The 112,935-nt window shown below is 65.0% G+C and carries 107 protein-coding genes (2 of these 107 only partly in view); 55 read left to right on the top strand and 52 right to left on the bottom strand.

The window, feature by feature from the left end:
- The 7 genes from OSH05_RS10605 to OSH05_RS10575 form a co-directional block, all read right to left on the bottom strand.
- Positions 1 to 706 carry the 5' portion of an ABC transporter substrate-binding protein gene (locus OSH05_RS10605; RefSeq protein ID WP_165801688.1) on the bottom strand. Its footprint begins 359 nt before the window's first position, so the window shows 706 of its 1,065 coding nt (coding positions 1-706); it begins with the start codon at positions 704 to 706; the stop codon falls past the left edge of the window.
- Positions 707 to 801: 95 nt separating this feature from the next.
- Positions 802 to 1,782 carry an ABC transporter permease gene (locus OSH05_RS10600; protein ID WP_104220779.1) on the bottom strand — a complete coding sequence of 327 codons (981 nt, stop codon included), beginning with the start codon at positions 1,780 to 1,782 and terminating at the stop codon, positions 802 to 804.
- Between the two features lie 346 nt (positions 1,783 to 2,128).
- Positions 2,129 to 2,935 (bottom strand): ABC transporter permease, encoded by an 807-nt coding sequence (locus tag OSH05_RS10595; RefSeq protein ID WP_104220780.1) that lies wholly within the window; start codon positions 2,933 to 2,935, stop codon positions 2,129 to 2,131.
- Positions 2,932 to 3,795, bottom strand: a complete 864-nt coding sequence (locus OSH05_RS10590; RefSeq protein ID WP_165801689.1) for an ABC transporter permease — start codon at positions 3,793 to 3,795, stop codon at positions 2,932 to 2,934. Before OSH05_RS10590 ends, OSH05_RS10595 begins: the two co-directional genes overlap by 4 nt.
- A complete protein-coding gene (locus OSH05_RS10585) occupies positions 3,792 to 4,898 on the bottom strand; it encodes an ABC transporter ATP-binding protein (RefSeq protein WP_266352176.1) in 1,107 nt (368 codons plus the stop codon). The genes OSH05_RS10590 and OSH05_RS10585 overlap by 4 nt, the downstream gene beginning before the upstream one ends.
- Before the next feature lie 78 nt (positions 4,899 to 4,976).
- Positions 4,977 to 6,008: an ABC transporter substrate-binding protein gene (locus tag OSH05_RS10580; protein ID WP_266352175.1), complete on the bottom strand. Its 1,032-nt coding sequence runs from the start codon at positions 6,006 to 6,008 to the stop codon at positions 4,977 to 4,979.
- Between the two features lie 121 nt (positions 6,009 to 6,129).
- Complete coding sequence (locus OSH05_RS10575) at positions 6,130 to 6,906, bottom strand: SDR family NAD(P)-dependent oxidoreductase (RefSeq protein WP_104220782.1); 777 nt, start codon at positions 6,904 to 6,906, stop codon at positions 6,130 to 6,132.
- 208 nt (positions 6,907 to 7,114) lie between these two features.
- Between OSH05_RS10575 and OSH05_RS10570 the strand changes: the two genes are divergently transcribed.
- On the top strand, positions 7,115 to 7,912 hold the full coding sequence (locus tag OSH05_RS10570; RefSeq protein ID WP_104220783.1) for an IclR family transcriptional regulator: 798 nt from the start codon (positions 7,115 to 7,117) through the stop codon (positions 7,910 to 7,912).
- Positions 7,913 to 7,916: 4 nt separating this feature from the next.
- On the opposite strand, the gene OSH05_RS10565 is transcribed toward OSH05_RS10570, so the two are convergent.
- From OSH05_RS10565 to OSH05_RS10545, 5 genes are all read right to left on the bottom strand, one after another.
- Entirely contained in the window at positions 7,917 to 8,345 is a 429-nt protein-coding gene (locus OSH05_RS10565) for a VOC family protein (protein ID WP_104220784.1), read from the bottom strand.
- Positions 8,345 to 8,938: an NAD(P)H-dependent oxidoreductase gene (locus OSH05_RS10560; protein WP_104220785.1), complete on the bottom strand. Its 594-nt coding sequence runs from the start codon at positions 8,936 to 8,938 to the stop codon at positions 8,345 to 8,347. The genes OSH05_RS10565 and OSH05_RS10560 overlap by 1 nt, the downstream gene beginning before the upstream one ends.
- Positions 8,939 to 8,996: 58 nt before the next feature.
- Entirely contained in the window at positions 8,997 to 10,364 is a 1,368-nt protein-coding gene (gene glnT / locus OSH05_RS10555) for a type III glutamate--ammonia ligase (protein ID WP_104220818.1), read from the bottom strand.
- A gap of 5 nt (positions 10,365 to 10,369) precedes the next feature.
- Complete coding sequence (locus OSH05_RS10550) at positions 10,370 to 11,209, bottom strand: creatininase family protein (RefSeq protein ID WP_104220786.1); 840 nt, start codon at positions 11,207 to 11,209, stop codon at positions 10,370 to 10,372.
- 154 nt (positions 11,210 to 11,363) lie between these two features.
- Positions 11,364 to 12,116: an amino acid ABC transporter ATP-binding protein gene (locus tag OSH05_RS10545; RefSeq protein WP_104220819.1), complete on the bottom strand. Its 753-nt coding sequence runs from the start codon at positions 12,114 to 12,116 to the stop codon at positions 11,364 to 11,366.
- Positions 12,117 to 12,605: 489 nt separating this feature from the next.
- Between OSH05_RS10545 and OSH05_RS10540 the strand changes: the two genes are divergently transcribed.
- The 8 genes from OSH05_RS10540 (at position 12,606) to OSH05_RS10505 (ending at position 21,299) form a co-directional block, all read left to right on the top strand.
- Entirely contained in the window at positions 12,606 to 13,535 is a 930-nt protein-coding gene (locus OSH05_RS10540; RefSeq protein ID WP_165801690.1) for an ABC transporter substrate-binding protein, read from the top strand.
- A gap of 84 nt (positions 13,536 to 13,619) precedes the next feature.
- Positions 13,620 to 14,588, top strand: coding sequence for an amino acid ABC transporter permease (locus tag OSH05_RS10535; RefSeq protein ID WP_104220788.1), 969 nt, complete (start codon positions 13,620 to 13,622; stop codon positions 14,586 to 14,588).
- Positions 14,589 to 14,605: 17 nt separating this feature from the next.
- On the top strand, positions 14,606 to 15,715 hold the full coding sequence (locus OSH05_RS10530; protein WP_104220789.1) for an LLM class flavin-dependent oxidoreductase: 1,110 nt from the start codon (positions 14,606 to 14,608) through the stop codon (positions 15,713 to 15,715).
- A 45-nt stretch (positions 15,716 to 15,760) separates the two neighbouring features.
- A complete protein-coding gene (locus tag OSH05_RS10525) occupies positions 15,761 to 16,936 on the top strand; it encodes an aromatic ring-hydroxylating oxygenase subunit alpha (RefSeq protein WP_104220790.1) in 1,176 nt (391 codons plus the stop codon).
- Between the two features lie 67 nt (positions 16,937 to 17,003).
- Entirely contained in the window at positions 17,004 to 17,978 is a 975-nt protein-coding gene (locus OSH05_RS10520; RefSeq protein ID WP_104220791.1) for an aldo/keto reductase, read from the top strand.
- Positions 17,979 to 17,991: 13 nt separating this feature from the next.
- On the top strand, positions 17,992 to 19,647 hold the full coding sequence (locus OSH05_RS10515) for an FAD-dependent oxidoreductase (protein ID WP_104220792.1): 1,656 nt from the start codon (positions 17,992 to 17,994) through the stop codon (positions 19,645 to 19,647).
- A complete protein-coding gene (locus OSH05_RS10510) occupies positions 19,644 to 20,435 on the top strand; it encodes an SDR family NAD(P)-dependent oxidoreductase (RefSeq protein WP_104220793.1) in 792 nt (263 codons plus the stop codon). Before OSH05_RS10515 ends, OSH05_RS10510 begins: the two co-directional genes overlap by 4 nt.
- A gap of 144 nt (positions 20,436 to 20,579) precedes the next feature.
- Positions 20,580 to 21,299: a TetR/AcrR family transcriptional regulator gene (locus tag OSH05_RS10505; RefSeq protein WP_207778811.1), complete on the top strand. Its 720-nt coding sequence runs from the start codon at positions 20,580 to 20,582 to the stop codon at positions 21,297 to 21,299.
- Here the strand turns inward: OSH05_RS10505 and OSH05_RS10500 are convergent.
- Positions 21,296 to 22,192: an amidohydrolase family protein gene (locus OSH05_RS10500; RefSeq protein WP_104220794.1), complete on the bottom strand. Its 897-nt coding sequence runs from the start codon at positions 22,190 to 22,192 to the stop codon at positions 21,296 to 21,298. The two genes, OSH05_RS10505 and OSH05_RS10500, sit on opposite strands and share 4 nt — an antisense overlap.
- A 2-nt stretch (positions 22,193 to 22,194) precedes the next feature.
- Positions 22,195 to 23,862: a hypothetical protein gene (locus OSH05_RS10495; RefSeq protein ID WP_133163155.1), complete on the bottom strand. Its 1,668-nt coding sequence runs from the start codon at positions 23,860 to 23,862 to the stop codon at positions 22,195 to 22,197.
- Positions 23,863 to 24,007: 145 nt separating this feature from the next.
- On the opposite strand from OSH05_RS10495, the gene OSH05_RS10490 reads away from it, so the two are divergent.
- The 5 genes from OSH05_RS10490 (at position 24,008) to OSH05_RS10470 (ending at position 28,959) form a co-directional block, all read left to right on the top strand.
- Positions 24,008 to 25,096 (top strand): Gfo/Idh/MocA family protein, encoded by a 1,089-nt coding sequence (locus OSH05_RS10490; protein WP_104220796.1) that lies wholly within the window; start codon positions 24,008 to 24,010, stop codon positions 25,094 to 25,096.
- 312 nt (positions 25,097 to 25,408) lie between these two features.
- On the top strand, positions 25,409 to 26,725 hold the full coding sequence (locus OSH05_RS10485; RefSeq protein WP_266352171.1) for an ABC transporter substrate-binding protein: 1,317 nt from the start codon (positions 25,409 to 25,411) through the stop codon (positions 26,723 to 26,725).
- Between the two features lie 58 nt (positions 26,726 to 26,783).
- Positions 26,784 to 27,722: a carbohydrate ABC transporter permease gene (locus OSH05_RS10480; protein WP_104220797.1), complete on the top strand. Its 939-nt coding sequence runs from the start codon at positions 26,784 to 26,786 to the stop codon at positions 27,720 to 27,722.
- 2 nt (positions 27,723 to 27,724) lie between these two features.
- Positions 27,725 to 28,609 carry a carbohydrate ABC transporter permease gene (locus OSH05_RS10475; RefSeq protein WP_104220822.1) on the top strand — a complete coding sequence of 295 codons (885 nt, stop codon included), beginning with the start codon at positions 27,725 to 27,727 and terminating at the stop codon, positions 28,607 to 28,609.
- Positions 28,606 to 28,959, top strand: a complete 354-nt coding sequence (locus tag OSH05_RS10470) for an L-rhamnose mutarotase (protein WP_104220798.1) — start codon at positions 28,606 to 28,608, stop codon at positions 28,957 to 28,959. The genes OSH05_RS10475 and OSH05_RS10470 overlap by 4 nt, the downstream gene beginning before the upstream one ends.
- A 14-nt stretch (positions 28,960 to 28,973) precedes the next feature.
- Here OSH05_RS10470 and OSH05_RS10465 read toward each other — a convergent pair whose 3' ends face one another.
- The gene (locus OSH05_RS10465) at positions 28,974 to 29,903 is read right to left on the bottom strand and encodes an IclR family transcriptional regulator (protein ID WP_104220799.1); all 930 of its coding nucleotides are present in this window, start codon (positions 29,901 to 29,903) and stop codon (positions 28,974 to 28,976) included.
- A gap of 157 nt (positions 29,904 to 30,060) precedes the next feature.
- Here OSH05_RS10465 and OSH05_RS10460 point away from each other — a divergent pair, with 157 nt between their 5' ends.
- On the top strand, positions 30,061 to 31,080 hold the full coding sequence (locus OSH05_RS10460) for a succinylglutamate desuccinylase/aspartoacylase family protein (RefSeq protein ID WP_104220800.1): 1,020 nt from the start codon (positions 30,061 to 30,063) through the stop codon (positions 31,078 to 31,080).
- The gene (locus tag OSH05_RS10455) at positions 31,077 to 32,015 is read left to right on the top strand and encodes a threonine ammonia-lyase (RefSeq protein WP_104220801.1); all 939 of its coding nucleotides are present in this window, start codon (positions 31,077 to 31,079) and stop codon (positions 32,013 to 32,015) included. The genes OSH05_RS10460 and OSH05_RS10455 overlap by 4 nt, the downstream gene beginning before the upstream one ends.
- A 7-nt stretch (positions 32,016 to 32,022) precedes the next feature.
- Here the strand turns inward: OSH05_RS10455 and OSH05_RS10450 are convergent, their stop codons facing one another.
- On the bottom strand, positions 32,023 to 33,354 hold the full coding sequence (locus OSH05_RS10450; RefSeq protein WP_104220802.1) for a sigma-54-dependent transcriptional regulator: 1,332 nt from the start codon (positions 33,352 to 33,354) through the stop codon (positions 32,023 to 32,025).
- Positions 33,354 to 35,114: a sensor histidine kinase gene (locus OSH05_RS10445; protein WP_266352166.1), complete on the bottom strand. Its 1,761-nt coding sequence runs from the start codon at positions 35,112 to 35,114 to the stop codon at positions 33,354 to 33,356. Before OSH05_RS10445 ends, OSH05_RS10450 begins: the two co-directional genes overlap by 1 nt.
- 316 nt (positions 35,115 to 35,430) lie before the next feature.
- Between OSH05_RS10445 and OSH05_RS10440 the strand changes: the two genes are divergently transcribed.
- Positions 35,431 to 36,783 (top strand): dicarboxylate/amino acid:cation symporter, encoded by a 1,353-nt coding sequence (locus tag OSH05_RS10440; RefSeq protein ID WP_104220804.1) that lies wholly within the window; start codon positions 35,431 to 35,433, stop codon positions 36,781 to 36,783.
- 108 nt (positions 36,784 to 36,891) lie between these two features.
- On the opposite strand, the gene OSH05_RS10435 is transcribed toward OSH05_RS10440, so the two are convergent.
- The 5 genes from OSH05_RS10435 to OSH05_RS10415 all read right to left on the bottom strand — a co-directional run bounded on the left by OSH05_RS10435 (position 36,892) and on the right by OSH05_RS10415 (position 42,656).
- Positions 36,892 to 37,923, bottom strand: a complete 1,032-nt coding sequence (locus OSH05_RS10435) for an ABC transporter permease (RefSeq protein ID WP_104220805.1) — start codon at positions 37,921 to 37,923, stop codon at positions 36,892 to 36,894.
- Complete coding sequence (locus OSH05_RS10430) at positions 37,923 to 39,422, bottom strand: sugar ABC transporter ATP-binding protein (protein WP_165801691.1); 1,500 nt, start codon at positions 39,420 to 39,422, stop codon at positions 37,923 to 37,925. The genes OSH05_RS10435 and OSH05_RS10430 overlap by 1 nt, the downstream gene beginning before the upstream one ends.
- Positions 39,423 to 39,506: 84 nt before the next feature.
- Positions 39,507 to 40,502: a sugar ABC transporter substrate-binding protein gene (locus tag OSH05_RS10425; RefSeq protein ID WP_165801692.1), complete on the bottom strand. Its 996-nt coding sequence runs from the start codon at positions 40,500 to 40,502 to the stop codon at positions 39,507 to 39,509.
- A gap of 68 nt (positions 40,503 to 40,570) precedes the next feature.
- Entirely contained in the window at positions 40,571 to 41,638 is a 1,068-nt protein-coding gene (locus tag OSH05_RS10420) for a CapA family protein (RefSeq protein WP_104220808.1), read from the bottom strand.
- Positions 41,639 to 41,663: 25 nt separating this feature from the next.
- Positions 41,664 to 42,656, bottom strand: a complete 993-nt coding sequence (locus OSH05_RS10415) for an isopenicillin N synthase family dioxygenase (protein ID WP_104220809.1) — start codon at positions 42,654 to 42,656, stop codon at positions 41,664 to 41,666.
- Between the two features lie 209 nt (positions 42,657 to 42,865).
- Between OSH05_RS10415 and OSH05_RS10410 the strand changes: the two genes are divergently transcribed.
- Entirely contained in the window at positions 42,866 to 43,546 is a 681-nt protein-coding gene (locus tag OSH05_RS10410) for a GntR family transcriptional regulator (RefSeq protein WP_165801693.1), read from the top strand.
- A 132-nt stretch (positions 43,547 to 43,678) separates the two neighbouring features.
- Here OSH05_RS10410 and OSH05_RS10405 read toward each other — a convergent pair whose 3' ends face one another.
- Positions 43,679 to 44,455, bottom strand: coding sequence for a GntR family transcriptional regulator (locus tag OSH05_RS10405; protein ID WP_165801694.1), 777 nt, complete (start codon positions 44,453 to 44,455; stop codon positions 43,679 to 43,681).
- 10 nt (positions 44,456 to 44,465) lie between these two features.
- Positions 44,466 to 45,338, bottom strand: coding sequence for an alpha/beta hydrolase (locus tag OSH05_RS10400; RefSeq protein WP_165801695.1), 873 nt, complete (start codon positions 45,336 to 45,338; stop codon positions 44,466 to 44,468).
- A gap of 102 nt (positions 45,339 to 45,440) precedes the next feature.
- Here OSH05_RS10400 and OSH05_RS10395 point away from each other — a divergent pair, with 102 nt between their 5' ends.
- The 13 genes from OSH05_RS10395 to OSH05_RS10335 all read left to right on the top strand — a co-directional run bounded on the left by OSH05_RS10395 (position 45,441) and on the right by OSH05_RS10335 (position 58,510).
- A complete protein-coding gene (locus OSH05_RS10395; protein WP_104220812.1) occupies positions 45,441 to 46,451 on the top strand; it encodes an isopenicillin N synthase family dioxygenase in 1,011 nt (336 codons plus the stop codon).
- Positions 46,452 to 46,672: 221 nt separating this feature from the next.
- Complete coding sequence (locus OSH05_RS10390) at positions 46,673 to 48,247, top strand: ABC transporter substrate-binding protein (protein WP_266352165.1); 1,575 nt, start codon at positions 46,673 to 46,675, stop codon at positions 48,245 to 48,247.
- Positions 48,248 to 48,281: 34 nt separating this feature from the next.
- Positions 48,282 to 49,355: a methyltransferase gene (locus OSH05_RS10385; protein WP_104221317.1), complete on the top strand. Its 1,074-nt coding sequence runs from the start codon at positions 48,282 to 48,284 to the stop codon at positions 49,353 to 49,355.
- A 3-nt stretch (positions 49,356 to 49,358) separates the two neighbouring features.
- The gene (locus tag OSH05_RS10380; protein ID WP_104221316.1) at positions 49,359 to 50,285 is read left to right on the top strand and encodes an ABC transporter permease; all 927 of its coding nucleotides are present in this window, start codon (positions 49,359 to 49,361) and stop codon (positions 50,283 to 50,285) included.
- Complete coding sequence (locus OSH05_RS10375) at positions 50,282 to 50,995, top strand: PIG-L deacetylase family protein (RefSeq protein WP_104221315.1); 714 nt, start codon at positions 50,282 to 50,284, stop codon at positions 50,993 to 50,995. The genes OSH05_RS10380 and OSH05_RS10375 overlap by 4 nt, the downstream gene beginning before the upstream one ends.
- A 20-nt stretch (positions 50,996 to 51,015) precedes the next feature.
- Positions 51,016 to 51,864, top strand: a complete 849-nt coding sequence (locus OSH05_RS10370) for an ABC transporter permease (protein WP_104221314.1) — start codon at positions 51,016 to 51,018, stop codon at positions 51,862 to 51,864.
- Positions 51,864 to 52,862, top strand: coding sequence for an ABC transporter ATP-binding protein (locus OSH05_RS10365; RefSeq protein ID WP_104221313.1), 999 nt, complete (start codon positions 51,864 to 51,866; stop codon positions 52,860 to 52,862). Before OSH05_RS10370 ends, OSH05_RS10365 begins: the two co-directional genes overlap by 1 nt.
- Positions 52,859 to 53,698, top strand: coding sequence for an ATP-binding cassette domain-containing protein (locus OSH05_RS10360; RefSeq protein WP_104221312.1), 840 nt, complete (start codon positions 52,859 to 52,861; stop codon positions 53,696 to 53,698). Before OSH05_RS10365 ends, OSH05_RS10360 begins: the two co-directional genes overlap by 4 nt.
- Before the next feature lie 62 nt (positions 53,699 to 53,760).
- The gene (locus tag OSH05_RS10355) at positions 53,761 to 54,471 is read left to right on the top strand and encodes a GntR family transcriptional regulator (RefSeq protein WP_104221311.1); all 711 of its coding nucleotides are present in this window, start codon (positions 53,761 to 53,763) and stop codon (positions 54,469 to 54,471) included.
- The gene (locus OSH05_RS10350; protein ID WP_104221310.1) at positions 54,468 to 55,241 is read left to right on the top strand and encodes an SDR family NAD(P)-dependent oxidoreductase; all 774 of its coding nucleotides are present in this window, start codon (positions 54,468 to 54,470) and stop codon (positions 55,239 to 55,241) included. Before OSH05_RS10355 ends, OSH05_RS10350 begins: the two co-directional genes overlap by 4 nt.
- Positions 55,242 to 55,254: 13 nt before the next feature.
- Entirely contained in the window at positions 55,255 to 56,397 is a 1,143-nt protein-coding gene (locus OSH05_RS10345; protein WP_104221309.1) for a mandelate racemase/muconate lactonizing enzyme family protein, read from the top strand.
- A gap of 28 nt (positions 56,398 to 56,425) precedes the next feature.
- The gene (locus OSH05_RS10340; protein ID WP_104221308.1) at positions 56,426 to 57,601 is read left to right on the top strand and encodes a mandelate racemase/muconate lactonizing enzyme family protein; all 1,176 of its coding nucleotides are present in this window, start codon (positions 56,426 to 56,428) and stop codon (positions 57,599 to 57,601) included.
- A gap of 6 nt (positions 57,602 to 57,607) precedes the next feature.
- A complete protein-coding gene (locus OSH05_RS10335) occupies positions 57,608 to 58,510 on the top strand; it encodes an aldose 1-epimerase (protein WP_104221307.1) in 903 nt (300 codons plus the stop codon).
- Positions 58,511 to 58,518: 8 nt separating this feature from the next.
- On the opposite strand, the gene OSH05_RS10330 is transcribed toward OSH05_RS10335, so the two are convergent.
- From OSH05_RS10330 to OSH05_RS10315, 4 genes are all read right to left on the bottom strand, one after another.
- The gene (locus OSH05_RS10330) at positions 58,519 to 59,787 is read right to left on the bottom strand and encodes a DUF763 domain-containing protein (RefSeq protein WP_104221306.1); all 1,269 of its coding nucleotides are present in this window, start codon (positions 59,785 to 59,787) and stop codon (positions 58,519 to 58,521) included.
- Positions 59,788 to 59,862: 75 nt separating this feature from the next.
- Entirely contained in the window at positions 59,863 to 60,870 is a 1,008-nt protein-coding gene (locus OSH05_RS10325; protein ID WP_104221305.1) for a zinc-binding alcohol dehydrogenase family protein, read from the bottom strand.
- Positions 60,871 to 60,941: 71 nt separating this feature from the next.
- A complete protein-coding gene (locus tag OSH05_RS10320; protein WP_104221304.1) occupies positions 60,942 to 61,703 on the bottom strand; it encodes an ABC transporter permease in 762 nt (253 codons plus the stop codon).
- A complete protein-coding gene (locus OSH05_RS10315) occupies positions 61,700 to 62,620 on the bottom strand; it encodes an ABC transporter ATP-binding protein (protein ID WP_104221322.1) in 921 nt (306 codons plus the stop codon). Before OSH05_RS10315 ends, OSH05_RS10320 begins: the two co-directional genes overlap by 4 nt.
- 201 nt (positions 62,621 to 62,821) lie before the next feature.
- Here OSH05_RS10315 and OSH05_RS10310 point away from each other — a divergent pair, with 201 nt between their 5' ends.
- Positions 62,822 to 64,036 carry an efflux RND transporter periplasmic adaptor subunit gene (locus tag OSH05_RS10310; RefSeq protein ID WP_104221303.1) on the top strand — a complete coding sequence of 405 codons (1,215 nt, stop codon included), beginning with the start codon at positions 62,822 to 62,824 and terminating at the stop codon, positions 64,034 to 64,036.
- Between the two features lie 10 nt (positions 64,037 to 64,046).
- The gene (locus OSH05_RS10305; RefSeq protein WP_104221302.1) at positions 64,047 to 67,193 is read left to right on the top strand and encodes an efflux RND transporter permease subunit; all 3,147 of its coding nucleotides are present in this window, start codon (positions 64,047 to 64,049) and stop codon (positions 67,191 to 67,193) included.
- On the opposite strand, the gene OSH05_RS10300 is transcribed toward OSH05_RS10305, so the two are convergent.
- The 7 genes from OSH05_RS10300 to OSH05_RS10270 form a co-directional block, all read right to left on the bottom strand.
- Positions 67,178 to 67,894, bottom strand: a complete 717-nt coding sequence (locus tag OSH05_RS10300; RefSeq protein WP_104221301.1) for a class I SAM-dependent methyltransferase — start codon at positions 67,892 to 67,894, stop codon at positions 67,178 to 67,180. The genes OSH05_RS10305 and OSH05_RS10300 overlap by 16 nt on opposite strands.
- A 64-nt stretch (positions 67,895 to 67,958) precedes the next feature.
- A complete protein-coding gene (locus OSH05_RS10295) occupies positions 67,959 to 68,171 on the bottom strand; it encodes a BrnA antitoxin family protein (RefSeq protein WP_104221300.1) in 213 nt (70 codons plus the stop codon).
- A 219-nt stretch (positions 68,172 to 68,390) separates the two neighbouring features.
- Entirely contained in the window at positions 68,391 to 68,687 is a 297-nt protein-coding gene (locus OSH05_RS10290) for a porin (protein WP_104221299.1), read from the bottom strand.
- 61 nt (positions 68,688 to 68,748) lie between these two features.
- Positions 68,749 to 71,973, bottom strand: coding sequence for an efflux RND transporter permease subunit (locus OSH05_RS10285; RefSeq protein WP_104221298.1), 3,225 nt, complete (start codon positions 71,971 to 71,973; stop codon positions 68,749 to 68,751).
- Entirely contained in the window at positions 71,970 to 72,986 is a 1,017-nt protein-coding gene (locus tag OSH05_RS10280) for an efflux RND transporter periplasmic adaptor subunit (protein WP_104221297.1), read from the bottom strand. Before OSH05_RS10280 ends, OSH05_RS10285 begins: the two co-directional genes overlap by 4 nt.
- A gap of 92 nt (positions 72,987 to 73,078) precedes the next feature.
- Complete coding sequence (locus OSH05_RS10275) at positions 73,079 to 73,282, bottom strand: YgaP family membrane protein (protein ID WP_104221321.1); 204 nt, start codon at positions 73,280 to 73,282, stop codon at positions 73,079 to 73,081.
- Between the two features lie 31 nt (positions 73,283 to 73,313).
- Positions 73,314 to 74,612, bottom strand: a complete 1,299-nt coding sequence (locus OSH05_RS10270; RefSeq protein ID WP_104221296.1) for an NAD(P)/FAD-dependent oxidoreductase — start codon at positions 74,610 to 74,612, stop codon at positions 73,314 to 73,316.
- A gap of 238 nt (positions 74,613 to 74,850) precedes the next feature.
- On the opposite strand from OSH05_RS10270, the gene OSH05_RS10265 reads away from it, so the two are divergent.
- Entirely contained in the window at positions 74,851 to 75,195 is a 345-nt protein-coding gene (locus OSH05_RS10265; protein WP_266352152.1) for an ArsR/SmtB family transcription factor, read from the top strand.
- Here the strand turns inward: OSH05_RS10265 and OSH05_RS10260 are convergent.
- The 6 genes from OSH05_RS10260 to OSH05_RS10235 all read right to left on the bottom strand — a co-directional run bounded on the left by OSH05_RS10260 (position 75,165) and on the right by OSH05_RS10235 (position 79,711).
- On the bottom strand, positions 75,165 to 76,619 hold the full coding sequence (locus OSH05_RS10260; RefSeq protein WP_266352151.1) for an ArnT family glycosyltransferase: 1,455 nt from the start codon (positions 76,617 to 76,619) through the stop codon (positions 75,165 to 75,167). The genes OSH05_RS10265 and OSH05_RS10260 overlap by 31 nt on opposite strands.
- Positions 76,616 to 77,734, bottom strand: coding sequence for a glycosyltransferase (locus OSH05_RS10255; protein WP_104221295.1), 1,119 nt, complete (start codon positions 77,732 to 77,734; stop codon positions 76,616 to 76,618). Before OSH05_RS10255 ends, OSH05_RS10260 begins: the two co-directional genes overlap by 4 nt.
- A gap of 169 nt (positions 77,735 to 77,903) precedes the next feature.
- Positions 77,904 to 78,476, bottom strand: a complete 573-nt coding sequence (locus OSH05_RS10250) for a dihydrofolate reductase family protein (RefSeq protein WP_104221294.1) — start codon at positions 78,474 to 78,476, stop codon at positions 77,904 to 77,906.
- Positions 78,477 to 78,498: 22 nt separating this feature from the next.
- Complete coding sequence (locus tag OSH05_RS10245) at positions 78,499 to 78,861, bottom strand: nuclear transport factor 2 family protein (protein WP_104221293.1); 363 nt, start codon at positions 78,859 to 78,861, stop codon at positions 78,499 to 78,501.
- Between the two features lie 23 nt (positions 78,862 to 78,884).
- A complete protein-coding gene (locus tag OSH05_RS10240) occupies positions 78,885 to 79,355 on the bottom strand; it encodes an SRPBCC family protein (RefSeq protein WP_104221292.1) in 471 nt (156 codons plus the stop codon).
- A complete protein-coding gene (locus OSH05_RS10235) occupies positions 79,352 to 79,711 on the bottom strand; it encodes an ArsR/SmtB family transcription factor (RefSeq protein ID WP_104221291.1) in 360 nt (119 codons plus the stop codon). The genes OSH05_RS10240 and OSH05_RS10235 overlap by 4 nt, the downstream gene beginning before the upstream one ends.
- Before the next feature lie 150 nt (positions 79,712 to 79,861).
- Here OSH05_RS10235 and OSH05_RS10230 point away from each other — a divergent pair, with 150 nt between their 5' ends.
- Positions 79,862 to 80,947 (top strand): Gfo/Idh/MocA family protein, encoded by a 1,086-nt coding sequence (locus OSH05_RS10230; protein ID WP_104221290.1) that lies wholly within the window; start codon positions 79,862 to 79,864, stop codon positions 80,945 to 80,947.
- A 101-nt stretch (positions 80,948 to 81,048) separates the two neighbouring features.
- Positions 81,049 to 81,375, top strand: coding sequence for a rhodanese-like domain-containing protein (locus OSH05_RS10225; RefSeq protein ID WP_104221289.1), 327 nt, complete (start codon positions 81,049 to 81,051; stop codon positions 81,373 to 81,375).
- Here the strand turns inward: OSH05_RS10225 and OSH05_RS10220 are convergent, their stop codons facing one another.
- The gene (locus OSH05_RS10220) at positions 81,376 to 82,107 is read right to left on the bottom strand and encodes a FadR/GntR family transcriptional regulator (protein WP_266352150.1); all 732 of its coding nucleotides are present in this window, start codon (positions 82,105 to 82,107) and stop codon (positions 81,376 to 81,378) included.
- A gap of 401 nt (positions 82,108 to 82,508) precedes the next feature.
- Between OSH05_RS10220 and OSH05_RS10215 the strand changes: the two genes are divergently transcribed.
- The 4 genes from OSH05_RS10215 (at position 82,509) to arfA (ending at position 87,168) form a co-directional block, all read left to right on the top strand.
- Entirely contained in the window at positions 82,509 to 83,783 is a 1,275-nt protein-coding gene (locus OSH05_RS10215) for an extracellular solute-binding protein (RefSeq protein ID WP_407660388.1), read from the top strand.
- 58 nt (positions 83,784 to 83,841) lie between these two features.
- Positions 83,842 to 84,720, top strand: a complete 879-nt coding sequence (locus OSH05_RS10210; RefSeq protein ID WP_165801729.1) for a carbohydrate ABC transporter permease — start codon at positions 83,842 to 83,844, stop codon at positions 84,718 to 84,720.
- Positions 84,717 to 85,586: a carbohydrate ABC transporter permease gene (locus tag OSH05_RS10205; RefSeq protein ID WP_104221286.1), complete on the top strand. Its 870-nt coding sequence runs from the start codon at positions 84,717 to 84,719 to the stop codon at positions 85,584 to 85,586. Before OSH05_RS10210 ends, OSH05_RS10205 begins: the two co-directional genes overlap by 4 nt.
- 70 nt (positions 85,587 to 85,656) lie before the next feature.
- Positions 85,657 to 87,168: an arabinosylfuranosidase ArfA gene (gene arfA, locus OSH05_RS10200; RefSeq protein ID WP_207778832.1), complete on the top strand. Its 1,512-nt coding sequence runs from the start codon at positions 85,657 to 85,659 to the stop codon at positions 87,166 to 87,168.
- Positions 87,169 to 87,238: 70 nt separating this feature from the next.
- Here arfA and OSH05_RS10195 read toward each other — a convergent pair whose 3' ends face one another.
- Complete coding sequence (locus OSH05_RS10195) at positions 87,239 to 88,669, bottom strand: DUF1254 domain-containing protein (protein WP_104221284.1); 1,431 nt, start codon at positions 88,667 to 88,669, stop codon at positions 87,239 to 87,241.
- A 262-nt stretch (positions 88,670 to 88,931) separates the two neighbouring features.
- Between OSH05_RS10195 and OSH05_RS10190 the strand changes: the two genes are divergently transcribed.
- From OSH05_RS10190 to OSH05_RS10180, 3 genes are read left to right on the top strand one after another with little or no spacing between them, the layout of a single operon-like run.
- Entirely contained in the window at positions 88,932 to 89,675 is a 744-nt protein-coding gene (locus OSH05_RS10190) for a heme ABC transporter permease (RefSeq protein WP_104221283.1), read from the top strand.
- A complete protein-coding gene (ccmD, locus tag OSH05_RS10185) occupies positions 89,672 to 89,854 on the top strand; it encodes a heme exporter protein CcmD (RefSeq protein ID WP_266352149.1) in 183 nt (60 codons plus the stop codon). Before OSH05_RS10190 ends, ccmD begins: the two co-directional genes overlap by 4 nt.
- Positions 89,851 to 90,447, top strand: coding sequence for a DsbE family thiol:disulfide interchange protein (locus OSH05_RS10180; RefSeq protein WP_104221282.1), 597 nt, complete (start codon positions 89,851 to 89,853; stop codon positions 90,445 to 90,447). The genes ccmD and OSH05_RS10180 overlap by 4 nt, the downstream gene beginning before the upstream one ends.
- Before the next feature lie 33 nt (positions 90,448 to 90,480).
- Here OSH05_RS10180 and OSH05_RS10175 read toward each other — a convergent pair whose 3' ends face one another.
- The 4 genes from OSH05_RS10175 to dapF all read right to left on the bottom strand — a co-directional run bounded on the left by OSH05_RS10175 (position 90,481) and on the right by dapF (position 94,414).
- The gene (locus OSH05_RS10175) at positions 90,481 to 91,080 is read right to left on the bottom strand and encodes a septation protein A (RefSeq protein WP_104221281.1); all 600 of its coding nucleotides are present in this window, start codon (positions 91,078 to 91,080) and stop codon (positions 90,481 to 90,483) included.
- A gap of 65 nt (positions 91,081 to 91,145) precedes the next feature.
- A complete protein-coding gene (ftsY, locus tag OSH05_RS10170; protein ID WP_266352148.1) occupies positions 91,146 to 92,222 on the bottom strand; it encodes a signal recognition particle-docking protein FtsY in 1,077 nt (358 codons plus the stop codon).
- Between the two features lie 4 nt (positions 92,223 to 92,226).
- Positions 92,227 to 93,492: a tRNA (N(6)-L-threonylcarbamoyladenosine(37)-C(2))-methylthiotransferase MtaB gene (gene mtaB, locus OSH05_RS10165; protein WP_104221629.1), complete on the bottom strand. Its 1,266-nt coding sequence runs from the start codon at positions 93,490 to 93,492 to the stop codon at positions 92,227 to 92,229.
- 40 nt (positions 93,493 to 93,532) lie between these two features.
- Complete coding sequence (gene dapF / locus OSH05_RS10160) at positions 93,533 to 94,414, bottom strand: diaminopimelate epimerase (protein WP_104221636.1); 882 nt, start codon at positions 94,412 to 94,414, stop codon at positions 93,533 to 93,535.
- Positions 94,415 to 94,624: 210 nt separating this feature from the next.
- On the opposite strand from dapF, the gene pncB reads away from it, so the two are divergent.
- On the top strand, positions 94,625 to 95,941 hold the full coding sequence (gene pncB / locus OSH05_RS10155; RefSeq protein WP_104221630.1) for a nicotinate phosphoribosyltransferase: 1,317 nt from the start codon (positions 94,625 to 94,627) through the stop codon (positions 95,939 to 95,941).
- A gap of 13 nt (positions 95,942 to 95,954) precedes the next feature.
- Here the strand turns inward: pncB and OSH05_RS10150 are convergent, their stop codons facing one another.
- Positions 95,955 to 97,223 carry a glucoamylase family protein gene (locus tag OSH05_RS10150; RefSeq protein WP_266352147.1) on the bottom strand — a complete coding sequence of 423 codons (1,269 nt, stop codon included), beginning with the start codon at positions 97,221 to 97,223 and terminating at the stop codon, positions 95,955 to 95,957.
- On the bottom strand, positions 97,220 to 99,010 hold the full coding sequence (locus tag OSH05_RS10145; RefSeq protein WP_104221631.1) for an ABC transporter ATP-binding protein/permease: 1,791 nt from the start codon (positions 99,008 to 99,010) through the stop codon (positions 97,220 to 97,222). The genes OSH05_RS10150 and OSH05_RS10145 overlap by 4 nt, the downstream gene beginning before the upstream one ends.
- A gap of 186 nt (positions 99,011 to 99,196) precedes the next feature.
- On the opposite strand from OSH05_RS10145, the gene OSH05_RS10140 reads away from it, so the two are divergent.
- The 6 genes from OSH05_RS10140 to OSH05_RS10115 all read left to right on the top strand — a co-directional run bounded on the left by OSH05_RS10140 (position 99,197) and on the right by OSH05_RS10115 (position 105,915).
- Positions 99,197 to 99,778 carry a sigma-70 family RNA polymerase sigma factor gene (locus tag OSH05_RS10140; RefSeq protein WP_323181426.1) on the top strand — a complete coding sequence of 194 codons (582 nt, stop codon included), beginning with the start codon at positions 99,197 to 99,199 and terminating at the stop codon, positions 99,776 to 99,778.
- The gene (locus tag OSH05_RS10135) at positions 99,775 to 100,413 is read left to right on the top strand and encodes an NrsF family protein (protein ID WP_104221633.1); all 639 of its coding nucleotides are present in this window, start codon (positions 99,775 to 99,777) and stop codon (positions 100,411 to 100,413) included. Before OSH05_RS10140 ends, OSH05_RS10135 begins: the two co-directional genes overlap by 4 nt.
- 93 nt (positions 100,414 to 100,506) lie before the next feature.
- The gene (gene glpK / locus OSH05_RS10130; RefSeq protein WP_104221634.1) at positions 100,507 to 101,994 is read left to right on the top strand and encodes a glycerol kinase GlpK; all 1,488 of its coding nucleotides are present in this window, start codon (positions 100,507 to 100,509) and stop codon (positions 101,992 to 101,994) included.
- A 127-nt stretch (positions 101,995 to 102,121) separates the two neighbouring features.
- Entirely contained in the window at positions 102,122 to 102,868 is a 747-nt protein-coding gene (locus OSH05_RS10125; protein WP_104221635.1) for an acetoacetate decarboxylase, read from the top strand.
- A gap of 187 nt (positions 102,869 to 103,055) precedes the next feature.
- On the top strand, positions 103,056 to 103,409 hold the full coding sequence (locus OSH05_RS10120; protein WP_266352146.1) for a hypothetical protein: 354 nt from the start codon (positions 103,056 to 103,058) through the stop codon (positions 103,407 to 103,409).
- Between the two features lie 109 nt (positions 103,410 to 103,518).
- Complete coding sequence (locus OSH05_RS10115; protein WP_104219321.1) at positions 103,519 to 105,915, top strand: carbohydrate-binding family V/XII; 2,397 nt, start codon at positions 103,519 to 103,521, stop codon at positions 105,913 to 105,915.
- Here the strand turns inward: OSH05_RS10115 and OSH05_RS10110 are convergent.
- The gene (locus tag OSH05_RS10110) at positions 105,912 to 106,394 is read right to left on the bottom strand and encodes a Crp/Fnr family transcriptional regulator (protein ID WP_104219322.1); all 483 of its coding nucleotides are present in this window, start codon (positions 106,392 to 106,394) and stop codon (positions 105,912 to 105,914) included. The two genes, OSH05_RS10115 and OSH05_RS10110, sit on opposite strands and share 4 nt — an antisense overlap.
- A gap of 117 nt (positions 106,395 to 106,511) precedes the next feature.
- Complete coding sequence (locus tag OSH05_RS10105; RefSeq protein WP_104219323.1) at positions 106,512 to 107,195, bottom strand: response regulator transcription factor; 684 nt, start codon at positions 107,193 to 107,195, stop codon at positions 106,512 to 106,514.
- 120 nt (positions 107,196 to 107,315) lie between these two features.
- Here OSH05_RS10105 and OSH05_RS10100 point away from each other — a divergent pair, with 120 nt between their 5' ends.
- The gene (locus tag OSH05_RS10100) at positions 107,316 to 107,843 is read left to right on the top strand and encodes a L,D-transpeptidase family protein (RefSeq protein WP_104219324.1); all 528 of its coding nucleotides are present in this window, start codon (positions 107,316 to 107,318) and stop codon (positions 107,841 to 107,843) included.
- 87 nt (positions 107,844 to 107,930) lie between these two features.
- Positions 107,931 to 108,509 (top strand): nucleoside 2-deoxyribosyltransferase, encoded by a 579-nt coding sequence (locus OSH05_RS10095; protein ID WP_104219325.1) that lies wholly within the window; start codon positions 107,931 to 107,933, stop codon positions 108,507 to 108,509.
- A 4-nt stretch (positions 108,510 to 108,513) separates the two neighbouring features.
- Here the strand turns inward: OSH05_RS10095 and OSH05_RS10090 are convergent, their stop codons facing one another.
- A complete protein-coding gene (locus OSH05_RS10090; protein WP_104219326.1) occupies positions 108,514 to 109,188 on the bottom strand; it encodes a YggS family pyridoxal phosphate-dependent enzyme in 675 nt (224 codons plus the stop codon).
- Positions 109,189 to 109,364: 176 nt separating this feature from the next.
- Here OSH05_RS10090 and leuS point away from each other — a divergent pair, with 176 nt between their 5' ends.
- The 3 genes from leuS to holA all read left to right on the top strand — a co-directional run.
- A complete protein-coding gene (gene leuS / locus OSH05_RS10085; RefSeq protein WP_104219327.1) occupies positions 109,365 to 111,989 on the top strand; it encodes a leucine--tRNA ligase in 2,625 nt (874 codons plus the stop codon).
- Entirely contained in the window at positions 111,976 to 112,605 is a 630-nt protein-coding gene (gene lptE, locus OSH05_RS10080; RefSeq protein WP_266352145.1) for an LPS assembly lipoprotein LptE, read from the top strand. Before leuS ends, lptE begins: the two co-directional genes overlap by 14 nt.
- Positions 112,606 to 112,713: 108 nt before the next feature.
- A protein-coding gene (gene holA, locus OSH05_RS10075; protein ID WP_104219328.1) for a DNA polymerase III subunit delta crosses the window boundary here: on the top strand, positions 112,714 to 112,935 show its start. The gene runs 816 nt beyond the window's last position; 222 of the gene's 1,038 nt are visible here — the first part of the coding sequence; it begins with the start codon at positions 112,714 to 112,716; its stop codon lies beyond the right edge, outside the window.

Below are 112,935 nucleotides of genomic sequence, written 5' to 3'. Positions count from 1 at the left end.
TTTCGGGATGCGCGACGATCAGCGATTCGCAGACCTGTTTGCCCTTGTCATAGGCCCAGTCGCCGAAGGCCGTATCGATGACCTTGATGCCGGCCGCGTTGAACACTTCCTCGGCGGCGGCCCAGCGATCATTGTCGATCGAATTGCCGGAGATGCCGCGAATGCCGATGATGTTGCCCTTGCCGCCGAGCGCCTTCGCCAGATATTCCGCGCCCGCCTTGCCGAAGAAGCGGTCGTCGCCCAGGATCTTGCTGGTGTATTTCTGCGGATTGGCCTTCGAGGCGAACAGGATGACGGGGATGCCGCTGGCATAGGCCTTGTCGAGCACGCCGTTCAGCGCCGTCTCGGAGCCGGGATCGACCAGCAGCGCATCGACGCCGCGCGCCAGCAGATCCTCGATATCGGACACCTGCTTGCTGACATTACCGCCGGCATCGGTAACGACGAGTTCGGCGATCTCGGGATGCTGCGTCGCCTCATATTTCGCCTCTTCGATCATCTGGACGCGCCAGGTGTTGACGAGCGAGATATTGCTGAGGCCGATGACGAACTTGTCCTTTTTTGAAGGCGGCAGCTTGACCTCGGCCGACCCCTGAACCGGCTTGAGACCGGGGTTGAAATCGAGACCGGCGGCCGAGGCCGGACCGGCGATGCCGACGGCGACGAGCGCACTCGCTCCGAAGAGCGCGGCTATCCATGTCTTCATCCACTCACTCCCTTGCTGGATGACATTGTCTTCAGCGCCGCATGCGCGACGTTGCTTCCGGTGCCGGCCCAGCCGGCATCGAATTTCGGAGAGGCTCATCGGCGTCGATGCGCGGCCAGACCCGCGGCACCGGCGACGATCAGGCCCTGGATCACGAGCTGCATTGGCTGGGCGACGCCCATGCCGCGCAGCAGATTGCCGAGATAGGTGATGACGAGCGCGCCGGCGATGACGCCCAGAACGCCGCCGCGGCCACTGCCGAACGAGGTGCCGCCAAGGACGACGGCGGCCAGCGAGGCGAGAACGAGGTCGCTACCCAGATTGAGCGTGCCCGTGCCGATGTAGCCGGTGAGAACGATACCGGCGATACCGGCGATTGCCCCCGAGGCGACATGAGCGAAGACCAGCGTCTTGCCGACGGGCAGGCCACCGAGCCGAGCCGCGAAATAATTGGCGCCGAGCGCCTGCAATTCCCGGCCAATCACCAGCTTTGCCAGCGTGAAGGCGACAAGCGCCGCGACGGCCAGCCAGACAAAGGCGGCGATCGGAAAGAGGCCGAGCCGCCCCGTTGCGAGCCAGCGCACCACCGGCTGCACCTGCCCGCCGGGCGCGCCGCCGCTGACGACATAGGAAAGCCCGATCAGCACGATCGAGACGCCGAGCGTGATGATCACCGCCGAGGCGCGGAGGCGCGCGATAAAGAAAGCGTTGGCCGCGCCGACCGCGGTGCCGAGCAGAACAGGCATCGCCAGCGACATCCACGGTGCGCCTGCGGCGAAGAGCCGGTGCGCGAGCAGGACATTGACGAGCGCGATGACGCCACCGACTGACAGGTCGATCGAGCGGCCGATCACGGTGAGGCTCTGACCGATGGCGACGAGGCCGAGCGGCACCGCCTGGCGAAGCACGATCAGCAGGAAGGGCAGACTCAGGGCCTTAGGCTGGAAGACCGCCGAGGCGATCAGCAGGCCTGCCAACGCCGGATAGGCCGGCACCGAGACAGCGGCGAAGAACAGGCCGCGGACGCTCCGGGCTATTCCCGACGGGAACCGCCTCTGAACGACTTCAGCCGCCATCCTGCCAGCCTCCCCTACCCGTCCGTCAAGGCGGACGCCATTTCGCGGATCTTGTCCGGCATCGCCGGCCCCCGCTCTTCTCCCGCTATCCGACTATACGGGGGCTCCACCGCCGTCAAGCATGATGCATCATGTATGATATGAGCGATGATACGGCGTCGTGCCGCGCGATACGGCCGGCGGAACGAGCTAACGGCCTCTCCCGCGCCGTGTAATCGCCGACGAGTGGCCGCTGCTGGATGATGAGGGTGACGCGCCACAAGCCGTTGGCGCCAGGAAGCGATCGGATCGCTCGGGTGAGACCGGCTTGTCCAGCCTGTGGCGCCGATGCGCCCGCCGGGCACGCTCAGACTTCGGCGCCGACCTTGAGCAGATCCTTAGGGATCAGGAAGCGGACGGCGGCGAGGCAGAGCAGCGTCGTAAAGGCGAGGATGACCGCGACGAGGGCGTTGATGTCCGGCGCGAAGCCGAGGCGCATCATCGCCCAGAGCCGTACTGGCAGCGTGCTCTGCGTGCCGGTGAGGAGAAGCGTGATCATCGTCTCGTCAAAGGAGAGGGCGAAGGCAAGGATCGCTCCGCCGATGATCGAGCTGGAGAGGTTCGGCAGCAGGATGCGGATGAAGGTCTGCCACCCACTGGCGCCCAGATCATAGGAAGCCTCGATCAGCGAGGGGCTCAGCGATTGCAGCCGCGTCAGGATCGTGCGGTAGACGAGCGCCAGGACGAACACCGTATGGCCGATCACGACCGTGATGAGGCTGCGCTCGAACTCGATCTCGCGGAAGAAGATCAGCAGCGACAGGCCGGTGATGATCGGCGGCATCAGGAAGGGCAGGAAGATCACGAATTGGAGGACGGCACGGGCGCGGCCGGTGCCCGAATGATAATAGAGCGCCAGCACAGTCCCCATCGCGACGGAGAGGACCACTGCCGATAGGCCGACGACCAGCGTCGTCGTGAGCGCGCTCAAAATGTCCTCGTTCGTGGCGAGCGCGACATAGGCCGAGAAGGTCGGCTGCGACCAGTCGACGAGGCCATGCTGGACAAGAAACAGCGACGAGACGATCGGCACGAGGATCGGTCCATAGAGCAGGACAAAGACGAGGGCGGTGATCAGGCCGAGCGGCCAGAGGGCGCGGCGGTTCTCCATCATCCGCGCCTCTTTCTGCCGTCAAAGCGGGAGCCCAGGCTCATCGCCACGATGACGACGACGGCGAGGATCACCGACAGCGCCGCGCCGAACGGCCAGTTATAGGCCGTGCCGAACTGGCTGTAGATGATGCGCCCGAAGGTGAAACCGCTCTGGCCGCCGACCATCTGCGGAGTCAGGAAATCGCCGATCGCCAGCACGAACACGAAGCTCAACGCCGAAGCGACGCCTGGCAGGCTGAGCGGGAACGTGACCCGCCAGAAGGTCTGCGCCGCGCTGGCGCCGAGATCAGCGGAGGCCTGCTTCAGCGCCGCCGGCACGCGCTCGAGCGCCAGGAACAAGGGCAGCACTGCATAGGGGATGAGGAGCAGCGTCAGGGTCAGCAGGACGGCGTTCAGATTGAAGACGAAGAAGGTCAGGGGCTTGTCGATGATGCCGAGGCCGATGAGCGCGCGGTTGAGGAAGCCGTTGCCGCCGAGGATGGCACGGATCGAATAGATCTTGATCACGTAGCTCATCAGCAGCGGCACAAGCAGCAGCATCAGGACGAGATAACGCTGCCGTCCCCGCAGCTGGGTCAGGAAATAGGCAACCGGATAACCGATGAGGACCGTGATGAGGGCCACGGCGAAGCAGAGCGCCACGGTGCGCCAGAAAACCGGCAGGAAGACCGGATCGGCGAAGAAGCGGATATAGTTCACCAGCGTCAGCGTGAATTTCATCTCGCCGTGATCGACGCTGAAGAACGAATAGACGAGAAAGGTCGCAAGCGGCAGGACGATGAAGAACACCGGCAGCGCGTAGGCCGCCGAGGCGACCGCGAGCGGCCGCAACCTGTCCGGACCGGCGCGTTCCGTGCTCACGCCAGCACCAGGCGCGTATCGCGAACGCGGAAGGCGAAGGTCGCCGGCTCACCCTCCTGTAACGGCGCGCCCTCGACCCGGCTCGCCAGACGCATCTTGATAGGAACGGCCGATCCGTCGCCGCCCGGAAGAAGCGTCGCCATCGTCGAGGCGCCGCCAAAGGCAAGGCGGCCGATATGACCCGTAACACCATTCCCGGATTCACTCGGCCCGCCCACCCTGAGCGTCTCCGGCCGGAACACGGCAAAGGCACGCGCACCCGCCGGAGCCGATGCGATCTCCGGCTGACCGTCGATCGCGCAGAGGAGACGACCGAGCGCGGTGTCGATCGCACGGACATCGCCTTCGACGGCGCCCAGCGTGCCGGCGATCAGATTGTTCTCGCCAAAGAAACGGGCGACGAATTCCGATGTCGGCTTATAATAGACCTCATGCGGCGATCCGAGCTGCTCGATCTGGCCGGCACTCATGACGCAGATGCGATCGGCCATGGCGATCGCCTCTTCTTGGTCGTGGGTGACGAACAGGAAGGTGGTGCGGATCTCGCTCTGCACCGACTTCAGGAAGCTCTGCATCTGGCGCCTGAGCTCTACATCGAGCGCGGCCAGAGGCTCGTCGAGCAGCACGAGGCGCGGCCGGCAGATGATGGCGCGGGCGAGCGCCACGCGCTGGCGCTGGCCGCCGGAAAGCTGCGCCGGATAGCGCTTGCCGAACGCGCCGAGCTGGACGAGTTCGAGCGCCTCGGGAACGCGCCGCGCGATCTCTGCCTTCGGCGTGCCGCGCACGGAGAGGCCATAGGCGACATTCGCCTCGACCGTCAGGTGCGGAAACAGCGCGTAGTCCTGGAATACCGTGTTGAACGGCCGCTTATTAGTCGGCACACGGCTGATGTCGGCGCCGTCGAGCAGGATCTGTCCGCCGCTCGGCGCGGTAAAGCCGCCGATCATCCGGAGGATCGTGGTCTTTCCCGATCCGGACGGCCCGAGAATGGTGATGAACTCGCCATCCCGGACAGCCAGATCGACGCTGTGAAGAATAGCCGTCGAGCCGTAGGACTTCGTCACGGAACGCAATTCGAGAAGGATGCGCGGATCGGTCATCATTGTCCGTTTGTATAGACAAATGGGTCCGGCTATGGCCGGACCCAGATCCTATGAAGCTTCAGCCGAAGCGAACCGGGATCAGGGGGCTGCCTTGATCTCGTTCCACAAGTCAGAGCGCTTCAGCGGATCCTCGACCTGCTCGAGCCAGACGAGCTTGTCGTTCGGATTGGCGCTGCCGGTGTCGACCACCGTATTGCCGAAGCCGGTACGCTCCGAAAGCTGGCCGCTGATCTTCTTCTGCAGGACGAAATTGACCCACTTCTCGGCGGCATCCTTGTTCTGGACCCCACTGGTCATCGTCCAATTGTCGAGCCAGGCGAGCGCGCCCTCCTTCGGATTGATATAGGCGACATGGGCACCGATCTTCTGCAGCGCCTTGACCTGCTGCTGGCCGTAGTTGGCCCAGATCAGCGCGACATCGTTGTTCTGGTAGATCTGCTGCGCCTCGTCGGCGGTCGTATAGAAGGAGAGGACGTTCGGCTTCAGCGCGATCAGCTTGTCCTTGACCTGCTGCATCTGCGCGTCGCTGAGATGGAACGGGTTCTCGATGCCGAGCGTCAGCGCGGTGAAGGAGAAATTATGCTCGCCATTGTCATAGGCGAGCACCTTGCCCTGATATTTCGGATCCCACAGGACATCCATGCCGGTCGGGGCCGGGTTCACCTTGTCGGTGTCGTAGATCAGGCCGATCGAATCGAAGCAGAACGGAATGCCGTAGATTTTGCCGTCGCGGCTGTCACCGGTGATCTTGGTGATATCGGCGAAGCGCGGCAGCACGTCCTTCTGGTTCGGGATTTTGTCGAGGTCGAACGGCGTGACCAGCTTCGCGTCGATATAGCGCTGCAGCTGGGCCGTATTGACCGCGAAGAGGTCGAAGTCCTTGCCCTCGCTGCCCTTGATCTTGGCCCAGATCTCATCATCGCTGCCGATGAAGACGACGTTGACGTCGATGCCGGTTTCCTTCTCGAAATCGGCCACCCAATCCTTGTCGGCATAGCCTTCCCAGGCCAGGATCCGCAGCGACTCGGCCGATGCGGCCGATGCCCAGAGCCCAGCCGCCAACGCGGCTGCGGTCACAAGGCCGCGACTGGCCTTTGCAAAATCGATCACGACGGTTCTCCTCTGGTTGGTTCTTGTCGTTCGTTCCAGCTTCCGGCGGTCGGACCGCCGGATGAAGGCAAAGCTTGGACGGATCCCTATCCCGTCCTCCGCTTCACCAATCGCTTCGCTCTCAGACCCAGCCGCCATCGACGATGAACGGCTGCGACGTGCACATGCGGCTGTCATCGGCGGCGAGGAACAGGGCCATGCGGGCAATGTCAGAAGGCTGCAGCCGGTCGGCCAGGCACTGGCGCTCGGCAATCTGCCGCTCGCCATCGGCGTTCAGCCACAACGTCATCTGCCGCTCGGTCATGACCCACCCCGGAATCATGCAGTTGACCCGGATGCGCTCGGGGCCAAACTCGCGCGCCAGCGCCCGCGTCATGCCGGTGATCGCGGCCTTGCTCGTCACATAAGCCGGACAATCGGCATCGCCGACCATCCAGGTGATCGAGCCGAAATTCACGATCGAGCCGCCGCCGGCCTCACGCATCTGCGGGCGCACAGCCTGCGCGGCGAAGAACTGGTGGCGCACATTGACCGCCATCCGGTCGTCCCAATAGGCGACCGTGACGTCCTCAGTGCGGTGGCGATCGTCATTGCCGGCATTGTTGAGCAGAACGCGGATCGGTCCGTGCCGGTCGCGGGTCGTGGCGATCGCCGCCTGCAGCGCCTCGATATCGCGCAGATCGCAGGGGATGAAATCGGGGGCCGCATGGCCGGCCGCGGCGATCCGGTCCACGAGCGCGCGCGACGGCGCCTCGGCAATGTCGACGAAACTCACCCGCGCGCCCTGCGCGGCGAAATGTTCGACGAGGCTGGCGCCGATGCCGCTTCCCCCGCCGGTGACGAAGACGACCCGACCCTTCAAGCTCGGATAGCGCGCGTTCTCGAAGTCCGTATCCATGCCGTCCATCCCGCCCGAAGCAACCGAAACAGGGAACCCGGCGAGGCCGTCCGCCAACTTTTGGCCACCGCGATCGTCACACCGATATGCCCGCTTGTTTCGTATTGCAAAACAGTGTTTTGTATAGCAATACGCTACGCCGCTTCAATTGGGGTGTCAATCGAGCCGGCTGGCGGCGATCCATCCCGAAATTCGGCCGGAGAATCGGATGACGGACGAGAGCTATCGGGTTCAGAGCCTTGGGCGGGCGCTCGACGTGCTCGAACTCGTGGCATCGGCCGGACGGGAGGGCGCCCGCCTGACCGATCTCGCATTGGGCGCGTCGCTGTCGAAAGCCGCGACCTACGCCATCCTGCAAACTCTCCTGGCGCGAGGACTGGTGGCCGATACCGGCGACGGCATGGCCCGCCGCTACCGGCTGGGCATGACCATGGTCCGGCTGGGCGATCTCGCGATCGCCAACATCGCGCTGGCCGATCTCGCCATGCCGGAGCTGCGCGATTTGACGCAGCTTCTGGCGATGACGTCACGCGTGGCGATCCTGGATGACGGCTTTGCCGTTGTGGTGGGACGCGTCGACGCGCCCGGTGCGGTTCGCTTCGACGCTGCGCTCGGAAGGCGCGAGCTGCCGCATTGCTCGGGCGTCGGCAAGGCCATGCTGGCGGCGCTGTCGCGCGAGACGGCGCTCAATATCCTGCAGCGAACCGGCATGCCAAGGCGCACGCCGAGCACGATCACGGACCTCGCCGCGATGGACGCGGAATTGGGCCGGATCGCGGAGCGACGCTATGCAACGGATGACGAGGAGGACAATGAGGGCGTCCTCTGCGTCGCCACCTCGATTTTCGACCGCGCCGGCCAAGTCGTCGGCGCGATCAGCGTGACCGGCTTGAAGCAGGTCGTGGGCAGCAGTGCCATTCCGGCGCTGGCCGAGGCGGTCATCGCCGCCGCCGATCGCATCGCGCAGAGCCTTGGCGGGCTGCCTTCCGCCGAGGCATGGCGCTAGCGCCTTACTTCGCGAAGATCTGGCTCATATCGGCGAAGGCCTTGAATTCCAGCGCATTGCCGGCCGGATCGAAGAAGAACATCGTCGCCTGCTCGCCGACCTGGCCCTTGAAGCGGATATAGGGCTCGATCACGAACTTGACGTTCGCTGCCTTCAGCTTCTCGGCGAGGGCCTCCCATTCCGGCATTTCCAGCACGACACCGAAATGCGGCACGGGCACGTCGTGACCGTCAACCGGATTGTGGTGCGGGCCGGTCTCGCCTTCGGCCTTCGGCTTGTAATGGGCAACGATCTGGTGCCCGAACAGGCTGAAATCGATCCAATGGTCAGAGCTGCGGCCCTCCTCGCAGCCGAGCAGTTCGCCATAGAAGGCGCGGGCTGCCGGCAGATCGTCGACGGGGAAGGCGATATGGAAGGGCGTGAGAGTAGCCATCAGGCGGTTTCCCGGTTGGAGGGGTGCGTTTCAAAAGAAGAGGCAGCATAGGGCGGGGCGAGCAGGCGATCGACCTCGTCCATCGCCAGTTGAATCCTATTGCGGAAGGCGAGGCTCCCCGGCCTTCCGTCGATGAAGTCGGACGCAGTCGCATAGACGCCGGTCGGGACCGTATGCGTCATGAAGAAGCTCATCAAAGGCCGCAACTGATATTCGATCGCCAGTGTATGGCGATCGCTGCCGCCGGTCGCGGCGAGCAGAACCGTCTTGCCCATCAGCGAGGCGGGTTCAAGCAGATCGAAGAAATGCTTGAGCAGCCCGGAATAGCTGCCCTTGTAGATCGGCGTGCCGATCACGAGCACGTCCGCCGCCAGAATCCCACGAACGAGATCGCGGGCGGCGGGATCGAGCGAGCCCAGGCTCGTCGACGATCCTAGCGAAGGGCCGAGATCGACGAGGTCGATGGCCCGCCATGGCATGCGGTGGCGCTCGCCGATCGAGCGCGCGATCTCCTCAACCAGCGCAAAGGTCTTGGACGGGCGCGTGATGTTACCGCTGATGCCGACGACGCGGTGTGTCGATGGTCCGGCCATGCGATCTCCTGCTCGTTCGAGAGACGCCCACGCCACCAAGGCGCGGGCTTCGCAATCCTCAGAAGAAACGGAGATAGCGGTCCTGCTCCCATTGCGAGACATGCGCCATATAGGAGAGCCATTCGCCGCGCTTGTAGTCGGTCCAGCTATTGGCCATGCCCTCGCCCAGCACCTGCCGCGACAGCGGATCGGCGGCAAAGGCTTCCACCGCCTCGCCAAGCGTGCGCGGCAATTGGCGAATACCGCGGGCGGTGAGTTCCGCCTCGGAGCTTTCATACATGTTGCCGCGGTTCGGCTCGCCGGGATCCAGTTCCTCTCGGATGCCTTCGAGGCCAGCGGCCAGCACCATGGCAGCGCCCAGATAGGGATTGCAGGCACTGTCGGCCGCGCGCAATTCGACGCGTCCGCCCGAAAGCGGGATGCGCAGCGCGTTGGTACGGTTGTTGTTGCCATAGCAGGCAAAGATCGGCGCCCAGGTGAAGCCCGACATGCTGCCCTGTTTGACCAGACGCTTATAGCTGTTCACCGTCGGCGCAACCACGGCGCAGATCGCCGGCAGATGCCGGAGCACGCCCGCGATAAACTGGTAGCCAAGCTTGGAGAGGCCGCAGCCGCGCGGATCGGCGGGGTCGGCAAAAGCGTTGCGACCCGAGGCGATGTCGGCAAACGACATGTTGAAATGGGCACCGGAACCGGTGCGGTCCGCATAGGGCTTGGGCATGAAGCTGGCGAAAGCGCCATTCTGCCGAGCAATGTTGCTGGCCATCAGACGCAGGAAGGTGAAGCGGTCGGACATGGTGACCGCGTCGGCATAATTGAAATCGATCTCGAACTGGCCGAGGCCGTCCTCCTGGTCGAAGGAGTAGACATCCCAGCCGAGCTTGTTCATCGCCGACACCATCTGATCGATCCAGGTCAGATTGTCGAGCAGCATCGAGCCGTCATAACAGGGCTTGGAGAGCCGGCGTTCCGACAAGGGCTTCGGACCGTCGGGCGTATCGGCGAGAACGTAGAACTCCGCCTCCATGCCGAGGTTGAAAATGTAGCCGAGCGACGCGGCATCGGCCATCTGGCGCTTCAGGATGCCGCGGCTGCAGGCCTCGAACGGCGCGCCGCCGAGCCAGAGATCGCTGGCGAACCACGCCACCTCCGGCCGCCAGGGCAGGACGGCCATCGACCGACCGTCCGGATGGGCGGAGACTTCCTCGTCATTGACGGCCTGCGGTACGCCATCAAGCGCCGCACCGGTAAAGAGCTCCGATCCATCCATCATCTGCTCGAGATGATCGACGGGTACCATCTTGGCCTTCGACACGCCGTGCATGTCGACATAGCTCGCCATCAGATAGCGGACGGACGCCTCCGTAAGCTTCGTCTTCAGGTCGACACTGTCGGGCGAGGCCGCGTTTCCGAGCTTTGCATCCATCTCCATCAGGCTCCATCAGCGATCATGCGGGAAAGGGGGCGAGGCGGCAGCGGCATCGAATCCGCCGTCCAATCCTCGAGGGGGGTGCTTTCGGCGAGCGCGGCCTGCAGCTGCGCGGAGAGGCTGTCGACACAGAGATCGAGCAGCCGGGCGCCGAATTCCGGCGTGGCACGGCTCGGCAGGCCGACCGTCCCGGTGCGGCTCTCCTTGTCGACCGTGTAGGAGAAGAAGCAGCAGGCGGCGCGGTTCGGTTCGTCCACCGCCTTGTCGAGCGCCACCAGTTCCGGCCGCAAATGCAGCATCAGCGACGTTTCGGCGTCATTGGCATGCCAGTTGGTGCCGCCGTCATATTCATAGAGCGCGCGCACATCCGATGAGATTTCCCATATCGAGCGGAGTGCGATCCGCATGTCCGGCAGATCGGCGCGGATGTTTTCCAGCGCACAGCGCAGTGGCGCCCAATTGGTCACATGACCGTTGAGAAGCACGAGGCGCGTGAAGCCCGAGCGGCGCAGCCAGCCGGCGATCTCCAGCACCATCGCCGCCAGCGTCTCCGGACGAAGCGACAGCGTGCCCGGCCATTTGTCGGAATGACCCATCGAACAGCCATAGGGAAGCACCGGCAGCACGGGGATCGACGTCCGCGCCGACACGCCTTCCGCCACCGCCAGCACCGAGAGCGTATCGACGCCGGTTGGCAGATGCGGCCCGTGCTGCTCCGTCGCACCGACCGGCAGGATCGCCATGTCGATGCCGCGCGCCCGCAGATCGGCGATCGCCTCGAACGAAAGCTCGTCCCATTGTACCGCGCCGCTGGCGCTCAGGCTGCCGCCGGTCCCGCTCATGGTTCAAAACTCCCTCGGAGAGGCTGGCGACGGTCGTCCGCGTTTCCCACTGGATCCGCACCCCGGTCCCGACCGGGCGGCCACGCCATAGTTTGCGCTAATCGAACGTTCAATTAACAATTCAGTCGGATCGGTTTCCATGGAGCGGCTCCGCCTAGAGAATCTTGGAGAGGAAGGCGCGGGTGCGCGGATGACGCGGCGAGCCGAAGAACTCCGCCGGCGCATGCGTTTCGACCACCGCGCCCTGGTCCATGAAGGCGATCCGGTTCGCGACCTCGCGGGCGAAGGCCATCTCATGGGTGACGACGATCATCGTCATGCCCTCGGTCGCCAGATCGCGCATCACGTCGAGAACCTCGCCGACCAGTTCCGGGTCGAGCGCGCTCGTCGGTTCGTCGAAAAGCAGGAGTTTCGGGCGCATGGCCAGCGCGCGGGCGATGGCAACGCGCTGCTGCTGGCCGCCGGAGAGCTGGCCGGGATAGGCATCGAGCCGGTGGCCGAGACCGACGCACGCCATCAATTCGCGCGCATGCTCGGCGGCAGCCTTCGGATCCTCGCCGCGCACCTGGATCGGCGCCTCGACGATATTTTCCAGCGCGGTCTTGTGCGCGAAGAGATTGAAGCGCTGGAACACCATGCCGATCTCGGCCCGCTTGGCGGCCACCACCCGGTCGGGCAGCTCATGCAGCCGATTGCCGACCCGGCGATAGCCGACGAACTCGCCATCAACATGGAGCGCGCCAGCATCGATCTTCTCGAGATGGTTGATGCAGCGCAGGAAGGTCGACTTGCCCGAGCCCGACGGGCCGATCAGGCACAGAACCTCACCCCGCTCGACGGTCAGGTCGACACCGCGCAGAACCAGCGTTCCGTCATAGCTCTTCATGACCTGGCGCGCGACCACCATCGGCCGGTCCGGCACGACGCCTTCCGGGCGTGGTCGCTGCAATTGGGTACGGGGCTGCCAGAGCATGGCGTCTCCTCATGGGTGTCGCCCGGAGGCGGCGTTTGACCGGATGTCGGCCCATGCCATCCTTGAAAGCGAATCTCGTGCCAGATGCGAAGCGGGCCATTTCCCTCCGACCGAACCGCCATCCGGCCGCATCCCGTGCCTGTCAATTAATTGAATGATTAATTAATGCGCATCATTCGCAGGCATATCCGCCATCCGGACCTCGCGGACTTCAGGCCCAGATTCACTCAAGGCCGCGCGCCCGTCCGGGAATTGCTAACTTAATTGATCGTTCGATTAATTGGCATGGCACTTGCTAACCCTTTCAAGGGGCCGAAAGACGGCACCTTTTCGACGTTGCCGGATCCAAGAACAGAACAAGGGATCCGGGGCGAGCACCATCCAGAGGCGCCTCAGGCGCGCAGAACGAAAGGCAAGAACGCGATGCTCTTCAAGACTGTCTCCCGTTTGCTGCCGGTCCTCGGCCTCGTCGGCGCGCTCCTTGCGCCGATCACAGCCGACGCCCAGGAAGCCAGCGCCGGCATTCCCGTCCTCACCAAGGACCAGGCCGCCTTCGACCTGCTTCCCGACGACATCAAGGCCTCGGGCGTCATCAAGCTCGGCACCGACGCGCATTATCCGCCTTGCGAATATTTCGCCGAGGACAACGTCACCATGCTGGGCTTCGGGCCGGATCTGTGGCGCGCCATGGGTCAGAAGCTCGGTGTCGAGGTCAAGGCCGAGTCGATCGACTTCGCCGGCCTCATCCCCGGCATCCTGTCCAAGCGCTTCGACATGGCGATCGAATGCATCACCGATACGGCCGAGCGTGAGCAGCAGCTCACTTTCGTCGACTATTCCTATGATTATGGCGACGCCATCTACTTCATGGCCTCGAACCCGGTCATCAAGGAAGGCGACTTCACCTCGCTGTGCGGTCTGAAGACGGCGGGGCAGTCGGGAACGAACTTCATCGACAATCTGCAGGTCTTTTCGGACTATTGCGCGAAGAAGGGCAAGCCGCCGATCCAGATCAGCGAAGTGCCGCAGGCGGCAGCCGTGATGACCGGCCTCTTCGCCGGCCGGATCGACTTCATGCTCGGCGCCGTGGTTGCCTTCGACGAGATGCAGAAGGCAGCGCCGAGCCCGGTCAAGAGTTTCCCCAACGCCTTGAACAAGCGCACCTACATGGGCGCGATCGTCAACAAGGACAACACGAAGCTCTCCGAGGCGCTGCTCGCGGCGCTGAAGGGCGTCATCGCCGACGGCGCCTACGACACGATCTGGGACAAGTATCGCGTCGGCCACGCCAAGCTCCTCGATCCTGGCATCAATCTCGCTACGCAGCGCCCGATCGTTCAGCCGGAACTCTGATCCCATCGGGAGGGAGCCGGCCTCATGAAGGGGCCGGCTCCCTCCAGCCCCGTGATTTCACCGCCTCACGAGGAGACCCGGACCATGATCCAGGATGCCGTCATCAGCGGAACCGCGCCGAGCAGCTCGATCGACGAACGCGAGGGGGACAACCTTGTCGTCGCGCCAAGCCGTCATATCGGCCAGTGGATCGCCGCCGGCATCGTCCTGGTCCTCGTCGGCCTCGCCGCCTGGTCTGTCGCGACCAATCCGAATTTCCATTGGCCGACGGTCGGCCACTATTTGTTCGACCCGCTGATCCTGAAAGGTGCCTGGATGACGCTCTGGCTGACGCTCGTCGTCATGGCCGTCGGCATCCTGTTCGGCATCGTCCTGGCGGTGATGCACATCTCCGACAATGTGATCGTCTCCAAGGTTAGCGCCGCCTATATCTGGTTCTTCCGCGGCACGCCGGTCATGGTCCAGCTGATCTTCTGGTACAATCTGGCCGCACTCTATCCGCGCTACTTTCTGGGCATTCCCTTTCTTGGCATCACCTTCGTCGAGGGCTCGGTCAACGATCTGATCACACCCTATACGGCGGCCGTGCTGTGCCTCGGCCTGAACGAGGCGGCCTATATGGCCGAGATCATCCGCGGCGGCATCCTGTCGATCGACAGCGGCCAGGAGGACGCGGCCCGCGCGCTCGGCATGCGGCGGACGAAAATCATGCGGCGGATCATCATCCCGCAGGCGATGCGCAGCATCATCCCGCCGACCGGCAACCAGGTCATCGGCATGCTGAAGGGGACGTCGATCGTGTCGATCATCTCGCTTGGCGAACTGCTCTATTCGGCGCAGATGGTCTATTCGCGCAACTACCAGACCATCCCGCTGCTGCTCGTCGCCTGCTTCTGGTACCTCGTCATCACCACCGTGCTGACAGCCGTCCAAAGCCGCATCGAACGGCGCATGGGCCGCAGCACGCGGCGCGCCACGCCGAAACACTTCCTCCACTCCCTGCTGCCGTTCACGGGCCGAAACAGCCCGCCCGGCGGCATGCCCGCAGCCTGATCCCGCGAGGTCTTCCAATGGAATTCGGCCTGTTCAACCTGATGACCTATCGCGGCAATCCCGGCGGATTGTCGGGCGTGGTCGCCGACACCCGCAGCCTGGTCAAGCTCGCCGAGGATATCGGCTTCGGCACCGCCTGGTTCGCCGAGCACCATTTCACCAATTATTCGATCAGCGTCTCGCCACTTATGCTCGCCGCCTACATGGCCGGCGAGACCAGCCGCATCAAAGTGGGCGCCGCGGTGGTCGTGCTGCCACTCTATCATCCGATGCGGGTGGCGCAGGAGATCGCCCTGCTCGACCAGTTGAGCGAGGGTCGCGCCATGCTCGGCGTCGGCACCGGCTATCAGCCCTATGAGTTCGCCCGCTACCATGTCAGCGTCGAGGAGAAGACGGAGATCTTCCTCGAATATTGGGCGATCGTCGAACAGATCCTCACCGATGGGCGCGCCTGCTTCGCCGGCAAATATATCCAGGTCCCCGAATCGGTCTTCCTGTTGAAGCCCCGGCGATCGATCCTCTCCGAACTGTTCCTGACCACCAATGATCCGCGCATCCTGAGCGCGCTGGGCCATCTCGATCCCGTGCCGTTTATCACCACGGGATGGCGCGGCACACCGGCGCTGATGACCGGCGCCGACAAGATGCTGAAGCATTGGGAAGCCGTGCTCGGCCGCAAGCCCCGCCCGATCGCGGTCCAGCAATATATCCACGTCACCGACGACCCGAAGGACGCGCTGATTGCCGCCGAGCACGCGCTCTCGGTGGGCCGCCTTGCCACGCATCTGAACTCGCCGGCCCCGAAACTCGACGGTTCCATGCTCGACCCGCCGCCGCTGCCGGACGAGCCGCCGCTGGAGACCGTGCGCGACTTCATCATCGCCGGCGACCCGCACCATGTGGCCGAGCGCATCGTCGCCGAGATCCGCGCCTTCGATCCGCACCATTACAGCACGTTCTTCCAGTTCGGCGACCTGCCGATCGCCATGGCGCGGCGTTCGCTGGAGCGCTTCGGCGCCGAGGTGATCCCGCTCATCGAGCGCGAGGTCGGCCCGCTGGACCGCATCGGACGCCGCGAGGCGCCCGCCCCCGATATCCGCTTTGCCCTGAACGCCGCTACCGCCTGACAAGATAGCCCGCCTGCCGGGCCACAGCCGAAGGAGACACGACCGATGAATCCCCGCGTCAATCCCGCGCTCGGCGAGACCGAAGCCGTCGAGATCGAAGAACTGAGGAGCGCCGTGCTGGCCGGATCGAACCAGGATCTTGCCCATGCCGAGACGCTGCCGCCGGAATCCTACGGCTCGCAGGCTTTCTTCGACCTGGAGGTCGAGAAGATCTTCCGTACCGACTGGATCGCTGTCGCCCATGTCGCGCAGATCCCCAATGTCGGCGACTATGTCACTATCGACGTCCTGAACGAGTTGCTCGTCGTCGTGCGCGGTGCCGATCGCATCCGCGTCATGTCGCGCGTCTGCCTGCATCGCTGGGCGCCGGTCGTCTCGGGCGAGGGCAATACCAAGCTGTTCTCCTGCCCTTTCCACCGCTGGGCCTATGGCCTCGACGGCCAGTTGAAGGCCGCCCCGCATATGGATGAGGCCGAGGGCTTCGATCCGAAGAGCTGCAAGCTGCCGGAAATCCGCAGCGAGATCTGGCATGGCACGATCTACATCAACCTCTCGGGCGACGCGGATTCACTGGCCGACCGGCTTTCGGACCTCGACGCCACCTTCGCCCGCTACGACATGGACGAGCTCGTCCTCGCCTTCAGCTACAAATATGAGTGCAATTTCAACTGGAAGATCGCCGTCGAGACCTTCATGGAGTGCTACCACCACATCGGTGCACATTCGAAGACGGCCGAGCCCCATGCGCCGGGCCGCTTCTCCTTCGGCGGTGATGGCGGCAAGGGCTGGACGGTTTGCTACGCGCCCTGGCGCCCCGACCTGCCGATCGCCGAGCGGACCAAGACTGGCCTCCCGGAATTCGAAGGCCTGAGCGACGAAGTGCTGCGCAATGGCGGCCTCTATTCGATCTATCCGACCACCTTGTTCAACACCAATGCCGACCGCATCCACTGGACGACGATCATCCCGGTCTCGGTGAACAAATGCATCTGGTTCCGCCAGGTGCTGGTGAAGAAAGAAGCGCTGGCGCTGCCGAACTACCAGGAGATCATCGACAATATCCGTGAGACCGGCATGGCGATCTTCCAGGAGGACATCGAGGTCAACGACATGCAGCAGATCGGCGCGCAATCCTCGCTCGCCACCGTCGGGCGCCTCAGCCATCTGGAGAAGACGGTCTGGCAGTTCGCCAACTATGTCCGCAGCCGCGTGCAGGGCTGAACCATAGCCGCATCCTGAAGGGACGCGCCAAACAAGCGCGCCCTCTACGCCAAAGGAACGCCCGAACATGGACTATGTGAATCTCGGCCGCAGCGGCCTCAAGGTTTCCCGCCTCTGCCTCGGCTGCATGACCTTCACCATCCCGAAACCCGGCGGCCATAACTGGCTTTTGAGCGAGGAGGACAGCCGGCCCTTCTACAAGCATGCGCTCGACCTCGGCATCAACTTCTTCGACACGGCCAATATCTACTCGGCCGGCGCCAGCGAGGAAGTGCTCGGCCGCGCCATACGCGACCTCGTTCCTCGCGACGAGGTCGTGATCGCGACCAAGCTCTATAATCCGATGCGCAAGGATCCGAACTCGCGCGGCCTGTCTCGCAAGGCCGTGATGACCGAGATCGATGCCAGCCTGAAGCGGCTCGGCACCGACTATGTCGACCTCTACATCATCCATCGCTGGGACGAGACGACGCCGATCGAGGAGACACTGGAGGCGCTGACAGACGTCGTGAAGATGGGGAAGGCCCGCTATATCGGCGCCTCGACCATGTTCGCCTGGCAGTTCTCTAAGGCGCTGCAGCTTTCGGACCGTCATGGCTGGGCTCGCTTCATCTCGATGCAGAACCATTGGAACCTGCTTTATCGCGAAGAGGAGAGGGAGATGATGGGGCTCTGCGCGGCAGAAGGCATCGGCGTCACGCCCTGGAGCCCACTCGCCCGCGGCCGCCTCGCGCGCACCACCGACGACACCTCGCGTGCCTCGGGCGACCAATATGCGAAATATCTCTATTCGGCGACGGAAGCCGCCGACAATGCCGTGGTCGAGCGGCTGCGCGAGATCTCCGGCAAAAAGGAACTGCCGCCCGCTCAGGTCGCGCTCGCCTGGCTGATGCAGAAGAGATCGGTCGTCTCGCCCGTCATCGGCGCGACGAAGCTGCATCACCTCGACGACGCCGTCGCGGCGCTGGGGGTCAAGCTGACCGCAGACGAGGTCACGGCGCTGGAAGAGCCCTATATCCCGCATCCGCTCGCCGGATTCTGACCGGACGGGAAAGATGACGGAAACGGTCCTGACCTGCGACGTTGCCGTCATCGGCTCCGGCTCAGCGGCACTCGCCGCCGCGCTCACGGCGTCGGCGGCCGGGCTCTCGACGCTCATCCTCGAAAAGACCGCCAAGCTGGGCGGGACGACGGCGCTTTCCGGTGCCGGCACGTGGGTTCCGGCCAATCACCACATGGCGGCCGCCGGCATCGCCGATACGCCCGAGGACGCCCTTGCCTATATTCGCGCCGTCGCCCCGCCCGGATGGCGCGAGACCGAGGACGCCCTCTGGCAAAGCCTCGTCGAGGCCGCGCCAAAAATGCTCGCTTTCCTCGAGGCCTCGACGCCGCTGCGCTTCGAACTGACCCAGGATCCCGACCCGCTGCCGGACCTGCCGGGCGCGCGGGACTTCGGCCGCATGCTGTCGCCGGCGCCGCTGAGCCGCCGCATCCTCGGGCGCCAGCGGAGGCGGCTGCGCCCGCCGATGCTGACACATCTCTTCACCTATCAGGAGATCCAGGCGCTCGACGTCTTCCACCATCCCTGGCGCGCCGCGCTCCGGATCTGGCCCCGGTTGCTTTGCCGACTCATGACTGGTCGGCGCGGCAACGGCACCGCGCTCGTCACAGGTCTCCTCAAGGGCTGCATCGACCGGGGCTGCGCGATCGAGACCGAGGCCCGCGTCTTCCAATTGATGATCGATCCGCAGGGCGTGGTGACCGGCTGTCTTGCCGAGTTGGATGGCAAGCGCGCCCGGATCGAGGCGCGGCACGGTGTGGTGATCGCGACCGGCGGCTTCGAATGGGATGCCAATCGGCGCGAAGTCCACTTCCCCGGCCCCACCGACTTCCTCACCAGTCCCTCGGGAAACAGCGGCGACGGCCATCGCATGGCCGAGGCAGCCGGTGCCGCCCTTGCCCATATGGGTGAGGCCAATCTGAGCGCCGGTGCGCCCTTCCGCTATGAGGGCGCGCTGCAGGGCATCAGCCTGTATCTCCACCGCGAACCGAACACGATCGTCGTCGACGCCGCCGGCCGGCGCTTTGCCAACGAGCACGACTTCAATTTCTCGGAGACGCTCGATGCCCGCGAGGCGGCGACCGGCGCGCCGCTCCATTTGCCGGCCTGGCTCATCAGCGATACGGCGCTCTTGAAGCGGCTGCCCATCCTTGGCAAGGCAGCCCGACTGAAATCCGGCTGGCTACGAGCGGCTCCCACGATCGAGCAGCTGGCCGAGGGGATAGGCCTTCCGATCGAAGCGCTGGCGGCGAGTGTCGAACGCTTCAACGGCTTTGCCGCACGCGGCGCCGACGCGGAGTTCGGCCGCGAATCCAGCGGGCGCGCCATCGGCCGGCGACGAGCCCGCAAGACGCTGGAGCCGATCCTGGCCGCGCCGTTCATCGCCATACCCTTCAACCGATCCTTCGTCTCGACCAAGGGCGGGCCGCGCACCGACGCGTCGGGCGCCGTGCTGCGACCGGACGGCTCCCGGATCGACGGGCTCTACTGCGCCGGCGTTGCCATGGCCAACCCGATCGGCACCCGCGCGGTAGGTGCCGGAACGACGATCGGGCCGAACCTGACCTGGGGCTATATCTGCGGCCGCTCGATCGTCGAGCGCAGCCGGCGCAATCCTTCCAGCAACCCGCAACCGGGAGACAGGACATGACGGCAGCGACAGGACGCCTCGCCGGGCGGGTGGCGATCGTCACCGGCGGAAGGCGGGGCATGGGGAGGACCATCGCCGAGGAGATGGCGCGCGAGGGCGCGATCCTCGCCATCGTCACCAAGGGTGACTTACCCGGAGCTGAGGCGCTGGCGGGCGAACTCGGCCCCGAGGCGATCGCCGTCGAGGCCGACGTGACGCAGCAAGCCTCTGTCGATGCCATGGTGGCGAAGGTGGCGGGACATTTCGGCCGGATCGACATCCTCGTCAACAATGCCGGCCTTGGCCGACCGGGCGCGTTGGAAACGCTCTCCGAAGCCGATTGGGACGCAGTCTACGCCGTCAACGTCAAGGGCACATTCCTCGTGAGCGCCGCCGTCGCACGCGTGATGATGAAGCAGAATGCGGGCTCGATCGTGAACATCATCGCCGCCTCGGCCCACCGCTCCTTCCCGCGCTCCGGCGCCTATGGTTCCTCGAAGGCGGCGGTGGTGAGCCTGACTCAGCAGATGGCGCTCGAATGGTCGCCCTTTAGCATCCGCGTCAACGGCGTCAGCCCCGGCGCCATCCGCGATCCCGATACCGATTGGGAAGTGAAGGAGCCTTGGCTGATCAAGGAAGTCTCGCGCCTGCCGCTGAAGCGCCCCGGCCGCACGATCGACATCGCGAAGGCCGTCACCTACCTCGCCTCCGATGAAGCCGCCTATGTGACGGCGCAGACCCTGGCCGTCGACGGCGGCGGCGTCGCGACCTGGCACCTCTCGGCCTATCTCCATGATGGCGACCGATGAGGGGGCGATATTGAGCACCGCTGTGGGTAATGCCAGTGCAGATTGTGCCGGCGGCAGGTTCCGCTTGACAGATTTTCGTGGGCGTGGCGCTCAAGAGGGGGTGGTCGGCACGATCCTTCCGGCCGCGCAGATGACGGGTTTCCAATGACCAAGAGGCAGATGGCGGCGCCGAAAGCTGGACGAAGCGTGCCGGCCGCGGCGTCGGACGAGACGGTATCTGCGAGGGCCGAAGCCAAGGCGCCGCGCGGCCGGCTGCGCTCCGTCTCCAAGACCGATGCAAGTCCGGCGACATCCGAAACGCTGCTCAACGTCGCGCTCGACCTGTTCGCCGACCAGAACTATTCCACCGTGACGATCAAGGACATCGCCAAGGCGACGGGCTTCAACCCGTCGCTGATGTATTATTATTTCGGCAGCAAGGAAGAACTGTTCCTGAAGGCCGTGGAGATGACCGTGGCGGCCGCCTTTGAGAAATTCGAGAAGATCCGCGACAACGCCAAGTCGCCCGACGAGGTCATCGCTTCCTGGATCGAGATCCACATCACGCAATTCCAGCTGATGCAGAAACTCGCCAAGGTCAGCCTCGACTATGCGAGCACGCATAACCGGACCGAGAAGATCGACGAGGCGATCCGCACCTTTTACGAGAAGGAAGCCGTGGTGCTCGGCCAGGCGATCCGCGAAGGCGTCGAAAGCGGCATCTTCAAGCCGACGCGGCCGAAGCAGATGGCGACCTTCATTTCTACCTTCCTCGACGGCGCCCTGTTCCGCAACATGATGTTCCCGGACTTCAATTACCGCGCCGCCATCCGCTCCATGCGCACGATCATCCTTGACCGCCTGCGCAATGGAACGGAAGGCTAGAACTCGTCTGGCAGACGATATGCGGCACGGGCATTCGCCTCGAACATCGCGCGCTGCTCGCTGTCGCTGAAGCCGGAAACGATCGTCTTGAAGGCATCGTAGATCGCGCCGAACGACGCATGCAGGGCAACGACCGGATAGTCGCTGGCGAACAGGCATTGCGCGGGTGTGAAGGCGTCGATGCAGTCGAGCACCACCGGACGCAGGCTTTCCAGCGTCCAGTCCGGGTCATAGGCGACCGGATCGGAGATCTTCAGCGCCAGATTGGGCGCCCGCGCCAATTCTCGGAGCCCGCGACGCCAATGCGCCATGCCCTCGCGATCGCGGTCGATCGGGCTGCCGCAATGATTGAGGACGAAGAACGTCTCGGGGAAATCGGCGACGAGCCGTGCCGCGCTGTCCATCTGCCAGGGCGTTATCATCAGATCGAAACTCAGACTGTGACCGGCGAGACAGGCGAGCCCACGCTGCCACGAGGGATCGTTCATCCGCTCGCGCTGATCGACGAAGCGCTTCGCCGGATCCGGGTGCCAGCTCAGTATGTCGCGGATGCCAACCACACGGGGATGCGCCGCATAGCGCGCCAGCAGCGCCTCGACCTTCGGATCGGCGAGATTCGCGCCGGCGACATAACGCGCGGCGATGCCGCCGGACCGATCGAGCCCGTCCAGCCATTCAACCTCGCCATAAGGGTTGGCCGGATCCCAATTGGCTTCGACATGCACGCTCGCAACGACATTGTGCCCGGAGACCGCGGCGTGATAGTCCGCCGGCAATTGGTCGGCCAGCGCCGGGTCGCTGGCGCCCTCCAGCCAGGCATGGCGATGCAGGCTGCGATCCCAGAGATGATGATGGGGATCGACGATCGGCCCGTCATAGAGGTTATCCGCCATGATCAGCCGCCCATATAGCGACGGCGGCCGATCCGGTCGGCGAGGCTCAGCCAGCGCCGCGCCACGGCATCGTCCCCATGGCGCGCGCCGTCCAGAGCAACGCCGGCAAACGACTTCAACCGCGCATCCGGCAATTCGGCATGGCAGTCGATCTCCTCAGCGATGGCAATGAACTGCTCCGCCTCCGCCAGCCCGCCGAACAGAGGCGCCGCATCCTCGGCGAGGAAAGTCTCCCAGGAAAGATCCGGGTCGTAGCCGAAGCGGCCGAAGGCCAAATAGCTGAGTTCCGTTGTCGCCAGATAGGGTGAAGCCTCACCCCAGACGGTCAGTCCCTGCATGCCGACATCGGCGGCCTTGCGGCACATTTCGGCGAAGCTGCGCCCGTTGAAGGCGTAGCGCTCGGTCCGCCGGTCGCCGTTCCATTGGCTGGCGAACTGGCAGCGCAGGATGTTGGTCCTGGTCGGCAGCCGCGCGACGTCCGCGCGCGTCAGTTCGGCGTTGAGGCGGTTCCAGTAGCTGCGGTTCAGCGTGTGCTGGTAGATGCCGCCCTGCGGCATGCCGGCGAGTGCACCATGGGCACCCGGATCCAGCAGATTGTCCCATTGCAGTTCGCAGAACAGCCAGAGATCGTCGCGCTTGCCTCGGGCCGCTTCCATCAGGCGCGGAAAATTGTCGGCCATATCGGCATAGGACCAGGATTCGAGATCGCCGCTGCGGCGGCTGCCATCCTCCCGCTCGCCGCGCCGCGCCCGGCAGCGCTCGCAGCCGCAGACGCCATAATCGCCGCTCTCGATATTGATGCCGCCGATCTCGAAGGTCTCGGCCAGCCAGGCGACCGCCTCGGTCATCCATTCCATGGTCTCGGGCCGCGACGGACAGGCGGCAACGGTATAGTCGCTGCGCGGGAAGGCGAGCGGGAAGTCGAGATCGGCGATCTGGAAGCCGACACCCTTTTCCAGCGTGGAGCCGATATCGGGATGGCCGCGCAGCCAGGTCGAGAGATTGTAGCGATGCTCGCCTTCCCAATAGACGCCGCCATAGGCACCGACCGCGATACCCGGAAGGATGCGCACGCCGCGCTCGTTGGCGTAGCGGCACAGCTCCTGCGCCGCGGCGATGCCACCATGCGAGTCGCGCAGGAAGCCATAGATGATGATCGCGGCGATGCGGTTTCGGCTGGCGAAATCGACGGCCCGCTTATAGTCGGCGAGGAACCCGGCCGGCGGCTTGCCATAAGGATTGAAGACGCCGATCTCCTGGTGGCCGATCTGGGAAAGCTCCCAGTTCGTCGAATGATCCCAGGTCCACCAGGCGCGATAGGCAAGGCCCGGCGCGCCGCGAAGCGGAAAGTCGGCAATCGCAAGGCCACCGTCGCGCCAGCCTGCCTTGTCGATCCATTCTTGCATTCCGTAGATGACCCCCGAGAAAGGGCCGCCCCGCAGCGTGATCCCAGCCCGCTCACCCGATTCGACCTCGATGTCAAAGGCCCCTTCGGCTAAATGGCGATCCTCGATGAGGCGAAGACGGGGAACGCCGGCCGGCGCCTCGGTTGCCGGAAGGACATGCAATTGCGGGAACGCTTCGCGCAGCCGCTGCACTGCATGGGGATGGCGATCGCCGCCCTCGACCGCAAGCCGGTCCCCGATTGCCATCAAACCGTGCGCAGCCATCAGATCCTCCAAGCCCTTGCCGTCCGAACTATGCTGAAGCCGGCAGGATTGCCGAATGATTATCAAATATCAACATTGACTTTCGTTAGTGATAGAATTTCAATTCGCCCGACCGGGGAAATGCCCGGCATGCATGGAGGTCCGGATGTCGGCTGCGCTCTCCCTCGGTACGGACACGCCCTTGCAGCAGACATGGCCGATGCCGAGCCGGCCGCGTCCCATAACGATCATCGGAGCGGGCGGCATCGTCTCGGACGCGCATCTGCCGGCCTACCGCAAGATCGGCCTACCGGTGGCGCGCATCTTCGATCTCGATGGCGCCAAGGCACGCGCCGTGGCGGAGCAGTTTGCGGTTCCGGTCGTGCATGAAAGCTTCGAGGCGGCGGTAGCGGCAACGGGCGCCGACGGCATCTTCGATCTGGCCTTGCCGCCGGACGCCATTCTGGGTGCGGTCCGGCGCCTGCCGGAGAACAGCGTTGCACTGATCCAGAAGCCACTCGGCACCGGCCTTGCCGAGGCCCGCCGGATCGTTGCCGCGCTCGACGAAAAACACATCACGGCGGCGACCAACTTCCAGCTTCGCTTCACGCCGTCCATGCTGGCGATCCGCGACGCGGTTCGGCGCGGGCTGCTGGGTGATATCGTCGAGCTGGAAGTCCATCTCGCCGTCTACATGCCTTGGGAGCTATGGGCCTTCATCCCGAGGCTCGACGCGGTCGAGATCCCGTTGCACTCGATCCATTATCTCGACTGGATCCGCTCGGTCCTCGGCGAGCCGCGGAGCGCCTATGCCAAGGCGGTGCCGCATCCGCGCTATCCCGATTTGAAAGATGCGCGATCCTCGATCATCCTCGACTATGGCGCCATGGCCCGCTGCTGCCTCTCGCTCAACCACACCTATAATTACGGCCCGAAGCATATCGAGGCGACCATCCGCGTCGAGGGCACCAAGGGCTGCGCCCGGCTCGAACTCGGCTATCTGATCGACTATGTGAAGCCGCATCCCGAAAAGCTGGAGATCATTACCGAGGGCGGTGATTGGACCGAGGTCCCGCTTGTCGGCGAGCGTGTGCCCGACGCCTTCGGCGCCGTCATGTCCAATCTGCAGCGCTATGCGGCCGGCGAGGATGCGAGCCTCGATACCGACGTGCATGATTCCATCCGCACCATGGCGCTGGTCGATGCCTGCCTCGCTTCCAGCCGCCTCGGCGGCGTCGTGCCCGAGGCGATCTGACTTCAAGGCGCCCCGCATCGCCCGTCCTGACCGGCCGCCGCGCCGGGCGGTGTCGCTCGCGCCGCGATGAGCGTTTTTCCGTTTCCGACCAAGAGCTTGCGCGCGTCGGCACGCCGGTCGGCGCGCAATGTCGCGCGCTCCGTCCCATCAGTGGCTCGGTAACTTTCTTATACGGAATTCCTATTTCACACACGAAAACACTGTGCTAGCGTCCTTGTCGATCGCCGGCAACGACCGGTGAGGGAAACGCGGCGGGCGCTGCCCGCGCGGACGATCTCAAGAACGACGGACACCTACCGAAAGGGACAATTCATGAAGCCAGTTTCATCGCGGACGGGCCGGATCGGCCGCCGCCTCGCGCAATCGGCGTTCTGCCTCGCCGCCGCCGCAACCATGGCCCTGCCGATGGCGACGCTCGCCCATGCGGCCGACGTCACCACGATCAAGGTGCTGAACTGGGAGCCGGGCGGCGCCGACTATTGGAAGGCGCTGGTCGCCGCCTTCGAGAAGGACAATCCCGACATCAAGGTCGAGCTGGAAACCGTTCCGTTCGACCGCTATCCGGAGGTCCAGGGCCCCTATATCGCGACCAAGAGCGGTCCAGACGTTATGGAGAACAATGCCGGGCTTGAGCTCTACGACCGCCGCAGCGCCTATGCCGAGCTGCCGGCCGACGTGCTCGAAGCCGGCAAGGGCCTGATCACCTATTCCGGCGGCTGCCTCAACTTCGATACGTCCAAAGCCTGCTACGGCCTGCCCTTCGGCTATCAGGGCAATGTCCTCTATTACAACAAGAAGGTCCTGACCGAGGCTGGCCTCGACCCGGCCAATCCGCCCAGGACCTGGGACGAGATGGACGCGGCCTGCGCCAAGGTGAAGGCGATCGGCAAGACCTGTCTCGCCCTCGGCCTTTCCGGCGTCTTCCCGGCCTATTGGGACTTTCCGGAAGTCGCCCGCAACTACCTGACCGAAGACGACATGCGCGCCATGCTCGTCGGCAAGATGCCCTGGACCGACCCGAAGATGGTCAACATCCTGAAGGGCCTCGCTTCGATCACGCAGAAGGGCTGGGCCAATTCCTCGGCACCCTCGATCACCATGCTTCCCGATGGCGCCGACATCTTCCAGAGCGGCAATGCCGCTTTCGCCGGCACCATCATCTCCGACGCGGTGAACTGGGCCGCCTTCGACAAGGCGCTCGGCTCTGAGAATGTCGGCGCGACGCGCTGGCCGACCCTCGTTGCCGATGCACCGCTCGCGAACAGCTTCTCCGGCATCGAAAGCTCGGTTTTCGGCGTCTCGTCCTGGAGCGACAAGAAGGATGCGGCCTTCAAATTCGTGAAGTGGATGGCCGGCAAGGAGAATGCCGCACTGCTGACCAAGGTGGCCGGCGGCATCTCGCTTTCCAAGGATGTCGATCCCTCGGCATTGCCGCAGTCGCCAGCCCTCGCCCAGATCCTCGAGATCATCAAGAAGCCGACACTGCATGCCGGCGTGATCCTCTCCGGCCAGGAAGCCGATGCGCTCGCCCGCGGCTGGCAGGAAGTGACCCTCGGCCAGATCTCGATCGAGGACTGGACCGCGCGCATGCAGAAGGCGCTCGAGCAGAGCCCGAGCAAGCGCCAGTAAGCCTGCAACGGGGAGGCGCACGCCGCCTCCCCGCTCGCCGCCGCTGAGAAGGACCGCCATGGCCGCCGCCGTCGACGATCTGTCACGCCCCGCCCCGCAGGCAGGATCCCGAAGCATCCAGCGCGGGGTGCGGCGCGAAACGCTTCTCGCCCTCACCTTCATCGTGCCGGGCGTGACGCTCGCCGTGCTGTTCAAGCTCGTGCCGCTGCTGCGCGGCTTCTATCTGAGCCTTCTGGAGACGCAAGGTTTCGAGGACCCGACCTTTGCCGGCCTTGCCAACTACCGGACCATGCTGGACGACCCGGTGTTCCTCGGCTCGTTCCGCAACGCGATGGTCGCCTTTGCGACGCTGCCGGTCTGGGTCCTGCTGCCGCTTGTGCTCGCCGTGCTGATCTTCCAGCGCTCGCCGGGGTGGAAGTTCTTCCGCGCGACCTTCTTCCTGCCCTACATGATCGCGCCGATCGTCGTCGGCATCATGTTTCGCCAGATCCTGGCACCCGACGGCCCCCTCAATGCGCTGCTGCGCGCGATCGGACTCGCGCCGCTCGCCATCGAGTGGCTGAACGGGCCGAACAGCGCCCTGCTCTCGCTCACCGCCGTGGCGCTCTGGAGCTTCTTCGGCCTCGGCGTGCTGACCTATCTCTCCGGTCTCGCCACCATTTCCGAAGACATCATCGAGGCGGCGCGACTCGACGGGGCCGGCTTCTGGAGCCTGCTGTTCCGGATCATCATGCCGCTGATCAAGCCGGTGATCGGCTATTGGACGGTGCTGTGCACCTCCGGCATCCTGATCTGGATGTTCCCACTCATCTACGCATTGACCAAGGGCGGGCCCGGCAACGCGACGACGCTGCCCGAATATCTCGTCTTCACCACCACGTTCCAATTCATGAATCGCGGCCTCGGCGCGGCGATCGGCATGGCGCTATTCGTCTTCGTCGCCATCGTCTCCGCCTTTGTCGTCCGCCGCATGTATGCCGAGGGCAGGACGTCATGACGATGACCGCGATCAGAGGCGTCCGCCGACGCAGAGGCGAAAGCGAGCGGACATCCTCGGCGGCGGCCGGCGGTGGGCTCGCCCGGATCCTCGTGACCGTCGTCCTCGGCATGATCGCCGTGGTCGCGCTCTATCCGCTGATCTTCACCATCGTCAATTCGTTCAAGACCCGCACCGGCTTCGCCCAGAATCCGCTGGGCATTCCCGATGCGATCACCTTCGACAACTATATCGAGACTTTCAACCGCATGGCGGTGCCGCGCCTCTTCCTGAACAGCGTCATCGTGACGGCCGGCGGGCTGGTGCTCTCCACCTGCGCGGCGCTGCTGCTCGCCTATGCCGTGACCAAGCTGCGCTTCCGCGGCAGCAATCTGGTCTTCCTGTTCATCATCGCCATGCTGGTCATACCGAGCCAGGTGATCATCTATCCCCTCTACGAAACCATTCTCGATTTAGGCTTCGGCAGCACCTATTCCGGCCTGATCCTCGCCTATGCAGCCTTCGGCCTGCCGATCAGCACCTATCTGCTCGCGGCCTATTTCCGCGCCATTCCCGACCAGTTGCTGGAAGCTGCCCGGCTCGACGGCGCCGGCGAGATCCGCATCCTGTTCTCGATCATGCTGCCGATCGCGACACCGGCCATCGCGGCGCTGTCGATCCTCAACTTCGTCTGGATGTGGAACGACCTGCTGCTGCCGCTGGTGATCATGGGCGGCTCCGACAAGAAGACACTGATGGTCGGCGTCGCACTGCTCTCCGGCCAGTACGACGTCTCGATCCCGCTGGTCTCGGCCGGCCTCGTCGTGGCGCTGCTGCCGGTGCTGATCGTCTATCTATTGTTCCAGCGCCAGATCCTGTCGGGCGCCGTCGCCGGAGCGGTGCGATGAGCGACGCTTCGCCCACGGCTGACCCGCCGATCCTCTATCTCTACCGGCTGAAGCCCGGCGCCGGCCCGGACTATGATCGCGCCCATGCGGCGGTATGGCCGGAGATGCTGGCGCTCATCGAGAAGGCGGGCATCGAGGACTATCAGATCTGGCGGCATGAGGAGATCGTCGTCTGCCGGCTGCGCACCCGTCTCGGCTTCGACGCATCGACCGCTATCCTGTCAGCCAACGATATCCAGCGGGACTGGACCGCCTCGCTCGCGCATCTCTTCCAGTCCATAGCCGACGAGGATGGCGAACCGCTTTGGCTTCGCGAGGTCTTCCGCTTCGCCGCGAGGGCGGATTCATGAACGCCCGTTTCGCCTCAAGGATCGTCGGATTTTCGAGCGCGGCTGCGCGAGGCCATCGCCTCCTCCGAGCTCTCGAGGGGAAAACGCGGCTCGCCCAGCCTGCCGCCGAAGCCCTCGGTAATGCGTGCCGCCGCCTCGAACAGCATCCGCGACGCGGTCTCGATCGGAACAGTCTCAGCCGCCGAGGAGAGGAACGGCATGGTCAGCACGGCCGGCGCATAGCCGTCGGCATCGAGGATCGGGAAGCTGACATCGGTGATGCCCTTAAGCTGCTCGCCCTCGATCATCTCATAACCATGGGCATGGACGGCCTCGATGCGCGCCTTGAGATGGCCGAGCGCGGCCTCGCCCGAGGCCTCGCCGATCGCTCCATAGAGCCAATCCTGCATGGCGGGTCGCTGGAATGCGATCAGCAGGCGGCCGGACGCCGTGCGCGCGGCCGGGTTCTGCGTGCCGACGCGCAGGCGGAAACCCAGCGGCGCGGGGCTATCGACCTGCGCTACGACGCGGATCATCAGCCCATCGAGCACGGCCAGATGGACGGCCTGATAGGCCTCGATCGCCAGATGCTTGAGGATCGGCTGCGCCGCCTCGACCAGACGCCGCAGCGGCGGATAGCCATAGGCGAGATCGTGCAGCTTGGTGGAGAGGACAAGGCTCTCCTCGCCGAAGGCACGGCGAATATAGCCGCGCCGCTCCAGGGCGACGACGACGCGGTAAACCTCCTGCAGCGAACGGCCAAGACGCTGGGCGATCTGGCTGGGCGTTACGCCCTCGGAAAGGCTCGCCAGCAGCTCAAGCACGTCGAGGCCCTTCTCGAGCGCCGGGGCGCTATAGGCCGGCTTGGCGGTCCCTGCGATCGGAGCTCCGTCGGCGGCTGCCGCGACCTTGGCCGCGCGGCTCTTCGCCGGCCGTCCCTCCGCTTTCGGCGTGCGGCTCACCATGCGTCATGCTCCTCGTCCGTCGCTCCCGACCGGCCGGCACTATGACGAAGGAGCTTCTACTAATCAATATGTAATTTCACCTGTAAAATCACTGCATCGTGGCAAGGGAGGAACGCCCGTGCCACCGCCAATCTCACGAACCGGAATAGAGCAAACCATGGGCGCGAAAGCAAAGCAGATAGGCCAGTGCACCGTCGACTTCGAGAAGAACGGCAAGCAGATCGGCTTCTTCAATCTTCCGCTCTCTGTCCATGACGACGCCTGGGGCGTGGTCCGCGTGCCGCTCGCCCAGATCAAGAATGGCGAGGGACCCACGGTCATCCTTGAGGGCGGCAATCATGGCGACGAATATGAAGGGCCGATCGCCCTCGGCGAGATGATCCGCGATCTCGATCCCGGTCTGGTCTCTGGCCGGCTGATCTTCATTCCCGCCATCAATCTCCCCGCCGTCGTCGCGGCACGGCGAACCTCGCCGATCGATGATCTGAACATGAACCGGACTTTCCCCGGCGATCCTCGCGGCACGACCACGCAGCAGATCTCGGCCTTCGTCAACGACGTGCTGTTCCCGATAGGCGACGCCTTCCTCGACCTTCACTCGGGCGGCTCCTCGCTCGACATCATCCCGAGTTCGGTGATCGAGCCGGTGGATGACCCGGTGCAGCACGCCAAGAACATCGCCGCCGTCACCGCCTTCGACGCGCCGATGATCGTCGTCATCGACAATCGCGGCGATCCGCGCACGGCGACCGCTTCGGCCGCGAGAGCCGGCCTCACCGTCGTCGGCACCGAAATGGCCGGTGGCGGTACCGTCTCGCTCGATGCGGTCCGGATCTGCCGGCGCGGCGTCAGCAATGTCCTCGCTCATCTCGGCGCGCTGCCGGCGAGCCTCGCGAGCCCCCAGGAAAACGAGCCGCTTCTCTACGAGATCCCGGGCGATGGCCATGTCATCGCAGGCGACGACGGCGTGTTCGAACCATTCCATCGCAATGGCGAGACCGTTCGTGCCGGCCAGCCGGCGGGGCGTATTCACTTTCTCGCCGATCCCGGACGCGCGCCGGTCGAACTGCATTACGCCGTCGACGGCATCGTCTATGCTCGTCGGCAACCGGGCCGGGTTCGGCCGGGAAATTGCTGCCTCGTCGTCGCCTCTCCCTACCGTTCGAGCCTCTCATGATCCGTCTCGCTGACATCGAATCCGCCGCCGGGCGGATCGCGCCCCATATCCGCCGAACGCCGACGATCGCCGTCGACGCGACGAGCGAGAAGGTGAGCGACGCCCGCCTGCTGCTCAAGCTCGAATGCCTGCAGCCGACCGGCTCCTTCAAGGTGCGCGGCGCGACCAACAAGCTGCTCACGACGCCAAAGGAGCAGCTGGCGGCCGGTGTCGTCACCGCCTCGGGCGGCAATCACGGCCTCGCCGTCGCCAGGGCCGCCCGGCTTGCGGGCGTCACGGCTACGATCTTCGTGCCGAAGAGCATCACACCGGCCAAGGTCGAGAAGCTCAAGACGCTTGGCGCCCGGGTGGAGATCGTTGGCGACATCTGGAACGAGAGCAACGAGATCGCGCTTGCCTTCGCGAAGGCCGAAGGCGCAGCCTATTTCCATCCCTTCGCCGATGCCGCGGTCATTGCTGGCCAGGGCACCGTCGCGCTGGAGCTCCTTGCCGATCATCCAGAGATCGACACCGTGCTGGTCGCGATCGGGGGCGGCGGCCTCATCTCCGGCATGGGGGTCGCCCTGAAGGCGTTGAAGCCCTCCATCCGACTGATCGGCATCGAGCCGGAGGGCTCGCCGACGCTGAAGGCCTCGCTGGATGCAGGACACGTCGTCCGCCTTCCCGCCATCACCAGCCGCGTCGCCACCATGTCCTGCGCCGAGACCGAACCCTCTGTGTTCGAACTCGTGCGCGCCCATGTCGACGACATGGTGCTTGTCTCCGACGAAGAGATGTTGGAGGCGAGCCGCTGGCTGTGGTTCGAGTTCGGCATCGCCGCCGACCTCTCCGGCGCCGCCGGCATGGCGGCGATCCGCGCTGGGCGGGTCACTTTCGGCGCGGAACAATGCGTCGCGACGCTGGTCTGCGGCGCCGGACCGGACGGGATCGCTTGACGCCGGCTCAGTCGCCTGAATTGCGGAAGCTGGCCTGGTCGATGCCGTGCCGACGCAATTTGTCATAGAGCGTCTTGCGCGGGATGCCGAGCAAGCGAAGGGTCGACTGAATATCGCCGCGACAGGCGGCGAGCGCACGGCGGATTTCGTCAGCCTCGAACGCATCGACGCGCTCCGGCAGGCTCGGCCCGTCGGCGGCGGCAGAGACATCGCTTTCGCCAGCGAGGCCCAAAGCCACCCGGTCGGCATAGTGGGCGAGTTCACGGACATTGCCGGGCCAACCATGCGTGTCCAGATACCGGCGCGCGGCAGCATCGATCAGCGGCGGATCGCGGCGGAAGCGCCGCGCCGCCCGAGTGAGGAAATGCCCGAACAGCAGCGCGACATCGCTCCGCCGCTCGCGCAGTGGCGGGATGCGCAGGAAGGCGACGTGGAGGCGGTAATAGAGATCCTCGCGAAAGCCGCCCTGCCGCACCAGTGCCTGCAGATCGACCTTCGACGCGGCGATGACGCGGATGTCGACGCGGCGGATTTCATTGGTGCCGAGCGGCGTGATCTCGCGCGCCTCCAGGACGCGCAGAACCTTGACCTGCAGCGCCGGTGACATCGCCTCGATCTCGTCGAGGAACAGCGTCCCGCCGCTCGAATGTTCGATGCGGCCGACACGTTTCTTGAGCGCGCCGGTGAAGGCGCCGGCCTCATGGCCGAACAATTCGCTCTCGATGACGTTTTCCGGCAGCGCGCCGCAATTGACGGCGACGAAGGGTCGGGCGGCGCGCCGGCTCCAGCGATGCAGCGATTGCGCCACGACTTCCTTGCCACTGCCCGTCTCGCCCTCGACGAGAACGTCGATGTCCGCATCGGCGATCTGCCGCATCTTCTGCCGCAGACGCTCCATCTCCGGATCGTCACCCAGGAGCGGCAGATCGGGATCGGCCGCCTCGGCCTTGCGCCGCAGCGCCCGGTTCTCCAACACCAGGCGCCGCCGGTCGAGCGCGTGGCGGATCGCGACGAGCAGGCGGTCCAGCGGATAGGGCTTGGCGATGAAATCATAGGCGCCCTCCCGCATCGCCTCGACCGCCATGGCGATGTCGCCATGGCCGGTGATCAGGATGACGGGGAGATCGGCATCGAGCTTCTTCAGCCGACGGAACAGCTCCAGCCCGTCGATCTTGGGCATGCGGACATCGCTGACGACGACGCCGGGAAAATCCGCGGCGATTTCCTTCAGTGCCTCCAAGCCGGAGGGAAAAGGCGCGACGGCGAAACCGGCGAGCGTCAGCGCCTGGACATTGGCAGCGCGCAAGGCCTCGTCGTCGTCGATGAAGGCAACATCCATCAGACTATCCTCCGCAAGGTCAGCGTGAAGACGGCGCCATCCTGGTTTCGGGCTTCGAAGCCGCCGCCGAACTCGGCGAGAATGTCGTGCGAGATCACAAGTCCGAGGCCGAGGCCCTCAGGTTTGGTCGTGGTGAACGGCATGAACAGATTCTCCAGCACAGAGGGCGCCATGCCAGGGCCGTTGTCGGCCACGATAACGGCGACCGCCTCCGGCTCCACCCGAACAGTCAGCTGGATACGGCCGTCATTGCGGCCTGCCAGGGCCTCGATGGCGTTCTGCAGCAGATTGACGAACACCTGTTCCAGGCGGCCGCGCTCGGCCGCGACCCTTATGTCTTCCTCAGGCATCCCCAAAGCCAAGTCGATGCTGCCTTGGCGCAGGCGATGGCGAACCAGCAACAAGGCGCCGTCGATGGCGTCGCGCAGCGAGACGGCACCGACCTCGCCGGCGCTCTTGCGCGAAAAGGCCCGCAATTCCCCGGTAATGGCGCCGATTCGATCCGTCAGCGCGGCGATCGTCGCGAAATTGTCCTCGGCCATCGCGATTTCGCCCCTTGCGATCAGAGCCGTCCCGCTTTCGGCAAAGGTGCGGATCGCCGCGACCGGCTGGTTGACCTCATGCGCGACGCTCGCGGCGATCTGGCCGAGCACGGCGAGCTTGCTCGCCTGGACGAGGTCGTCCTGCATCCGTTGCCGGCCCGCCTCGGCCCGCCGACGCTCCTCGATCTCCCTGAGGAGCTGCGCGTTGGCATCGCTGAGTTCGGCCGTGCGCGCCGCGACATTGGCCTCCAGTTCGGCCCGCATGCCCGCCTCCCGCCGCCGTTCCGCCTTGAGGGCCCGACGGCGCATCGAGAGGAAGGCAATGGTACCGAGCGCCAGCAGCCCGATGAGCAGGGCGATCGACCGGGCAGCGAGCGTGACGAGCCCCGCCGGCCGGGAGAAGGGCGCTAGCACATGCAGCGTCCATCCGGTCGTCGGCACGGAAGTCCGGGTCTCGATGAATTGTGTGCCGCCATTCGCCTCCGGCCAGGCCACCAGTCCCTCGGCACTGCCGGCCGGCCGCAAGGGCAGCAGATCCAGGCTGGCATCGCCGAATTGCAGGCTGGAACGGAGCGCGCCGCGTCGCTCGGGCGCGATCGGCACGGTGGTGCGGAAACGCCAGTCCGGCATGTTGGTGATGAGGACGATGTCGCGCGGGTCCGTCACATAGGTCGGCGTTCCAGCGCTCTGCCAGTCCGTCTCCAGCGCCTCGAACTCCGCCTTGACCACGACGACGCCGACCGGACCGGCCGCATCCTCGATCCGGCGCGTGATGTAGAGCCCCGGCCGACGACTGACGGTCCCGAGCGCGAAGTGCTCGGCCGATCCGTCCGCGATAGCCTTGAGGAAATAGGGCCGAAACGAATAGTCGCTGCCGACAAAGGTGGTCGGCAGGCGGTAATTGCTGGCAGCGATGGCAACACCCTTCGCGTCCAGCACATAGATGACCGCCGCGCGCGTGCCATCCGCAAGACTTTCGAGTTTCGCGTCAAGGTCGGCGAGGCTTGCCGGATCGCGGGTTCGGAGCACGGCGCGCACATCCGGATCCTGGGCGAGGACGAGAGGTAGTGTGCGCTGTTTTTCGATCTCGCTGCGCAGCATCGCCGCCCGAAAGCCGGCCGCCGCCTCAGCCTCGCCCCGCACCTGGGCGAGCGCCCAGCGGGTGGCGGCGAACCTTGCCGCCGCGTCCAGGGCGATGAGCGTAAGCAGGGCGCCCACGAGGATAACGCCCCATCGCCCCGGTCGCGAAAGGCGCCATCGAGCGGACATGCGGAACAACCTCCACGCCGTGCGGTTCCCCGCACGCGGCTGGGGATCATTGTGTGGAATTCCGCACAAGCTGTCCAGAGCCTGCGATGAGGCATCTTAAATATCTATGTTATTTCAGTTACTTAAAAACACCCCCTCGACCCCCGCATGGTTGGCATGCGCCTTGCGCAAGGCTTCTCATGCGGCGCAGCCCGCGTCGTTCCCGGCAGACGGACCGAACGGCGCTCTTTCAGCGAAGCGCCGACGACCTCGAGGAGGAGGAACCATGGCCCACACGATTCACGCCGACCCCGCGCATACGCATCTCGCGCCAAAGCCGCGCCGCTTCTATCACCACCTCTATTTCCAGGTGATCGTCGCGATCGCCGCCGGCATCACGCTCGGGCACTTCTATCCCGAGCTCGGCACCGACATGAAGCCGCTGGGCGATGCCTTCATCAAGCTGGTGAAGATGATCATCGCGCCCGTCATCTTTCTTACCGTCGTGACTGGCATTGCCGGGATGCGCGACCTCGGCAAGGTTGGCCGCGTCGCCGGCAAGGCCATGCTGTACTTCCTGACCTTTTCGACGCTGGCGCTGATCATCGGCCTCATCGTCGGCAATGTCATCCAGCCGGGCGCCGGTCTCAACATCGACCCAGCCTCGCTGGACGCGAAGGCGGTCGCCGACTATGCCGCCAAGGCGCATGACCAGACGCTGATCGGTTTCCTCTCCAACATCATCCCGGCGACGCCGATCAGCGCCTTTGCCTCGGGCGACATCCTGCAGGTGCTGTTCTTCTCCGTGCTCTTCGGTATCGCGCTGGGCGCGATCGGCGAGCGCGGCGATCCGCTGCTCACGGTGATGAACGCGCTGTCGCAGGCCATGTTCCGCCTCGTCGCCATCCTGATGAAGGCCGCCCCGATCGGCGCCTTTGGCGCCATGACCTTCACCATCGGCAAATATGGCATCGGCTCGGTCGCCAACCTCGCCATGCTGATCGTGACCTTCTACCTGACGGCCACGATCTTCGTCGTCATCGTGCTCGGCGCCGTCGCCCGCTACAACGGCTTCTCCATTTTCGCCCTCATCCGCTACGTCAAGGAAGAGTTGCTGCTGGTCCTCGGTACCTCCTCCTCGGAAGCGGCGCTGCCGAGCCTGATGGAGAAGATGGAGCGCGCGGGCTGCCGCAAATCGATCGTCGGCCTTGTCATCCCGACGGGCTATTCGTTCAATCTCGACGGCACCAACATCTACATGACGCTGGCCGCCCTGTTCATCGCGCAGGCGACCGGCATCCATCTGAGCCTGACCGACCAGATCCTGCTGCTGCTCGTCGCCATGCTGTCATCGAAGGGTGCGGCCGGGATCACCGGTGCCGGCTTCATCACCCTGGCCGCAACGCTCTCGGTCGTGCCCTCCGTGCCGGTCGCCGGCATGGCGCTCATCCTCGGCATCGACCGCTTCATGTCGGAATGCCGCGCGCTCACCAACTTCATCGGCAACGCCGTGGCGACGATCGTCGTGGCGCGCTGGGAAGGGGAACTCGATGAGGAGCAGCTTCGCCATGCCCTGCATGGCGACCTGATCCCCACCGCCGAGCTGCCGCTGGAAGGCGATCTCGTTCCTGCCGAATAGCGCTTCGGGCATCGCGAGCACTGCGATAGGGAAGCCGTTCATCGAACCGATGGGCGGCTTCTTTCTTGGGACGGCGTTTCTTGGGACGCCGCCTGCCGTTTCGCTGGCTCAGCCTGCGGTCGCCCGCGCCACCTGTTCGTTGACGCGGCGGCGCTGTTCGAGCCGCGGCCCGAGGAAAGTGCCCAGCGCATCAAGGCTGGCGGCGAAGACGAGGGCGAGGCCACTGGCGACGAGCTGGACAAAGGGCGGCACGTTCAGAAGGACGAGGCCGTTGTCGAGCACGCCGAGAAATACCCAGGCGGTAAAGACGCCAAAGATCCGCCCGCGGCCGCCGGCAAAGGCGACGCCGCCGAGCAGCACGATCGTCAGCGATTGCAGTTCCATCTGCAGCCCGAGCGAGCCGGGCGAGGCGCCGTCGAGCCGGGCGGCAAGCAGCACGCCGGCAAGGCCCGCCGCGGTACCGGTCGCGACATAGAGCCCGAGCACGACCGGACGGACGGGAAGTGCGGCGAGGAACGCGGCTTGCGGATTGACGCCAATCGCGAAGACGTAGCGCCCCCAGACGGTGAGCGACAGGAACGCCGCCGACAGCAGGAAGACCGCGAACACGACCCAGAGCAGCACCGGCATGCCGAGCAGGGAGCCATTGCCGATCCAGAAAAAGGTGTCGCCAAGGCCGGCGATCTCGATCGAATTGATCAGAAGCGTCGCGCCGCGCAGCACGGAGAGCATGCCGAGCGTGACGATGATCGGCGAGAAGCGCAGATAGGCGCAGAGCACGCCATTGACGAGCCCGACCAGCGCACCTGTGCCGACGCCGATCAGCACTCCGACGCCGGCCGGCATGCCCCAACTGGTCATCGCAATCGCCGTGACCATGCCGGAGAAGCCGATATTGGACCCGACGGACATATCGACCTGGCCGGCAATGACGAGCAGCGCCATCACCGAGGCGACGACGCCGATCGCGGCGTAGTTGGTGAGGATCACCTTGAAGTTGGAGACGGTCAGGAACGACCCGCTCTGCATAGTGAAATAGCCGATGAGCAGCACCAGGGCGATCAGCAGGATGTTGTTGACGACGAGTTCGACCGGCGGGCCACGGCGGACGCGGGGCGAGGGTGCGGCTTCGATGCTCATTAGGCGGCTTGTCCCTGATGTTCGACCTGATGCGCCAGCTTGAGGAGGCGCGCTTCGTCGATGTCGTTGTAATCGACCGTCGCCGCGATCCGCCCAGCGGACAGCACGATGACCCGGTCGGCGATCTGGACCAGTTCCTCGGGCTCAGACGACGTTACGAGAACGCTCTTCCCCGCATCGGCGCTGGCGCGAATGGCGGCATAGATGTCGCGGCGCGCCCCCACATCGACGCCCTGCGTGGGCTCGTCCAGCATCAGCAGCCGGCAGGCAATGGTGGTGTTGAGCCAGCGGGCGATGACGAGCTTCTGCTGGTTGCCGCCGGAGAAGCGGCGCGCCTGCAGATCGATGCGCGGCGGCTGCAGATTGAGCTGGCCAACAGCGGCATCGAAAGCGGATCGCTCGGCGAGCCGGTTGCGAAGACCTGCCATGGCCAGCCGCAGATAGGAGGGCAGCAGCATGTTTTCGCCCGCCGAAAGCGGCGCGATGATGCTCTTGCGCAGCCGGTCGGAAGGGACCAGCGCGATGCCGGCCGCGACCGCATCGCCAGGGCTGGAACCGCGGATGCGCTCGCCATCCAGCATCACCGTACCGCCAAAGGCGCGCTGGCTGCCGAACAGCGTCTCGAGCAGCTCCGTGCGGCCCGAGCCGACCAGGCCGAAGACGCCGAGTACCTCGCCGGCCCGGATGTCAAGATCGACCGGTCCGATGCCGGCCGCAACGAGCCCGCGCACCGTCACAGCCACCTTGCGCTCGACTTCCGCTTCCGGCGGCCGTTCGCGCTGGATCCGTTCGCCGGCAATGGCGCCGACCAGATCGTCCCGCGAGAGATCGGCCACCTTGCCGGTCAGCACGACCTCGCCGCCCCGAAGCACCGTCACGCGATCGGCCAGCGCGAACACTTCGGCGAGGCGATGCGTCACATAGAGCAGTGGCAGGTTCTGCTTCTTCAATTCCAGCATCTGCTCGCCGAGCGCTTCCGCTTCCTTCTCGGAAAGCGCGGCGGTCGGCTCGTCGAGGATCAGCACCTTGGGCCGCGTCCGGAGCGCCTTGGCGATCTCGACCGTCTGCAGCCCGGCATTGCCGAGGCTCGACAGCGCCGCGGTCGGGCGGATCGTGGCGCCAAGCTGCTTCAGCCATTCGCCGGCCTCGCGGCGCTGGGCTCGCTTGCGCACGAACGGCCCGAGGCGCAGCTCCTGGCCGAGAAACATGTTGTCTGAGACGTCGAGGCTCGTTGCCAGCGAGAGGTCCTGGTAGATGACCGCGATGCCCGACTGCTTGGACGTCTTCGGCGTGAAGGCCTCATAGCGCTCCTGCCCGACGATCATGATGCCAGAATCCGGCTGGATCGCGCCGGAGAGGCATTTGATCAAGGTCGATTTGCCGGCGCCATTGGCGCCGAGCAGGGCGTGGATCTCCCCATCGGCGACCTGGAGATCGACGCCTTTCAGGACTTCCACCCCGCCATAGGATTTGCGCAGGGCATGGACGGCGAACGGCATGGGCACTCCCGGCGGCTGGATCGTCATTCGAGGCGGACGGAGCGCGAGCCCCGTCCGCCCTTGTTTCGAGCAAGAAGCGGGCCGCTACTCGCCCTGCTGCTTCAGATATTCCTCAGCCTTCGGCGACTTCTCGGTGACGAGTTCGAGCGGGACGATGACGTCTCCGGTCTTTTCGCCCTTCAGCAGCTTGTCAGCCGTCTCGACGATGGCATAGCCAACCTGAACCAGCGGGATCGCCATCGAGCCGCGATAGACCGTGCCGCCCTCCTTGAGCAGCTTCAGCGCCGGCACCGTGCCGTCCATGCCGCCGATGAAGCCGGTCGGGTCGGCCTTGTCCTTGCCAGCGGCGATCCAGGCCTTGTAGGCGCCCTCGGTCGCCGGATCCTCGACGCCGAGGATGATGTTGGCGTCGGGATGCGCCTGCAGCAGCGAGCGCGTGACGTTGAGGCCTTCCGTCGGCGAAATCGCATCCTGCTCGGCGACGATCTCGACGCCCGGCGCCTTTGCGAGCAGGCCTTCCTTGATGCCGGCGCCGCGCTGCTGGCCCCAGACGCCCTTCTCATAGCCGAGGATGATCGCCTTACCCTTGCCGCCCTGGGTCTTCGTCACCCATTCGCCGGCATATTCGCCAAGCGTGCGACCATCGGGATATTGCGCATAGCCGACCGTCGCGTCCTGGTTCTCGATCTTCTGGCCATAGGTGATCCAGATGATGCCAGCCTCACGCGCCTGCTTGGCGACGGACTCGAAGGCAGCCGGCTGCAGCGTATTGACGACGATGACCGGGACCTTCTGCTCGACCCAGGTTTTGATCGTGTTGATCTGCTTGTTCAGATCGGTACCGGGATCGTCGACCACGACGTCGTAGCCCATCTCCTTGCCCTTGGCCTTGGCGGCCTCCAGCGAGGTGATGACGGCGCCGATCACCGAGGCGTTCGGGAAGCTCACAGCGATCTTCTTGTTCTCGGCAAAGGCGGAGGTCGAGAAAGAGGCGGTCGCGAGGATCGCGGCGCCGAAGGCCATGACGGCGAGGCGGCGGGTGATGCCGCGCGTCGTGAGGTCCCGGGTCGTGTTGGTCATGATCATTCCCCTTATCTTATGTCCTGGCGAGCGCGGAGGCTGTGGGGCCTTGCTCGCGGCTTCTGGCTTCAAGGATTGGGACGGACGAGGATCTCGCCCCCCGACGGTTCGACCTGCGCCCCGAGCGGGCCGGACAGACGTCCGATGCGCTCGGTGATCCGGTCCGCGATGGCGCCTTCGGCGCGGACCGGCAGTCTCTGTTCGTTGAGCGTGGTGGGCAGGAGGCGGATCGCGCGGATCGCGCCGCCCTCGATGTCGAGGCTGGCGACATAGCCGTCCGGCGACATGCCGGCCCAAAGCGCATGCACTTGCGGCGAGGCGTCGAGGAACACCTGCTGGCCGATGAAGGTGCCGGCGGAGAAGAAGATCGGCTTGGCCTGATGGAAGCCGATGCCGTGGATGGCGTGCGGGTGGTGGCCGTGCACGACATCGGCGCCGGCATCGATCAGCGCCCGGCCGAGCGGCAACTGGTATTCGGCAAGGTCCTCGCCCGAGCCGAAGCCCCAATGGATGGTCACCACGAGGAAATCGCACTGCGCTTTGGCGTCGCGGACAGCGTCCGCCGCGAAGGCAAGATCCTCGGCGGCGACCTCGGTGCGCACCTTCAGCACCGAGGGGTCGCCCGGCTCCTCCATCTGGTACCAGGGATCGATCTCATAGGACGTGCGCACATGGATCGGCGAGAGACCCGGCCTGTCCGCCGCCGCGCTCATGCCCGTGGGCGTCAGGCAGGAAAAGGCGATGACGCCGACCTTCAGTCCGCCGACATCGCGATAGACCGGACGGGCCGCGATCGCCCGTGTTTCGCCGACGCCGATGACCGCAAGGCCAGCGGCCTCCAGCCCGGCGCGCGTGTCGGCCAGCCCCTCCCAGCCGTAGTCCACGGCGTGGTTGTTGGCGATCGTGACGACATCGAAGCCGAGCCCCGGCACATCGGTGGCGATCGCGGCCGGCGCGCGGATGTTGAGCAGCTTCTGCACCCGTGTGCCGCGATCCGTCAGCGGCATCTCGAAATTGCCGATCGCGAAATCGGCGGCGCCGACATGCGCATAGATCGCCGCGCTCGCCGCCGGCGGGTTCGCTAGCGGCCATACCGGAAGGATGTCGCCGCCGAGGGCGATGCGGATCGCGGTCATTGCAGCTCTCCTGCCCGGACCGCGCTCACATCTTCGCCTTGGTGGCGTTCCACTTGTAGTTCCAGTGTTCCTTGTAGGTGATCGCCTCGTATTTGCGGGGATGCTGGGCGTCGAAGCAGGACGGCAGCGCCTCGATCAGCGAATCATAATTGGGCTGGTGGAAGAACACGACCGAATGGCGCCGCGCCGTATCGGCGACCTCGCGCGGCGGATTGACCACGCGGTGCAACGTCGAGACCCAGCGGTCATTGGTCCAGATCTGCATGATGTCGCCGATATTGACGACATAGGTACCGGGCTCGACCATCACGTCGACCCAATAGCCGTCGCGATGCAACGCCTGCAGCCCGCCGGCGGCCTTGTCGGCCATCAGGATGGTCAGCGTGCCGTAATCCGTATGGGCGCCGCTGCGGAGCTGGCCCGGCTCGGGGGCTTCGGATTGTTCCGGGTAGCAGATGAGCCGCAGCGCCGAGATATTCTTGTCGAGCTTGTCGAAGAAGAAGTTCTCCGGCAGGTCGAGCGCATGGGCGAAGATCGCCATCAGATCATTGGCGAGGCGGTTCATCCGCCGGTAATAGGCCTCCATGACAGTCTGGAAGCCGGCCGGCTTCTCCGGCCAGAGGTTCTGGTAGAAATAGTAGCCGGCCTCCGGGCCGCTGTAATATTCGCCGCCCGGCACGTCGACCGGGCCGATATCGATCATCTCCTTCAAATCACCCGGCGCTGCCTTGCCGAGGCTCGCCGCCAGCGTCTCGCCCTTGAACGGCGTATAGCCGCGCGGGATGTTGCCGGGCGGCTGGCGGATGGTGAGCTTGTCCTCGACCGGCAGGCGGAAGAAGCTCGACCCCGCATCATAGGTGGCATCGATCATCGCCTGGTCGACGCCATGCCCACGGATGACGAAGAAGCCGATTTCCTCGCCGGCCTTGCGGATGTCGGCGGCAACTTTCTCGCGTCCCTCGGGCGTTCCCTCCAGGAAGGGAGCGATATCGATGACGGGGATGGATGTCATTTTCATGGGCGAACCTCTCCAGAATCGATTTGATTTGGATCAATTCGAAGCACGCACCGTGCCATATGAATGAAATCATATACTTAGAGAGATTCCGACTCAGTGGACCTCTTTTTGTCAACGTCTCTGTCTGGATTGTTGACAATCATTGCCGCTATTGTGAGCACGACCGGGCTGCTATGAACGGCATCGGCGGTGGCCGGAACGGGGATGAAATGGAAGACGGTTCAATCGAGGATGCCCTCGCCGCGCGCATCCGCTCGGCCATCTCCGATGGCAAATTGCCACCGGGCACCAAGCTGCCCGAGGAGATGCTCGCGGAGCAGTGGAGCGTGAATCGAGCGCGCATCCGCACCGTCCTGCAGCGCCTCGCCTTCGAGGATCTGGTGGAGCTGAAGCGCAACCGCGGCGCCTTCGTCTCGACACCAGGCAACAAAGAGGCCCGCGACGTCTTCGAGGCGCGCCGCGTGATCGAGCGGGTCACCACCGAGATCGTCACCCGCACGATCCTGACCCCGCAGCTGAACGCGCTGAAGGCGCAGCTCGACGACCGCGAACGGACCTGGGTCCATGGCAACCGCCAACAGGCCATTGCCTCGATCAGCGCCTTTCACCGTTCGCTCGCAGCACTCGCCCACAATGAATCGCTGGCCCAGGCGCTCGAGCGGCTGATCCTGCGCTCGGCCCTGATCCTCGGCCTCTATGGCACGACCGACACCTTCGCGCGGGCCTCCGCCCATTACGGCACGCTGCTCGCCGAGATCGATCGCGGCGAGAGCATCGTCGCGGCGCGAACCATGGAGCGCTGCTTGTTCACGCTGGAAAAAGGCCTCGACCTCCGCCCGGCCGCCCCTCGCGACATCGACCTTGCTCGCGTCGTCAGCCGCACGGGTTAGGATTTACCACCGGCATCCGGTTCGGGCCGCGGCGAAGATGGTGGCTACCGAGAACCGCGGCGGAGCGTACATCTGTAGGTGAGCACCGGAAGCGGAGGGTGACGCCATTTGCAGCCCGGCATGGACGGAAGGCTATCCGCCGAGCGCGGCGGCGAGGCTGTCCTCCTCATCATGAATGCCATGCAGCAGCGCGGCTTCCATGTGTTCCAGATGATGGGTCAGCAGCCGGTCGGCGGCCTCGCCATCGCCCGCCGCGATCGCATCCAGCAGCGCGCCATGTTCGCCGATCGAACAGTCGAGATCCTGCGCATGCGTATGGGCGGCGAGCGCCAGCGACATTTGCGGGATGATGTCCTGCAGCATGCGCAGCAGCCGCGCGTTGCCGGCAAAGGCCGCCAGCTTCAGATGGAATTCGCCCGACAGCCGGACTTCCGCCAGCCGATCCCCCAGCGCGATCGCGGCATCCTCCTCGGCGGTGTGACGGCGCAGATGGGAGACGATCATGCGCCGTCGCGCCGGGCCAAGCGCGGCAAGCGTCCGCACAACATGACGCTCGATCAGCCGCCGCCCCTCGAAGGCGTCGCGACATTCGGCAAAGGTCGGGCGCGCGACGAAGGCGCCGCGATTGGGCTCCAGGCGGACGATATCGTGCTGCGACAAGACCAGGAGGATGCGCCGGATCCGCTCGCGGCTGACGCCGAAAATGCCGGCAAGGTCCTCCTCGACCAGCTTGACGCCCGGCAGCAGCCGCCGCTCGGCAATCGCATCCATCAGCTTGCGGAAAGCGGCCTGCTCGACAGCCGTAAGGCCGGCCGGCCGCAGCTCCAGCCCGACAAGTTCGGGCGGCTCGCCGCTGGCGACGCTCTTGGAGCGCCGCGCCTTCGGCTTCCTTTCGGGCTCTTCCGTCAACGGCCCCTCCCTAGCTTGTCCGCACGACCAGCGCGGAGAGCGCTTCTGCGAGGAACCCGTCCGGCGCGGCCAACTGGTCCAGAACCGAGAAGTGATTGGTATCAGGCACGGAAAGCAAGGTTGCGTCCCGCCCGAGCGCGATGAGCGTCGCGTGATAATCGGCCGACTGGCGGCGGATTTCCGGAATCTCCAGCGCGCCATGGGCGAGGATCACCGGCGCCGTCTCGGCAGGAACGTCGTGCAGCGGCGAAAATCGCCGGGCGGTCTCCCGGTCCATGCCGATCGCGTCGTTGAGCGAAGCGACTCGGATCGGGTCGAGGTCATAGATGCCGCTGATCAGCAGCGCGCCGCGAACATCCGGCCGGCCGAGCGATAGCGCGGCAAGATGGGCGCCGGTCGAAATGCCGGCGAGATAGAGTCCGCCGGTGCGTCCGCGAAGCGCCAGTTCCTCGGCGAGGAAGGCAACCTGATCGGTGGCCTCGGCGCAGATCTCCGCCATCGTCGCTTGCGGCGCCAACGTGTATTCGCCGATCGCAGCGCCTATGCCGCGGCCAAGCAGGCCGCGCGCCACATGGGCCTGCCCCTCCTTGTCGTTCCACTGCCAATAGCCGCCATGCAGAAAGAAACAGACCGGCGCATCCAGCGTCTCGGGTAGGAACAGGTCCATGCGCTGGCGCGGCATGGCGCCATAGCGAACGTCCCGCTCCACGCCGGAGGCGGCGTAAAGCGCCTCGCCCTCGCGCGTCCAGCGGTCCAAATAGGCCTGCCAGTCGGTCACCACCGCACGATTGCTATAGGCGACATCGAGCATCGCCCGATCCATGCCGCGATAGCGCTCGACCCTCTCCGCGCCATCGCCGGGCTTGTTGGGTTCGTCGGCCATGCCTTCGTCGAGCTCCTCTTCTGTTTCGCCCTGAAAGGGACTTTACGACAGTCCTCTCCTATGCGCAATATTGTGCACAATATTGTTGATCAGGAGCCCATCATGCCGACCGACTTCATTCTGGAACGCGTTCCTGTTGTCGATATCGCGCCCTTCCTGACCGGCACGCCTGCGGAAAAGGCCGCGGTGGCCGAACTGGTCGACCGCACCAATCGCGAGATCGGCTTCCTCGTCATCACCGGCCATGGCTTTGATCTCGGCCTGCTGCAGCGCTGGTTCGATCTCTCGAAACGCTTCTTTGAAGGGCCCGCCGCGATCAAAGAGGCGGTGCGCCATGCAGGGTCAGCCGTGCAGCAGGGCTATCACGGCTCCGCAAGTTCCGGGCTCGCTGCCAAGGAGGGTCAGGAGGCGCCGCCGGACCTGCGCGAATATTTCATGATCGGCCGCTCCGACCTTTCGGCGCCGGTCTATAGCAGCGAGGCGGCCCGCCCGTTCCATCCGGACAATGTCTGGCCCGACGCGCCGGCCGGGTTCCGCGAGACCGGTACGGCCTATTACGAGGCCGTGAGCGCTCTCGGCGCCGATCTGATGCGGCTGTTCGCGCTGGCTCTGAAGCTCCCCGAGGATTGGTTCGACGACAAGATCGACCATTCCTTCTCGATCCTGTCGTCGATCTACTATGCGGCGCAGAAGACGGCGCCCCTGCCCGGCCAGCTCCGCGCCGGCGCCCATACCGACTATGGCAGCCTCACCATCCTGGCGCCGACCGCCGCTCCCGGCGGGCTGCAGGTGCGTACGCTCGCCGGCGATTGGGTCGATGTCCCGCATGTGCCCGGCGCCTTCGTCGTCAATATCGGCGACATGATGCAGCGCTGGACCAATGATCGCTGGCTCTCCAATTTGCACCGTGTCGTCAATCCGCCGAGCGCGGTCGCCTCGACCAGTCCGCGCCAGTCGATCGCCTTCTTTCTGCACCCGAACTATGACGCGACGATCGAATGCATCCCGACCTGCACGTCACCCGGCGAGATACCGAAGCACAAGCCGATCGCGGCCGGCCAATATATGAGGGAAAAGGAAACCGCGATCGCTACCGCGACTGCCAAGAAGTAGCCTTATATTAGCCGGCAAATGACCGACGCCAACCGAGCCGCGGCCCCGCCGCGGCTCTTTTCGTTTGGGCGAATCCGATGCCGATGGTGGGAGGAGACGCCCGTTCCATCCGGTTGACGCCCTTCTCCGATACGGTATACTGAACACCATAAACAGCACCGACGCTGGGAGCGACGGGAAGCTTGCGGGTTCGATCCAGCACCGACCAGAAGGGAAGCATCATGTCCGATTGGAAAGACGACAAGGCGTTGCCACGCGCCGCCGGCCTCGACCGGCGCCGATTCCTGCAGGCGGCCCTCGCCTCGGGTGTCGCGCTGCCGATCCTCGGCGGCATCGGCTCGGGGACCGGCGTGCAATTCGCCCGGGCCATGGCCGCGGAAGGCGCCACGCCGACCGGCACGCTGACCTATGGCAACGCCGAGCCGCCAACCTCGAATTATTGGGACCCGGCGGCCGGCTTCGGTCTCGTCGACGAGCAGGTCGCGTCGCTCGTCCATGACACGCTGATCGCCTTCGACGACAAGGGCGTGTTGCAGCCTTCGCTGGCCACCGCCTGGAAGCGCCTGTCGCCGACCACCGTCTCCGCGACCTTGCGCACCGACGCCAAGTTCCATGACGGGACGCCGGTCACCGCCGAAGATGTCAAGGCGAGCTTCGATCGCCTCGGCCTCGGCAAGCTGGCGCAGGCCATGCTCGTCGTCGAGGGCCTGAAGGTCGACATCAAGAGCCCGACCGAGATCGAAATCGTGTCGCCGAAGCCGTTCGGCGTCATCGAGAACGCGATGGCCTTCGTCAAGGTCCTACCGAAGGCCAACATCGACGCTCCCGACAATTTCAAGAAGGGCGCGCTCGGCTCGGGTCCGTATAAGTTCGTTTCCTATACCGGCAATGACGTCACGCTGGAGGCCAATCCCGACTATTGGGGCGGTGCGCCAAAGATCAAGACGATCGTCTTCCGCTATATCGAGGACGGCCAGGCTCGCATCAACGCGCTGCTCGACGGTCAGGTCGACATCCTCACCCGCGTTTCGGCGGAGGATATCGGCCGCGTCAAGGACAATGCCGGCTTCACGGTGGTCGACGAATCGCCGCCCTCGCAGATCGTCGGGCTTGTCCAGCACAACGGCCCGTTCAAGGACGTGAAGCTGCGGCAGGCGCTGGCCTATGCCGTTGACCGTGAGGCGATCGCCAAGAGCATCGGCGGCGGCGTCAATCCGGTCGGGTTCTCTGCTCTGCCGACCTCGACGCCCTTCTATCAGCCGCTTGAGCCGAAATTCGGCTACGATCCGGAGAAGGCCAAGGCTCTCGTCGCCGAGGTCAATCCGGACGGCGTCGACATCACCATGGCGACGACGACGCTGGTGCCGAACCAGATCGAGATCGACCAGGCGATCGCCGCCTCGCTCGAAGCCGTCGGCTTCCGTCCCAAGGTCGAGCGTCTGGAGGTCGGTGCGTTCCGCTCGTCCTACAATACCTATGATCTGACGCTGAATACGCTCGCCTCGTTCAACAACGACGCCGACTTCATCCTCGGCCTCTATACGGGCGGTGCCGGCGAGGCGATCTGGCATCTGAAAGACGACAAGATCGTCGAGCTGATCGCGGCGCAGCGCGCAGCCAGCGGCGACGAGCGCCAAGCGGCGTTGACCGCGGCGGCGCAATATTTATGGGACAATCAGGTGACGTTGTATCTCAGCGATGAGAAGTGGCATTTCATCGTGGCCGGGCGCGTCAAGGACTATACCCGCGCGCCGCTGGTCGGCGAGGCCCTGGCCGCCAAAGCCTCGGTGAGCTGACCAAGCCCTGTCCTCGAAACAACGGGTCGCCCCCATGGATGCCGTCGTCGGAATGGAAAGCGAGGCTGCGCTCACCCTGCGCCGCCTCGCCGATGCGGCGAACCTCGCGCTGTTGCAAAGGCCCGGCCCCGGCGGCGGCCCGTTCTGGGATCCGCTGGCAGCCGAGCATATGGCCGCCGGCGCCCCGGATCTGGACGCCGCAATCATCCGCCTGTTTCTCGGTGGATCGTCCGTGCCCCGCGAACGCCTCGCCGAACTCTTCGGCGCGGCGGCCGTCGCGGCCCTCGAAAGCGCTGCGGTTCTCCAGCCGGCGGAGGGCGGCCTTGCCAGCCCCCTGCTGCTGGCGAGCTTCCTGAATCAGCATGTTTTCGCTGCGCCGCCGCCCGGCCATCCTCGATTCTCGCGCGATCTCGCGCCCTATTGCGGGCCGGAATCGCTCTTCTATGGCCGCATGCTGGCGAAGCGCGGCCCCTATGGCCGCCATCTCGATCTGTGCACCGGTACCGGGCTGATGGCGCTTCTGCCCGATGCCGAGGCGACGGTCGCCGTCGATCTCGATCCGTCGGTCATCCCGGTTGCGCGGCTGAACCTCGCGCTCAATCTGCGCCCCGACATCGAACTGCGCCTTGGCGACCTCTTCTCGCCGGTCGCTGGCGAACGCTTCGACCTCATCACCGCCAATCCGCCCTTCCTGCCGCAAGGACCCGGCGGCGAGTTGCCACTCTGCGGGGCCGGCGGCGCCACCGGCGGGGAAATGCCCCTGCGCATCCTGGCCGGCGTGCCGGACCATCTGAGCCCCCGGGGCGAGGCGCTGATCTATTGCGAGGGTTTCGGCGATGCCTCGGGCCCGGCGCTGGCAGCCAGCCTAGCCGCCATATGCTCTCCTGCGCATGATTATACCGGCTGGATCGGCAGCGTTGCCGGTGCGGACCGGGCCATCTTCGGGCTCGTGGCGCTCTGGTGCGCGGCAGGCGCCAGCGAGACCCAGGCCTGGGCCCATTGGGCGAACCTCGCCCGGACGATGCCCGCCTCCCATTATTATTCGATGGTCTGGCAGGTGCGGCCCGGCAGCGGCGCGCTTTCCATCCGCCCGCTCGGACCTCGGTGAACCATGTCCCGCTTCGTCGTCAGCCGCATCCTTCAGGCCGCCTTCATTGTTTTCTTCATCGCGGTCAGCGTCTTCCTGATCCTGCGCCTCTCCGCCGGCGATCCGGCCCGCATCCGCGCGCCCGTCTTCGCCCGCCCCGACGTCATCGAGCAATATCGCCGCGACTTCGGCACCGACCGGCCGATTCCCGTGCAACTGGCGAGCTTTTTCGCCGGGGCGGCCCGCGGCGATCTTGGCAATTCCTTCCGCTTCCAGGCGCCGGTGACCAGCCTCATCGCTGAGGCGCTGCCGAAGACGCTGCTGCTCGCCGCCGCCGCGCTCGCCATCTCGCTGACCGTCTCCGTCATCCTCGGCTCGCTCGCCGCGCTCCGCCCACGCTCGATCTGGGGCTGGCTCTCCTCGGCACTCGCCGCCTTCGGTCAGGCGGCGCCGGTATTCTGGTTCGGCGTGATCCTGGTACTCTTCTTCTCGATCACGCTGCGATGGCTCCCATCGGGCGGCTTCGCCGGGCCCTCCAGCCTGATCCTGCCGGCGATTGCCGTTTCGCTGTCGATCCTGCCGACGCAATTACGCGTGCTTCGCGCCTCCATGGAGGCGACGCTGAAGCAGGACTTCATCCGCACGGCGCGCGCCTTCGGCCTCAAGGAACGGCGGATCGTCTTCGTCTATGCGCTCCGAAATGCCTGCCTGCCGCTGATCACCGTGATCGGCGTCGATATCGGCTATCTGCTCGGCGGCGTCATCGTCGCGGAAGTGGTGTTCAACTTCCCCGGCATCGGCGAGCTCGCGCTCGTGGCCCTCAATGCCCGCGACTATCCGCTGATCCAGGGCATCACGATCGTCACTGCCACCACCTTCGTCATCATCAACCTCCTGATCGACCTCCTCTACGGACGGATCGACCCACGCATTCGACTGGAGCAGCCATGAACGTCCTCGCCATCGGAGCCCATCCCGACGACATCGAGATGCAGTGCGCCGGCACGCTCGCGCTCTATGCGCAGGCGGGGCACAAGGTGTTCATGGCCGTCGCCACCAATGGCAATGTCGGCTCGCCCACCCATACGCGCGCCGAGATCGGCGCCATCCGCCGGAAGGAGCAGGAAGCCTCCTGCGCCATCCTCGGCGCCGAGCTGATCTGGATGGATTTCGATGATGAGTGGCTCTTCAACGACCGCGCCACGCGTACCGTCTTTCTCGACGCGATCCGCAAGGCGCAGCCCGATGTGATGTTCATCCATTCGCCGAATGACTATCATCCCGACCACCGCATCGCCGGCCAGGTCGCCGAGGATTGCCGCATCCCCGCTTCGGTCCGCCTCGTCGAGACCATGCTACCGCACTGCCCGAAGATTCCGCATGTCTTCTACATGGACAATGTCGCCGGCGTCGGCTTCGAGCCCGAATGCTATGTCGACATCTCCAGTGTGATCGAGACCAAGCGGGCGATGCTGCGCTGCCATGAGAGCCAGGACACCTGGATCCGCGCGATCTATGAGAACGCGTCGATCACCGATTTGATGGAGCGCGTCTCGGGCCTGCGCGGCGCCGTGGCGGATTGCGGCTTTGCCGAGGGTTTCCGCGAACTGAAGACCTATCCGCGCACCGGCTCGCCCGCGTTGCTGCCGAACCTCGCATAATCAAGGTGACGGCGATCCCGATGGACGCTCCGCTAGCGACCCCCCGCAGGACCCGGCACGCCGACATCAACGCGCCGCTCGTCATCGGCGCCGTCCTGCTCGGGCTCGCCATTCTCTCCGCCGCGCTCGCCCCGGTTCTCGCGCCCTATTCGCCGGTCGCCATCGACCTTTCGGCCGTGCGCAAGCCGCCCTCGCTCGTCCATCTCTTCGGCACGGACGGCGTCGGCCGCGATGTCTTCACCCGGGTGCTCTATGGCGGGCGGGTCTCGCTCACCGTTGCCGGTATCGGCATGATCGGCTCTCTGTCGGTCGGCACGATCATGGGCCTGCTCGGCGCCTTTGGCGGGCGCTTGGTCGAGGTGATCGTCAGCCGGCTGATCGATATCCAGCTCGCCTTTCCATACGTTCTGCTCGCCATCGCCGTGACCAGCGCGGTCAAGCCCTCGATCCCCGTCCTGATCCTCCTCATGGTGCTGGCAGGCTGGGCCGGGGCGGCGCGTGTCGTGCGAGGTATCGCGCTGCAGGAGCGTGGCAAGGATTATGTGAAGGCCGCCGCGGTGCTGGGCATCCCGAAGATCCGTGTCGCGCTTCGCCATGTGCTGCCCACCATTGTACCGAGCCTCGTCGTGCTCGCCGCCATGCAGATGGCCGCGATGATCGTGTTCGAGGCCACCCTGTCCTTCCTCGGCATGGGCGTGCAGCCACCGACGCCGTCCTGGGGTGGGATCATGCTGGACGGCAAGAACTACATCACCACCGCCTGGTGGATGACCTCGCTGCCCGGCGTCGCGCTGGTCATCACCTCGCTCAGCCTCGTCCTGATCGCCGACGGCCTGCAGCGGCGCTTCAATCGCAAGGCGGTGCGCTGATGTCGGTCGAACCCGCTCTCCGCTTCGACAACATTACCATCGCCTTCCCCGGCGAGACCGGCCCACTCAAGGTCGTCAACGAACTATCCTTCGCCGTCGAGCCCGGAAAGTGCCTCGTCATCGTCGGCGAATCCGGCTCCGGCAAATCGATGGCCTGCCAGGCGCTGCTCGGCATCGTGCCCGCTCCTGGCGCCGTCTCCGGTGGTGGCATCTTCTGGTCCGGCCGTGACCTGCTCCAATCGAGCGAAAGCGATTGGATGAAGGTGCGCGGCGCCGAGATCGCCATGATCTTCCAGGACCCGAGCGCCGCGCTCAACCCGCTGATGCCGGTCGGACGGCAGATCGTCGATGTCGTCCGCGCGCATCGCTCCGTCACCCGGGCGGAAGCCGAGCGGCGCGCCGTCGAGGTGCTGCACCAGGTCGGCTTCCCCGATCCGGAACGGCGCATGCGCGCCTATCCTATCGAGCTTTCCGGCGGCTTGCGCCAACGCGTCGCCATCGCGCTGGCGCTCGCCTGCAGTCCCAGGCTGATCATCGCGGACGAAGCGACGACCAATCTCGACGTGTCGATCCAAGCCCAGATCATCGGCTTGCTGCGCGATCTGAAGGACGAACTCGGCCTTTCGATCGTCTTCGTCACCCATGATCTCGGCCTCGCCCCGGAGATCGGCGACGACGTGCTGGTGATGTATGCCGGCCATGCCGTCGAGCGCGGACCGGTTCGCGCCGTACTGGACCGGCCGAGCCATCCCTATACGATCGGCTTGCTGAACTCGGCACCGACGCTGCAAAGTTCTCGCGCCCATCCACTGAAGCCGATCCCCGGACAGGTGCCGAGCCTTGCCGATATCGGCATCGGCGCGCCGTTCCGCAGCCGCTGCCCGGTCGTCGTGCCCGGCCGCTGCGAGACCGCGAAGCCTGGCTGGACGCCTTGCGGCGACAACCACGCCGTCGCCTGCCACCGCTTTGCGCTGGACGGGATTGGAGGCGTGCAATGAACGCTATTCTCGAAGGGCGCAACCTGGTCAAGACCTTCACGACCCATCGCGGCGGCCAGCGCCACGAGATCCGCGCCGCGGGCGACGTCAGCGTCGGCGTCAAGGCGGGCGAGATCGTCGGTCTCGTCGGCGAATCCGGCTCCGGCAAGACCACGGTCTCGCGCATCCTGATCGGCATCGAGACGGCAACGAGCGGCGAGGTCCTGCATGACGGCAAGCCTGTCCGAACCAAAGCGGAGTGGAAGGCGCTGCGCCGCGACGTGCAATACGTCTTCCAGGACCCCTATACGTCGCTGTGCCCGACCATGCGCGTCGGCGAGGCTCTGGCCGAGCCGCTGCTGGTGCATGGGATCGGCAGCCGCGGCGAAAGGGCGGAGCGCGTGCGCGAGGCGCTCGGTCTCGTCGGCCTTTCGGCCGCGATGGCCGATCGTTTGCCGTCACAGCTTTCCGGCGGCCAGCGCCAGCGTGTCAGTCTGGCACGGGCGCTGATGATCCGGCCGCGCATCGTCATCTGCGACGAGATCGTCTCGGGCCTCGATGTCTCGGTACAGGCGCAGGTGCTGACGCTGCTCACCGATCTGCAGGCCTCGCTCGGCCTCGGCCTGATCTTCATCTCTCATGATCTGCGCGTGATCCGCTATCTCTGCGACCGCGTGGTGGTGATGTATCGTGGCGAGATCATCGAGGAAGGACCGGTGGGCGAGGTGTTCGACGCGCCCAGGGCCGAATATACCCGCGCACTCCTTGCCGCGATCCCGGATCCCTCGCGCCGCGGCGGGCCCATGCTCGGCCGCCGCGCTATTTCCCTCGAAGCGGGAGCGGCGCGCTTGGCATGATACCGTCTATCGTATACATAACCGACCGATTTTCCCCGACCCCCTTTTGCGGAGAGTGAGCCATGGCGGGCGCAGCGAAGCTTGACCGTTCATCGGCGCAGCGTGGCTTCCGCCCGATCGAGCGGGCGCGGACCATTCCCGACGAGGTCGCCGACCGCATCATCATGGCGATCGTCTATGGCGAGAAGCTGCCCGGCGACCGCATCACCGAGGCCGAGATCGCCACCGGCATGAATGTCAGCCGTGTGCCGGCGCGCGAAGCCATGCAGAAGCTGGCGCTGCAGGGCATCCTTGAGGCCAGCGAACTGCGCGGCATGCGCGTCGCCGACTTCACCGAAGAGCGGATCAACGAGCTCTATGAAGTGCGCCTCGCAATCGAGAAGGTGACCTTCCGCCACGCTATGCGGCGAGCTGCCGACAACCCGGCCCTGCTAGCGCCGCTGGAGGCGCTGGTCGAGGAGATGAACGGCATCGCCAGCAATGGCGACCATATCGCCGTCGGCCAGCTCGACGTCGAGTTCCACCGGACCGTCGCCCATATCGCCCAGAACAAGATGGCCGAGCGGATCTGGGAGGGCCTCTCGCAGCACCTTCTCATCGTCTTCTGCCGGGAATGGATCCGCGCCGAGGATCCGCCGCAGGAAGTGAAGCTGCATCGCGAGCTGCTCGAACTGCTACGCTCCGGCAAGGAGGAGGATATCGACGCGATCCTGACCGCGCATGTCATCGGCCCGCACTCGCTCCTTCTCGAGCGCTGGGAGCGTCCGGCATGAGCACGGACGTGCAAGCCCGTGTCGCGATCGTCACCGGAGCCGGCCGCGGCATCGGCGCCGCCATCGCTCGCCGCCTCGCCGGCGATGGGGTGGCGGTAGTCGTCGCCGACATCGACGAACCGGAAGCGACAAGCGTAGCGGCGGAAATCGGCGGCGACAGCATCGCTTTCGGTGTCGACATCACCGATGGCGGCCAGGTGGCGGGATTGGCGAATTTCGTGGCGGCGCGCTTCGGCCGCTGCGACATCCTCGTCAACAATGCCGCGATCCTCGATGCGACCCCGCTCGCCGCGCTCGACATGGCGCGCTTCCGCAAGGTCCAGGATGTCAATCTGGACGGCGCCCTCGCCGTCACGCTCGCTCTGCTGCCGCTGCTACGCCAGTCGAAGGCCGGCCGCATCCTCAACATCGCGTCTATCCTCGGCGTCCGGGGCGCTCGCGACAGCGTCGCCTATTCGGCTGCCAAGGGCGGGATCGTCAATCTGACCCGCGCTCTCGCCTGCGACCTCGGTAGCGACGGCATTACCGCCAACGCGCTCGCGCCGGGCTTCATCGATACGCGCATGGCGCTGCTCCCGGACGGTTCGGGCCACGAACACGAGACCGACTGGTTTCGCGACATCTATCTGAAATATGGACGCATTCCGCTGCTGCGCCCGGGCACGCCCGAAGATGTCGCCGATGCCGCCCGCTTCTTCTGCTCCAACGACAGCCGCTATGTGACCGGCCAGGTTCTGCTGGTCGATGGCGGCGTGTCGGCGACCTTCTGACTCCGAGGATATCATGAAGATCACATCGATCCGCTCCACCGGCCTCTTCGGCGAGACCCCAAAAGGTGGCTGGTCCAACGAGATCAAGCCGAACGACTCCGTCCATGCGCTGATCGCGGTCCACACCGATGAGGGCGTCGTCGGCCTCGGCAGCGTCTTTACCGATGCCCGCCTGGTCAAGGCGGCGCTCGAAGTGCTGGAGCCGCTCTATCTCGGCGAAAACGCTCTCGAACCGATGCGCGTCTCCGAAAAGCTGCACCAGAACACCTTCTGGATGGGCATGGGCGGCACGTTGACCCATGCGATCTCCGGCATCGACATCGCACTCTGGGACATCCTCGGCAAGGTTACCGGCCAGCCGGTCGGCCGCCTGCTCGGCGGCACCTATCGCACCAAGGTGAAGCCCTATGCCTCGATCCTCATGGAAATGCCGGACCTGATGCGTGAGCGCACCGCCGAGTTCCGGGCGGCCGGCTTCAAGGCGATCAAGATCGGCTGGGGTCCGATGGGCCGGCGCGACAGCTACAAGCTCGACGAGGAGATCGTCCGCGCGGCCCGCGAAGGCGCGGGCGAGGATTGCCTGCTGATGGTCGATCCCGGCGCTTCCGACGCCTTCTGGCCCAACGGCCTGCGCTGGGCGTTGCGCACCGCCGAGATGGTCAAGGATTATGACGTCTACTGGTTCGAGGAGGCGCTCAGGCCCGAGGCGATCGACGATTTCGTCGTGCTGCGCGCCCAGAGCCCGGTGCCGATCGCGACCGGCGAATGCCTGACCCGGCGCAAGACCTACCTGCCCTGGTTCGTGCGCGGCGCGCTCGACATCGTCCAGCCCGACGTCACCAAGGTTGGCGGCATTTCGGAGCAGATCCGCATTGCCCAGATGGCCGCGGAATTCGGTGTCCGCTATATCGGCCATGGCTGGAACACGGCCGTCGGCTTCGCCGCGGACCTGCAGCTCGCCGCCGCCATCCCCTCGGCCGAGCTCGTGGAATATATCGGCGGCTCGCCGTATCTCGACGACATCAAGCTCGGCGGCTGGACCCTCGACAGCGAGGGCCATGTCGAGATTCCGCAGCTGCCCGGCCTCGGCATCGAGCTCGACATCGATCAGCTCGCCCGCTTCACGCCCGACGCCCGCCACCTCCTCGTCGCCTGACGCATCAAGAAAAGCAGGAAACGCCACCATGAAAATCGATGCGGTCGACTTCTTCTATGTCGCCATGCCGGAAGTCACCACCGACGCCGATGGCAGCCAGGATGCGCTGGTCGTGCGCGTCTCAGCCGGTGGTCATATCGGCTGGGGCGAATGCGAAGCCTCGCCGCTCGCCTCGATCGCCGCCTTCGTCACGCCGATGTCGCATGGCGCCTGCCGCTCGGTGAGTGCCTCGGTGCTCGGAGCGAGGCTCGAGACGCCGGCCGACATCGAAGCGATCGCGGCCAAGGTCGCCTATGACAGCATGGACCTCCTGCAGGCGCCGCATACCTGGTCCGGCATCGAGATGGCGCTCTGGGACATTCTTGGCAAGGCGCGCGGCGAGCCCGTCTGGAAGATGCTCGGCTATGCGAAGGCCCATGCCAAGACGCCCTATGCCTCGCGCCTGTTCGGCAACACGCCGCAGGAGACGCTGGAGGGCGGACGCGAGGCACTGGCCGCCGGCTTCAAGGCCGTGAAGTTCGGCTGGGGGCCGTTCGGCACCGGCTCGGTCGAGGACGACATCGCCCATCTCGACGCCGCCCGCGAGGGGCTCGGTCCCGACGGCATCCTGCTCGTCGACGCCGGCCAGATCTTCGTCGCCGATGTCGAGGCCGCGGCAAAGCGCCTGCCGGCGCTGGAGCGCAATCGCGCCACCTGGTTCGAGGAGCCCTTCCATGCCGGCGCGCTGGGCGCCTATGCTGCGCTCGGCGCGCGCACCAGCGCCTTCCACATGGCCGGCGGCGAGGCCGCTCACAACACCTATATGGCCGAGCATCTGATCGATTTCGGCAAGGTCGGCTTCATCCAGATCGATTGCGGCCGCATCGGTGGCATCGGCCCGGCCAAGGCGGTGGCAGACTATGCGGTGGCGAAGGGCGTCACCTATGTGAACCACACCTTCACCTCGCATCTGGCCCTCTCCGCCTCGCTGCAACCCTTCGCCGGGCTGGCCGATCACCGGATCTGCGAATATCCGGTGGCGCCGCGCCAGCTCGCGATCGACCTGACGAAGAACCATGTGGAGCGCGACGCCAATGGCGAGATCACCGTTCCCGATGCGCCGGGTCTCGGCATCGAAATCGACCCGGCCGCGCTGGAGACATACCGCGTTGACGTCCGCATCGAGGTGAACGGCGCCCCGGTCTTCGTCAGCCCCCGCGCTTAACTCACGATGGCGGCGACGCGCATCCTGTCGGCCGGACCGCTCACGGCAACGATCCAGCCGTCGCTGGGCGGCAGCGTGACGCGCTTCACCTGCCAGGGCGCGGCCGGCCCTATCGACCTGATGCGGCCGCTCTCGACGGAGGCGGCAGCGGCGGCCGACGTGCTTGGCGCGGCGATGTTCCCGATGTTGCCCTATGCCAATCTGATCGAGAATAACGCCTTCGACTTCGGCGGCAGGACCTGGCGCTTCAAGGCGAACTTCCCGCCGATGCGCGACACGACGCATGGCTCGGGTTGGCTGTCGCGCTGGAGCGTCATCGCCGAGACCGCCACGCGCCTCGTGATCGAGCTTCGCGACGACGAGATCGGCTCGCCCTATCGCTTCCTGGCGCGGCAGGCTTTCCAGCTGACGCCGGAGCGCTTCGCAGTGACGATCGAACTCACGAACCTCGGCCCGGTCGCCATGCCGTTCGGCTTCGGCCTCCACCCCTGGTTCATCCGCACGCCGCAAACCCGACTTCGCTACCATGCGGAGACGGTCTGGCTCGAAGGCTATGACGGCATGCCGACCGAGGCGATCCGCGTTCCGCCCGAACTCGACTTCGACCAGCCGACGCGGCTGCCGGATGCAAGACGCAATCTCTGCTATGGCGGCTGGGACGGCGCCGCCCAGATCGAGTGGCCCGAATGGCGGCAGGGGTTGCGGGTCGAAGCGGATCCGGTTTTCCGCCATCTGATGCTCTATACGCCGAGAGGCGCGCCGCATTTCTGCATAGAGCCGCAGACCAACGCCTCAGGCGCTTTCAACCGCCTCGGCGAGGCGAGCGCCGACAGCCTCGGCGTGATTGTCCTGAAACCGGGCCAGAAAGCCAGCGGCACGACACGCTTCTCGCCCGTGGAATTGACTTAGCGCACCCGCTATTGCCGCCACGCTTTTTCCGCCTCGGCTTCCGGCGACAGCTCCCAGCCGAACACGCTGCGCCCGCCATAATCATGCGAGCGCCGCCGCTCCTCGGCGACGAAGGCATCGAAGCTGGGCCCATCCGCCGTCCGCTCCAGTTGACGTGACTGGCTGTCAAGCCGCTGGATCGCGTCCAACTTCTCCTCCTGGCCGAGCTTGGCCGCCGCGACGGCGGACTTCAGCACGCCGATCGTCTGGTCGAGCACGAGCGTCGGTACGGGAAAGGGGTGGCGGTCCTTGCCACCATGAGCGAGCGAGAAACGCGCCGGATCGGCAAAACGGCAGGGCGTTCCATGCACGATCTCGGCGACCATGGCGAGCGAGCGCACCGTGCGAGCCCCGACGCCGGGCACCAGTAGAAGCTCGGCAAAATCGCTCGGTCCCCTCTCGGCCGCCGCCGCCAGCGCGCCATGCAGGCGGCGCATCATCACGTCCTTCGGCCGGACGTCGTGATGCTCCGGCATGACGAGATGCGGCAGGAACGGCGCCTCGGGCGGAGGCGGCACAGGCTCGCTCCGCCTTGCAAGACCCACTGCCTCGCCGACGATGCCATCGGGTCCAAGCTCCATGAGAAGGTCGAGCTGCGCCTTTCGCGACGCCGCAGCGCGGCGGTCGGTCAGATTGACGATCTCGCCACGATTTTTTCCGTCGATCGCCGCATGCGGCGCTTCGACGAAACTCGTCAGCCCTTCAGACTGCCAGTGATAGCGGCGGGCAAGACGACTATCGCCATTCATGCCCTGCTGCACGACGACCCATTTGCCATCGTCGGTGACGAAGAAGCTGTGCAGATAGAGATCGAAACCGTCCTGCACCGCGGCACTGTCGACCTTGGCGACGAGGCGCGACGCGGTGGCGAGCGCCGCCCCGTCAAAGCCCACGCGCGTGCCGACCGCGACGAGTTCCGCCGGTGTCTGCCGCGAATGGCGGCCGCGACCGCCGCAGACATGGAGGCCGAGTTCCCCGGAAAGTGGCGCCAGCCCGCGCTTCAGCGCGCCGACGACGCTGGTGGTGATACCGGAGGAGTGCCAGTCCATGCCCATGACGGCACCGAAGGACTGGAACCAGAACGGGTGGGCGAGCCGGCGCAGGAATTCGTCCCGGCCATAGTGATGACAGATCGCTTCCGCGATCACGGCGCCAAGGCGGGTCATGCGCTGGCCGAGCCAGGCCGGCACGCGCCCATTGTGCAAGGGCAGATCCGCGCTGCCCGCCCGCTTGGCCATTCGACCCTCCAGAACAAAGGACGAACAACGAATAGCATGATGGGCGGCGCCGCGCCAGAAAACGTGTCCGCTCGGTCAGACTTCCAGGATCGCCTTGATCACGCCCGCCTCCGGCCGCGACCAGAGCGGAATCGCCTCCGGCGCATCGACGAGGAGGCCGCGATGCGTGGCGAGCGCCGCGACGGGAACGTTGCCGCCCCGCATGGCGGCGAGCACGGTCTCGAAATCCTCGCGCGTCGCATTGCGGCTGCCGAGCAGCGAGGTCTCGCGCTTGTGGAATTCGGGATCGGAGAAGGTGATGTCGGCGCGCACGATCGAGAGCAGCACATAGGTGCCGCCATGGCCGACATAGGCGAAGCCCTGCTGCATCGCGGCCGGGCTGCCGGTCGCATCGATGACGACGTCATAATATTCGCCGCCCGTTCGCGCGCCGAGCCGCTCGAACAGATCCGCCGACGCCTCGATCGTCCCGACGCCGAGCGCGCTTTCGCAGAATTCGAGCCGGCTGGCGATCCGGTCGGCGACGGTGACACGGGCGCCCCGCTGCTTGGCGAAGATGGCGGCGGAAATGCCGATCGGCCCCGCGCCGACGATCAGGACTTCGTTTTGCGGGCCGGCCGCCGAACGCCGTACGCCATGCGCACCGATGGCAAGGAACTCGACCATCGCCGCCTCGCGGGTCGAGAGCCCGGTGGCCGGCACGACATTGCGCTCGGGAACGGCAAGAAATTCGCCGGCTCCGCCATCGCGATGAACGCCGAGCACCTCAAGCCGCCGGCAGCAATTGGTGCGGCCCATGCGGCAGGCGCGGCATTCGCCGCAATAGAGATAGGGCTCGATCGCCACAACGTCGCCGGGACGGAACGCGCTGCCGGCGGGCGCCGAGACGACTTCACCGCCGAGTTCATGGCCGATGACCCGCGGATAGACGAGGTAGGGCTGGTTGCCATGGTAGATGTGATAATCGGTGCCACAGACGCCGACATGACGGATCCGGACCAAGACTTCATCGGCGCCCGCCACGGGCACGGGCCGGTCGACGAGGGATAGCTTCAGCGGCTCGTCGCAGGAAAGGGCTTTCATCGTCGCTCCGTCACGAAGGGTTCGCCTCGGCTGTATCACTTCCGCCGCCGGCCACAAGGGCGAAGGAAGGATCAGCGCTTCAGCCGGTATCCCGTGCGGAAGATCCAATAGACGATGCCGATGCAGGCGAACATGAACAGCAAGGTCATGCCGAGGCTGACACCGACGGCGAGATCAGACGTGCTGAAGAAGCTCCAGCGAAAGCCGCTGACGAGATAGACCACCGGATTGAACAGCGTCACCGTCCGCCAGAATGGCGGCAGCATCTCGATCGAATAGAAGCTTCCGCCGAGGAAGGTGAGCGGCGTGATGATCAGGAGCGGGATCAGCTGCAACTTCTCGAAATTATCCGCCCATATGCCGATGATGAAACCGAACAGGCTGAATGTGATCGCCGTGAGCAGCAGAAAGCCGATCATCCAGACCGGATGATCAATTCGAAGGTCGACGAAGAAAGCCGCCGTTGCCAGGGTGATCAGGGCGAGCAGCGTCGATTTGGTCGCCGCCGCTCCGACATAGGCGATCACGGTCTCGATCGGTGACACTGGCGCGGAGAGCAATTCGTAGATCGTGCCGACGAAGCGCGGGAAATAGATCCCGAAGGAGGCGTTGGAAACGCTCTGCGTCAGGAGGCCGAGCATGATCAGGCCCGGAACGATGAACGAGCCATAGGAAACACCGCCGATCTCGTTCATATGCGAGCCGATCGCCGATCCGAAGACGACGAAATAGAGCGACGTCGAGACGACGGGCGCGATGACGCTCTGCAGCAGCGTGCGCTGCGTGCGGGCCATCTCAAAGCGATAGATGGCAGCGATAGCGTGGAAGTTCATCGCTCCCCCCGGACCAGGCTGACGAAGATGTCCTCGAGCGAGCTTTCCTCGGTGCGCACGTCCTTGATCGAAAGGCCGGCGGCGGGAAGGTCGCGCAGGAAATCGGAAACGCCGGCGCGCGCACCGTCATAGGAATAGATCAGTTCCGTGCCGGCCGGCGACAGCGCAACCGAATAGGGCGCGAGCCCGATCGGCACGGTCTCGACAGGCTGCGCCAGCTCGACGATCAGCTGCTTGCGGCCAAGCTTCTGCATCAGCGCCTGCTTTTCCTCGACCAGCATCAGTTCGCCGCGCAGGATGACGCCGATCCGATCGGCCATCTCCTCCGCCTCTTCGAGGTAGTGCGTCGTCAGGATGATCGTGACACCCGCCTCGCGCAGCGTGCGGACGACGTTCCACATATCGTGGCGCAACTCGACATCGACGCCCGCCGTGGGCTCGTCGAGGAAGAGCACGCGCGGCTCATGCGCCAGCGCCTTGGCGATCAGCACTCGGCGCTTCATGCCGCCCGACAGCGTGATGATCTTGCTGTCCTTCTTGTCATAGAGGGACAGATCCTTCAGGACCTTCTCGACAAAGGCCGGATTGCGCGGCTTGCCGAAGAGGCCACGACTGAAGCTGACCGTCGCCCAGACTGTCTCGAACGCGTCGGTCGTCAGCTCCTGCGGCACCAGGCCGATCAGCGAACGTGCGGCGCGATAATCGCGGATGATGTCATGGCCGCCGATCTCGACGCTGCCGCCACTCGGCGTGACGAGGCCGCATACTGTGCTGATCAGCGTCGTCTTGCCGGCGCCGTTCGGGCCGAGCAGGGCGAAGATCTCGCCCGGGCGTATGTCGAGCGAGACATTCTTGAGCGCCGAGAAGCCCGACGCATAGGTTTTCGAGAGATTGCGGATCGAGATCATCGGCTGCATGGCGCGTAGATAGTTCATCGGAGCCGCCGCCGCCATAGCGGCGGCGACAACAATCCCAACGGGACGTGTCGCAAATTCGCGACAAAACTGGCTGCCCATCCGCCCGAAATCAATTGGGCCGCCCTGGCAATAGTCTGAAACATTTGGGCAAATCCCCGAAAGGCGCGCATGGTATCGCCCGAGGATGTTTGGAGATTGCCGATGACCAAGAGACGCCTCGCCTTCGCCCTGATGCTCGGGATGGCTACGATACTCGCCGCATGCTCGGAACAATCCGGCGGCGGAGCCGGTCCCAATGGGCCGGGAGGTGCCGCTGAAGTGGGCGTCATCAGCATGAAGAAGCAGGCGGTGCCGCTCACGGTGGAAGTTGCCGGCAGGACGAGCGCGCTCGCCACGGCCGAGATCCGTCCGCAGGTGGACGGCATCATCAAGAGCCGCGTCTTCACCGAAGGATCCGAGGTGAAAGCCGGCGATCTGCTCTACGAGATCGATCCGGGCAGCTACCAGGCGATCTATGACGCGGCTGCCGCCTCGCTCCAGAAAGCGGAAGGCGCATTGCCGAGCGCGCAGGCCAAAGTCGACCGCTACGATCAGCTTGTCGGCGCGAACTCCGTCACGGCGCAAAATCTCGACGATGCCAAGTCGACGCTCGCACAGGCGAAAGCGGATGTAGCCGCTGCCAAGGCCAGTGTCGAACAGGCCGAGATCAACCTCGCCCATACCAAGGTGACGGCGCCGATCGACGGGCTGATCGGCACCTCGACGGTCACGGAAGGCGCGCTGGTCACCGCCAACCAGACGACGGCGCTGGCAACCATTCGCCAGATCGATCCGATCAATGTCGATGTGACCGATTCAAGCGTCAATCTGCTGCGCATCCGCGGCATGATGGACAGCGGCCGACTGAAGCGCTCCGACGGTCCGCCGAAGATCCGGCTGATCCTTGAGGATGGCAGCACCTATGACCAGACCGGCACGCTCGAATCCACCGAGGCTTCGGTAAGCCAGACCACCGGCACCTTCTCGATCCGCTCCCGCTTCGCCAATCCCGTGCATCAGCTGCTCCCGGGCATGTATGTCCGCGCCGTCATCGCAATCGGTACCGACGAGAACGCCTATCTGGTGCCGCAGCGGGCTGTGGATCGGAACGCCAAGGGCGCGGCGACGGCGATGTTCGTCGGTGCCGACAACAAGGTGGAGACCCGCGTGCTGGAGACGGTCCAGGCGGTCGGCAATGCCTGGCTGGTCACCGACGGCATAAAGGATGGCGACCGGCTGATTGTCGACGGCTTGCAGAAGATACGCGAAGGCGCCGCCGTCACGGCCGTGGAGGTGACGCTCGACGAGAATGGCCTGGTGGCATCAGCGGCAGGCGGCGATGCGCCCGCTCCGACCGCCGACAGCGCCAAGAACTGAGGCAGAGACCATGGCCGCCTTTTTCATCGACCGTCCGATCTTCGCCTGGGTCCTTGCCATCGTCGTCATGCTGGCAGGCCTGCTCGGCGTCTATACGCTGCCGATCGCGCAATATCCGGAAATTGCGCCGACCACCGTCCGGATCTCAGCCTCCTATCCCGGTGCCAGCGCCGAGACGGTCGAGAACTCGGTGACCAAGATCATCGAGCAGGGCATGACGGGACTCGAGAACCTCACTTACATGTCGGGGTCGAGTTCGGCGAGCGGTCAGGCATCGATCCAGCTCACTTTCGACAGCGGGGTCGATTCCGACATTGCCCAGGTGCAGGTGCAGAACAAGCTGCAGTTGGTCGAATCGCAATTGCCGGACGCGGTGGTGAATCAGGGTATCACCGTCACCAAGTCGACATCGAGCATCCTGATGGTCGGCGCCCTCGTCTCGACCGATGGTAGCCTCGCCTCGGCCGACCTTGGCGATTATTTCAGCTCCACCTTCGAGGACGCCATCAAGCGGGTCGAAGGGGTCGGGGACGTCAACGTATTCGGATCCGGCTATGCCATGCGGATCTGGCTCGATCCCGACAAGCTTGCCAAATTCCAGCTCATGCCGGGAGACGTCTCGAGCGCGATCACCGTTCAGAACCGTCAGGTTTCCGCCGGTCAACTCGGCGATCTGCCAAGCCCGCAAGGACAGCAGCTCAATGTCACCGTCACCGCGCAGAGCCAGCTCCAGACGCCCGACGAGTTCCGCCGCATCATCCTGAAGACATCGCCGGACGGCTCGATCGTTCGGCTCGGCGATGTCGCGCGCGTCGAGATCGGGTCGGAGAGCTACACCTCCCTGTCGCGCTATAACGGCCTGCCTGCCGCTGGCTTCGGCATCAATCTCGCGACCGGCGCCAATGCAATCAACACGTCGGCCGGCGTCAAGGCGGTGATGGAGCAGCTCAGCGGCAGCCTGCCGTCCACGATCCAGGTCGTCTATCCCTATGACACCACCCCCTTCGTCCAACTCTCGATCGAGAAGGTCTTCGAGACGCTGATCGAGGCCGTCGTGCTCGTCTTCCTGGTGATGTTGCTGTTCCTCCAGAACATCCGGGCGACGCTGATCCCGACCATCGCAGTACCCGTCGTCCTGCTCGGAACCTTCGGCGTCCTCTCCTTCTTCGGCTATTCGATCAACACGCTGACCATGTTCGCCATGGTGCTGGCGATTGGTCTCCTCGTCGACGACGCGATCGTCGTCGTCGAGAATGTCGAGCGCGTCATGGCCGAGGAAGGGCTGCCGCCGCGCGAGGCGACCCGCAAATCCATGAACGAGATCACCGGCGCGCTCATCGGCATCGCCCTGGTGCTCTCCGCCGTATTCCTGCCGATGGCGTTCTTCTCAGGCTCCGTGGGCGTCATCTACCGGCAGTTTTCGGTCACCATCGTCTCGGCGATGGTGCTTTCGGTCCTCGTCGCCATCATTCTGACCCCGGCGCTCTGCGCCACCTTGCTGAAACCGGCAGCCCATGGCGAGCGCAAGGGCTTCTTCGGCTGGTTCAATCGCAATTTCGAGCGCGCCACCGGCCGCTATGAGCGCGGCGTACACGGCGTCATCCGCCGGCCACTCCGATTCCTGGCTCTCTTCCTGATCATGGTCTGCGGCGTCTACGCGCTGTTCACGACACTTCCCAGCTCCTTCCTTCCCGAGGAGGATCAGGGCGTCCTGATGGCCTCGATCACGCTGCCTGCCGGAGCCACGCAGGCGCGCACGCTCGAAGTGGTCAAGCAGGTCGAGGCGCACTTCGCCAACGAAGAAAAGGATAGTGTCGACAGCGTCTTCGCGGCACTCGGCTTCGGCTTCAACGGCAATGGTCAGAATTCGGCCATGGCCTTCATCAAGCTGAAGGATTTCGACGAGCGCAAGGGCGCGGGCCGGGGGGCCCAGGCGATCGCCGGCCGGGCCATGGCGGCTTTCGCGAAGATCCGTGACGCACAGGTCTTCGCCATGATGCCGCCGGTGATTCCCAATCTCGGCCAGTCGAACGGCTTCGAAATGTACCTGCAGGACACCGGTGGCGCCGGGCAGGAGAAGCTCAAGGCGGCGCGGGACCAGCTGCTGGCGGCGGCGGCGCAGGACGGCAAGCTCTCGGCTGTGCGCCAGGGCGGACAGGCGGACCAGCCCGAGTTCAAAGTCGGCATCGATCAGGAAAAAGCCAAGACCCTCGGCGTCGACCTGTCCGACATCAACACGACGTTATCGATCGCCTTCGCCGGATCTTACGTCAACGACTTCCTCGATCGCGGCAAGATCAAGCCCGTCTGGCTCCAGGCCGACGGCGCCTTCCGCGCCTCGCCGGCGAGCCTCAATTCCTGGTATGCGCGCAACGCTTCCGGCGAGATGGTGCCGTTTTCGAGCTTCTCCTCGTCCAGCTGGACGCAGGGCTCGCCGAAGCTCGATCGCTATAACGGCATTTCCGCCGTCAGCATCCAGGGATCGGCCGCTGCGGGTGTGAGCTCCGGTACGGCGATGGACGAGATGCTGACGCTCGTCGCCAAGCTGCCATCCGGTTTCACCGCCGCCTGGACCGGCCTGTCCTATCAGGAACAACTCTCGGGGAATCAGGCGCTGGCGCTCTACGCGATCTCGATCCTCGTCGTTTTCCTCTGTCTGGCAGCGCTCTATGAGAGCTGGTCGATCCCGTTCTCGGTTCTGCTGGCGGTGCCGATCGGCGTTCTGGGAGCGCTGGTCGCGGCGAAGCTGTTCGGCCAATCGAACGACGTCTACTTCAAGGTCGGTCTGCTGACGACGATCGGGCTCTCAGCCAAGAACGCGATCCTGATCGTCGAATTCGCCCGCGACCAGCAGGCGGCCGGCAAGGAGTTGGTCGAGGCGACGCTGCTGGCGGCGCGCCAGCGCCTCCGGCCGATCCTGATGACGTCGTTCGCCTTCATCCTAGGCGTGCTGCCGCTGGCGATCGCAACGGGCGCCGGCTCCGGCGCACAGAACGCCGTCGGCATCGGCGTCATGGGCGGCATGCTGGCGGCAACGGCTATCGGCATCTTCTTCGTGCCGATGTTCTACGTGGTCGTGCGCCGGCTGTCGGAGAGGTTGAGCAAGGGGAGCAGCGCTGTTGCGGCTCCGACCGCCGAACCTCACTTAAAACGGTAGAGGCGGAACAGATCGCTCGGCGAGCGGTAGAGCTCGCTCGTCGAGTCGAAGCCGGCATCCTCGCCGAGCGAACGCCAGGTCGAATCGGTCTCCGGATAGTCGCAGCCGTGGACATGGTCATGCACCTGGACAAGCTCGTCACGCGTGAAAGCAGACCAGCCGGGCTCCTGGCGATCCCAGCGCCGGAGCCATTCGTCGCGGCTCTCGCCGTCCGGACCGGCATTCTCATAGGCCAGGAATATCCCGCCGGAGCCGAGGAAGCGGCGTATATCGCGCATCGCTTGCAGCTTGCCCGAAGCCTGGAGATGATGGAGCGACAATCCAACCCAAGCCACATCGACCGGCGCGCTGCGGCGGGCAAGCGCCTCGGCAAAGTCACCCTGCTCCAGGCTGTGCCGGCAGTCTAAGGCGTCGAGCGCCCGTGCGGCGAGTTCCAGTGCCGGCCGCGACAGGTCGATGCCATGATACTCGGCGATACGCGTACCACGGAGAGCGCCGACGGATGCCGTCGCGTCGCCACAGGCGATATCGAGAAAACGGAACGGTCCGTCGAAGCCGCCGGCGAGGGCCCGATGCAGCGTCGCATAGGCCTCGCGATGAAAGAGGTAATTGTTGTCGACCATCTTCCGGTAGACCTGCCAGCCCTGCTGGAACAGTTCACCCGCCGACGATCCGTCCACTTCCTGCTGGTCCGGGCGCATGACGAAGCCCTCCGCTGTTGGGCAGAGGATAGGCCGATCTGTCCCGGACGGCGAATCGGCGCGATCAGGCGCTCTCGACGACGCGCCGCAGCGCCTCGTTGATGCGGTCCTGCCAGCCGGGACCTTCGGACTGGAAGTGTTCCAGCACGTCGCGGTCGATGCGGAGCGTGACCTGCTCGCGGCCGGCCGGCGGCGTGGCGGGCTTCGGATCGGGTTCGCGCTTCTTGGCAAAGACGGCTTCGGCCGCCTTGAAAGGGTCCTTGGATCGTATCGCCATGGGTATCTCCCCGTTCCGGCGTGTCGCTCGACCCCTCATACGACAAGGACAGCCGGCCGCAAGGCCGACTGTCCCTTAAGTCGTCATGGATATCCCGGAAAAACACACGGATACGCATCCACATACAAAGGTTTAGCGGCATTTCCTTGAAATTGCGTTAAGCACGCGACAGCGGCGCCGGGAACCGACGAAATTTTTGATCGGCCCCCGGAGCTGCGCCTACTTTGGTGGCGGTTCGTGCCACTGGCCGCCCTTCGACGAGCCAAACGACGTACCGAACTTCACATAGCCGCCGATCTTGATGCAGGTCGTCCCGCCGGCAACGGCCGTGAACCCTGGCCCGAAGGCCTCACAGATCTTGTTGTCGATCGGCTCGGCCTCGGTTGGGACGTCACCCGTCAGCGTTCCGGGATCGGGCTTCGTGACCCAGGCGCCGGACGCATCAAATGTCCCGGCAGCCTGCGCCGGACCGGCGACGGCTGCGAAGACCAAAAGGGCAAGGATCGGCGGCTTCATGGTGCAGCTCCTGCAACGATGAAGCCAGAGCTAGCATGGTGCCTGCGATCCTGCCACCCGCTCAAACCTCCGTCTTGCGTTTCGGCACGCCCGGTCCGCGCAGGGCCACATAGATGGCCGGGATCACCAGCACGGTGAGGGCCGTCGACGAGGCGAGGCCGAACAGCAGCGAGATCGCGAGGCCCTGGAAGATCGGATCGGTCAGGATCACCGCCGCGCCGATCATCGCCGCGAGCGCCGTCAGCAGGATCGGCTTGAAGCGGATCGATCCAGCCTCGATCAGCACGTCAATCCGCGGCCGGTCCGGCGTCTGCGCATGGCGGATGAAGTCGATCAGCAGGATCGAATTGCGCACGATGATACCGGCCAGCGCGATGAAACCGATCATCGAGGTGGCCGAGAACGGCGCTCCAAAGATCCAGTGGCCGATCATGATGCCGATGAAGGTCAGCGGGATCGGCGTCAGCACGACCAGCGGCAGGCGGAACGAGCCGAACTGGGCGACGACGAGGATGTAGATGCCGAGAATGGCGACGCCGAAAGCGGCCCCCATGTCGCGGAACGTCACCCAGGTCACTTCCCACTCGCCGTCCCACAGAAGCGTCGGATGCGATTCATCGTCCGGTTGGCCATGCAACGCAATCACAGGCTTCGGCAGATTGCCCCAATCGGCTTTGTCGATCGCATCCGAGACCGCGATCATGCCATAGACGGGCGCCTCGAAGGCTCCGGCAAGCTCCGCCGTGACCATCTCGGCCGCGCGGCCATTGTGACGGAAGATCGGGAACGAAGCCGGCTCCCTCGTCACCTTGACGATGTCGCCCAGCTCCACGACGCCACGCCCACCGGGCAACGCATCGGCCGGCACCGGAACGGCAAGGCCGCGCTCATCCACCACGCCGTCGCTTTTGGATAGCGCGAGGCGGATCGGAATCGGCTGGCGCCCGCCGCCGCGATGCGAATAGCCGACCGTCGTCCCGCCATAGAGCGCATTGATGGCGTCATAGGCATCGCTCTGCTCGACCTTATAATATTCGAGATTGTCCTGATCGATCGCCATGCGCAGGCGGGTCGGCTGCGTGTGGAAGCTGTCGTCGACATCAACGATGAAAGGAATGCTCGCGAAGATCTCGCGCACCTTGGTCGCGACCGCGCGGCGCGTGTCGGGGTCCGGGCCGTAGATCTCGGCCAGCAGTGTCCCCAGCACGGGCGGACCCGGGGGTGGCTCGACCACCTTGATCGCCGTCCCGGCGGGAAGATCGAGGCCCTTCAACTTCTCGCGCAGATCGACCGCGATGGCATGGCTGGCGCGGACGCGGTCCCCCTTTGGCGTCAGGTTGACCACGACATCGCCCTGGTTCGGCGACGATCGCATGTAGTATTGGCGCACGAGGCCGTTGAAGTTGAACGGCGAGTTGGTACCCGCATAGCTCTGGAACGACACGACTTCCGGAACGGCACCGAGCCGGTCGACGATCTGCTGCAGCGTCCTGTCCGTCGCCTCGACGGAAGACCCCGGCGGCAGGTCGACGACGATCTGCAGCTCTGTCTTGTTGTCGAAGGGCAGCAGCTTGACCGTGACATGCTGCGTGTAGATCAGCCCCAGCGAGGCGATGGTCGCCGCGCCGACGATGAGCAGGAACGTCCAGGACCGGGCGCGCGTCTTCAGCACCGGCCGCGCGACCGCCGCATAGGCTCGCCCAAGCCAGCCGCCCTGCCCCGCGTCGTGGCCATGGGCATGACCACCGTCATTTCCTTTGCGACCGAAGCGCATCATCAGCCACGGCGTCAGGATCACGGCGACGAAGAAGGAGAAGAGCATGGCGGCCGAGGCATTGGCCGGGATCGGGCTCATATAGGGGCCCATCATCCCCGACACGAACAGCATCGGCAGCAGCGCGGCGATGACGGTGAGCGTTGCGACGATGGTCGGATTGCCGACTTCGGCGACCGCCTCGATCGCCGCTTGCGCCCGCGGCCGCCCGTCCTTCATCGCCCAGTGCCGAGCGATGTTCTCGATCACCACGATCGCATCGTCAACCAGGATGCCGATGGAGAAGATAAGCGCGAACAGGCTGACGCGATTGAGCGTGTAGCCCATGATGCGCGAGGCGAAGAGCGTCAGCAGGATGGTTGTGGGAATGACGATGGCGACGACGATCGCCTCGCGCCAGCCGATCGCGATGGCGACCAGCACGACGATCGAGATCGTGGCGAGGCCGAGATGGAACAGAAGTTCATTCGCCTTTTCGTTGGCGCTCTCGCCATAGTTCCGCGTGATCGTCATCTCGACATCTTCGGGGAAGATCTGGCCGCGCACCTGCTCGAGGCGCTCGGTGATCGCGTCGGCGATGACAACGGCATTGGTGCCCGGCCGCTTGGCGATGGCGAGCGAGACGGCTGGCACGCGGTCGAGGCCGGAACCGGTCTTGCGGATCTCGGTCACGCGCGCTTCGTTCGGCTCGGTGACGAGCCGCACATTGGCGACATCGCGAACATAGACCGGCCGGCCGTCGCGGGCCGTGACGAGCAGATTGCCGATCTCGGTCAAGGTCTGCAGAGTCTGGCCGGCGACGAGCGTGCGCTGCTCACCGTTGTCGCGCACCAGCCCGACCTGAAACGAACGGTTGGCGCCGGCGATCTTGGCCTGTAGCTGCGCGAGCGTGATGCCGTAGAGCGATAGCTTCTCCGGATCGGGCTCGACGCGGATTTCCTCACCCTGCTCGCCGGAGATATAGGTGCGTCCGATATCCGGCAGCTTCGCGACCTCGACCTGAAGCTCGCGCGCAAGGCGGGTCAGGTCGTTCTCAGTCCAGCGCGAAGCGGCCCCCTGCGTCGGGGTCAGCGTCACGACGACGATGGCGACGTCGTCGATGCCGCGGCCGACGATCAGCGGCTCGGCAATGCCGACGGGGATCCGGTCCATATTCGCGTGGATCTTTTCGCTGACCCGAAGGACCGCCGCATCCGAATTGGTGCCGACCTGGAAACGCGCCGTCAGCAGCACGCCGTCATCTTCGGTGTGCGAATAGACATGTTCGACGCCGGCTATGCTCTTGACGATGGTCTCGAGCGGCTCGGTGACCAGCTTGGCGGCGTCCTCCGCCTTCAGGCCGTCGGCCGAAACGTGGACATCGACCATCGGGACCAGGATCTGCGGCTCCTCCTCGCGCGGCAGCGTGATGAGAGCGACGAGACCGAGCGCGAAAGCGGCGAGAAGGAACAGGGGCGTCAGCGGCGAGGCGATGAACGTCCGGGTCAGATTGCCGGCGATACCGAGTTTCATTTCGTGGCTTCCGGCAGGAGGATGCGGTCGCCGTCGCGAAGCCCAGTCAGGACGTCGACATAGGTCTTGCCGCCTTGTTCGAAGGTCGAGCCGAGGATCACGGCGACATCCATTTCGCCTTCGCCACCGACGAGCCGCACATAGTCGACGCCATGCTTGGTGGTGACGGCCTCCGGCGGAATGCCGATCGCTTGGCGACTGCCGACCGGAATCCAGACCAGGGTGCGCTCATTGACGAAATAGTCGCCAATGCCATCGACGGCGACGTCGGCGGTCACGCGCCCGTCCGATATCTCCGGATAGACCTTGGCGATCCGGCCTTCGCGTGTCGCCGGCGGTGCTCCGCCTTCGGCCGACGAGAGGCCGCGCTGGCCGACCAGCACGGTCGCATCCGTACGGATCTGCGCCGCATGCCGCTCTGGGAGCGACAACCGCAGATAATACTGGCCGGTGGCGATCCGTGCCACGCTTTCTCCGGCCAGCAGTACCGAGCCAAGCGTGACCGGAACCGAAAGAACCCTTCCGGTCGCTGGCGCCAGAACCGCGCCTTCCTGGGCCTGCTGCTGGATGACGGCGCGGTCCGACTGGGCGGCGGCGACCTGGTTGACGGCGACGTCATAGGCGGTCTTCGCCTGATCGACGCGCGCCTGGCTGGCCACGCCGCGCTGCAAGAGCTGCTGAGCCCGGTCAAGATCGAGCTGGGCGCTGGCGAGCTGCGATTGGACCTGCTTGATGCGTGCATCGGCGGCATCGAGCTGCAGCGCCAGCTTGTCGTCGACCACTTCGGCCACGACCTCGCCCTCGCTGACCTCCTGCCCCTCCTCTACCTTGATCGCGCGGATGGTTCCGCCGATTCGGGCGCGAGCCGGCACGACATTGCTGCTCTCGACCTCGCCATACACGGCCTTGAGTTCGGGGACGGTCTGGATCTTCGCAACGAACTCGGCCGCTCCGGCAGGCGAGAGACAGGCCGCAACGGCGAGACAGAGCAGCGAGAATTTCAGGCGTTTCATGACAACAACCCACTGGACGGGCGGAACCCCGCTTCGAACGAAATGCGGGCGCGGCCGGGGGTGCCGCACCCGCACGCGTGGCCTTCTCCGGATCAGGAAAAGGCCTTACCCGGCTGGACGCCGAGTTTCTTCAGGATCATCGCCGCGGGGCAGAAGCCGGTGACCGACGCCTGGATCAGGTTGAGACCGACGAAGGTGGTCAGCAACAGCCAATAGGGCGATACCCAGTGCCCGAGCGCCAGCGACACCAGGACGACGAAACCCGCAAACATCATGACGGCGCGATCAATGCTCATCTCATTCACCTCTTCTCGATTCTTTGCCGACTCATTTCCCTGCTACCTCGTCCAGATGGATGTCCTTCAGCTTCTTGATGCCGAGAACGTCGAGGACGAGATTTTCATAGAAGGTGTCGCTCTGGCCGAGGCGGACCTTCCGAAGGAAGTACTTTTCGAAGCCGATCTTGGCCGCGTGAACCCATTTGCCCTGCGCCGACCAGTTGACATTGCGCGGCGGGATCTGCGGCTGGGCGACGAAGGCAATCCCCTGATCACCGAAATCGGCGAGGCACACGGCATTCCATGTCGCCACTGCCCGCGGCGCCTCGCCATCCAGAAGCGCCCGGATGTTCTTCGCCGTCGCCGTCACCATGGATTCGATCATGAAGCCAGTCTTGGGAACGCCCACGGCCAGCGGCGTCTTGCCAACCGGCGGGATCGCGACGCAAACCCCGATCGCAAAGATGTTCGGGAAGGCGGCGTTGCGCTGGTGGCGGTCGATTTGAATGAAGCCGCGCGGATTGGTGAGACCGTCAATTCCGGCCACTGCCGGCACGCCGCGGAAGGCCGGCAGCATCATCGAATAGGCAAAGGGAAGTTCGTGGCTGGTCTTCAGCGACCCGTCGTCATTGACCTCTTCGACGAACATCCGGCCCGCTTCGACCTTGGTGACGCGTGCATTGGTGATCCACTTGATGTGACGTTCGCGGAGCGCACTCTCCAGCAAGCCCTTGGTATCGCCGACGCCGTCGAGGCCGAGATGGCCGATATAGGGCTCCGGCGTCACGAAGGTCATTGGCACCCGGTCCCGCACTTTCGCCCGGCGAAGCGCAGTCTCCAGGATGAAGGCGAATTCATAGGCGGGTCCGTAGCAGGACGCGCCCTGCACCGCACCGATCACGACCGGCCCCGGCGAGTCGACCAACGCCTCATAAGCCACCTTGGCATCTAGGGCATGATCGATATGGCAGACCGACTGCGTGTAGCCCTGGGGCCCAAGGCCTGGAACCTCGTCAAAGGCGAGATCGGGACCGGTTGCGATCACCAGATAGTCATAGTCGAGGAAGGTACCGTCATTCAGTTCGATCCGGTTCTCCACGGCATGCACACGCTTCGCGCCCTCCGGACGAAGGGTGATACCCCGCTTGGCGAAGACCCCCTCGAGGTCGACACTGATATCCCCCCGCTCACGCCAACCGACAGCAACCCATGGATTGGAAGGCACGAAAGAATAGGTCGAACCAAGATTGATCACCGTCAACCGATCTTCCGGCCGCATCGCCGACTTCATCTCATAGGCCATGATGACGCCGCCCAACCCGGCGCCCAGAACTGCTATATTCGCCATGATTTTCCTCCCACAGCGTCAACTTCTATTTCTACGAACCGACCATTGAGCGCCTTGCGCGCGATCAATCCATCCGGTGCATTCATCAATGCTTGGGCCGACGGCACCGATCCGGACGGCATATGTCGCCTTGACGCCATCGGGTGAACGGCGAGAATTGGCGTGGCTCCTGCCTCCGACTTCGAGCTTGCACATAACATTCAAAGGTTTTAAATTCAAGACTATGAATGTCATAGATATGATCCCTGCAGCCGAACAGGCAGCCGAACTGATGCGGAGCCTGTCGCATCCGCAGCGGCTTCTGACGCTTTGCGCTTTGGGGGGGGCGGAGAAGTCGGTGGCGGAGCTCCGGCAGGAGCTCGGCATCGATCAGGTACCGATGTCGCAGCAGTTGATGCGGCTACGCGCCGACGGGCTGGTGGAATCCCGTCGCGAGGGCACGACGGTTTATTACCGCATCACGCGCCCAGAGGTCGTCACAGTCGTTGAGGCTCTGCACGCAGCCTTCTGCCGTCCAGGCCAGGCCGAGCTCTGCGACCAGCCGGCCACGCCTCAGGAATCGGGCGATATATCGACCCGGTAGATGTGGAACGGCGTGATGACCGCGTCGCCATAGCGTTGGTCGACGGTGCCAAGCGAGGTGATAGTCGCGAACGGGACCTTGAAGTCGCCGGGAAGCTCGGACCGCATCACCATGAGGCCGGTCCCCCGGAACGCCTCGGGCCTCGGCTCGGCGAGCGTCGCATAGCGCTCGCGGTCATTGGCCTGCGCGACCTTCAGTTCCGGCAGCAGCAGCGCGAGTTCGGCATTGAGCTGATAGTCATGGGTAACGACGTAGCCGGCGCCGTTTTCCCTCGCCAGGACGCGGATCTCGGTGGCCAGCTCGTTCCAGCCCCGCGTCATGCGCAGGATAGGATCCTTTCGCCCGAGCGCCGGCAGCGGCCCCGCGACGACATAGATCGATCCGAAGATGACGATGGCGAGTGCCACGGGAGCAGCGAACCGCGAAAGAAAGCCCCGCACGCCGCCGGCCTCACGGCTCGTTGCCGCCGCAGCGGTGATCGCCAGCGCCGGATAGAGAAAGCCAGGCCAGTTGCCCTCGACGCGGGCGCGGAGCGCGTGGAACAGGAAATAGGCTGTCGGCACGATCAGAAGGGCAAGCAGCAGCCTTCGAGCCGCAGGCGAGCGATAGGCGGCCGCCGCCGCGGGGATCAAGCCGATGACCGCGAGTGCAAAGATGAAGGGGGTTGCCAGGCCGAGCTGCGCGCCGACCAGTTCGAGGATATAGCGGGGCGCGAGGGGCTGCTCCTCCGTGACGCGCCCGCCCTGCTTGAGGAACGTCGCCCATCCATGCGTGGCGTTCCACGCGATGTTGGGCGCAAAGAAAAGAACCGACACGAAGAGGGCCAACCAGGGCTTTGGCCCCAGTAGCTGGCGACGCCATTGCGGGGTGATCAGCACGGCCACCGAAAAGCCGGCCGCCAGCAGCGCGGCAGAATATTTGGCCTCGAAGGCAAGGCCGGTGGCGACACCCATGGCGAGCCAATGCGCGAGATGATCGCTCGTCGTCAGCCGCGCCGCGCAATAGAGCATCGCGGCAGCAAACAGAATGAGCGGCGCATCCGGCGTCGCTACCACCATGCCGAAATAGCCGAGCAGCGTCAGATTGAAGAAGAGAGCGGCGAGGGGCGCCGCGCGTCGGTCGGCGGTCAGGATCGCCGCTGCGCGCCAGACGAAGGCGCTGGCCGGGATCGCTGACAGCACGCAGAAGAGGCGCACGCCCAGCGGTGTCTCACCCAACAAAGACGTGCCCGCGCGGATGAAGAAAGCGATGATCGGCGGATGATCGTAATAGCCGGCCGAAAGGCTGCGCGCCCAGAGCGCGTAATAGGCCTCGTCCGGCGTCAGCGGCGTCAAGGCACCGATGGCGAGGCGGCCGAGGACGAGCAGGCCGATCAGCCAGAGCGCCGTTCTTTCGCTGTCACCTTGGGTGTGAATCCAGCTCACGCCTTGCTCTTCCAGACGAAGGATCGGCTGAGCAGATAGTTCCAGATCGCACCAACGACAGAGCCGGCAACACCCGCCACCCACCAGCGGGCCGTCTCGTGAAACACCCAGCTGCCGACGCCGACATTGCCGACAGCGCCGAGGCCGCAGACGGCGTAGAATTTCAGGAGCCCTGGCACCATCGCCCAGCCCGTCAACCGCTGGTCGCGATAGGTCAGGAAATTGTTGACGACAAAGTTGAAGGTCATGGCCACGATCGTCGCGGCTGTCTGGCCGAGGACGAAACTGCCACCAGCGCCCAGCACGATGCGCAGCGTCAGCAGATGCACGAAGAGCCCGAGCACGCCCACAAGGCCGAACAGGACGAAGCGTATGGAAATGAGACCGCCGCTCGCCTTCGACAGAAGCAGACCGACGAAATCGACCAGGACCTGATTGTCGAGCTTGCTCTCGCCGTGCTGGCGAGCCGAGAAGGAATAGGGAACTTCAGCGATGCGGATGTCGGACCCCGACGTCAGCAGAATGTCGAGCAGGATCTTGAAGCCCTGGTTCGACAGGCGAGGCGCCGCAGCCTCGATCACGTCGCGGCGCAGCATGAAGAAGCCGCTCATCGGATCGGACGTGCGGATCGTGAAGAATTTCTTCGAGAGATCGGTGGCGAACCGGCTCATGGCGCTGCGGCGGGCGCTGAACGCCGAGGCCTCGCCGCCCGCGGCATAGCGCGTGCCGACCACGAGCTCGGCACCGGCGCGGATCTGGGCAAGCATTCGCGGCAGGACGGTCTCGTCATGCTGGAGATCGGCGTCGATCACCGCGACGACCGGAGCCTGGGCCGACAGCATGCCTTCTATGCAGGCGCCGGCGAGGCCGCGACGGCCCACCCGGCGGATCGCGCGGACACGTCCGTCGCGCGCGCCGATCTGGCGCACGGCGTCGATCGTGCCGTCGGGAGAATCGTCGTCGACGAAGATCACTTCCCAGCGAATCCCGTCGAGCGCGGCCGCGAGCCTTGCCACGAGCGGCGCGACATTGTCCCGCTCCCGAAACGTCGGGACGACGATGCTGAGATCGGGGACGAGATCGCCGGGCCTGGCGACGATCAGAGGCTGGTTCATACTCGATCTCCGCACGCCGGAAATCGATGGCCGGCTGCCTCTCAAGCGCGAGCGGACACGTCACTGGGCGATCGGGAACGACCGTGGCGGCCCGGCCCGACCCGATAGCTTGAGATTGCGGCGAAGTCCAGCCGCGCGGCACGACCCGTCAGAGGGAAGCCGCGGCCCGTCAGTGCGGATCGCGATAATGAAGGATCATGGCGCCTGTATCGAGCTGGCGCGAGGACAGAAGCTCCAGCTTGAAGCGATGATGGCTGCCGCGAAACAGCGGATTGCCAGCGCCAAGAACAAGGGGTGTGATCATGAAGCGGTATTCGTCGAATAGTCGCTCCCGAATGCCGTGCGAGGCGATGTCGGCGCCGCCGAACATCACGATGTCGCCGCCCGGCTCGGCCTTCAGCCGCGCGATCTCCGTCGCGACATCGCCGCGCACGATCCGCGAGTTGTCCCAGAGTGGCTCAGCCAGAGACTTCGAGAACACGACCTTCGGCAGGCGATTCATGGTCGGGGCATGGTCGATCTTCGCGGCCGGGCTGTCCGGATCGGTCGCGGCCGGCTGCCAGAACGCTGCGTTCATCAGATAGGCGACGCGGCCATAGAGGATTGTCCCGGTTGTCGCGAGGTTCGCGTCCACCCAGTATCGGTTCAGATCGTCCGACCAGTCCGGCGGTACCAGTTCGTGGTTCGGCGCCTCAATGAAGCCGTCGAGGCTCATGAACATCGACAAAATGACCTTGGGCATCGCTTCCCTCCCTATCGTCGGCTCAACCTGACACCTTCAGGATCTCCTTCGGCAGGAAGCCGAAAAAGACATCCACGGAACGCAGTTGCTCACCTTCGAAACGAAACAGCTCCGCATTGCGAAAGGTTCCGCCCGGCTTGCCCTCTGTCTCATAGAGAACGAAGCACTCATTCCCCTGAACAAAGATCCGCTTGTCCTCGCGGAAACGAAACGAGCTGGCATGCGGCCAGCATCGCTCGAAATAGGCATCCCGGTCGATCCGGTCGTCGAACGGGCTGGTGAAGGTGAAATCCGGCCCGAGCAGCGCTTCCATCGCCCCGCGGTCGGCATTCTGGAAGGCGTCGAAATAAGAGCGGGCTAGCGATACGATCCTCTCGTCGGTCATGGTGATCTCCTCCTTGGTAGGCCTCAGTTCACCGCGTCGCCATGGGCAAGCGAGGCGCCCAGCTGACCCAGCAATTCGCGCGTGCCGTGCTCGCGGCTTCCGGCATCGTCATATCCGTCGAGAAAGACGCCCTGCTCCGTGAAGGTGAGCTTCGTCCCGGAGAGGTCGGCAGCGAACTCGACCGTCGTCAGCGAGACGGAGATGCGGCTGTCGCCAAGATGCAGGTCGTAACTGAAGACGATCCGCTCGTCGGGAACGATGTCCTGATAGAGCGCCTCGAACCGATGGGCCGGTCCTTCCTTCGGGCCGCCGCTGCTGATCTCGCGGCCACCGACACGAAAATCGAGCTCATGCCGTCCCTGCCCCCATTCGGGCGGGCCGACGAACCAGCGCGCCTTCAGCTTCGGATCGGCAAAGGCGGCGAAGACCCGCTCGGGCGGCGCGGGATAGTGTTTCTCGATGACGAACGTGGCGTGGACCGCGGATCGCTTCATGGTTCCTCTCCCTGGATCGTCTTGGCTGGTTCGCCGCTCTCGGCGAGGAAATCACCGAGCCGGTCGAGGCGGCGCTCCCACATCGTGCGCCGCTGCTGGATCCAGCCTTCCGCCGCGCGCAGCGCTGCTGGCTCGATGCGGCATGTCCGAACCCGCCCGACTTTCTCCGAGCGGACCAGACCGCTGGATTCCAGCACCTGCAAGTGCTGGACGACGGCCGGAAGCGACATCGAGAAGGGCGCGGCAAGCTCGGTGACCGACGCCGGTCCCCGGCAAAGCCGTTCGACCATGACCCGCCGCGTCGGGTCTGCCAAAGCCTGGAACAGATGATCGAGTGCCGATGATTGGTTAAGCATTGTCTTAAGTATTATGATCTTAAACGCCGTGTCAAGCCGCCGCGCCCTTGCCCCGCCAAACCCCTGTTCAGGGCCTCCGCCTACCCCTACTTTGCGAACGAGGCGCACCAGCCGAATCTGGCGCGGCGATTCAGCTCAAGGAAATTCGGCATGGCGCCCTATCCGTTCGCAATCGTCGGCACCGGCTGGCGCAGCGAGTTCTTTCTTCGTATCGCGGCGAGCCTGCCCGAGCGTTTCGCCGTGACGGGCCTCGTTTCCCGCAGTGCCGAGAAGCGCGATGCCTATGCCAAAGCATGGGGCATCCCGACCTTCGCCTCTATCGACGAGATGGCCGAGCGTGCCGACGCGCGCTTTGCCGTCGTCTCGGTGCCGCGCGCCGTCGTCGTCGACCAGATCGAGGCCCTGGCAGCGCGCAATATGCCGATCCTCGCCGAGACGCCGCCCGCCGAAGACATGGCCGGGCTGGACCGCGTCGCCGCTCTAGTCGCCGCTGGCGCCAGGGTGGAAGTCGCCGAGCAATATTTCCTCCAGCCGAGCCATGCGGCGCGGCTTGCCTTCATCGCGAGCGGTCGGATCGGTACACCGAGCTACGCCCATGTCGCCGTCGCCCATGGCTATCACGGCACCAGCCTGATCCGGAAATATCTGGGCGTCGGCTTCGAGAACGCTACCATCTCGGCGCGGGCGGTCGAATTGCCCATCGTCAGGAGCCCGGACCGCTATCGCCCGCCCGCGACCCTGGAAATCGTGCCGTCGGCGCAGACCATCGCCAGTTTCGACTTTGGCGACCGCATCGGGCTGTTTGACTTCACGGGCGACCAGTATCACGGTTGGATCCGCTCGCCTCGTCTCACCATCCGCGGCGAGCGCGGCGAGATCTCCGGCGACGAGATCCGCTATCTGATCGACCAGCGCTCGCCGATGTTCCTGCGTTTCGAGCGTCGTGACACCGGACATTTCGCCAATCTGGAGGACTATCGCCACGACGGCATTCTCGCCGGGGCGGAGTGGGTCTACCGCAACCCCTATGCGGAAGCTCGCTTCAGCGATGACGAGATCGCCGTGGCTGCCTGTCTCGACGGCATGAAGACCTATGTCGAGACCGGCCGTTCCTTCTATTCCTTTGCCGAGGCGGCGCAGGACCATTATCTGGCGCTGACGATGGACGAGGCGGCGCGGCGCGGCGCACCCATCACCACGACGACGCAATCCTGGAGCCACCCAGTCGCGACTTGACGCGGCGCCGTTCGTCCCTACCTGCGGTCGCCACTGCAATCCTTGCGGCGACATCCAGACGGGTTCCCAAGCCCCCGCAAGCCGAGAAAGGTCTCTCCATCATGGCCCCGACCCCGACCCTCGTCGAACTCGAGCCCGACGAAGTCGCAGAGCTGCTGGCGGCCGGCGAAATCCGGCTGATCGACGTGCGCGAGCCGCATGAATATGACGCCGCGCATATCGAGGGTGGAGAACTGTTCCCGCTGTCGCGCCTCGACCCGGCGACCCTTCCTCAAGGCGAGCCGCCGATCGTCTTCTATTGTGCCGTCGGCGGCCGCTCGGCCCACGCCGTCCATACCAGCCTTGCGGCCGGCGTTCCCATCACCCGGCACCTGCGCGGCGGAATTCGCGCCTGGATCCGCGCCGGGTTGCCCGTCGTTTCGAATTGATCATTCGGCCGCGTCGACGGTGAGGGGCAGAAGCCGCTCCCGGGCGGCGGCGAGCAGATGTTCCATCGCCCGCGCCGCCTCGGCCGGCCGCCGGCCGACGATCGCGCTGCGCACCGCGTCGTGAAGCGCGATGTCCTCGCTCGGCCGGCCCGCATGGCGCTGCAGCCTTTCCGACGAAACACGCAGCGCCGATTTGACGGCGCTGCCGATCGTCACGAACAGGCCGTTATGCGAGGCGTTGATGATGGCGAGATGGAATTCGAGCGCCGATTCCGACGTCGTCTTGATCGGCAGGTTCTGCTCATGCGCCGACGCCAATTCGAAGAAATGATGGTCGATCAGCGCATGGTCTTCGGCCGTGCCGTCGCGCGCCGCAAGGAAAGAGGCCCGCGGCTCGAAGCATAGCCGCATCTCGAAAATATCCTCGACGATCTTGCCGTCGAACTGCGTCTGCAGCCGCCAGGCCAGCACGTCGCGGTCAAGAAGGTTCCATTCCGCAAAGGGCAGAACGCGCGTGCCGACCTTCGGCGAAACCTCGATAAGCCGCTTGGCGGCGAGGTTCTTCACGGCCTCACGAATTGTCGTACGCGACACGCCGTAATATTCGCAGAGCTCGCTTTCGATCGGCAGCGACGAGCCCGGCGCGAAGTCGCCCGAGACGACGCGCACGCCCAGGTGGTTGGCGACCTGGGCGCTCATCGTACCGACGGCAAGGCTCTCTCGTTCCAGCATACCGCGCTCTCCCGACACGCCTGTTCCCCTACGCGTTTTCTCGTTTTCCAGCCACCGTTATCGATCCCACCTGCGTGCGGGCGCATCGGCTGGTTGACAAAGGCGCCGTTCAAAACCATGATCCGACGCATATGATAATACCATTGGGAGGAATTAGGGAAAGGTCGTCGGGAAAAATCGCTATCGCGTGACCCGGAGGAGCGCTCTCTCCCGAACCATCTTCGCAAGACGACAGCAACGGCGACCGTCATGGCCGCCGACGGGATTTCTATGCATTGCGCCGGCCGGGGAGTGGCCGGAGCGGGGCGTCACGGCAAAGCCGGGCGCAGCAGAACGTCGCCGGAGGACGGGCCTTGATGGAAGGCCCAAAAAAGCGACCCAGAGGAGGAGGAAACGGCATGATACGAGGCATTCTCGGAAAGACGCTCGCGACGGCAGCGTTGCTGGCGTTCACGGTCGGCGCGCAGGCGAAGGAAACCGTGGTCTGGTGGGACTTCCTGGGCGGCGGCGACGGCGTGCGCATGAAGAAGCTCATCGAGGACTTCAACAACGACCACAAGGATTCGATCGAGATCCAGGGCACCACGCTCGAATGGGGCGTGCCGTTCTACTCGAAAGTCCAGACCTCCGCCGCCGTCGGCGAGGGCCCAGACATCATGACCTATCATTCGTCTCGCATTCCGCTCGGTGTCAGCCAGAACGTTCTCGTGGAAATCACGCCGGACGACATGAAGACCATCGGCCTTGGCGAGGCGAGTTTCGCCAAGGCGCCCTGGGAAGCGGTGCATGTCGACGGCAAGCAGTATGCCGTGCCGTTCGACCAGCATCCGATCGTGCTCTACTACAACAAGGACAAGCTCGCCGCCGCCGGACTGCTCGGCGATGACGGACTGCCGAAGGGCCTGAACGGCGTCGACAATTTCGCCGCGGCGCTGAAAAAGCTCCAGGACGGTGGCACCAAATACGGTCTCTCGACCGTCACCGCTGACGGCAGCTTCGCCTACCGAACCTTCTATTCGCTGCTGTGCCAGCAGGGTGGAACGGCCGGCAGCGACGGCAACTGGCTCCCGGGCGACAATTTGCAGAAGATGGTCAACGCCGTGCAGGTCGAGGCCGACTGGGTGAAGAACGGCGCAACCCCGAAGAACACCGACTATCCGTCGACCGTCGCGCTCTTCACCAACGGGGACGCCGCGATGATGATCAACGGCGTGTGGGAGGTTCCCACGATGGTCGACCTCCAGAAGCAGGGTAAGCTGTTCAACTGGGGCGCCGTCGAACTGCCGGTCTTCTTCGATCACCCATGCACCTACTCGGACTCGCACACCTTCGCGATCCCGAACAATGTAGGCAAGGCGCAGACGCCCGAGAAGCACGCCGCGGTTCTCGAAGTGATCAAGTGGATGGAGGACCACGCGCTGTTCTGGGCCACCGCCGGCCATATCCCGGCGAACAAGGCGGTCACCGACTCCGCCGAGTACAAGGCGCTGCAGCCGCAGGCGACCTACGCGCCGCTCACGGCCAACATGATCTACGATCCGACGTCGAAGTTCGCGGGTGTCGCCTCACCGCTCTTCGACGCGGCCGGCAATTCGCTGACACCCGCCATCAACGGCGAGATCGATGTGACCACCGCGGTCACCGAGTTCCGCGATACGCTGACCGACCTTCAGTAGATCACAGTAGCTCCTCCGGACGAGCCGTCCGGAGGAGCTACGCATCGCGACGAACATGATGCTCAAAACCCGCAAGAATGAGATATTCGCCGCGCTGGTGCTGATCGCGCCGTTCGTCGCGCTTTATGGATGGATGTTCATCTATCCCACGATCCAGATGGTCCATCTGAGCCTGATGAACGCGCCGCTCATCGGCGAGGGAACCTGGGCGGGGCTGAAGAACTACCAGCGGCTTTTCAACGACCGCATCTTCAGGGTCGCCGTCTGGAACACTGCCTATTTCGTGATTCTGACCGTCGTGCCGGGCACGGCGGTGGCGCTCGCGATCGCGCTGATGGTGAGCCGCCTCAACGGCTGGTTCCAGAGCATCATATTGGCGATGTTCTTCCTGCCCTACGTCCTTCCCGTTTCGGTCGTCTATATCCTCTGGGACTGGCTGTTCAACGTCCAGTTCGGCGTGCTCCAGAACGTCATCCAGCCAATCGTCGGCCACCCCGTCAATGTGCGGCGAACCATTCCCTGGTTCATGCCCACTATGGCCATCATCACGATCTGGTGGACCAACGGCTTCTCGATCCTGCTGTTCCTGGCCGGACTCAGGAACATCTCGCGGGAAATCTACGAAGCGGCGGAGCTCGACGGCGCGTCGCGTGTGCAGGTGTTTTTCCGGATCACATGGCCCCTGATCTGGCCCGTAACGGTACTCTGCCTGACCATCCAGCTCATCCTGCAGCTGAAGATCTTCGACCAGGTCTATCTATTCTCGCGGGGCGGCCGGACGCAGGCCACCATGGTGCTCGTCCAGTACATCTTCGAGCAGGCCTTCCAGAAGAACAATGGCGGCTATGCCGCGACGATCGCGGTGGCGCTATTCATCATCGTGGTGGCGTTCTCCGTTCTGCAGTTCCAGGCGGCTCGTATCCGGAGGGCGACATGAGCGCGGTCGTGGAAGTGGACGTGCAGGGCCCCGGCCGCCGTCACGGAGCTGCCGGCATCAGCGCCCTGCTTCTGACGGCGCTGACGGTCCTGACCGCCTGCATCTGGTTCTTCCCGATCTACTGGGCGCTCGTCACGAGCTTCCGGACCGAGGACGAGACGGTCAAGAGCATGAGCGCGCTGCCCTTGCAGCCGACGCTCGACGGCTATCTCTACCTGATCCAGAACTCCAGCCTGCCGATCTGGTACGTGAACTCGACCATCGTCTCGATATCGGTGACGATCCTCGTCGTCGCGATGGCGGCATGCTGCGGCTATGCGATCTCGCAGCTCCGCTTCCCCGGGCGGACGGCGCTGTGGTGGATGATCCTGGCGAGCTTCATGGTCCCGGTCCCCGCGCTGATCGTCAACCATTTCATGATCATAGCGAGCGTGAAGCTGGTGAATACCTATCCCGGCATGGTGCTGCCGATGCTGATCGCCCCGGTCACGGTCATCGTCTACAAGCAGTTCTTCGATTCAGTCCCGCGCGAGTTTCGCGAGGCGGCGCTGGTGGACGGGGCCAACGAATTCCAGCTCCTGTTCCGGATCTTCCTGCCCATGAACTGGGGCGTGACGACGGCGCTCGCGATCATCACTTTCATTGGCGCCTGGAACTCGTTCCTGTGGCCCTTCCTGGCCGCCCAGAGCGAGAAGATGATGACGGTGACGGTCGGCATCTCGTCCGTCCAGGATGCCTTCGGCGTCTATTACGCGAGGCTCCTCGCCGGTGCCGTCCTGGCCTCCCTCCCCGTCGCGGTCGCCTACCTTCTGTTCCAGCGGCGGGTGACCGAGGCGATCACGCTATCCGCCGGCATCAAGGGCTAACCTCCCACGAAATCCGGTGCCCCGGTGCCGGCCCCCTCCCACCCGAAAGAGCCGAGAGACCATTTCCATGTTGAAAGCCCGCCTGATCGTCGACCGGGACTTCGTCCTTTCCGACCTCGACAGACGCGTGTTCGGCGCGTTCGTCGAGCATATGGGCCGCTGCGTCTATGGCGGCATCTACGAGCCCGGTCACCCGACCGCCGACGAACAGGGTTTTCGCGGCGACGTGCTGGAGCTGACGCGCGAACTCGGCCCCACCATCATCCGCTATCCCGGCGGCAATTTCCTTTCCGGCTACAATTGGGAAGACGGCGTCGGCCCGAAGGACGAGCGGCCGGTGCGGCGGGACCTCGCCTGGTTCTCGACGGAGACCAACCAATTCGGCACCAACGAGTTCATGGACTGGTCGAAGAAGGCCGGCATCGAGCCGATGTTCGGCGTCAATCTCGGCACCAAGGGCCCCGACGAGGCGCGCCAGTTCCTCGAATATTGCAACCATGCCGGCGGCTCGACACTCTCGGAACTCAGGAAGACCCACGGCTACGAGAAGCCGCACGACATCAAGTTCTGGTGCCTCGGCAACGAGATGGATGGCCCCTGGCAGATCTGCCACAAGACCGCCGAGGAATATGGCCGCGTCGCACTGGAAACGGCCAAGGTGATGCGCTGGGTCGACCCGACCATCCAGCTTGCCGCCTGCGGCTCCTCCCATCGCAACATGCCGACCTATGGCTCCTGGGAATACCAGGTGCTGGAGCATTGCTATGACGAGGTCGACTTCATCTCGCTGCACACCTATTTCAACAATAACGCCGACTCGACCGCCGAATATTTCGGCGTCATCGAGCTGATGGACGCCTTCATCAAGGAAGTCGTGGCGATCTGCGACGCCGTCGGCGCCAAGCGCCGCTCGCAGAAGCGGATCATGCTGTCCTTCGACGAGTGGAACGTCTGGTACAAGACCCACAAGATCGAGAATATGCGCAAGCCCGGCTGGCCCGAGGCGCCGCCCCTGATCGAGGAGATCTACAATGCCGAGGACGCGCTGGTCGTCGGCGGCGCCCTGATCGCGATGATGAACAATGCCGACCGCGTGAAAACGGCCTGCATTGCCCAGCTCGTCAACGTCATCGGCCCGATCATGACCGAGACCGGCGGCGATGCCTGGCGGCAGACGATCTTCCACCCCTTCGCGCTCGCCTCGAAATTCGGCCATGGCCGCGTCATGCGCGCGGTGGCGGAATCGCCCTCCTACAGCGCCAAATCGTTCCCGGAGATCCCCTATCTCTATGCGACGGTAGTCGACAATCCGGCCGACGGGACGACGACGATCTTCGCGTTGAACCGCAGCCTATCCGATCCGCTCGATCTCGATGTCGAGCTGCGCGGCCTCGGCACGGATCGCTCGCTCGTCTCGGCGATCGAGATCCATCATTCGAACCTGAAGGCGGTCAACAGCAAGGAAGCGCCGAACACCGTGGCGCCGAAGGCGAACCCCGATATCGAGATCGACGGCGAAAAGCTGAAGATCAAGCTGAAGCCGGCCTCGTTCAACGTGATCACGACCAAGGCGACGAACTGAACCCACCAGAGCCGAAATGCTCCGCGGCCTTCGGGCCGCGGAGACAAAAGCACTACCGGCGAAAGGCTCCTCAACCAGCCTTGGTGACGGCCGGAATAACCCACGAACCGTCAATGATGGAGGGGTTGTTCTCGTCGGGCCAATAGAGGCGCAGCATCAGGTTGAAGCGCCCCTTGGGAGCGGGCAACCAATTGGCTTCCTTCGCCGAACCGGGGCTTTCGTTCTGGATATAGATCACCAGCGATCCGTCGGCCTCATAGACCGGGTTGGTGCGCACGCTCATCGAATAGCGGTTGAGCGGGTTGGCGATGAAGAACATCGCCTCGTCATACATGGTGAGCGACCAGAAACCCTTGACTGGCGGCAGCTGTCCGGCCGGGAAGCGCAGGACATATTGGCTCGCCCCGTCATAGTGGCGGTGGTGGTCGTCCTTGAGCGAGGTGGGATAGACGGCATCCTGCGGCCGGTTGGCGCCTAGGCCGATGGCGGTGACGAGGGCGCGCTGAAGGTAGTTCGTGCCATAGAGGCCGGCCTTCGTCGTATAGCCCCAGCCATTGACGTTCTGAATATCGCCGTGGCTGTCCTCGAAATGCAGCATGATCCGATCAAAGGAGAGCGACGGCAGACGCTTGTCCCAACGCTTGTCGAGCGCCTTGGCGTCGTAGGCTTGGCCCGGTACGAGGCCGATCTCCTTGAAGGTCTCCAGCGCCGGCGCATCCGCGGCAGCCGGCGGGTTGCGCTTCATCAGTTCGGCGAGCAGGCTGAAATATTCAGCCGTACCGAGCGCGTTGACCTGATCGCGCACGGGCGTCTTCATGTCGATCGACGGATCGACCTTGCCCGGCGGCGGCATGTAGTCCTTGCCCTCCGCGCTCAGCGGATAGAGCTTGAACTGGTCCTGCAGCGCATGGACCTCGGCATAGTCCTCCGGCGTGCCGGTGCAATAGATCCGGCCCAGCATCCAGACCATGCTGGTCGGCGACTTGAGCTGAGTCATTCCATCAGGAACCGTCCCGCTCCAGCCGGGGCCGGTAACAAGGAACGTCTGGGCGCCTGTTCCGGTCGTGCGCGAACCCGGAACCTGGAACACATCCGTCCAGCCGGAAAGGAAGGGCAGCAGGAAATATCGTCCCTTCATGTCCGGGATGCTGACCACCCAGGGCTCGTCGCCTACGTCGAGGAAAGCTGTCGTGTAGAGCGTATCGGCGTTCGGAGCGGTGACGTCGCGGAAGCTGGCATCGGGATAGCTGCGCAGCTTGATCAGCGTGCCCATCGGGCCGCGCGTGCCTTCCACGGTCGCGGAATTGGTGATCACCCGCCGCGTCAGCTCCATGGTGACGAGAGGGTACCCAAACACATAGGCAGCCGAGGCCGCCCGGAAGGCATCGCTGTCTTCGACGATGTCCCGGATCGGCCCGTCAAAGGCAAGGGCGCTTGTCGTCCTGGCCGCTGCCAGGGCGGCCGACCCGCCGAGCAACAAATTCCGTCGTGATAGTCTCATATCTTGCTCCTCCCGCAAGATCGACCTCCTGGATCGGAGGCGCGATAAGCCGGCGGCTGGACACACCAACCGCCTGTTCCATGGCGACAGCGCCACCCTACCGGCGGCTCGGACCGAGCCGCGCGAAACGCCCCAGTGCGTCGACGGAATAGCGCTATCCGAAGGATCGAGGACAGACAATGGCCCTGCGCACGCAGCAATTTGATTGCACTGCAGCAGCAGAACATTGCAGGAAGACGGCGCCCCTTCTATTGAGGTGGGCATGGCCCTGATCGACCTTGCCAACCCGACCCGCTTCATGACGCTCGCCGGCCGCTGGCTGCCCTGGCTCTGGGCGGCGACCGCGATCGTTCTCGGCATCGGTCTCTATCTGGCGCTGTTCGTCGCTCCGCCGGATTATCAGCAGGGCGAGACGGTCAAGATCATGTTCATCCACGTCCCGGCCGCCTGGCTCTCCATGTTCGGCTATGGGCTGATGGCTGTCTCCGCGCTCGGAACTTTGGTCTGGCGCCATCCACTGGCCGATGTCGCAGCCAAGGCGACCGCGCCGATCGGCGCCGCCTTCACACTGATCGCGCTCATCACCGGCTCGCTCTGGGGCAAGCCGATGTGGGGCACCTGGTGGGTGTGGGATGCGCGGCTGACCTCGGTCTTCGTTCTCTTCCTCATGTATCTCGGCCTGATCGCGCTTTGGAACGCCGTCGACGACCCCAACCGCGCCGGCCGCGTGGCCGCGGTGCTGATCCTGGTTGGCTCGGTCAATATCCCGATCATCAAATTCTCGGTCGACTGGTGGAACACGCTGCACCAGCCGGCCTCGGTCTTCCGCATGGGCGGCTCCACCATCGATGCCAGCCTGCTCTATCCGCTCTTCATCTGCGCGATCGGCGCGACGCTGTTGTTTCTGACGCTCACGATCATGGCGATGCGCAACGAGATCCTGCGCCGCCGCATCCGCGCGCTGCAGCTCGTCGCCGTCGCCTCGGTTTCCGGAGCCGCCGCGTGATCGATCTCGGCGCGCATGCGGGCTTCATTCTCGCCGCCTATGGCGCGACGGTTCTGATCGTTGCCGCGCTGGCGCTCTGGATCGTTCTGGATGGCCGCGCCCAGCGCCGCCGCCTAGCCGAGCTGGAGGCACGCGGCATTCGCCGCCGTTCCGCCGCGAAGAGCGGAGGCGCGTCATGACCGCTCCTTCCCCGCAGGACGAAGCAGCCCACCGGCGCCGGCCGCCCGGCCGCTGGATCCTTATCCTGTCGCCACTCGCCATCTTCCTGGCGCTCGCCGCGGTCTTCCTCTACCGGCTTGAACAGGGCGGCGATCCCTCGCTCGTGCCCTCGGTTCTGATCGGCCGGCCGGCGCCGGCGACCAAGCTCCCCGCCCTGGATGGTGTGAACCTCCCCGGCATCGACACGGCGGAACTGACGGGCAAACCGACGCTGGTCAATGTCTGGGCGTCCTGGTGCGCGCCCTGCCGCGAGGAGCACCCGATCCTGGAGACGCTCGCTGCCGACCCGCGCATCCGCCTCGTCGGCATCAACTACAAGGACCAGAGCGAAAACGCCGTCCGTTTCCTCGGCCAGCTCGGCAATCCGTTCGCCGCCATCGGTGTCGACACGAACGGCCGCACGGCGATCGACTGGGGCGTCTATGGCGTTCCGGAAACCTTCCTGCTCGGCCCGGACGGCACCATCCGCTACAAATTCATCGGCCCGCTCAGCGAGGAAAGCCTCGCCACTAAGCTGATGCCGGAGATCGAGAAGGTGCTCAAGGGCGGGTAAGACCGAATGCCGAGGCGAAGCTGATGCCTCGCCCTACTCCGCCGGCTTCTGCTCAATGCTTGTCCGGTTGACCAGCGGCAATTGCGCCAGCGTGAACAGGAAGGTCAGCGGCATGATGCCGAAGACCTTGAAATTGACCCAGACATCGGTCGGGAACGAGCGCCAGATCACCTCGTTCAACACCGCGAGCAGCAGGAAGAACAGGCCCCAGCGGAAGGTGAGCTTGCGCCAGCCTTCGTCGGTCAGGTGGAAGACCGAATCGAAGACATAGCCGAGCAGCGCCTTGCCGAAGACGAGCCCGCCGAGCAGCACCGCGCCGAACAGCGTGTTGACGATGGTCGGCTTCATCTTGATGAAGGTCTCGTCGTGCAGATAGAGCGTCAGTCCGCCAAACACGACGACCACCACGCCCGTGACGACCGGCATGATCGGCAGGCGCCGCGTTAGCGCGAAGGAGACGGCGAGCGCCACCAGCGTCGCCACCATGAACGAGCCGGTCGCCCAGAAAATATCGAGGCGGGCATTGGCGAAGAAGAAGACGCCGAGCGGGCCGAGCTCCAACACGAGCTTCAGGATCGGATTGAGATCCTTGTGCTTCGGATCATTCGGCGCGCGTTCGAAAAGGGCGGTCATGGAGGGCTTTCGTCTGGTGGCCAGACCGACATAGTGCCGATCGGCCTCCGCATAAAGGGCTTCCTTCACACGGCGAGGCCGGCGATTGCCCTGGCGAAGTCATTGGCCTCGAACGGCTCCAGATCGTCGACGCCCTCGCCGACGCCGATGAAGTGGATCGGCAGGCCGTATTTGGCTGCGATCGCCACCAGGATGCCGCCGCGCGCCGTGCCGTCGAGCTTGGTCATGACGAGACCCGTCACCCCGGCGACGCGGCCGAATATCTCGACCTGCTGCAGGGCGTTCTGACCGGTCGTCGCGTCGAGGGTCAGCAGCACGGTATGCGGCGCGGTCGGATCCTGCTTCCTGACGACGCGGATGATCTTTTCCAGTTCCGCCATCAGCTCCGTGCGGTTCTGCAGCCGCCCGGCTGTGTCGATCAGGAGAACGTCGGTGCCATTCGCTTGCGCCTCTTTCAGCGCGTCGAAGGCAAGCCCGGCCGCGTCGGCACCGGTCGGCCGCGACATCACGGTGCAGCCGGTGCGCTGGCCCCAGATCTTCAGCTGCTCGACCGCGGCGGCGCGGAACGTGTCGCCGGCCGCGAGCATGACCGAGCGCCCTTCGGCGGTGAGCTTCGCCGCGAGCTTGCCGATCGTCGTCGTCTTGCCGGTGCCGTTGACGCCGACGACGAGGATGACATGCGGCTTGCGGCTCGGATCGATCGCCAGCGGACGCGCCACGGGAACCAGAACCTTGGCGACTTCCTCGGCGAGGATCGTCTTGACCTCCTCGCCCTCGATCTCCTTATCGAAACGCCCCTTAGCGAGCGCCGCCGTGATGGCGCTCGCCGTCGAGACGCCGAGGTCGGCCTGGATCAGCACATCCTCGAATTCCTCCAGCGTCGCCGCATCGAGCTTCCGCTTGGTGAACACCGAGGCGATGCTGTCGGAGATCGCATTCGACGACCGCGACAGGCCAGCCTTGAGCCGCTGGAACCAGGAGAGCCTCGGCTCGGCCGCCGTTGCCGGCTTTTCCTCCACCACCGGCTCGGCAGCCGGCACCGGTTCGGGCGGCGCCACCTCCGGCACCTCGACCCTCGTCTCGGTGGGAGTCTCGCCGCCGCCGAATATGCGTCGGAAGAAGCCCTTCTTCTCGTCACTCATCGCGTCAGGCAGCCTTCTCGATCGGGGAAGCGGTCAGTTCGCCGCCGGAGCGAGCGTCGATCCGGACGGCAAGGATATCTCCGGCCGGCACGCCGCCGAGCCGCACCGGGGCGAAATGTTCCGTCCGCCCGGTACCACCGCGCTCCATCAGCACGGACCGGATCTGCCCGACCTCACCGTCGAGGAAGGCGCCGAGCCGGCGCTCGCCTTCGGCGCGCAGCCGGGCAGCCCGCTCTTTCACCAGCGATTTCGCCAAGGGCGGCATCCGGGCGGCGGGCGTGCCGGGCCGCGGCGAGAACGGGAAGACGTGCAGATAGGTGAGCCCCGCATCCTCTGGAAGGCGCAACGAATTCTCGAACATCGCCTCGCTCTCCGTCGGGAAGCCGGCGATCAGATCAGCGCCGAACACGGCGTCGGGGCGAAGCTGGCGCACGCGCGCGCAGAAGGCCAGCGCCTCGGATCGCGAATGCCGGCGCTTCATGCGCTTCAGAATCATGTCGTCGCCGGATTGCAGCGAGAGATGAAAATGCGGCATCAGTCTTTCTTCCTCGCCGATCACGCGCAGAAGCGCCGCGTCGACCTCGATCGTGTCGAGCGAAGAAAGGCGGAGGCGGGGCAATTCCGGCAGGAGTTTCAAGATCTTGCCGACGAGCGTCCCGAGTGTCGGCTGGCCCGGCAGATCGGCGCCATAGGCGGTGATATCGACGCCGGTCAGCACGATCTCGCCATGCCCGCCGGCAACGAGACTGCGGATCTGCTCGACGACGGCGCCCATCGGCACCGAGCGCGAGGGTCCGCGGCCATAGGGAATGACGCAGAAGGTACAGCGATGATCGCAGCCATTCTGGATCTCGACAAAGGCCCGCGTGTGCCCATCCATGCCGGCAACAAGATGGCCTGCCGTCTCGCGCAGTTCGGCGATGTCGGCGACTTTCGCCTTGTTTTCCAAAGGGATGCCAAAATCGGATATCTGGTAGGCGCCGGCGTCGAGCTTCTCGGCATTGCCGAGCACGAGGTCGACTTCCACCATTTCGGCGAAACTCGCAGGATCGATCTGCGCCGCGCAGCCGGCCACCACGATCCGTGAAGCCGGCCGCTCCCGCCGCAGCCGGCGTATCGTCTGCCGCGCCTGGCGCACCGCCTCGCTGGTCACCGCGCAGGTATTGACCAGCACGGCATCATCCAGCCCGGCCTCGCGGGCACGCATCTGCATCACTTCGGATTCGAGCGTGTTCAGGCGACAGCCAAAGGTGACAACATCGAGGGTCATGGCGCCGTTCTATGGCGGAAAGCAGCCGAAAAGGCCACCCTCAAGCCGGAATCGGTGGCACATCGGCGAGCGTCACCGCGATCGTCTCACCCAGCGCCAGCGTACCGCGATGCTCGAAGGCGGCCGGCCCCGTCATGAGGATGTGGTCGTCGCCGCGCCATTCGATGGTCAGCATGCCCCCCGGCAGCGCGACGTCGACGGTTCGCCCTGTCCGGCCGGTGCGCGCAGCGGCGACGGCGGCCGCGCAGGCAGCGGAGCCGCAAGCCAGCGTCAGCCCCACGCCGCGCTCCCAGACCTTAAGTCGCAGCGAACCCTTTGAGGTCACCTGCGCCAGCGAGATATTGGCGCGTTCCGGGAAGATCGGGTGGTGTTCGAGCATCGGCCCGATCCGTGCGAGATCATAGGCCTCGACATCGTCGACCCAGAAGATCGCATGCGGATTGCCGACATTGACGACCGATGGCGAATGCAGGATCGGCGCGTCGATCGGCCCGATCTGCAATTCGATCGCCCGCGTGTCGGCAAAGGGCTCGCTGAGCGGGATCGACGGCCAGTCGAAGCGCGGCGTTCCCATATCGACCGTGATGCGCGCCGCGCTCTCTGCCTGCGCCAGCAGCAGCCCGGCGGAGGTCTCCAGGACGACGTCGCTGCGGCGAAGATCCTGCGACAGGACCAGCGCCACGCAGCGCGTGCCATTGCCACAGGCGCCGGACATCGAACCATCGGTGTTGAAGATCGTCATGAAGGCGTCGGTGCCGGGCGTCCGCGGCGGCTCGATCGTCATCAGCTGGTCGAACGTCGTCTTTGGATCAGCCGCGAGCCGGCGCGCCGTCTCGGCGTCCAGGCGACGACCGGCCGCGCGGAGGTCGACCACGGTTATCTCGTTGCCGATGCCGTTCATCTTGGCGAAGGGGATTGTCATGGCCGCGCCCAAAATTCGTTGGCTTCTATATGGCCGATGGCGGCGGCGATTGCCAGATCGGCGATGCTGGCCGCCCTTGCAGGGCGCGCCCGAGCCTGATTGACTATCTGAACCGCTTCAAGCGTGAGGGCGGACGGCCGAACCCCCGGCCGCGGATTTACCGGAGGGCGCCGCAGCCTTGGCCCCTCCGCTTGGCCATACGGACATTTCATGACGCTCGACGTCGCGACCCGCGTCTATAATCACGGCTTTCGGATCGACCCGATCATCCGCACGCTGCTCGACACGGATTTCTACAAGTTCCTGATGCTGCAGCTGATCCGGGCGCGCTCGCCGGACGTTCGCGCCACGTTCGGCCTGATCAACCGGACCAAATCCGTCCGCATCGCCGATTCGATCGACGAGCGTGAATTGCGTGACCAACTCGACCATGCGCGAACGCTGCGCTTCCAGAAGAACGAACTCATCTGGCTGGCCGGCAACACGTTCTACGGCGTGAAGCAGATCTTCAAGCCCGACTTTCTAGATTGGCTCGAGGACTTCCGCCTGCCGGAATATGATCTGCGCCGCACTCCGGACGGCCAGTATGAATTGCTGTTCGAGGGTCCCTGGTGCGAAACCACGCTATGGGAGGTGCCGGCGCTGGCGATCGTCAGCGAATTGCGCGCCCGCTCGGCCATGACGGGCATGAGCCGCTTCGAACTCGACGTGCTCTATGCCAAGGCCAAGGCCAAGCTCTGGGGCAAGATCGAGCGACTCCGTCTTCTTGGCCGCGAGGGGCCGCTGAAGATCGCCGATTTCGGCACCCGTCGGCGCCACGGCTTTCTCTGGCAGAAATGGTGCGTCGAGGCGCTGCAGGAGGGACTTGGCGACAATTTCGTCGGCACCTCCAACGTCAAGATGGCGATGGATGCCGGTCTTGAGGCGATCGGCACCAACGCGCATGAACTGCCCATGGTCTATGCGGCGCTGGCGAACAGCGACGAGGCGCTCGTGGAAGCTCCCTACAAGGTACTGAAGGACTGGGCCGAGATGTATGACGGCAATCTGCTCGTCATCCTGCCGGACACCTATGGCACCACGGCCTTCCTGCGCAACGCGCCCGACTGGATCCTGAGCTGGAAGGGCATCCGCCCCGATTCGAAGCCGCCGATCGAAGGCGCGGAAGAGGCGATCGCCTGGTGGGCCATGCACGGGCTCGATCCGCGCGAGAAGCTGATCGTGCTTTCCGACGGCATGGACATCGACACCATCGAGGATGCGGTCCGCCATTTCCGCGGCCGCGTGAACCTCTCGATAGGCTGGGGCACCAATGTCACCAACGATTTCCGGGACTGCGCGCCGGACGGCAAGAACGATCGGCTCGAAGCGATCTCGCTGGTCTGCAAGGTGATCGAGGCGAACGGCAAGCCGGCGGTGAAACTCTCCGACAACGCCAACAAGGCCACCGGTCCCGCCGAGGAGATCACCCGCTATCGCCGCGTCTTCGGCCAGGACGAGATCGCGCGCCAGCCGGTGCTTGTCTGAGTCGCGAGGGCCTTTACGCCGAAACGAGATGGGGGCTCGAAAAGCCTAGGCGGCCGAGGCCTCGCCGGATTTCCTCGTCCTGCATGACCAGCCTCCAGAGAAGGCCTGAGCGGTGGTTCTCGATCATGGCGATGATCGGTCCCTGGTCGATGGCGAGATGCGTCTTGGCATACCAGCCGGCGCTCTCGCTGAAGGCGTCGACAAATCCAAGATCGCGCCAGATCCTGTCGCCCAGATCGTCGTGAAAATGCCGAAGCGCGCGAATCGACTCGTCCGGTGTATAGGGCAGGCTCGATAATGCCGCCGTCGGGGCGATGACACCGAGGTCGTTATCCGGCGCATGGGCCGAATAGCCGTCGACGCTGTCGCTCGCCGTCAGCCCCCAGCAATCCGGGCCATACCCCGCATAGCCCTTCGGGTTCCGCACGCAATAATCATGGTTGATACGGCTATGGGCGACGTTCTGCTGCCAGTAGTCCGCATAGATGTCCCTGAGGCCGCGCGGATCGAGCCCGCAGAACGAATAATGCGCGAAGAACAGCGGACCGCCGCCATCGGGTCCGAGCGGCAACTCGATGCCTTCATGCGGGCGCTGGTTGATGAAGGTGCGGCTCTGCGCGAAGCCATTGTGATAGACCGCCGGCGCGATCGCGTTCTGCCCCGCACCCGCCGCCAGGACGAGCAGGATCAGGCATTCGTTCCAGCCATGGATCTCATGGTTCATGGCCCAGCCTTGATTGGGGCTCCAATGCCAGTAGAGCGCCTCGCGACCACCGCGCGTGAACCAATCCCATTCGACGGCGCGACGCAGCCCGCCGATCCGGCCGCGTAGCCAGGCCTCGCGACCCTCGCCATCGAAATAGACCTGCGCGGCGATCAGCCCCTGCAGCAGCAGGGCTGTCTCGACGATGTCGGCGCCATCGTCCTTGCGGCCGAACCGGATCGTCCGGCCAGTCGTTCCATTGAGAAAATGGGGAAAGACGCCGTGATAATGGTCGGCCTTCTCCAGGAAGGCGACCATCCGGTGCAGGCGGTCGACCGCCTCCTCACGCGCGATCCATCCGCGCTCGGCTGCCACGACGATCGCCATGGCGCCGAATCCCGACCCGCCAACCGCGATCCACTCGTCATTGCCGCCGAACCGGTCGCGGGCCAGCCCGCTCGCCGGATGGGCGAAGTCCCAGAAATAGCGGAAGGTCTGGCGCTGGACTAGATCCAGCAACGCCTCGTCAGAGAGCTTACCGGCGCGATGGACGGACATCTTGCCCTGCGATTTTTTCATGTCGTGACTTCGGGTTTGCCTTCGGCATCGATCGCCGGGTCGGCGACGAGATGAACCGTTCGGTTGTAAAACTCGCCGGTCGACTGGCGGCCTGAGACGGTGACGAACGCCGACTTTGCCAGCTCCCCATCCAGGATAGAGCGGAGAATGGCTCTCTGGCCTTCCTCGAACTGGTCGATCGACTGCTCGCAGAAGATCCATTCGGGCTTCAGCAGCAGCAGGCGCGCGAAGGTCAGCCGTTCCTCGTCATCATAGGAGAGCTCGCGCGCCCAGCGCGAACGGCGGTCGAGCGAAGCGCTGAGCCGGGTGAGGCCAACCCGTTCGAGCGCTTTTACCAGTTCATCGTCGGAGAAATTCGTGGACGCATTGGGATAGGTGATGGCGGACCGCAGCAGGCCGTCGGGCACATAGGGCCGTTCCGGCAGGAACATCGCCTTGGCACGAGGCGGCAATTCGACACGGCCCGAACCCCACGGCCAAAGCCCCGCGAGTGCCGAGAAGAAGGGTCCCCGACCTGTGCCGGTGCTGTCGACCACTTCGAGCCGGTCGCCCACGCTCGCCTCGACATGGGCCGCGTCCAGTTGGATATCGGCGCCGGACGCGTGGATCCGTACCTTGTCGAAGGAGAGATGACCATCGCTGCCGAAATGATAGTCGATCCGCGCGCCGCCGCCGGCCGGCGGCTTCTCCAGATCGACGAGCGCTTCCCGGAAGGTCATGACGCGCGACAGCGTGGCCCGCCAGTCGGCGATGGCGCTGAAATTGTCCACGAACCAGCGCAGCGAATTCTGCACCTGGTTGAAGGCTCCGACGACCATCATCAATTGGCCGAAAGAGAGCTGTCCGCCGAAATAGCCCGGCGCGGCAATGACGATCGGCGCGACAATCCCGAGCCAGCCATAGCCTGACGTGACCCAGGTGAGCCGCGTGACCGATCCGATCAGCCGGGTCGTCACCGCGAGGACGCGCTCCAGCTCCTCGTTGAGCCGGGTCTTCTCGTCCTGCTCGCCGGCGTTCAGCACGATCCCGTCGGCGTTCTCGCTGACCTGCACAAGCGCGAAGCGCATATCCGCCTCGCGGGCATAACGCTCGACGCCGATATTGATCAGCGGGCGCCCGACGCGCCAGCTGACCCAGGATCCCGTCGCCGCAAAGATCAGGGCGCACCAGACCATGTAGCCCGGGATGACAAGGCTGGTGCCATTCAGGGAGAGGACGATTCCGCTCGACAGGAACCAGAGCACACCGATGAAGCTGACGAGAAGCAACGACGACTGGAAAAGACCAATGCCCAGGCCGGCCGAGAGTTCGGCGAGGTGCCGGGCATCCTCGTGGACGCGCTGGTCCGGATTGACGCCGATTTCACCGGCTTCCTGGAGCGTCACCAATCGGCGAGGGGCGAGCCATTGGTCGATCAGGTCTCGTGTCAGCCATTTTCGCGAGAGCAGCTTGATGGTCTGATCGAGCCAGGTCTGCGCGACATTGAGCACCAGCAGCACGCCGGCAATGGCGCCGAATTCCATCAGGTAGAACAGGAAGAGGCGGACGTTCTTCTGCTCTATCGCGTCGTAGAACGGCTTGTTCCAGGCGTTGAGCACGACCTGCATGCCGGACGTCGCCACGATCACCGTGATGATCGCGGCCGTCAGCAGAATGAACCGACCCCGGCCGGATGAATGCCAGAGTGCCTGGATGAAGCCCGTGAACTGCCGGAAGAACTCGACGAATTCGGAACTGAGGCCGTCCTCCGGCGGACGATCGGTCGCTTTTTGCATGGTTTCCGTCATATAGCGCCGCTCCTCCGCGCCGTCCCACCATAGCGAATGACACGGCAAAGTCCCCTTTCAATCCGATCGGGTGCCGAGACGGTGCGGGGCTGCGTCCGCCTCGAAAATATGAGAGGAAAGCTAGGCCACCTGAAGCCGGGGTGTCGCACATCGCCGTGATAATTGCGATCAGGGCGTAACATCGCTGTGTCCGTCGACGAAGAGTCGGAGTGTGAAGTGCCTGCGCAGGGTGATCTCTGGCGAGACTGGATGAAAGCGGCAAACCGCGGCGATGAGACGGCCTATCGGCGACTTCTCTCAGCGCTCGCTCCGGTTATCCGCGCCATGGTCCGCCGGACCCAGGGCGGCATGAGCGCCGGTGCGGCGGATGTTGAAGACGTGGTCCAGGAGTGCCTCTTGGCGATTCATTTGAAGCGTCAGACCTGGGATGAGGCGCTGCCGCTGCTTCCCTGGGTCGCCGCCATCGCGCGCAACAAGACGATCGACAATCTGCGGCGGCGCGGACGGAGATTGGAGCTGCCGATCGACGGCCTCGAGGAAATCCTGCCGGCGGCGGAGGCGGAGGAAAGTCTTTCGGCACCCGAGATCGATCGCGCACTCGCGGAGCTTTCGAAGACCCAGCGCGAGGTGGTGCGTGCCGTATCGGTGGATGGGGCCAGCATCCGGGAAACCGGCAGCCGGCTCAGCATGACGGAAGGCGCCGTTCGGGTCGCGTTGCATCGCGGGCTGACGGCCCTTGCGGCGAAGATGAGAGAGTTGAAGCCATGAAGACCGACGATCTGATCCAGGCGATCACCGCGGATCCCGTCATCCGCCGCCGACCGATCCGTCAATCGGTTCTGATCGCACTTGCCGCCTCGCTTCCCGTTGCGCTGATCCTGTTCTGGGTCCTTCTCGGCCCGCGCCCGGACATCGCCTCCGCGCTGGAGACCTATCGCTTTCCGCTGAAATTCGTCGTGACGGTATCGCTTGCCGCGAGCGCGCTTGGCCTGGCGCTTCGACTTGCCGTACCGGGCGCGGAAACGTCGCACCGTGCCCGGTGGCTGATCGTCGCGCCGGTGATTCTCCTTCTCGCCGTCTTCGTCGAACTCGCCGTCGTGCCGATGCCGGACTGGCCGGCACGATGGCTCGGCCGCAATTGGCTCGTATGTCTCGCCTGCATACCGGTGCTTTCGCTCGCGCCCCTGGTGGCTCTGCTCGCCGCGCTGCGGAGCGGAGCGCCGTCGAACCCGGCACTCGCCGGAGCCGTGGCAGGCCTCGCGGCAGGAGCCGTCGGCGCGACGTTCTATGCTGCGCATTGTCCCGACGATTCGCCCCTCTTCGTCGCCACTTGGTACGCCCTCGCGATTGCCGCCGTGACGGTGATGGGGGCGCTCCTCGGAGCGCGCCTGCTACGCTGGTGAGTGTGGCCGGCATTCTCGAACGCCGCTATAGAAGCGGCGGAGGAGGAGGCCGCTTTCGAGAGCCGCCTCTGCGGAGATGGGCGGGGAGGCCTCATGAGCGGGTTCATACTGGCGATCGACCAGGGCACGACGTCGACGCGGTCGATCGTCTTCGACACCGACTACCGCGTTTGCGGTCTTGGGCAGCAGGAATTCGCGCAGCATTTCCCGCGCTCCGGCTGGGTCGAGCATGATCCGGAGGATCTCTGGCGGACGACGCTGGCGACGATCCGCTTTGCGCTCGCCAACGCCAAGATCGCGGCATCCGATCTTGCCGGCATCGGCATCACGAACCAGCGCGAGACGACGATCCTCTGGGACCGGGCCACCGGCAAGGTGATCCACAATGCCATCGTCTGGCAGGACCGGCGCACGGCCGACCAATGCGACCGACTGAAGGCGGAAGGCGCGGAAGCCCTGGTCCGGCAGAAGACCGGCCTCCTGCTCGACCCCTATTTCTCCGGCTCCAAGATCGCTTGGCTGCTCGACCATGTCGAGGGCGCCCGCGCGAAGGCGGAACGCGGCGAACTCGCTTTTGGCACTGTCGACAGCTACCTGCTCTGGCGCCTGACGGGGGGCCGGGTCCACGCAACCGACGCGACGAACGCCTCGCGCACCCTCCTCTTCGATATCCACCGCGGCGAATGGGATGACGAATTGCTGCGCCTCTTCGACGTGCCGCGCTCGCTGCTGCCGGATGTGCGCGATTCGGCCGACGATTTCGGCTCGGCCGATCCCGACATCCTCGGCGCGGCGGTTCCGATCGCCGGCATCGCCGGCGACCAGCATGCTGCGACGCTCGGCCAGGCCTGCTTTTCCCCCGGCATGATGAAGGCGACTTACGGAACGGGCTGTTTCGCGCTCCTGAATACCGGCTCGGATCCCGTGCCGTCGCAGAACCGCCTGCTGACGACGATCGCCTATCGGCTCGATGGCAAGACGACCTATGCGCTGGAGGGCTCGATCTTCGTCGCCGGCTCCGCCATCCAATGGCTGCGCGACGGGCTCGGCATCATCGACCGAGCGGACCAGTCCGGGCCGATGGCGGCAGCAGCCGATCCGCATCAGGACGTCTATCTGGTTCCCGCCTTTACCGGACTGGGCGCTCCCTGGTGGGATGCCCATGCCCGCGGTGCCCTTTTCGGCATCACCCGCTCCACAGGGCCCAAGGAAATCGCGCGCGCAGCGCTTGAATCCGTGTGCTTCCAGACCCGTGACCTGCTCGACGCCATGCAGCGCGACTGGGCGTCGGGCGGCGAGACGGTGCTGCGGGTCGATGGCGGCATGGTTGCCAGCGACTGGACGATGCAGCGACTGGCCGACATCCTCGACGCGCCGGTCGACCGCCCCGTCGTCCTGGAGACGACGGCCCTTGGCGCGGCGTGGCTCGCCGGCCGACAGCAAGGCGTCTGGCCCGGGGAAGAGGGCTTCTCCGCCGGATGGCACCGCGAGCAGCGCTTTCTGCCCGGCATGACGGGCTCCGAACGCGAAGCGAAGCTCGCCGGCTGGCATGATGCCGTGAAGCGAACGCTGACGGCCTGACGCGTCCCGCGGCGGACGGCTGCGCCGCCATGAGGGCGTCATGACGGAGTCGTTAAGCTTCACTCCCTACGCTACCGGGCAGCACAGCCCGGCGAGAACGCCGATTCCGGCAATTGGGGTAAGAACCATGGATATCGACGAGGTCCGACGCCGCGCCTATGCGATGCCGCTGACCAACCCGTCCTATCCGCCGGGACCCTACCGCTTCTATGATCGCGAATTCATCGTGATCACCTACCGGACGAGCCGCGAGGCGCTCGAAGCCGTCGTCCCCGCGCCGCTTGAGATCATCGACCCGATCGTCAAATACGAGTTCATCCGAATGCCGGACTCGACCGGCTTCGGGGATTATACCGAAACCGGACAGGTCATCCCGGTCCGCTTCAACGGCCAGACGGGTGGCTATGTCCACGCCATGTACCTGGACGACGACGCGCCGATTGCCGGCGGCCGCGAACTCTGGGGCTTTCCCAAGAAGCTCGCAAAGCCGAAGCTCGTGCATGAAAGCGAAGTGATCGTCGGAACGCTGCACTATGGCAGCGTGCTCTGCGCTGTCGGGACCATGGGCTACAAGCACAGGCCAGCCGACGAGGACGCCATCCTCGCCTCCCTGAAGGCGCCGAATTTCCTGATCAAGATCATTCCGCATGTCGACGGAACACCCAGGATCTGCGAACTCGTGCGCTATTACACGCAAGACATCACGCTGAAAGGGGCCTGGACCGGACCGGCCGCGCTGGATCTGCGGCCGCATGTCAGCTGCGATGTCGCGAAGCTGCCGGTTCTCGAGGTTTTGTCAGCCGTCCATTTCAAGGCCGACCTGACGCTCGGGCTTGGCGAGGTCGTCTACGACTATCTTGCACCCGCGACCTGACCGGCGGGCTGGCCTTTATCGGCTGGAGCCGCAGGGGCAAGCGGCTTTCCCATCGCCTCTTGAAGTCGGCGCTGCCCTGCGCAATACGCCGCGCAAGGCGCGGGTTTGCGTGTCGGGATTCTGCTTTCGTAAACAGTTGAGGCCTAGGACTCCGACAGCGGTAGCAACGGATATCCGGGAGGAAGCCGTGACGGTGCAGCGAGGAATCGAGCGGCCGGAAGGAGGGGGAGGCAAGCGGCAAAGCCCGGCAACCCCCCACTCCCCGCGCAAGAACGATGCGGTTCGCGGCACCCTGCGAAAAGTTGACGCCCACAGCGCGCCCCTTCCACTGGATGATACCGCAAGGGCGCGATTCCAGCGCGCCGGCGGGTTGTCGCTCGACGTCGACGGCCGCGAATGCCTGCGGGGGCTGTCGCGGGAGGAATCCGTCGAATATGTCGAGTTGCACCGTCGCGGGCTGGACAATGACGACGCGTCGTTCTTGCGGTATATCCTTCTCGGTGATCGCCATGTCGTTGCAACCGCCAAAGGCGGCGGCTGACGAGCTTTGCGAGCCGGGGACTGATCGAAGACTGCGGCGTAGGCGCTGGACGGATTCATCCTCGCCAAGGCCTGAACGTTCAAACGACCCAACTGCCTCGAGGATATTCATGTCGAAACGCCGCATTGCCATCGCCGTTGCGCTGGCCGCGACCGCGCTGACGCCGGTTGCCGCGCCGATCCTGGCGCGCCCGGCCCTCGCCCAATCGGCGGCGCCCGCCCCCACGGCGGCACAGGCGCTGTCCTGGCCGCGGACCTTCGCCGTCGGCGATCAGACGCTGCAGGTCTATCAGCCGCTGATCGAAACCTGGAACGGCGATCAGATCGGCGGCCGCGCCGCGATCGCCCTGGGCCCGAAGGATGGCACGCCGATCTACGGGACAGCCCGCTTCACAGCCAGCGTCTCGATCGACAAGCCGACACGGCTGGCCTATCTGAGCCAGCTTTCGGTCAGCCGGGTTGATGTCCCGACCGATCCGACGCAGGACGCCACGCTGAAGACCGCGCTCCAGTCGCGCGTGCCGGCGCAGGGTTGGACGGTTGCGCTCGACCATCTGGAGACGAGCTACGCCGCCGGCAAGGGCCTCACCGCCGAACTGAACGTTCCGGTGAAGAACGACCCGCCGAAGATCGTCTTCCGCTCGGTAGCCACCGACCTCGTCCTCATTTCCGGTGAACCCGTCCTTGAGCCCGTCGACGGCGCTTCGTCATTCCGCCGGATCGCCAATACGCGCGCGCTGATCCTCGTCGGCCCAGACAACATCTACCACGCCCAGGTCGCCGGTTACTGGTACCAGTCGCCGAGCCTTGATGGTTCCTGGGTTGAGACGACCACGGTCGATCCAAGCGTCGCGGATGCCGCCAAGGTCGCCAGCAAGGCCAGTGCTCCGGACGCCATGCTGCCGGAAAGTGGCAAGAAGCCCGACAAGCCGCCGCAGATCCTCGTCACCGACGCGCCGACCGAGCTCATCCTGACGACCGGCGAGCCGCAGATGGCACCGGTCACCGGGTCGACGCTGTTGCGCATGACCAATGCCGATCACGCGGTGTTCCTCGATCCCGACAGCAATCTCTATTACGTCCTGATCTCCGGGCGCTGGTTCAGCGGCCGTGGGGGTCCGAGCGATCCCTGGGCTTTTGTGCCGGGCAGCAGCCTGCCGGCTGGCTTCGCCAAGATCTCGCCACAGGACCCCGGCGCATCGGCTCTCGTCTCGGTCCCCGGGACGCCGCAGGCCAAGGAAGCTGCCATTGCAGCGACGATCCCGCAGACCGCAACCGTCAAGCGCTCGACGGCGCTGGACATCAAGTATGGCGGCGCGCCGAGCTTCGTGCCGATCCAGGGGACGAAGCTGCTCTATGCAGCCAACACCACGACGCCGGTCATCGAGCTTGATTCCGGCCGCTATTATGCGCTTTCGGACGGTATCTGGTTCGTCTCGCAGTCGCCTACCGGTCCTTGGATGGTGGCTGATATCGTGCCGGACGCGATCTACACGATCCCGGTTTCCTCGCCGCTGCATTACGTGACCTATGTCCAGGTCTATTCCTCGACGCCGGACACGGTGATCGTCGGTTATACGCCGGGCTATTTCGGCGTGAATGTGAGCGATGGGCTGGTCGTCTACGGCACAGGCTACCCGTGCACCGGCTATGTCGCCGACGCTGTCTGGTATGGCTGCCCGGTCACTTATGGCTATGGCGCCAACTTCATGCTCGATACGGCGGTGGGCTTCGGCTTCGGCTTCGCGGCCGGTTATGCTTGGGGCGCGGCAACGCCCTATTGGGGTCCCTATTGGGGCGCCGGTCCCTGGGGCGGCACTTGGAACCACGTCAACATCAACCAGACCAACATCTATGGCCGCTGGGGCGGCGAAGCCACAGCCACCCATTCCTGGGGTTACAACGCCTGGACCGGCAATGAATGGTCGACGCGCAGCGTCAGCGGTGAGACCGCCGGCGGCACGAATTTCGCCGCTCGCTCCGGCGCGGCGTTCAACCCCTATACCGGCAATGGCGCCGCCGGTCGGCAATCGGCCAGCTACAATGCCAACACGGGCATTGCCCATGCGAGCGAAGGCGGCATTACCGACACCAACGGCAACATCAACGCGGCCAGCCGCGGCGTGGCCACCAACACCAAGACCGGCAATAGCGTCGCCTGGAACAATGGCAACGTCTACTCCGATCACGACGGCAATGTGCACCAGTACAGCGACACCAATGGCTGGCAGACCCATAGCGACAGCGGCTGGCAGGACGAGCACGACACCAACACGATGAACGATCTCGACAACCAGCGCCAGTTCCAGAGCATGGGCCAGGACCGCGTCGACAATTTCAGCAATGCTGGCGGTTTCGACAGCTTCGGCGGCGACCATTCCTCCGATTTCGGCGGGGGTGAGCGCTTCGGAGGAGACAGCTTCGGCGGGGGCGGTGGATTTGGCGGCGGCCGGTTCGGAGGCGGCGGCTTCGGCGGTGGTGGATTTGGGGGCGGGGGCCGCCGCTAGCGCTTAGCGGGCCCAGGATAGTGGAGCGCGTCGAGCTTGGCCTCGACGCCTCCGAGTTCGGAAAGGGTCTCGCCGAGCCGGCCTCTGAGCTTGGAGAAGATCTTGACGGCGATGTCCGGATACTCGGTCAGCATGCGGCGCATCAAGGTGCCGTCGATCTCGACCACTTCGGAATCGACCACGGCCGTCGCCGTGGCAGGCCGCTTCGTCTCGACGAACAACGCCATTTCCCCGATGAGCACGCCCGGACCAAAGCGGCCGAGCGGCACCGTCTCCTCGCCCTTGTGGTGCGAAAGCTCGATCTCTCCGGTCATGACGACGAAGCCGGAAAGCGCCTTCGACTCGGCGCGAAACAGAACGCGACCGGCCGGAAGCTCCAGCCGGATCGCGCTGAATGCGAGCAGACGCAGCTGGTCGCCGGCGAGATCCGCGAACAGCGGAACGCGGGTCAGGAGCGCAATGTCTTCCGCGAGGGTCATGAACGGGCCGGGCGCTTCCTGGAGCGCAGTCTGATGAAGCAGGGACGGTTCGCGCCAGGGAACGCGACGGACTGACGAGTTAAAAGCATCTCCGCGCCCGAACGAAGGGCAAACAGGCTAAGGCATGAGCTTGTACCCGCCAGCCTCCGTCACGAGCAGTTCGGCAACCGAAGGCTCGCGCTCGATCTTCTGCCGCAGGCGATAGATGTGGGTTTCAAGCGTATGCGTCGTAACGCCTGAATTATAGCCCCACACCTCATGCAGCAGGACATCGCGCCCGACCACCTTCTCGCCGGCCCGATAGAGAAACTTCAGGATCGAGGTTTCCTTCTCGGTCAGGCGGATCTTCTGGCCGCGCTCGTCGAGCAGCAATTTGGCGCTCGGCCGGAAGGTGTAACGTCCGATGGTGAAGGTCGCGTCCTCGCTCTGCTCGAATTGCCGAAGCTGGGCACGGATACGGGCGAGCAGGACGGCGAAACGGAACGGCTTGGTGACATAGTCGTTCGCGCCGGATTCCAGCCCTAAAATCGTGTCGGATTCGGAATCATGCCCGGTCAGCAGGACGATCGGCGCCTTGAAGCCACCCTTGCGCAGCAGCTTGACCGCCTCGCGGCCATCCATGTCGGGCAGGCCTACATCGACGATCATCATGTCGACCGGCTCGGAACGGGCGCGCTGGATGCCTTTACCTGCCGTTGCTTCCTCAAGGAGTTCGAATTCCTCATAGAGCGACAATTGCTCGACGAGGCTTTCCCGGAGCAGATCATCATCGTCGACCACGAGGATTCGTCTTGCCGCCATGCTACACCTTCAATCTCGGCTCCGCCGCCACTTCACCGGAGACATTGTTCACGAATCCCGTCAAGGTTTAGCCCTCATCAGCCCGGCGACGCAAGCAGGGCAAGGATTTCGGGAAAGCGGATGCGACCGCAACAGCATCTAAGGGTCAGAGCGGTACCGGGCGCCCGGCAGCGTGGATGGCTCTTCTTTGGCGGGCAGGTCTATCCCTGCGCCCTCGGGCGCGCAGGGATCACGCGGGCGAAGCGCGAAGGCGATGGCGGGACGCCCGCCGGGGAGTTCTCTCTGCTTTGCGTGCACTATCGGGCCGACAAGATGCTTCGTCCGCGCACGGGCCTGCCGCTTCGCGCGATTCATCCGGATGATGGCTGGTGCGACGCGGCCGCGGACCGCAACTATAATCGCCCGGTGCGACTGCCCTATCCGGCAAGCCATGAGCGGATGCGCCGCGACGACGATCTATACGACGTCGTCGTCGTTCTGGACTGGAACCTCTCCCGTCGCCACAAGGGGAAGGGTAGCGCGATCTTCCTGCATTTGGCCCGGCCCGGCTTCCTCCCGACGGAAGGTTGCATAGCCGTGACCGCACCGGTCATGCGGCGCCTGCTGGCGGGGCTGCGGCCGGGGGCGAGGATTAACATCGCCGGCTGATTGTCCATCTCCCTTTGCATCGCCACAGAGGATGCAGCATTCTCTGCTGCATTGCGGCATGTCTTGCCGTGCTTCGATGGAACTCCCATGAGCCTCAAAGTCTATCTCGCCGGCCCGGAGGTCTTCCTCGCCAATGCCCGCGAGCAGCTCGACCGCAAGATTGCGCTGACCCGCGCCGCCGGGCTTCAGCCGATCGCACCGGGGGATCTTTCAATTCCGCCACAGCCGACGCAGCGCGAGCTCGGACATGCCATCAGCGCGATCGACGAGAGCATGATGGACCGCGCCGATGCCATCATCGCCAATCTGACGCCCTATCACGGCCTGTCCGCCGATTCAGGAACCTGCTTCGAGCTCGGCTATATGTGCGCCCAGGGTAAGATCGCCTACGGATACACCAATGTCGCCGCCGATATGCGGACTCGCTCCGTCGCGCTCTATGGTAACGACGTGCACCGCGATGCGAGCGGACGGCTGCGCGGTCCGGACGGATTGATGATCGAGGACGTCGACATGGCCGATAACCTCATGCTGCAGGGCGGCATCGAGCGGCGCGGTGGCCGGCTCATCATCCATGACGCCGCGCCCGAGGCGCGCTACACCGACACCACGGCATTCGAGATCTGCCTGCGGCTTGTGGCCGAACGCGGAGCGCTCGTCTCCTGAACGTTCAGAGCGGCGGCCTGGAACCGAAGATCGCCCCGCCGACACGCACAAGGGTTGCGCCAAACGCGATCGCCGTCTCGAAGTCGCCGCTCATGCCCATGGAGAGCTCGGCAAAGCCGATTTCCTTGGCGAGCTTGGCAAGGAGCGCAAAATGCGGGCCCGGCGCTTCATCGGCCGGCGGGATGCACATCAGGCCGGAGATGACGAGCCCATGCTCGTCACGACATCGCTCGACAAAGGCCCGGGTCTCGCGTGGCGCAATTCCGGCCTTTTGCGGTTCGAGCCCGGTATTGACCTGGACGAAGAGCTGCGGCCGGCGGTTCTGGCGGACGATCTCCGAAGCGAGGGCGGCGGCGATCTTGTCGCGGTCGACCGTATGGATGGCATCGAACAGCGCCACCGCCTCACGCGCCTTGTTCGACTGCAGCGGACCGATGAGATGGAGTTCGATATCCGGTGTGGCCTCGCGCAATGCCGGCCATTTGCCCTGCGCCTCCTGCACGCGGTTCTCGCCGAACCGGCGCTGGCCGGCATCGATCGCCGGCTGGATCGCATCGGCCGCGAACGTCTTTGAAACGGCGACCAGCCGGACCGAGCCAGGCGCGCGGCGCGCGGCTTCCTCAGCGGCTGAAATCCGGGCCTGAACGGCGGAGAGTTGCTCGGCGACACGAAGGGACATGGCATTTCCTCGGGGGTTCGCAGCCGGTAGCACGCGGATGCGCCCGGCTCAACCGACGAGCCGGGCCGCTTGGCGGTTGACCGCGCGCCGGCTTTCTGGTGAAGGTCGCAGCCTGCTCAGGCGGCGCGCCAGTCTTGCCTTGTTGCGCCGCGCTTTCCCCAATTCGACGACGGATCATGACGATAGAACGCTACAATCCCCGCGACGCGGAACCCCGTTGGCAGAGCGTCTGGGCCGATCGCGGCATCTTCGAGACGAAGAACGACGATCCGCGGCCGAAATACTATGTGCTGGAGATGTTCCCCTATCCGTCCGGGCGCATCCATATCGGCCATGGCCGCAACTATGTCATGGGCGATGTCGTGGCGCGCTTCAAGCGCATGAAGGGCTTCAACGTCCTGCATCCGATGGGATGGGATGCGTTTGGCCTGCCGGCGGAGAATGCCGCGATCGAGCGGAACAGTCATCCGAAGATCTGGACCTATGAAAATATCGAGGCGATGAAGGGCCAGCTGAAGCTGCTGGGCCTTTCGCTCGACTGGAGCCGCGAGATCGCCACCTGCGATCCGGCCTATTATGCCGAGCAGCAGAATATTTTCGTCGATTTCTTCGACAAGAGCCTCGTCTACCGCAAGGAGAGCGAGGTCAATTGGGATCCCGTCGACAATACCGTGCTCGCCAATGAGCAGGTGATCGAAGGGCGCGGCTGGCGCTCCGGCGCCCTGGTCGAGCGGCGCAAGCTGTCGCAATGGTTTTTCAAGATCACCGCCTTCGCCGAAGACCTGCTCTCGGCGCTCGACGGGCTCGACCGCTGGCCGGACAAGGTCCGCCTGATGCAGAGGAACTGGATCGGGCGGTCGGAAGGCCTGTCGCTGCGCTTCCGGCTCGATGCCTCGACGGCGCCCACCGGGTCAACCGAGATCGAGGTCTATACGACTCGTCCCGACACGCTCTATGGCGCCTCCTTCCTCGCCATCGCCGCGAACCATCCGCTGGCCGAAAAGCTGAGCGAATCGAATGCGCAACTCGCCGATTTTATCGTCGAATGTCGCCGAGGCGGCACCTCGGCCGAGGCGATCGAGACGCAGGAGAAGCTTGGCTTCGACACCGGCGTGAAGGCCGAGCACCCGCTCGTGCCCGGCTGGTTCCTGCCGGTCTATGTCGCGAACTTCATCCTGATGGATTATGGCACCGGCGCCGTCTTCGGCTGCCCGGCCCATGACCAGCGCGACCTGGACTTCGCCCGCAAATATGGCCTGCCTGTCCAGGCGGTCGTCCTTCCCGAGGGTGAGGATCCGGCCAGCTTCGCGGTCGGCGATATTGCCTATGATGGCGACGGCCGCCTGTTCCATTCGGAGTTCCTGGACGGCCTGTCGATTCCGGACGCCAAGGACGCGGTCGCGAGGCGCCTGGAGAATCAGTCGCTTGGCAATGCGCCGCAGGGCAAGCGCCAGGTGAACTTCCGCCTGCGCGACTGGGGCATCTCGCGCCAGCGCTATTGGGGCTGTCCGATCCCGGTCATCCACTGCCCGGAATGCGGACCCGTGCCGGTGCCCAAGGCCGATCTGCCGGTTCGCCTGCCCGACGATGTCACCTTCGACCGCCCCGGCAACCCGCTCGACCGCCATCCGACATGGAAGCATGTCGCCTGTCCGAAATGCGGCGGTGCGGCGGTGCGCGAAACCGACACGATGGACACCTTCGTCGACTCGTCCTGGTATTTTGCGCGTTTCGCCACTCCCGCCAACATGCCGCCCCTGGCGAAAGAGGCGGTCGATCACTGGCTGCCGGTCGACCAATATATTGGAGGCATCGAGCACGCGATCCTGCATCTGCTCTATTCGCGCTTCTTCACCCGCGCGTTGAAGGCCTGTGGCCGGATCTCGGTGGCCGAGCCTTTCGCGGGTCTCTTCACGCAGGGCATGATCGTCCACGAGACCTATAAGGACGCGGCGGGCAAGTGGCTCTTCCCCGAGGAGGTCGAGAAGCGCTCCGACGGAACTTCGGTGAAGCGCGGCACCGAGGAACCGGTGACGGTCGGCCCGCCCGAGAAGATGTCCAAGTCGAAGAAGAACGTCGTGCCGCCGGAAATCGTCGCCGACAGCTACGGCGTCGATTGCGCGCGCTGGTTCATGCTCTCCGACACCCCGCCGGAGCGGGACAGCGAATGGACCGAGGCCGGCATCGAGGGCGCCTGGCGCTTCACGCAGCGCATCTGGCGTCTCATCAACGAGGCGGTCGAGCTCGCCGGTCCCGCCGCCACCTCAACGCCCGCCGAATTCGGCCCCGAGGCGACCGCGCTGCGCCGCAATGCGCATCGTCTGATCGCCAATGTCGAGGAAGATTTCGACCGCCTGCGGTTCAACGTGGCGGTGGCGCGCGTCCACAGCTTCGCCAACGGCTTTGCCGACGCGCTCGCCAGCGCGCGCGGCCGGGGAGCGGATCTTCCGGCCGATCTCGCCTTCGCGCTGCTGGAAGCCTCGCGTTATCTGGTGGCCGCGATCGGTCCGATGATCCCGCATCTGGCAGAAGAATGCTGGACGGTTCTCGGCGGCGAGGGCCTCGCGGCGGAGGCTGCCTGGCCGACTGCCGACCAGGCGCTCCTTGCCGAGGAGGACATGTTGCTGCCGGTTCAGATCAACGGCAAGAAACGCGCCGAATTGACCATCTCGGCAACGGCCTCCGATGCTGATATTGAGAAGGCGGTCATGTCGCTCGACGGCGTCGTTCGCGCTCTCGAGGGCCGTCCGCCGCGTAAGATCGTCATCGTTCCGAAAAGGATCGTCAATGTCGTCGTCTGATCGCCACCCCGATGCGACGAGGCACCCGACGCGCCGTGGCGCGGTGCTGATGTTCGCGACGCTCGCCATGCTGGCAGGCTGCACGGTCCGACCCGTTTACATGCCGGTCGCGGGCAATCAATTCAGCAGTGTCGATCTTTCGATGATCTCGGTCGTGGGCGGCTTCGATCGTGTCGGTCAGGAAGTGCGCAACAACCTGGTCTTCATCTTCACCGGCGGCAGGACGCCACCGCCGCCGAAATATACGCTCAACATCGAAGTCAAAAATTCCGAGTCACGCCTCGGTTTCACGACCGATTCCCTTGCGCCGGCCTATCAAGTTTCGATCGAGGTCAAGTTCGAGGTCAAGACGATCGCCGACGATCGTGTATTGATTCGCTCTTCATCGATTGGTCTTGCCTCCTATAACCGCTCGAACCAGAGCTTCGCCAACGAGCGCGCACGGATCGACGCGGAGAACCGGGCGGCCAAGTCGGTTGCCGACGAGATCAACCTGCGCATTGCGCTGGCGATCGCCAAGGACAAGCCCCCGGCCCCGGTCTATGTGCCGAAGGGCCCGAACCTTCCGCCGGGCGCGACGCCGGAAGTCATGAGCAACAACATGCAAAGCGGGTAGGGCGCGGGCCGCTTCATCGAAGCGGTTGCAGGCCTCCGCCTTCGGGAAATCGCGCCTTCGTGGCGGGCCGCTTTTCAGGCCGCTGAATTCGTTCTGGGGAGACCGCGCATGGTTGCCGTTCGCCAACAGGACGTCGACCGCATCTTGAGCCGGCCTGACCCTGCCCAGCGGGTCATCCTGCTTTACGGCTCCGATGGCGGGCTCGTCTCGGAGCGTGCTGCTTCCTTCGCTCGAACGGTTCTGGCCGGCGCCGATGACGCGTTCGGACTGGTCCGGCTTGATTCATCCGAGATCGCATCCGATCCCGGACGGCTCGCCGATGAAGCCCAT

Origin of the sequence: Kaistia algarum, from assembly GCF_026343945.1 — a bacterium.
Classification (GTDB): Bacteria; Pseudomonadota; Alphaproteobacteria; order Rhizobiales; family Kaistiaceae; genus Kaistia; species Kaistia algarum.
This window is presented reverse-complemented; position numbering and strand designations above follow the sequence as displayed.

Excerpts from the sequence above, each read along its gene's own strand:
- OSH05_RS10600 (WP_104220779.1), bottom strand. The coding sequence starts at position 1,782 with ATGGCGGCTGAAGTCGTTCAGAGGCGGTTCCCGTCGGGAATAGCCCGG.
- OSH05_RS10595 (WP_104220780.1), bottom strand. The coding sequence starts at position 2,935 with ATGATGGAGAACCGCCGCGCCCTCTGGCCGCTCGGCCTGATCACCGCC.
- OSH05_RS10585 (WP_266352176.1), bottom strand. The coding sequence starts at position 4,898 with ATGATGACCGATCCGCGCATCCTTCTCGAATTGCGTTCCGTGACGAAG.
- OSH05_RS10575 (WP_104220782.1), bottom strand. The coding sequence starts at position 6,906 with ATGGATACGGACTTCGAGAACGCGCGCTATCCGAGCTTGAAGGGTCGG.
- OSH05_RS10570 (WP_104220783.1), top strand. The coding sequence starts at position 7,115 with ATGACGGACGAGAGCTATCGGGTTCAGAGCCTTGGGCGGGCGCTCGAC.
- OSH05_RS10565 (WP_104220784.1), bottom strand. The coding sequence starts at position 8,345 with ATGGCTACTCTCACGCCCTTCCATATCGCCTTCCCCGTCGACGATCTG.
- OSH05_RS10560 (WP_104220785.1), bottom strand. The coding sequence starts at position 8,938 with ATGGCCGGACCATCGACACACCGCGTCGTCGGCATCAGCGGTAACATC.
- glnT (WP_104220818.1), bottom strand. The coding sequence starts at position 10,364 with ATGGATGCAAAGCTCGGAAACGCGGCCTCGCCCGACAGTGTCGACCTG.
- OSH05_RS10550 (WP_104220786.1), bottom strand. The coding sequence starts at position 11,209 with ATGAGCGGGACCGGCGGCAGCCTGAGCGCCAGCGGCGCGGTACAATGG.
- OSH05_RS10545 (WP_104220819.1), bottom strand. The coding sequence starts at position 12,116 with ATGGTGGTCGCGCGCCAGGTCATGAAGAGCTATGACGGAACGCTGGTT.
- OSH05_RS10540 (WP_165801690.1), top strand. The coding sequence starts at position 12,606 with ATGCTCTTCAAGACTGTCTCCCGTTTGCTGCCGGTCCTCGGCCTCGTC.
- OSH05_RS10535 (WP_104220788.1), top strand. The coding sequence starts at position 13,620 with ATGATCCAGGATGCCGTCATCAGCGGAACCGCGCCGAGCAGCTCGATC.
- OSH05_RS10530 (WP_104220789.1), top strand. The coding sequence starts at position 14,606 with ATGGAATTCGGCCTGTTCAACCTGATGACCTATCGCGGCAATCCCGGC.
- OSH05_RS10525 (WP_104220790.1), top strand. The coding sequence starts at position 15,761 with ATGAATCCCCGCGTCAATCCCGCGCTCGGCGAGACCGAAGCCGTCGAG.
- OSH05_RS10520 (WP_104220791.1), top strand. The coding sequence starts at position 17,004 with ATGGACTATGTGAATCTCGGCCGCAGCGGCCTCAAGGTTTCCCGCCTC.
- OSH05_RS10515 (WP_104220792.1), top strand. The coding sequence starts at position 17,992 with ATGACGGAAACGGTCCTGACCTGCGACGTTGCCGTCATCGGCTCCGGC.
- OSH05_RS10510 (WP_104220793.1), top strand. The coding sequence starts at position 19,644 with ATGACGGCAGCGACAGGACGCCTCGCCGGGCGGGTGGCGATCGTCACC.
- OSH05_RS10505 (WP_207778811.1), top strand. The coding sequence starts at position 20,580 with ATGACCAAGAGGCAGATGGCGGCGCCGAAAGCTGGACGAAGCGTGCCG.
- OSH05_RS10500 (WP_104220794.1), bottom strand. The coding sequence starts at position 22,192 with ATGGCGGATAACCTCTATGACGGGCCGATCGTCGATCCCCATCATCAT.
- OSH05_RS10495 (WP_133163155.1), bottom strand. The coding sequence starts at position 23,862 with ATGGCTGCGCACGGTTTGATGGCAATCGGGGACCGGCTTGCGGTCGAG.
- OSH05_RS10490 (WP_104220796.1), top strand. The coding sequence starts at position 24,008 with ATGTCGGCTGCGCTCTCCCTCGGTACGGACACGCCCTTGCAGCAGACA.
- OSH05_RS10485 (WP_266352171.1), top strand. The coding sequence starts at position 25,409 with ATGAAGCCAGTTTCATCGCGGACGGGCCGGATCGGCCGCCGCCTCGCG.
- OSH05_RS10480 (WP_104220797.1), top strand. The coding sequence starts at position 26,784 with ATGGCCGCCGCCGTCGACGATCTGTCACGCCCCGCCCCGCAGGCAGGA.
- OSH05_RS10475 (WP_104220822.1), top strand. The coding sequence starts at position 27,725 with ATGACCGCGATCAGAGGCGTCCGCCGACGCAGAGGCGAAAGCGAGCGG.
- OSH05_RS10470 (WP_104220798.1), top strand. The coding sequence starts at position 28,606 with ATGAGCGACGCTTCGCCCACGGCTGACCCGCCGATCCTCTATCTCTAC.
- OSH05_RS10465 (WP_104220799.1), bottom strand. The coding sequence starts at position 29,903 with ATGGTGAGCCGCACGCCGAAAGCGGAGGGACGGCCGGCGAAGAGCCGC.
- OSH05_RS10460 (WP_104220800.1), top strand. The coding sequence starts at position 30,061 with ATGGGCGCGAAAGCAAAGCAGATAGGCCAGTGCACCGTCGACTTCGAG.
- OSH05_RS10455 (WP_104220801.1), top strand. The coding sequence starts at position 31,077 with ATGATCCGTCTCGCTGACATCGAATCCGCCGCCGGGCGGATCGCGCCC.
- OSH05_RS10450 (WP_104220802.1), bottom strand. The coding sequence starts at position 33,354 with ATGGATGTTGCCTTCATCGACGACGACGAGGCCTTGCGCGCTGCCAAT.
- OSH05_RS10440 (WP_104220804.1), top strand. The coding sequence starts at position 35,431 with ATGGCCCACACGATTCACGCCGACCCCGCGCATACGCATCTCGCGCCA.
- OSH05_RS10435 (WP_104220805.1), bottom strand. The coding sequence starts at position 37,923 with ATGAGCATCGAAGCCGCACCCTCGCCCCGCGTCCGCCGTGGCCCGCCG.
- OSH05_RS10430 (WP_165801691.1), bottom strand. The coding sequence starts at position 39,422 with ATGCCGTTCGCCGTCCATGCCCTGCGCAAATCCTATGGCGGGGTGGAA.
- OSH05_RS10425 (WP_165801692.1), bottom strand. The coding sequence starts at position 40,502 with ATGACCAACACGACCCGGGACCTCACGACGCGCGGCATCACCCGCCGC.
- OSH05_RS10420 (WP_104220808.1), bottom strand. The coding sequence starts at position 41,638 with ATGACCGCGATCCGCATCGCCCTCGGCGGCGACATCCTTCCGGTATGG.
- OSH05_RS10415 (WP_104220809.1), bottom strand. The coding sequence starts at position 42,656 with ATGAAAATGACATCCATCCCCGTCATCGATATCGCTCCCTTCCTGGAG.
- OSH05_RS10410 (WP_165801693.1), top strand. The coding sequence starts at position 42,866 with ATGGAAGACGGTTCAATCGAGGATGCCCTCGCCGCGCGCATCCGCTCG.
- OSH05_RS10400 (WP_165801695.1), bottom strand. The coding sequence starts at position 45,338 with ATGGCCGACGAACCCAACAAGCCCGGCGATGGCGCGGAGAGGGTCGAG.
- OSH05_RS10395 (WP_104220812.1), top strand. The coding sequence starts at position 45,441 with ATGCCGACCGACTTCATTCTGGAACGCGTTCCTGTTGTCGATATCGCG.
- OSH05_RS10390 (WP_266352165.1), top strand. The coding sequence starts at position 46,673 with ATGTCCGATTGGAAAGACGACAAGGCGTTGCCACGCGCCGCCGGCCTC.
- OSH05_RS10385 (WP_104221317.1), top strand. The coding sequence starts at position 48,282 with ATGGATGCCGTCGTCGGAATGGAAAGCGAGGCTGCGCTCACCCTGCGC.
- OSH05_RS10380 (WP_104221316.1), top strand. The coding sequence starts at position 49,359 with ATGTCCCGCTTCGTCGTCAGCCGCATCCTTCAGGCCGCCTTCATTGTT.
- OSH05_RS10375 (WP_104221315.1), top strand. The coding sequence starts at position 50,282 with ATGAACGTCCTCGCCATCGGAGCCCATCCCGACGACATCGAGATGCAG.
- OSH05_RS10370 (WP_104221314.1), top strand. The coding sequence starts at position 51,016 with ATGGACGCTCCGCTAGCGACCCCCCGCAGGACCCGGCACGCCGACATC.
- OSH05_RS10365 (WP_104221313.1), top strand. The coding sequence starts at position 51,864 with ATGTCGGTCGAACCCGCTCTCCGCTTCGACAACATTACCATCGCCTTC.
- OSH05_RS10360 (WP_104221312.1), top strand. The coding sequence starts at position 52,859 with ATGAACGCTATTCTCGAAGGGCGCAACCTGGTCAAGACCTTCACGACC.
- OSH05_RS10355 (WP_104221311.1), top strand. The coding sequence starts at position 53,761 with ATGGCGGGCGCAGCGAAGCTTGACCGTTCATCGGCGCAGCGTGGCTTC.
- OSH05_RS10350 (WP_104221310.1), top strand. The coding sequence starts at position 54,468 with ATGAGCACGGACGTGCAAGCCCGTGTCGCGATCGTCACCGGAGCCGGC.
- OSH05_RS10345 (WP_104221309.1), top strand. The coding sequence starts at position 55,255 with ATGAAGATCACATCGATCCGCTCCACCGGCCTCTTCGGCGAGACCCCA.
- OSH05_RS10340 (WP_104221308.1), top strand. The coding sequence starts at position 56,426 with ATGAAAATCGATGCGGTCGACTTCTTCTATGTCGCCATGCCGGAAGTC.
- OSH05_RS10335 (WP_104221307.1), top strand. The coding sequence starts at position 57,608 with ATGGCGGCGACGCGCATCCTGTCGGCCGGACCGCTCACGGCAACGATC.
- OSH05_RS10330 (WP_104221306.1), bottom strand. The coding sequence starts at position 59,787 with ATGGCCAAGCGGGCGGGCAGCGCGGATCTGCCCTTGCACAATGGGCGC.
- OSH05_RS10325 (WP_104221305.1), bottom strand. The coding sequence starts at position 60,870 with ATGAAAGCCCTTTCCTGCGACGAGCCGCTGAAGCTATCCCTCGTCGAC.
- OSH05_RS10320 (WP_104221304.1), bottom strand. The coding sequence starts at position 61,703 with ATGAACTTCCACGCTATCGCTGCCATCTATCGCTTTGAGATGGCCCGC.
- OSH05_RS10315 (WP_104221322.1), bottom strand. The coding sequence starts at position 62,620 with ATGCAGCCGATGATCTCGATCCGCAATCTCTCGAAAACCTATGCGTCG.
- OSH05_RS10310 (WP_104221303.1), top strand. The coding sequence starts at position 62,822 with ATGACCAAGAGACGCCTCGCCTTCGCCCTGATGCTCGGGATGGCTACG.
- OSH05_RS10305 (WP_104221302.1), top strand. The coding sequence starts at position 64,047 with ATGGCCGCCTTTTTCATCGACCGTCCGATCTTCGCCTGGGTCCTTGCC.
- OSH05_RS10300 (WP_104221301.1), bottom strand. The coding sequence starts at position 67,894 with ATGCGCCCGGACCAGCAGGAAGTGGACGGATCGTCGGCGGGTGAACTG.
- OSH05_RS10295 (WP_104221300.1), bottom strand. The coding sequence starts at position 68,171 with ATGGCGATACGATCCAAGGACCCTTTCAAGGCGGCCGAAGCCGTCTTT.
- OSH05_RS10290 (WP_104221299.1), bottom strand. The coding sequence starts at position 68,687 with ATGAAGCCGCCGATCCTTGCCCTTTTGGTCTTCGCAGCCGTCGCCGGT.
- OSH05_RS10285 (WP_104221298.1), bottom strand. The coding sequence starts at position 71,973 with ATGAAACTCGGTATCGCCGGCAATCTGACCCGGACGTTCATCGCCTCG.
- OSH05_RS10280 (WP_104221297.1), bottom strand. The coding sequence starts at position 72,986 with ATGAAACGCCTGAAATTCTCGCTGCTCTGTCTCGCCGTTGCGGCCTGT.
- OSH05_RS10275 (WP_104221321.1), bottom strand. The coding sequence starts at position 73,282 with ATGAGCATTGATCGCGCCGTCATGATGTTTGCGGGTTTCGTCGTCCTG.
- OSH05_RS10270 (WP_104221296.1), bottom strand. The coding sequence starts at position 74,612 with ATGGCGAATATAGCAGTTCTGGGCGCCGGGTTGGGCGGCGTCATCATG.
- OSH05_RS10265 (WP_266352152.1), top strand. The coding sequence starts at position 74,851 with ATGATCCCTGCAGCCGAACAGGCAGCCGAACTGATGCGGAGCCTGTCG.
- OSH05_RS10255 (WP_104221295.1), bottom strand. The coding sequence starts at position 77,734 with ATGAACCAGCCTCTGATCGTCGCCAGGCCCGGCGATCTCGTCCCCGAT.
- OSH05_RS10250 (WP_104221294.1), bottom strand. The coding sequence starts at position 78,476 with ATGCCCAAGGTCATTTTGTCGATGTTCATGAGCCTCGACGGCTTCATT.
- OSH05_RS10245 (WP_104221293.1), bottom strand. The coding sequence starts at position 78,861 with ATGACCGACGAGAGGATCGTATCGCTAGCCCGCTCTTATTTCGACGCC.
- OSH05_RS10240 (WP_104221292.1), bottom strand. The coding sequence starts at position 79,355 with ATGAAGCGATCCGCGGTCCACGCCACGTTCGTCATCGAGAAACACTAT.
- OSH05_RS10235 (WP_104221291.1), bottom strand. The coding sequence starts at position 79,711 with ATGCTTAACCAATCATCGGCACTCGATCATCTGTTCCAGGCTTTGGCA.
- OSH05_RS10230 (WP_104221290.1), top strand. The coding sequence starts at position 79,862 with ATGGCGCCCTATCCGTTCGCAATCGTCGGCACCGGCTGGCGCAGCGAG.
- OSH05_RS10225 (WP_104221289.1), top strand. The coding sequence starts at position 81,049 with ATGGCCCCGACCCCGACCCTCGTCGAACTCGAGCCCGACGAAGTCGCA.
- OSH05_RS10220 (WP_266352150.1), bottom strand. The coding sequence starts at position 82,107 with ATGCTGGAACGAGAGAGCCTTGCCGTCGGTACGATGAGCGCCCAGGTC.
- OSH05_RS10210 (WP_165801729.1), top strand. The coding sequence starts at position 83,842 with ATGCTCAAAACCCGCAAGAATGAGATATTCGCCGCGCTGGTGCTGATC.
- OSH05_RS10205 (WP_104221286.1), top strand. The coding sequence starts at position 84,717 with ATGAGCGCGGTCGTGGAAGTGGACGTGCAGGGCCCCGGCCGCCGTCAC.
- OSH05_RS10195 (WP_104221284.1), bottom strand. The coding sequence starts at position 88,669 with ATGAGACTATCACGACGGAATTTGTTGCTCGGCGGGTCGGCCGCCCTG.
- OSH05_RS10190 (WP_104221283.1), top strand. The coding sequence starts at position 88,932 with ATGGCCCTGATCGACCTTGCCAACCCGACCCGCTTCATGACGCTCGCC.
- OSH05_RS10180 (WP_104221282.1), top strand. The coding sequence starts at position 89,851 with ATGACCGCTCCTTCCCCGCAGGACGAAGCAGCCCACCGGCGCCGGCCG.
- OSH05_RS10175 (WP_104221281.1), bottom strand. The coding sequence starts at position 91,080 with ATGACCGCCCTTTTCGAACGCGCGCCGAATGATCCGAAGCACAAGGAT.
- ftsY (WP_266352148.1), bottom strand. The coding sequence starts at position 92,222 with ATGAGTGACGAGAAGAAGGGCTTCTTCCGACGCATATTCGGCGGCGGC.
- mtaB (WP_104221629.1), bottom strand. The coding sequence starts at position 93,492 with ATGACCCTCGATGTTGTCACCTTTGGCTGTCGCCTGAACACGCTCGAA.
- dapF (WP_104221636.1), bottom strand. The coding sequence starts at position 94,414 with ATGACAATCCCCTTCGCCAAGATGAACGGCATCGGCAACGAGATAACC.
- pncB (WP_104221630.1), top strand. The coding sequence starts at position 94,625 with ATGACGCTCGACGTCGCGACCCGCGTCTATAATCACGGCTTTCGGATC.
- OSH05_RS10150 (WP_266352147.1), bottom strand. The coding sequence starts at position 97,223 with ATGAAAAAATCGCAGGGCAAGATGTCCGTCCATCGCGCCGGTAAGCTC.
- OSH05_RS10145 (WP_104221631.1), bottom strand. The coding sequence starts at position 99,010 with ATGACGGAAACCATGCAAAAAGCGACCGATCGTCCGCCGGAGGACGGC.
- OSH05_RS10135 (WP_104221633.1), top strand. The coding sequence starts at position 99,775 with ATGAAGACCGACGATCTGATCCAGGCGATCACCGCGGATCCCGTCATC.
- glpK (WP_104221634.1), top strand. The coding sequence starts at position 100,507 with ATGAGCGGGTTCATACTGGCGATCGACCAGGGCACGACGTCGACGCGG.
- OSH05_RS10125 (WP_104221635.1), top strand. The coding sequence starts at position 102,122 with ATGGATATCGACGAGGTCCGACGCCGCGCCTATGCGATGCCGCTGACC.
- OSH05_RS10115 (WP_104219321.1), top strand. The coding sequence starts at position 103,519 with ATGTCGAAACGCCGCATTGCCATCGCCGTTGCGCTGGCCGCGACCGCG.
- OSH05_RS10110 (WP_104219322.1), bottom strand. The coding sequence starts at position 106,394 with ATGACCCTCGCGGAAGACATTGCGCTCCTGACCCGCGTTCCGCTGTTC.
- OSH05_RS10105 (WP_104219323.1), bottom strand. The coding sequence starts at position 107,195 with ATGGCGGCAAGACGAATCCTCGTGGTCGACGATGATGATCTGCTCCGG.
- OSH05_RS10100 (WP_104219324.1), top strand. The coding sequence starts at position 107,316 with ATGCGACCGCAACAGCATCTAAGGGTCAGAGCGGTACCGGGCGCCCGG.
- OSH05_RS10095 (WP_104219325.1), top strand. The coding sequence starts at position 107,931 with ATGAGCCTCAAAGTCTATCTCGCCGGCCCGGAGGTCTTCCTCGCCAAT.
- OSH05_RS10090 (WP_104219326.1), bottom strand. The coding sequence starts at position 109,188 with ATGTCCCTTCGTGTCGCCGAGCAACTCTCCGCCGTTCAGGCCCGGATT.
- leuS (WP_104219327.1), top strand. The coding sequence starts at position 109,365 with ATGACGATAGAACGCTACAATCCCCGCGACGCGGAACCCCGTTGGCAG.
- lptE (WP_266352145.1), top strand. The coding sequence starts at position 111,976 with ATGTCGTCGTCTGATCGCCACCCCGATGCGACGAGGCACCCGACGCGC.